The 90,889-nt window shown below is 43.3% G+C and carries 86 protein-coding genes and 7 pseudogenes; 56 read left to right on the forward strand and 37 right to left on the reverse strand.

The annotated features are described in order from the left end of the window. On the forward strand, positions 1-215 hold a 215-nt coding region (locus L1D11_RS15425), incomplete at its 5' end, for a transposase domain-containing protein (protein ID WP_239833600.1). 81 nt (positions 216-296) lie between these two features. Next, positions 297-755 (forward strand): GNAT family N-acetyltransferase, encoded by a 459-nt coding sequence (locus tag L1D11_RS15430; RefSeq protein WP_239834581.1) that lies wholly within the window; start codon positions 297-299, stop codon positions 753-755. Positions 756-761: 6 nt separating this feature from the next. Here L1D11_RS15430 and L1D11_RS15435 read toward each other — a convergent pair whose 3' ends face one another. From L1D11_RS15435 to L1D11_RS15460, 6 genes are all read right to left on the reverse strand, one after another. Further along, positions 762-1,706, reverse strand: coding sequence for an ADP-ribosylglycohydrolase family protein (locus L1D11_RS15435; protein ID WP_239834582.1), 945 nt, complete (start codon positions 1,704-1,706; stop codon positions 762-764). Positions 1,707-1,920: 214 nt separating this feature from the next. Next, positions 1,921-2,844 carry an amino acid ABC transporter permease gene (locus tag L1D11_RS15440; RefSeq protein ID WP_239834583.1) on the reverse strand — a complete coding sequence of 308 codons (924 nt, stop codon included), beginning with the start codon at positions 2,842-2,844 and terminating at the stop codon, positions 1,921-1,923. A gap of 139 nt (positions 2,845-2,983) precedes the next feature. Further along, on the reverse strand, positions 2,984-3,793 hold the full coding sequence (locus L1D11_RS15445) for a transporter substrate-binding domain-containing protein (RefSeq protein WP_102424765.1): 810 nt from the start codon (positions 3,791-3,793) through the stop codon (positions 2,984-2,986). 12 nt (positions 3,794-3,805) lie between these two features. Next, positions 3,806-4,603: an amino acid ABC transporter permease gene (locus tag L1D11_RS15450; protein ID WP_032553985.1), complete on the reverse strand. Its 798-nt coding sequence runs from the start codon at positions 4,601-4,603 to the stop codon at positions 3,806-3,808. Beyond that, complete coding sequence (locus L1D11_RS15455; RefSeq protein WP_275666003.1) at positions 4,603-5,349, reverse strand: amino acid ABC transporter ATP-binding protein; 747 nt, start codon at positions 5,347-5,349, stop codon at positions 4,603-4,605. Before L1D11_RS15455 ends, L1D11_RS15450 begins: the two co-directional genes overlap by 1 nt. A gap of 234 nt (positions 5,350-5,583) precedes the next feature. Continuing rightward, positions 5,584-6,732: an iron-containing alcohol dehydrogenase gene (locus L1D11_RS15460; RefSeq protein ID WP_239834584.1), complete on the reverse strand. Its 1,149-nt coding sequence runs from the start codon at positions 6,730-6,732 to the stop codon at positions 5,584-5,586. Between the two features lie 193 nt (positions 6,733-6,925). Between L1D11_RS15460 and L1D11_RS15465 the strand changes: the two genes are divergently transcribed. From L1D11_RS15465 to L1D11_RS15510, 10 genes and pseudogenes are all read left to right on the forward strand, one after another. After that, positions 6,926-7,810, forward strand: coding sequence for an AraC family transcriptional regulator (locus tag L1D11_RS15465; protein ID WP_008216159.1), 885 nt, complete (start codon positions 6,926-6,928; stop codon positions 7,808-7,810). A 484-nt stretch (positions 7,811-8,294) separates the two neighbouring features. After that, positions 8,295-9,542: a RidA family protein gene (locus tag L1D11_RS15470; protein WP_239834414.1), complete on the forward strand. Its 1,248-nt coding sequence runs from the start codon at positions 8,295-8,297 to the stop codon at positions 9,540-9,542. A gap of 62 nt (positions 9,543-9,604) precedes the next feature. Continuing rightward, positions 9,605-9,727: pseudogene (locus tag L1D11_RS15475) on the forward strand (AraC family transcriptional regulator); the annotation flags it as partial. 140 nt (positions 9,728-9,867) lie between these two features. Continuing rightward, complete coding sequence (locus L1D11_RS15480) at positions 9,868-10,218, forward strand: hypothetical protein (protein ID WP_239834403.1); 351 nt, start codon at positions 9,868-9,870, stop codon at positions 10,216-10,218. Between the two features lie 19 nt (positions 10,219-10,237). Beyond that, complete coding sequence (locus tag L1D11_RS15485; protein ID WP_239834404.1) at positions 10,238-10,693, forward strand: GNAT family N-acetyltransferase; 456 nt, start codon at positions 10,238-10,240, stop codon at positions 10,691-10,693. A gap of 124 nt (positions 10,694-10,817) precedes the next feature. Then, entirely contained in the window at positions 10,818-11,471 is a 654-nt protein-coding gene (locus L1D11_RS15490) for a DJ-1/PfpI family protein (protein ID WP_239834405.1), read from the forward strand. 57 nt (positions 11,472-11,528) lie between these two features. Next, positions 11,529-11,885: a hypothetical protein gene (locus L1D11_RS15495; protein WP_239834407.1), complete on the forward strand. Its 357-nt coding sequence runs from the start codon at positions 11,529-11,531 to the stop codon at positions 11,883-11,885. A 94-nt stretch (positions 11,886-11,979) separates the two neighbouring features. Beyond that, entirely contained in the window at positions 11,980-12,147 is a 168-nt protein-coding gene (locus L1D11_RS15500; RefSeq protein WP_004737325.1) for a hypothetical protein, read from the forward strand. Positions 12,148-12,237: 90 nt separating this feature from the next. After that, positions 12,238-12,756, forward strand: coding sequence for a GNAT family N-acetyltransferase (locus tag L1D11_RS15505; RefSeq protein ID WP_239834409.1), 519 nt, complete (start codon positions 12,238-12,240; stop codon positions 12,754-12,756). A gap of 103 nt (positions 12,757-12,859) precedes the next feature. After that, entirely contained in the window at positions 12,860-13,336 is a 477-nt protein-coding gene (locus L1D11_RS15510) for a hypothetical protein (protein WP_239834410.1), read from the forward strand. A gap of 107 nt (positions 13,337-13,443) precedes the next feature. On the opposite strand, the gene L1D11_RS15515 is transcribed toward L1D11_RS15510, so the two are convergent. Continuing rightward, complete coding sequence (locus L1D11_RS15515; RefSeq protein ID WP_105023574.1) at positions 13,444-13,890, reverse strand: DUF417 family protein; 447 nt, start codon at positions 13,888-13,890, stop codon at positions 13,444-13,446. 192 nt (positions 13,891-14,082) lie between these two features. Between L1D11_RS15515 and L1D11_RS15520 the strand changes: the two genes are divergently transcribed. Next, positions 14,083-14,847, forward strand: coding sequence for a PhzF family phenazine biosynthesis protein (locus tag L1D11_RS15520; RefSeq protein WP_239834416.1), 765 nt, complete (start codon positions 14,083-14,085; stop codon positions 14,845-14,847). A 110-nt stretch (positions 14,848-14,957) separates the two neighbouring features. After that, entirely contained in the window at positions 14,958-15,320 is a 363-nt protein-coding gene (locus tag L1D11_RS15525) for a RidA family protein (RefSeq protein ID WP_004737330.1), read from the forward strand. A 96-nt stretch (positions 15,321-15,416) separates the two neighbouring features. Here L1D11_RS15525 and L1D11_RS15530 read toward each other — a convergent pair whose 3' ends face one another. Continuing rightward, positions 15,417-17,003 carry a BCCT family transporter gene (locus tag L1D11_RS15530; protein WP_239834412.1) on the reverse strand — a complete coding sequence of 529 codons (1,587 nt, stop codon included), beginning with the start codon at positions 17,001-17,003 and terminating at the stop codon, positions 15,417-15,419. Positions 17,004-17,479: 476 nt separating this feature from the next. Here L1D11_RS15530 and L1D11_RS15535 point away from each other — a divergent pair, with 476 nt between their 5' ends. Further along, positions 17,480-20,647: a glycosyl hydrolase family 18 protein gene (locus tag L1D11_RS15535; protein ID WP_239832950.1), complete on the forward strand. Its 3,168-nt coding sequence runs from the start codon at positions 17,480-17,482 to the stop codon at positions 20,645-20,647. A gap of 258 nt (positions 20,648-20,905) precedes the next feature. Here L1D11_RS15535 and L1D11_RS15540 read toward each other — a convergent pair whose 3' ends face one another. Continuing rightward, positions 20,906-21,160 carry a YgjV family protein gene (locus L1D11_RS15540; RefSeq protein WP_239832951.1) on the reverse strand — a complete coding sequence of 85 codons (255 nt, stop codon included), beginning with the start codon at positions 21,158-21,160 and terminating at the stop codon, positions 20,906-20,908. Between the two features lie 268 nt (positions 21,161-21,428). Here L1D11_RS15540 and L1D11_RS15545 point away from each other — a divergent pair, with 268 nt between their 5' ends. From L1D11_RS15545 to L1D11_RS15555, 3 genes are all read left to right on the forward strand, one after another. Further along, complete coding sequence (locus L1D11_RS15545; protein ID WP_239832952.1) at positions 21,429-22,019, forward strand: DUF4136 domain-containing protein; 591 nt, start codon at positions 21,429-21,431, stop codon at positions 22,017-22,019. A 186-nt stretch (positions 22,020-22,205) separates the two neighbouring features. Beyond that, on the forward strand, positions 22,206-23,390 hold the full coding sequence (locus L1D11_RS15550) for a D-alanyl-D-alanine carboxypeptidase family protein (RefSeq protein WP_239832953.1): 1,185 nt from the start codon (positions 22,206-22,208) through the stop codon (positions 23,388-23,390). 164 nt (positions 23,391-23,554) lie between these two features. Then, positions 23,555-23,848 (forward strand): YkgJ family cysteine cluster protein, encoded by a 294-nt coding sequence (locus L1D11_RS15555; RefSeq protein WP_239832954.1) that lies wholly within the window; start codon positions 23,555-23,557, stop codon positions 23,846-23,848. A gap of 133 nt (positions 23,849-23,981) precedes the next feature. Here the strand turns inward: L1D11_RS15555 and L1D11_RS15560 are convergent, their stop codons facing one another. The 6 genes from L1D11_RS15560 to L1D11_RS15585 form a co-directional block, all read right to left on the reverse strand. Continuing rightward, positions 23,982-25,664 carry an RluA family pseudouridine synthase gene (locus L1D11_RS15560; RefSeq protein ID WP_239862611.1) on the reverse strand — a complete coding sequence of 561 codons (1,683 nt, stop codon included), beginning with the start codon at positions 25,662-25,664 and terminating at the stop codon, positions 23,982-23,984. Positions 25,665-25,816: 152 nt separating this feature from the next. Beyond that, entirely contained in the window at positions 25,817-26,437 is a 621-nt protein-coding gene (locus L1D11_RS15565; RefSeq protein WP_239832956.1) for a glutathione S-transferase, read from the reverse strand. Between the two features lie 24 nt (positions 26,438-26,461). Further along, the gene (locus L1D11_RS15570) at positions 26,462-27,493 is read right to left on the reverse strand and encodes an NADP-dependent oxidoreductase (RefSeq protein ID WP_239832957.1); all 1,032 of its coding nucleotides are present in this window, start codon (positions 27,491-27,493) and stop codon (positions 26,462-26,464) included. A 145-nt stretch (positions 27,494-27,638) separates the two neighbouring features. Beyond that, positions 27,639-28,229 carry a TetR/AcrR family transcriptional regulator gene (locus L1D11_RS15575; RefSeq protein WP_239832958.1) on the reverse strand — a complete coding sequence of 197 codons (591 nt, stop codon included), beginning with the start codon at positions 28,227-28,229 and terminating at the stop codon, positions 27,639-27,641. A gap of 170 nt (positions 28,230-28,399) precedes the next feature. Beyond that, positions 28,400-28,873 (reverse strand): FKBP-type peptidyl-prolyl cis-trans isomerase, encoded by a 474-nt coding sequence (locus L1D11_RS15580; RefSeq protein WP_076651142.1) that lies wholly within the window; start codon positions 28,871-28,873, stop codon positions 28,400-28,402. A 56-nt stretch (positions 28,874-28,929) separates the two neighbouring features. Beyond that, on the reverse strand, positions 28,930-29,556 hold the full coding sequence (locus tag L1D11_RS15585; RefSeq protein ID WP_239862613.1) for a thioredoxin domain-containing protein: 627 nt from the start codon (positions 29,554-29,556) through the stop codon (positions 28,930-28,932). A 258-nt stretch (positions 29,557-29,814) separates the two neighbouring features. Between L1D11_RS15585 and L1D11_RS15590 the strand changes: the two genes are divergently transcribed. Further along, entirely contained in the window at positions 29,815-30,453 is a 639-nt protein-coding gene (locus L1D11_RS15590; protein ID WP_239832960.1) for an OmpA family protein, read from the forward strand. Positions 30,454-30,555: 102 nt separating this feature from the next. Here L1D11_RS15590 and L1D11_RS15595 read toward each other — a convergent pair whose 3' ends face one another. After that, a complete protein-coding gene (locus L1D11_RS15595) occupies positions 30,556-30,915 on the reverse strand; it encodes a glutaredoxin (RefSeq protein ID WP_239862615.1) in 360 nt (119 codons plus the stop codon). A gap of 89 nt (positions 30,916-31,004) precedes the next feature. Next, positions 31,005-32,597: a nitric oxide reductase transcriptional regulator NorR gene (gene norR, locus L1D11_RS15600; RefSeq protein ID WP_239832962.1), complete on the reverse strand. Its 1,593-nt coding sequence runs from the start codon at positions 32,595-32,597 to the stop codon at positions 31,005-31,007. Between the two features lie 368 nt (positions 32,598-32,965). Between norR and hmpA the strand changes: the two genes are divergently transcribed. Further along, on the forward strand, positions 32,966-34,162 hold the full coding sequence (gene hmpA / locus L1D11_RS15605) for an NO-inducible flavohemoprotein (RefSeq protein ID WP_239832963.1): 1,197 nt from the start codon (positions 32,966-32,968) through the stop codon (positions 34,160-34,162). A 139-nt stretch (positions 34,163-34,301) separates the two neighbouring features. Here the strand turns inward: hmpA and L1D11_RS15610 are convergent, their stop codons facing one another. Beyond that, on the reverse strand, positions 34,302-35,249 hold the full coding sequence (locus L1D11_RS15610) for a TDT family transporter (RefSeq protein ID WP_239832973.1): 948 nt from the start codon (positions 35,247-35,249) through the stop codon (positions 34,302-34,304). A gap of 248 nt (positions 35,250-35,497) precedes the next feature. Further along, positions 35,498-36,904 (reverse strand): H(+)/Cl(-) exchange transporter ClcA, encoded by a 1,407-nt coding sequence (clcA, locus tag L1D11_RS15615; RefSeq protein ID WP_239832964.1) that lies wholly within the window; start codon positions 36,902-36,904, stop codon positions 35,498-35,500. Positions 36,905-37,491: 587 nt separating this feature from the next. On the opposite strand from clcA, the gene L1D11_RS15620 reads away from it, so the two are divergent. From L1D11_RS15620 to L1D11_RS15630, 3 genes are all read left to right on the forward strand, one after another. Then, complete coding sequence (locus L1D11_RS15620; RefSeq protein WP_239832965.1) at positions 37,492-38,475, forward strand: GTP-binding protein; 984 nt, start codon at positions 37,492-37,494, stop codon at positions 38,473-38,475. Positions 38,476-38,656: 181 nt separating this feature from the next. Beyond that, positions 38,657-39,943: a DEAD/DEAH box helicase gene (locus L1D11_RS15625; RefSeq protein WP_239832966.1), complete on the forward strand. Its 1,287-nt coding sequence runs from the start codon at positions 38,657-38,659 to the stop codon at positions 39,941-39,943. A 208-nt stretch (positions 39,944-40,151) separates the two neighbouring features. After that, a complete protein-coding gene (locus tag L1D11_RS15630) occupies positions 40,152-40,772 on the forward strand; it encodes a LysE family translocator (RefSeq protein WP_239832967.1) in 621 nt (206 codons plus the stop codon). 209 nt (positions 40,773-40,981) lie between these two features. Here L1D11_RS15630 and L1D11_RS15635 read toward each other — a convergent pair whose 3' ends face one another. After that, positions 40,982-43,009, reverse strand: coding sequence for a PhoX family phosphatase (locus L1D11_RS15635; RefSeq protein WP_239832968.1), 2,028 nt, complete (start codon positions 43,007-43,009; stop codon positions 40,982-40,984). Between the two features lie 254 nt (positions 43,010-43,263). Here L1D11_RS15635 and L1D11_RS15640 point away from each other — a divergent pair, with 254 nt between their 5' ends. Both L1D11_RS15640 and L1D11_RS15645 read left to right on the forward strand, forming a co-directional pair. After that, positions 43,264-43,605, forward strand: a complete 342-nt coding sequence (locus L1D11_RS15640; RefSeq protein WP_239832969.1) for a 50S ribosome-binding protein YggL — start codon at positions 43,264-43,266, stop codon at positions 43,603-43,605. A gap of 114 nt (positions 43,606-43,719) precedes the next feature. Further along, positions 43,720-43,905, forward strand: a pseudogene (locus tag L1D11_RS15645) (sensor histidine kinase); the annotation flags it as partial. A 62-nt stretch (positions 43,906-43,967) separates the two neighbouring features. Here the strand turns inward: L1D11_RS15645 and L1D11_RS15650 are convergent. Next, entirely contained in the window at positions 43,968-44,432 is a 465-nt protein-coding gene (locus tag L1D11_RS15650) for an exoribonuclease R (protein ID WP_239832970.1), read from the reverse strand. Between the two features lie 148 nt (positions 44,433-44,580). Beyond that, positions 44,581-45,510: a DMT family transporter gene (locus tag L1D11_RS15655; protein WP_239832971.1), complete on the reverse strand. Its 930-nt coding sequence runs from the start codon at positions 45,508-45,510 to the stop codon at positions 44,581-44,583. Between the two features lie 232 nt (positions 45,511-45,742). On the opposite strand from L1D11_RS15655, the gene L1D11_RS15660 reads away from it, so the two are divergent. Further along, positions 45,743-46,201, forward strand: a complete 459-nt coding sequence (locus L1D11_RS15660) for an Lrp/AsnC family transcriptional regulator (protein WP_063525147.1) — start codon at positions 45,743-45,745, stop codon at positions 46,199-46,201. A 169-nt stretch (positions 46,202-46,370) separates the two neighbouring features. On the opposite strand, the gene L1D11_RS15665 is transcribed toward L1D11_RS15660, so the two are convergent. Further along, the gene (locus L1D11_RS15665; RefSeq protein ID WP_004740110.1) at positions 46,371-46,613 is read right to left on the reverse strand and encodes a hypothetical protein; all 243 of its coding nucleotides are present in this window, start codon (positions 46,611-46,613) and stop codon (positions 46,371-46,373) included. Between the two features lie 129 nt (positions 46,614-46,742). On the opposite strand from L1D11_RS15665, the gene L1D11_RS15670 reads away from it, so the two are divergent. Continuing rightward, on the forward strand, positions 46,743-46,937 hold the full coding sequence (locus tag L1D11_RS15670; protein WP_239832974.1) for a hypothetical protein: 195 nt from the start codon (positions 46,743-46,745) through the stop codon (positions 46,935-46,937). Here L1D11_RS15670 and L1D11_RS15675 read toward each other — a convergent pair. Beyond that, positions 46,849-47,436 (reverse strand): annotated as a pseudogene (locus L1D11_RS15675) (hypothetical protein). The gene L1D11_RS15670 and the pseudogene L1D11_RS15675 overlap by 89 nt on opposite strands. 105 nt (positions 47,437-47,541) lie before the next feature. Here L1D11_RS15675 and L1D11_RS15680 point away from each other — a divergent pair. From L1D11_RS15680 to phaC, 5 genes are all read left to right on the forward strand, one after another. Then, a complete protein-coding gene (locus L1D11_RS15680; RefSeq protein WP_239832972.1) occupies positions 47,542-48,213 on the forward strand; it encodes an SH3 domain-containing protein in 672 nt (223 codons plus the stop codon). A gap of 565 nt (positions 48,214-48,778) precedes the next feature. Further along, positions 48,779-49,519 carry an SDR family oxidoreductase gene (locus L1D11_RS15685; RefSeq protein WP_239832857.1) on the forward strand — a complete coding sequence of 247 codons (741 nt, stop codon included), beginning with the start codon at positions 48,779-48,781 and terminating at the stop codon, positions 49,517-49,519. Between the two features lie 26 nt (positions 49,520-49,545). Continuing rightward, entirely contained in the window at positions 49,546-50,757 is a 1,212-nt protein-coding gene (locus L1D11_RS15690) for an acetyl-CoA C-acetyltransferase (RefSeq protein ID WP_239832856.1), read from the forward strand. A gap of 132 nt (positions 50,758-50,889) precedes the next feature. Next, positions 50,890-51,237 (forward strand): phasin family protein, encoded by a 348-nt coding sequence (locus L1D11_RS15695; RefSeq protein WP_004740115.1) that lies wholly within the window; start codon positions 50,890-50,892, stop codon positions 51,235-51,237. A 75-nt stretch (positions 51,238-51,312) separates the two neighbouring features. Next, the gene (gene phaC / locus L1D11_RS15700; protein ID WP_239832855.1) at positions 51,313-53,139 is read left to right on the forward strand and encodes a class I poly(R)-hydroxyalkanoic acid synthase; all 1,827 of its coding nucleotides are present in this window, start codon (positions 51,313-51,315) and stop codon (positions 53,137-53,139) included. 127 nt (positions 53,140-53,266) lie between these two features. Here the strand turns inward: phaC and L1D11_RS15705 are convergent, their stop codons facing one another. From L1D11_RS15705 to napF, 6 genes are all read right to left on the reverse strand, one after another. Then, positions 53,267-53,404: a TIGR02808 family protein gene (locus L1D11_RS15705; RefSeq protein ID WP_239832854.1), complete on the reverse strand. Its 138-nt coding sequence runs from the start codon at positions 53,402-53,404 to the stop codon at positions 53,267-53,269. Positions 53,405-53,415: 11 nt separating this feature from the next. Beyond that, positions 53,416-53,994, reverse strand: coding sequence for a NapC/NirT family cytochrome c (locus L1D11_RS15710; protein ID WP_239832853.1), 579 nt, complete (start codon positions 53,992-53,994; stop codon positions 53,416-53,418). A 29-nt stretch (positions 53,995-54,023) separates the two neighbouring features. Next, positions 54,024-54,479 carry a nitrate reductase cytochrome c-type subunit gene (locus L1D11_RS15715; RefSeq protein WP_239832852.1) on the reverse strand — a complete coding sequence of 152 codons (456 nt, stop codon included), beginning with the start codon at positions 54,477-54,479 and terminating at the stop codon, positions 54,024-54,026. 109 nt (positions 54,480-54,588) lie between these two features. After that, entirely contained in the window at positions 54,589-57,078 is a 2,490-nt protein-coding gene (napA, locus tag L1D11_RS15720) for a periplasmic nitrate reductase subunit alpha (protein ID WP_239832851.1), read from the reverse strand. Further along, positions 57,075-57,380 (reverse strand): chaperone NapD, encoded by a 306-nt coding sequence (locus L1D11_RS15725; RefSeq protein WP_239832850.1) that lies wholly within the window; start codon positions 57,378-57,380, stop codon positions 57,075-57,077. Before L1D11_RS15725 ends, napA begins: the two co-directional genes overlap by 4 nt. Before the next feature lie 22 nt (positions 57,381-57,402). Continuing rightward, a complete protein-coding gene (gene napF, locus L1D11_RS15730; protein WP_239832849.1) occupies positions 57,403-57,882 on the reverse strand; it encodes a ferredoxin-type protein NapF in 480 nt (159 codons plus the stop codon). Between the two features lie 253 nt (positions 57,883-58,135). Here napF and narQ point away from each other — a divergent pair, with 253 nt between their 5' ends. After that, positions 58,136-59,866, forward strand: coding sequence for a nitrate/nitrite two-component system sensor histidine kinase NarQ (gene narQ, locus L1D11_RS15735; RefSeq protein WP_239832848.1), 1,731 nt, complete (start codon positions 58,136-58,138; stop codon positions 59,864-59,866). Next, complete coding sequence (locus L1D11_RS15740; RefSeq protein ID WP_239832847.1) at positions 59,853-60,485, forward strand: response regulator; 633 nt, start codon at positions 59,853-59,855, stop codon at positions 60,483-60,485. The genes narQ and L1D11_RS15740 overlap by 14 nt, the downstream gene beginning before the upstream one ends. A 161-nt stretch (positions 60,486-60,646) precedes the next feature. Here the strand turns inward: L1D11_RS15740 and dcuC are convergent, their stop codons facing one another. After that, positions 60,647-62,014, reverse strand: coding sequence for an anaerobic C4-dicarboxylate transporter DcuC (gene dcuC, locus L1D11_RS15745; RefSeq protein WP_239832846.1), 1,368 nt, complete (start codon positions 62,012-62,014; stop codon positions 60,647-60,649). A gap of 427 nt (positions 62,015-62,441) precedes the next feature. Here dcuC and L1D11_RS15750 point away from each other — a divergent pair. Continuing rightward, positions 62,442-63,359: pseudogene (locus L1D11_RS15750) on the forward strand (IS5 family transposase). A 264-nt stretch (positions 63,360-63,623) separates the two neighbouring features. Beyond that, positions 63,624-65,513: a methyl-accepting chemotaxis protein gene (locus tag L1D11_RS15755; protein ID WP_239832845.1), complete on the forward strand. Its 1,890-nt coding sequence runs from the start codon at positions 63,624-63,626 to the stop codon at positions 65,511-65,513. Between the two features lie 79 nt (positions 65,514-65,592). On the opposite strand, the pseudogene L1D11_RS15760 reads toward L1D11_RS15755, so the two are convergent. Further along, positions 65,593-66,444, reverse strand: a pseudogene (locus L1D11_RS15760) (IS66 family transposase); the annotation flags it as partial. Positions 66,445-66,695: 251 nt separating this feature from the next. Between L1D11_RS15760 and hpaH the strand changes: the two are divergent. From hpaH to L1D11_RS15805, 9 genes are all read left to right on the forward strand, one after another. After that, positions 66,696-67,499, forward strand: coding sequence for a 2-oxo-hept-4-ene-1,7-dioate hydratase (hpaH, locus tag L1D11_RS15765; RefSeq protein ID WP_239832844.1), 804 nt, complete (start codon positions 66,696-66,698; stop codon positions 67,497-67,499). A gap of 9 nt (positions 67,500-67,508) precedes the next feature. Beyond that, positions 67,509-68,309: a 4-hydroxy-2-oxoheptanedioate aldolase gene (gene hpaI / locus L1D11_RS15770; RefSeq protein ID WP_239832843.1), complete on the forward strand. Its 801-nt coding sequence runs from the start codon at positions 67,509-67,511 to the stop codon at positions 68,307-68,309. A gap of 13 nt (positions 68,310-68,322) precedes the next feature. Further along, complete coding sequence (locus L1D11_RS15775) at positions 68,323-68,970, forward strand: fumarylacetoacetate hydrolase family protein (RefSeq protein ID WP_239832842.1); 648 nt, start codon at positions 68,323-68,325, stop codon at positions 68,968-68,970. Beyond that, on the forward strand, positions 68,970-69,737 hold the full coding sequence (locus L1D11_RS15780; RefSeq protein WP_239832841.1) for a fumarylacetoacetate hydrolase family protein: 768 nt from the start codon (positions 68,970-68,972) through the stop codon (positions 69,735-69,737). The genes L1D11_RS15775 and L1D11_RS15780 overlap by 1 nt, the downstream gene beginning before the upstream one ends. Positions 69,738-69,812: 75 nt before the next feature. Further along, positions 69,813-71,336 (forward strand): 5-carboxymethyl-2-hydroxymuconate semialdehyde dehydrogenase, encoded by a 1,524-nt coding sequence (gene hpaE / locus L1D11_RS15785; RefSeq protein ID WP_239832840.1) that lies wholly within the window; start codon positions 69,813-69,815, stop codon positions 71,334-71,336. Positions 71,337-71,401: 65 nt separating this feature from the next. Continuing rightward, on the forward strand, positions 71,402-71,797 hold the full coding sequence (locus L1D11_RS15790; RefSeq protein WP_239832839.1) for a 5-carboxymethyl-2-hydroxymuconate Delta-isomerase: 396 nt from the start codon (positions 71,402-71,404) through the stop codon (positions 71,795-71,797). A gap of 19 nt (positions 71,798-71,816) precedes the next feature. Further along, positions 71,817-72,785: an AEC family transporter gene (locus tag L1D11_RS15795; protein WP_239832838.1), complete on the forward strand. Its 969-nt coding sequence runs from the start codon at positions 71,817-71,819 to the stop codon at positions 72,783-72,785. Positions 72,786-72,940: 155 nt separating this feature from the next. After that, positions 72,941-73,798, forward strand: a complete 858-nt coding sequence (hpaD, locus tag L1D11_RS15800) for a 3,4-dihydroxyphenylacetate 2,3-dioxygenase (protein ID WP_239832837.1) — start codon at positions 72,941-72,943, stop codon at positions 73,796-73,798. Between the two features lie 9 nt (positions 73,799-73,807). After that, complete coding sequence (locus L1D11_RS15805; protein WP_239832836.1) at positions 73,808-75,265, forward strand: NAD-dependent succinate-semialdehyde dehydrogenase; 1,458 nt, start codon at positions 73,808-73,810, stop codon at positions 75,263-75,265. A 43-nt stretch (positions 75,266-75,308) separates the two neighbouring features. Here L1D11_RS15805 and hpaA read toward each other — a convergent pair whose 3' ends face one another. Further along, positions 75,309-76,181 (reverse strand): 4-hydroxyphenylacetate catabolism regulatory protein HpaA, encoded by an 873-nt coding sequence (hpaA, locus tag L1D11_RS15810; protein ID WP_239832835.1) that lies wholly within the window; start codon positions 76,179-76,181, stop codon positions 75,309-75,311. Positions 76,182-76,346: 165 nt separating this feature from the next. On the opposite strand from hpaA, the gene L1D11_RS15815 reads away from it, so the two are divergent. Next, complete coding sequence (locus tag L1D11_RS15815; RefSeq protein ID WP_345772740.1) at positions 76,347-77,519, forward strand: p-hydroxyphenylacetate 3-hydroxylase oxygenase component; 1,173 nt, start codon at positions 76,347-76,349, stop codon at positions 77,517-77,519. An 84-nt stretch (positions 77,520-77,603) separates the two neighbouring features. Here L1D11_RS15815 and L1D11_RS15820 read toward each other — a convergent pair whose 3' ends face one another. Continuing rightward, on the reverse strand, positions 77,604-78,440 hold the full coding sequence (locus tag L1D11_RS15820; protein WP_239832833.1) for a helix-turn-helix domain-containing protein: 837 nt from the start codon (positions 78,438-78,440) through the stop codon (positions 77,604-77,606). A gap of 233 nt (positions 78,441-78,673) precedes the next feature. Between L1D11_RS15820 and L1D11_RS15825 the strand changes: the two genes are divergently transcribed. The 9 genes from L1D11_RS15825 to L1D11_RS15865 all read left to right on the forward strand — a co-directional run bounded on the left by L1D11_RS15825 (position 78,674) and on the right by L1D11_RS15865 (position 88,572). Beyond that, positions 78,674-79,813 (forward strand): tyramine oxidase subunit B, encoded by a 1,140-nt coding sequence (locus L1D11_RS15825; RefSeq protein WP_239832832.1) that lies wholly within the window; start codon positions 78,674-78,676, stop codon positions 79,811-79,813. A 40-nt stretch (positions 79,814-79,853) separates the two neighbouring features. After that, positions 79,854-80,276 carry a RidA family protein gene (locus L1D11_RS15830; protein ID WP_239832831.1) on the forward strand — a complete coding sequence of 141 codons (423 nt, stop codon included), beginning with the start codon at positions 79,854-79,856 and terminating at the stop codon, positions 80,274-80,276. A gap of 50 nt (positions 80,277-80,326) precedes the next feature. Further along, positions 80,327-81,619, forward strand: a complete 1,293-nt coding sequence (locus tag L1D11_RS15835) for an FAD-binding oxidoreductase (RefSeq protein ID WP_239832830.1) — start codon at positions 80,327-80,329, stop codon at positions 81,617-81,619. A 57-nt stretch (positions 81,620-81,676) separates the two neighbouring features. Then, a complete protein-coding gene (locus L1D11_RS15840) occupies positions 81,677-82,153 on the forward strand; it encodes a universal stress protein (RefSeq protein WP_239862617.1) in 477 nt (158 codons plus the stop codon). A gap of 55 nt (positions 82,154-82,208) precedes the next feature. Next, positions 82,209-83,147, forward strand: coding sequence for a tripartite tricarboxylate transporter substrate binding protein (locus L1D11_RS15845; RefSeq protein ID WP_239834849.1), 939 nt, complete (start codon positions 82,209-82,211; stop codon positions 83,145-83,147). Positions 83,148-83,210: 63 nt separating this feature from the next. Continuing rightward, positions 83,211-83,798 carry a hypothetical protein gene (locus tag L1D11_RS15850; protein WP_239862619.1) on the forward strand — a complete coding sequence of 196 codons (588 nt, stop codon included), beginning with the start codon at positions 83,211-83,213 and terminating at the stop codon, positions 83,796-83,798. Positions 83,799-83,827: 29 nt separating this feature from the next. Beyond that, the gene (locus L1D11_RS15855; RefSeq protein ID WP_239834623.1) at positions 83,828-85,318 is read left to right on the forward strand and encodes a tripartite tricarboxylate transporter permease; all 1,491 of its coding nucleotides are present in this window, start codon (positions 83,828-83,830) and stop codon (positions 85,316-85,318) included. 33 nt (positions 85,319-85,351) lie between these two features. After that, the gene (locus L1D11_RS15860) at positions 85,352-86,758 is read left to right on the forward strand and encodes an aldehyde dehydrogenase family protein (RefSeq protein WP_239834624.1); all 1,407 of its coding nucleotides are present in this window, start codon (positions 85,352-85,354) and stop codon (positions 86,756-86,758) included. Positions 86,759-86,928: 170 nt separating this feature from the next. After that, positions 86,929-88,572 carry a sulfatase-like hydrolase/transferase gene (locus L1D11_RS15865; RefSeq protein WP_239834625.1) on the forward strand — a complete coding sequence of 548 codons (1,644 nt, stop codon included), beginning with the start codon at positions 86,929-86,931 and terminating at the stop codon, positions 88,570-88,572. A 71-nt stretch (positions 88,573-88,643) separates the two neighbouring features. Here the strand turns inward: L1D11_RS15865 and L1D11_RS15870 are convergent. After that, a pseudogene (locus L1D11_RS15870) lies at positions 88,644-88,994 on the reverse strand (transposase); the annotation flags it as partial. Here L1D11_RS15870 and L1D11_RS15875 point away from each other — a divergent pair. Then, a pseudogene (locus L1D11_RS15875) lies at positions 88,988-89,197 on the forward strand (efflux RND transporter permease subunit); the annotation flags it as partial. The pseudogenes L1D11_RS15870 and L1D11_RS15875 sit on opposite strands and share 7 nt — an antisense overlap. 365 nt (positions 89,198-89,562) lie before the next feature. On the opposite strand, the gene L1D11_RS15880 reads toward L1D11_RS15875, so the two are convergent. Further along, the gene (locus tag L1D11_RS15880) at positions 89,563-90,474 is read right to left on the reverse strand and encodes a 2OG-Fe(II) oxygenase (RefSeq protein WP_239834626.1); all 912 of its coding nucleotides are present in this window, start codon (positions 90,472-90,474) and stop codon (positions 89,563-89,565) included. Between the two features lie 178 nt (positions 90,475-90,652). Continuing rightward, positions 90,653-90,889: transposase (locus tag L1D11_RS15885; protein ID WP_239832794.1), on the reverse strand; the 237-nt coding region annotated here is incomplete at its 5' end.

Genomic DNA, 90,889 nt, shown 5'->3' on the forward strand with positions numbered 1-90,889 from the left:
AACGCGCCATTAAACCGCTGGTCATTGGAAGAAAAAATTGGCTCTTCTCAAATACACCAAATGGTGCTGATGCGAGCGCGATGCTTTACAGCATCGTCGAGACAGCGAAAGCCAACGGCCTTATCCTCTACGACTACATAGTCAAGTGCATGAAAGAGCTCGCGAAAGCTGAGCCTGATATCGATGCGCTCCTACCTTGGAACTTCAAACATTAACAACACCGCCCCGTGGGTTCATGGGGCGCATACAAATAAACCTTATTTAAGAAAGACGCCATAGTTACTTTTGGAGATATTTTGAAGTATTCAACAAGGCCTGCTCAGCCATCAGATTATGAATTTCTGTTCGAGCTCAAGAAGGCCGCTGAGTTCGAACCGATCAAAGCTGTATTTGGTTGGGATGAACAAGTCCAGCGAGATATACACGCCGAAGAGTGGGAGGAAGAAAGGCCTGATATTATTGAACTTCAAGGCAAAGCCGTTGGCAGTGTGTTGCTGCAAGACAAAGGTGACCACTTCTACTTTTGCCGATTTTTCTTGCTGCCTGAATATCATGGCAATGGTATTGGAAGCCAAGTTTTGACGGATTGTTTAGCCCACGCTTCAAAGCTTGATAAGCCAGTGGAGCTGTGTTATTTGCAAGGTAATCGAGTTGGGGACTTGTATCTCCGATTTGGTTTTGAAGTCACCTCGCAAAACGATCAGTTTGTTTATATGTGGCGTATAACCCCGACGGCACAATGTGCCATTGTGTAGTAATCGTTACACAATTGGCAGAGACAATACACCGCCATTGAGATCGACTTGTTTTAGCCATTTCGTTGGAATTCCACCATCTTCCTCGTAGAAACAAGCCGCTAATACCGTGCCAATCACAATCGCACGCCCACAACTATCACCGCCACATAAAATGTTATCTCGAATACCTTGTTTAAAGCTTTGAGCGCCTGCAATGATTCGAATCAGCAGTGGGAACGCGGCGCTTAATTCACAATGTAATCCAAATTTTTTTGCGGCCTCAGTGATTGAAAGTTCAGGCTCGGCTAGTGCTTCATCGATTTGATCGCGTATAAACTTGCTGCAGGTCTGTCTTACCATCTCTACCGATTGTGATGGCGAATTACCTTGTATCGCGGCTTGAATCAGCAGGGTAATAGCCTGCGCCCACTCGACAGCTTTGTCGTTGTTATTAGTCACTCGAACCGCGCTTTCGACCATACCTGGTAGGGTGTGAGAAGTATAAGTACAAGCCACTAATGGGATTATTTTTGAAACAGCAGGCAATTGCGTGTCATCAGCGCCACAGGCTGTGATGGGGGCATCGGCCAGTTCCAATTGGTGGATATTCAGCAAGCTCATGCGCGTTGCTTTATCTATGTAACCTTGCCAACTGCCGCCGAAATCAAACCAGAAGCGGAAATGCTTGATGTAGCATGCTTCATCGTAGTGCTGATTGTCGACTAGGCTATCGACCATCGCTAATAGTTGAGCGCCGTATTGTGATTGGTCGCCTGCGGATTTTCCTTGGTGAGCAAAATAGCCTTTATCTTGATAATCGGACTCATTTGGTGAACGAAACTCAGGCTCGAAGCCCGCTACCAGTAAGATCCTCTCTTGATCGTATAACCAATGCAGCCCCATAGAGGCAGCGTCCCCGACTAATGCGCCGACAACGGCATAAAACGCTCGTTCTTTATGATTGTCCATGTTGGTTTGACCTTTGAGAGAATTCGATGGGATTTGGTATTCAAAGTATAGTGTTTAAATGAAGGTTTTGCTGTGTTTTAGACGAGAGTTTTGAAACGATTAATCCTGATTGGTCAATGAGTTAAAACAATCAGGATAAGCTGATGAATATTATAGGCTACGGCAAGCAGAGGTTACTGAAGTGCTACAGAAACAATGGAGTGACTAGTGAAAACTAGCGGTTGAGATAAGCACTTGAGCGTTGTTCTATCTTTCTGAAAATACGCGATAGAGTGAAGCAGAGTGCGAAGTAAACCGCGCCAACAATCAGCCAGATTTCAAAGATCAAACCGGATGAGTTGGCCATCTCTGTGCCAACGAAGGTCATTTCTTGAATCGAAATCAGAGACACAATCGAGGTGTCTTTTACCAACGAAATTGCTTGGCCAGCCAAAGGCGGGGTTATCGCGGTTAATACCTGTGGACCTACCACATATCGATATTTTGAGAAGACGGATAAACCAAGTGAGTCCGCCGCTTCCCATTGGCCTTTAGGAATGCTTTCCAAGCCAGCACGAATCACTTCAGCGATATACGCCGAAGAGAGTAAACCAATACAGATAACGCCAGAAGCTAAGTTTTCCCAAAGGTTGGCAGGACCAAATAGCAAAGCTTGCAGCTGGTTAATGTCGCCATTGTGTTCACGCAGAAGGGTTTCTAAACCAAGCAAAGGAATCAGTTGGTTAGAGACAAAAAAGTAAAAGATAAACACAAAAACCAGTGGTGGAATATTTCGAACCAATTGGATGAAAAGCAGAGCTGGAGTCTTAAACAGAGCGATCTTAGAGTGTCTTGCGACCCCAAGCAGGGTACCGAAAGATAAGGCCAACACCATACTCCACAAACTTAAACGTAGTGTTGCGACTAGGCCTTGGAAGAAGTATGGGATACTACCTTGAGAAGGTGGAATGAAGATTAGCGTGAATGCGTCTTCCCATCGCCACTGATAGTTAATGCCGACAGCAGAGCGATAATAAAGCCAACCTGCAAACGCACAAATGATGGCGAATAACACACCATCTAAGAGATTAAGGCGTTGATACCAAGGCTTCATGTGAAGGTTGGGCTTGGGCGTTGATAATGCGCTAGTACTACTCACGTCATTCCTGTTTAAACAATGATTATTAAGGTGTTGTGAGAATGGGCTATGAATTCATAGCTATCTCGGGTGTATCTTAAAAGGCAGTACCAGCAAGGTACTGCCTTGATTGGTTATTTAGCGTCTAATTAGCTGTCGATTACTGGCCTTGAGCAATCTGATCTTGCCAATCTAGAGTTGAGAACCAGTACTCGTAACGTTCTTTCAACCAACCGTCTTCAGTACGAGCTTTGATCCACTCGTTGAAGAACTCAGCTTTGTCGGTCTCGCCAAGGCGAACAGCGAATGCTTCGTTACCTTTTGATAGACGTTCATCAAATGGAATGAATAGCGTGTCAGCGTTCTTGATTGCTTCGTGTTCTGGCTTAGGGCTAGAAGCGATAACCGCGTGTGCATTGCCGTTTAGTACTTCTTGGAACGCTTGAGCGTCGTCATCGAACTGAAGTACTTTCGCTTTCGGGAAGGTTTCACGAGCAACTTGAACTGTGAAGGCGCCACGACGAGCTGCAATTTTTACTCGGCGAGAGTCGAAATCAGAAATCTTGCTGAAGCCTTCTGCTAGCTCTTTGTTAGCCGCCAGTTGAACACCAGAGTGAGAATATGGTTCAGTAAAAAGGACACTCTTAGCGCGCGCTTCAGTAATCGACATACCGCCAATGATTACGTCAAACTTGTTCGATAGCAGTGAAGGGATAATGCCATCCCATGCCGTCGGTACAAATTCAACTTTCCAGCCTGAATCCTCAGCAAGACGTTTTGCCACATCGATTTCAAAGCCGACAAGATCGCCTTGTTTGTTACGCATTGCCCAAGGAACAAAAGTCGACATACCAACACGTAGAGAGCCACGTTCGTTGATTTTGTCTAGGTTAGGCGTTTCAGACGCAAGTGCAGGCAAACTTACGGCAAGCGCAAGTAAAGCAGTGATAGCGGTTTTAAATAGCTTCATGCTGATAAATCCTTATTGTGTTCGCCAGTTAGCTCCGAGCTTATGCTCAAGCCAAGCTGCAACGGCAGAAAGTGAAAGTGTAAGTGCAAGATAAATGATTGCCACAGAGAACCAGATCTCAAATGGCATCGCGGTTTCAGAAACAATGTTTCTGGCCTCGGTTGTCAGGTCGAAAATAGCCATGACACTCACAATCGAAGAGTTTTTGATGAGAGAGATCACTTCGTTGGTCAGAGGTGGCAAGGTGCGTTGTACCACTTGAGGAAGAATCACATCCCAGTAAGTATAGGTCTTTGATAATCCCAAAGATTGAGCGGCTTCAAACTGTCCCTTAGAAATGCTATTTAACCCGGCACGAAATATCTCAGCGGTGTACGCCCCTTGGAAAAGTGCCAAAGCTAAAACAGCCGTGCTAAAGCGATCCAGCCCGATTACAGGGCCGAATACAAAATAGAGCAGGTAAATTTGTACCAACAATGGTGTATTACGAATCAATTCCACATAGCTGGTGGCTAGCGTGCGACCAACCACTGAATTGGAGTTACGTAATAGGGCTGTGGTTAAGCCAATCACCAGTGTTGCAACTAAAGAAATCAGAGAGATATTGATGGTAACGAGTAATCCTTCCATCAATTCTGCAGGCCACCATTCACCATCTTCATAGAAAGCGATGTAGTCAGGTACTCGATCCCATTGCCAGCTGTATCCCATCGCCTGAGCACCAGAATCGAGGATCCAAACAACGGCTGCCGCAAGCACCACAATTTGTACCAAGGCAGAGAGGGCGGGTTTCACTATCTTCAGCAGCATCAGTAAGTCAGAATCTGATTTAGGAACGCTTGAGTACGTTCGTGTTGAGGATTTTCGAACAGACTCTGTGGTGTATTTGATTCCACGATCTGTCCTTCGTCCATAAAGATGACTCGGTCGGCAACGCGTTTTGCAAAGCCCATTTCGTGGGTCACGCACACCATGGTAATGCCTTCACTTGCCAGTTCGACCATTACATCCAGTACTTCATTGATCATTTCCGGATCAAGAGCAGATGTCGGTTCATCAAATAGTAGTAGTTCTGGCTTCATACAAAGAGAGCGCGCAATTGCTACACGTTGTTGTTGGCCACCTGAAAGCTGAGCCGGGTACTTATTCGCTTGCTCTGCGATGTGTACACACTCGAGATAATGCATGGCGGTTTTCTCTGCTTCTTCTTTGCTTTTTTTGACCGTGCGAATAGGAGACAGAGTCAAGTTTTCGAGCACAGTAAGATGGGGGAATAAATGGAAGTGCTGAAACACCATTCCAACTTGGCCTGGTGTGTTGAACTTGCAGGGAAGCGATTGTTCTAACACGGAAAGTTCGCCACTCTCGAACGGTTCTAGCTGATTGATACAGCGGATAAGAGTGGATTTACCCGAACCAGATGGTCCGCAAATCACCACAATCTCTCCCTGTTCAATATTAAGATCGATATCCTTTAGGGCATGAAAATCACCATACCACTTGTTAAGTGACTTAAACTTAACCATTTCCTTAAGATTGTTCAAATCGTTGTTCATACCTAGTAAAGAGACAAGTTTACCTTAACAATATAGAAATATGATTGCACATAAAATTAGGACCTTATGAGAATTTAATAGCATCTTGTAGGGCAAATAAAAAGCAGCGCCGGATTAGGACGCTGCTTGAGGGTATACGCAAGGTCAAAGAATTTGGTTCAGTTTCGCTACATAAATTTTTAAATTATCGCGATTTTATTTAAAAACCTGATTTCTTTGCTTTAATTTTAACCATTAATGGATTGCAGACTCTAGAATCTCGCGAGTTTTCTCTAGCGTGATCGCTTGGTTCTCACCAAGTTGTAGGTAGCCGTGTGATTCTAGCTGTGCAACCACATTGTCGATAGCCGTTTCTTTATTCGCCTCGTAGCCATCAAACATGGTTGCTACGTCAAGGCTGTGATAGAAGGCTTCGATAGCGTCGATAGTGCGCTCTGCTAAATCTGCGCCCGCTTCTAGGCCAAATACGTTACGCCCCATCTGCTCTAGCTTAGTGCGTTTCGCTTCAATCTGGTTACGAAGCAGTGAAGGTTGAACGATAGTTAGAGAACGCGCGTGGTCGACATGCCACAATGCAGTGAACTCATGTCCAATCATGTGCGTTGCCCAATCTTGAGGAACGCCAGTACCAATAAGACCGTTTAGCGCTTGGTTAGCCGTCCACATTAGGTTTGCACGCCATGTGTCATTGTCACGCTCGTCGTATTGTTTACCCAGTACAAGAAGGTTTTTCAGCAATGTTTCTGCGTAGCCGTCTTGAACCATCGCGTTGGCAGGCATAGTGATGTATTGCTCACACACGTGAACCCAAGCATCAACCAGACCATTCACCAACTGGCGCTCTGGTAGAGACTTCATTACATCTGGGTCCATAACTGCAAACTTAGGCTGTACCGCAGGGTTTAGGAAAGCCAGCTTCTCTTGAGTCGCTTTACGAGTGATTACTGCACCCATGTTTGATTCAGAACCTGTGGCCGGAAGCGTCAGTACCGCACCGATTGGCGTTGCTTCGGTGACTTGGTGCTTGCCTGTTAGGATGTCCCAACCGTCACCGTCGTATTTCGCTGCTGCTGCAACGTATTTCGAACCATCGATTACTGAACCACCGCCAACAGCGATAATGAATTCTACGTTTTCTTCTTTAACGATAGCGACGGCTTTGTCTAATGTTTCTTTGGTTGGGTTTGCTTCAACACCAGAAAACTCAATCCAAGCGTGATCTTTAAGAGCTGCGACTACTTGGTCGTAAACACCATTGCTTTTGATTGAACCGCCACCGTAGATGACAAGTGCTTTCTTTGAAGTATCAACGGCTTGGCTGATAGCGTTGATTTGGCCTTGGCCAAAGTGGATAACAGTAGGGTTAACATAGGTAAATTGCATCGTCAGTTCCTTGTGTAAAGCTAAAATTTTTATTTTGTTGTAGTGCTTAATTTCTATATTTGCATATTAGTACACGGAATTAGGGTGGTGAAGGTCAATTTCTCCAAACTAATTGCCTATTTCTACATAATTGATATTCTCTTTGGGCTTTCGTGCAAACCAACATCACCCTTTGAATGGAACATCACCTGTTATGAACACACTCGCTCAGTTACTGCAATCTTACGTTGAACTCAAAGGTTGGGATGATCTTGAAGGGATCAGACAAACAGAGATAGAGGGCGTGTGGCTGTATCGTAGTAGTGGTGGGAATCAGCGCCAACCATTCACTTACCAGTCAGGTATCATCATGCTTGGCCAGGGTAAAAAGAATATCTACATAGGCGACAGACCAGTAACTTATGCAGCCGGTGATTACTTAGTGGTGGGGGTGCCAATGCCATTGGAGTGTGAAGCTTTACCGGTTGATGGTGAGCCGTTACTGGGTTTGTCGATCAACATTGATTCTCAGCGTTTACACAGCTTAGTGAAAAAGCTCGAAGAGCAAGGTTTTCTGGAGAGTTACTGTAACAAGCACAAACAGAATTCGAGTGGTTTAGAGTCCACTCGAATGGAAACGGCGATGCTAGAGAGTTTCACTAGGTTGGCGAAGACACTGCATTGCGATATCGAAGCCAACATCTTGGGTGACGCAATGGTGACGGAGATTGTTTATCGCGCTTTGACAGGCTCAGAGGGCCGTGTACTGTTTGATTTAGCCCATCATGACGGCCATTACGCACGTGTCGCCAAAGCATTGTCTAAAGTGCATGAAGAGTATGACCAAACCATTACTGTTCAATCGCTAGCTGACGAAGCAAACATGAGTGTTTCTGCTTTTCATAATGCTTTCCGTAACGTCACTTTCGAATCACCACTTCAATATTTGAAGAAGGTAAGGCTTAATAAAGCCAAGGAGCTGATCCAGTTAGAAGGCCTGCGTATCAGTGATGCCGCACGCCGAGTTGGCTACTCTAGTCCATCTCAATTCAGCCGAGAATTTAAACGTCATTTCAATACTACTCCAAGAGCGGTGTAGTCTTTCTTCCACGCAATCTATGTTCTGAAACAGATGATGTTTTTTATTAAACATATTATTAACGTAACTATATAAAACAAGCTATTTAAAATAATTAGTTAGATAGCCTAAAAATTTATGCATGGAAATAAGGCGTTAACTTCTAAAACTCATCGGTTGAGGGTATTTTAGTGTGAACAAGCTAACAAACACGAACTAAATTTAATAACTTACCCATTATATTATGTGGGAAAGTATTCAATATTATTGGATATACTTAAAAACAGTTGGGGATGAGTAGTCTTCAAACCTAATTTTCATGAATAATTAGTCTTTCGGTGACTAATTATCCCATAAGCCACTGAATATTAGTTGAGTGATAGTCTGATGTATGTCACGTTCAACCCAAAGTTATTCACCTACCATGGCGCTACTTTAATTATTCATTCCAATACGATTGTTCAATATAAATACGTATTCTTATTCTATTAAAAGGATCATACCGATGAGTAGCGATATCATTAAAATTTCAAGAAATACTGAAAATGCGCCACTAAATAATGTATTTACACAAACAGTTGCGTTTTCTCATTACAATAATTTTTCTGCTCAATTACCCATTGACCCTAAAACAGGTGAAATAGTCATCGGTGATATTAAAGATCAAGCAACGCAATGTTTGAATAATATTAAAGCGATTGTTGAAAGTATCGACCATGTGATGGATGACGTGGTGAAAATCAATATCTTCGTTAAGAATATTTCCGATATGGAAGCTATCGATGAAGTTTATAAGGGCTTCTTTAGTAATAGCCTTCCGACACGCACAGTGGTTGGTGTTACAGCTTTGCCGATGAGCGATGCGTTAGTTCAAATGGACGCGCTTATCTCAAATGGTGAAGGTACGACACCGCAGGCACCATGTGCGTTAATTAAGGTATCAAGAAACACGGATAACGCCCCGCAGAATGCTTTGTCTACTCAGACTGCTGCTTTTTCTCACTACAATAATCTTTCAGCTCAATTACCGATTGATGTGAACACTGGTGAGTTGGTTTCAGGTGGTATCACAGAGCAAACAACGCAATGTTTAGCAAACATTAAAATGATTCTAGAAAGCATTGGTCATGTTATGAATGATGTGGTGAAAACCACGATTTATCTAAAAGATATCGAAGATACAGAAAAGGTAAACCAAGCTTGTGCCAAGTTCTTCCCAAGTTATGTTCCGGCGCGAACGGTTGTGCAGGCATCTGAATTACCAATGGGCGCTTTAGTCCAAATCGATACCTCAGTTTCACATGGCGATGGCACACCGCCACAATTACCAGAAGATACTTGCTTACTGGTTGTTGAAGCAAATAATACGGTTGAAGCACCTTTCATGCCTTATTCGCACACCGTTGCTTTCTCTCACTACAATCATATTTCAGGTCAACTTCCTGTAGATCCGAAAACTCATGAAGTGGTTGCTGGTGGTATTAAAGAGCAAGCTGAACAGTGTCTTAAGAATATTAAGGCGATCATTGAAAGTGTTGACCATTGCATGGACGATACGGTTAAAATTAATATTCAACTTAAAGATATTTCAGATATTGAAGCGGTGAACGAGGTTTACACTACATTCTTTAATGCTGACTTACCGGCAAGAACGGTGGTTGGGGTTTCGAAGATTCCTATGAATGCTTTAATTCAAATTGATGCCGTCGTATCTAACTGCGAAGGTACACCCCCACAAGATGTTGTTGCTTAAATATAGTTACACACATCGATAACAACGTTGATATTTTAGCTCTAGTTCCTAACTTGGAATTAGAGCTGATTCAGTTTGAAGGTCTGCGAATAAGTGATGTTGCATGCCGAATCAATGACTCCAATTCATCTCAATTTAGGCGCGAATGTAAGCGCCACTTCAATACATCACCACGAGCGGTGTAATGCTTCCTATCTGTAATGAAGGTTGTTAAATATGCGGCACTTCATATAGTGCAATCTTGCACATATTTTTTGATTGACCGAGAAATCTAAATATTATAAATACCTGTTATTGAAGTACTAATATTCTGTAGGAGGTTCATTTGCTCGAATTGTTAAAGAAAGTGGTGCTAATCAATTTGATGGCTGCAATGGTCGTTTTTGTGCTGTCGCAGTTTTCTCCTTTCTTTGCTTCTACTCAACTCGTCGACTTCTTATTTTATATCGTTATCGTCATTTGGGTTTTGGCAAAACTTCTGTGGGAGGGAGGCGTTCATAGCAAAACAACGCGATTAGATGATCCTATTACAGACAAAGTCTACAAAATGGTCGACGGGCACGATTTTGCTAAAGACCAACAAGAACACTATCGAATGAATTATCAAACGGGCTTAGTGTTATTCATTGCTGGCTTACCGGCGTTTATTACGTGCTTTGTTCTGCAATTCTTTTAAGTACGGGTAAGAGGTAGTTATGGAAGAATATTTAGAACTGGACGTGATGACATTGGAGTCAATTTCAAAAGAAGCGGGCTTTCCAATAGATAGAGATGTGTATTTAGCATCTCATACCCAATCGATGGAACAAGGACTGCTTGTCGAATATCGGCGACATAACAAGCTAATTGGCTACACGACGTTAAGTAATTTAGGTGATGGCAAGTGGTTTGTCCCTATGTTTGTGGTACACCCAGACTATAGAAGTAAAGCCGCTTTTCTTGCTCTATTTCGTGGCATTGTAAACATACTGAAAGATCGTGATTCAAGGGTATTAGTAAGCAATGTTTTACGCTTAAATGAACTATCGGTGCAGTTTCATAAGCGATTAGGGTATGAAATAACACGTGAGAATCACTTAGGTTATGAGTTTACTCTAGCGTTGACGCCTGAAGTAAAAAGAAAATGGTCTAATTTCGTCGCTGTTACCTAGGGGTCATAAATAATTGTGGATCGAGTTTGACCTCAAGTATGTGGTGGTTAATATCACCTTTCGATGAATCGCTTCACTATTAACGCTTCTCATCTATCGAGAGTAATCAACAAGGGCATGTATTATGTACAAAGTCGGAATCGTATTATTTGATGACTTCACAGATGTAGACTTCTTCTTGATGTATGACTTATTAGGAAGAACGACGGACTCTTGGGAGGTTAAGGTTCTTGGAACTAAGCCTGAACATCGCTCACATTTGGGGGTGATGGTGAAAACCGATGGCCATTTGAGTGAGGTTGCGCAGCAAGATGTAGTGCTGATAACAAGTGGTTATCGCGGTATTCCGGCTGCATTGAAAGAGCCGGAGTTCATGAACTCATTACAGCTGGATCCGAGCGAGCAGTTAATCGGGTCGATTTGCGCAGGATCTTTTGTGTTGCACGAACTCGGTTTACTTAAAGGTAAGAGGCTTACAACAAACCCGCATGCCAAACCAACATTAGAAGCGATGGGTGGCAACGTTCAAGATCTGCCTTTAGTCATCGAAGGCAACATTGCTACGGCTGGTGGATGCCTATCTCTGGTCTACTTAATCGGCTGGGTGGCTGAGCGATTATTTGATTCTAACAAACGTAGAGCGATTCAAAATCAACTTATCCCCGCAGGACAGTTGGATCTCTTCGAAGATCTTATCTCGGGAACCATCCAGTCTGCAGAGGCTGATAACTTACACAATAAATCACTAAAAGCTGAGCATATAGACGCAGTGGTTTGAAGCACTGCCATACTATTTCTACAAAAAGCGTTTAACGAGAGAACGAAAAACAAGTTTATGCCATTTAGAATTATTTTAATGCTATGCCTAGCTCTGACGGGCTGCGCGTCCAATGAAGCTTTACAACCGGACCCAACAAGTATCACGTTGTTTTATGGCGAGACATCGGTCTCCGCAGGCGTATTAGAAGATAAAACATTTAATTCTGTACTCGCGGACAGGGTCGAAAGTGTGACTTTTTCGGGTTTAGTACGAAAGCAAGACTCTGGTTACTTGGTCGATATGCTTGTGATTCGAGAAACGAAAGAGCCACGCTCGACTCGACAATTAAACACGTCAATTCATATGAAAACTGGAGAGTTAGTGGATGTGGGGGGCGTGAACAACGACATTTTTAGGGTGATTTTGGAATAACTCGTTTAACGATGTTAATTAATATGATTTTTCGCTTTACCTCAACTTAACTTCAAGTCTTAAGCTTCTCTTAGTTATTCAGAAGGAGCTTATTATGCAAAATAATTACGTTAAGGAACTCTCCGTTAAAACTTACCAAGAAGCGATTGAGAGGGAGGCTGTTAAATCAAAAGTTCGACCATTTCATGCTCCGAGTTTTTTCAGTGGTGCCTTGTTATCTATGGCGGTAATGGGATTGTTTTCGGTCATGCCAATACTTTGAGTGATGGTTGACTCCCATCATCCTAGATAGAAACACAGAGAGTCCGAAATCTGAAAATACAGTACTTAAAGGGAGCTTTTAGAGTTACTTATGGAGATATCTATACACCTACTTCAACCAAGTGATGTTGGTCCACTTTTGGAATTTGAAGTCGAAAATAGAGAGTGGTTTAATCAATTTGTTCCTGCTAGGGATGACAGTTTCTATTCTGATTCAGGGGTTGCCGAGCAAATTGCGCTCTTCCTGAAGGAATACCAAAATGGTGAGTTGATCCCAATGCTAATTAAGGACGCTAACGGCGTCATTTGTGGAAGAATCAACGTTCGCGATATAAGCAAAAATGGTGAAAACGGGGAGCTCGGCTATCGGGTTGGTCGAACTTTTGGTTCTAAAGGTGTCGCCTCTAATGCGGTCAGAAAGCTGCTAACCTACTTGTCTAAGCACTCATCCCTAAAATATATTGATGCTTATGCATTAGTAGGTAATGTCGGTTCAAATAAAGTACTAACAAATACGGGCTTCGACCTCGTTGATTGTGTCCCAAATTACGCAGTATTCAAGGGAAAGCAACAGGATGCCAACTATTACCGCAAGGCAATATCCGTATAAGTGGGCATTTGATATCTATTATTTTTCCTATAATCAATGAGATAATAGGCTCGGAAAGATGAGCTCACACCATTGTGGTGCGAAACAATACAGAGATCAGTTTATGAACATTGTGACAGTCTATAGTGGTAATCAGCAGGTATACGCGAATTTATATCAGGGCTATGCGGCTGAGTTTTCAAAGATTATCGGAGACAAACCAGACGAGTATGGCTTGTTTGAGATTTATCCGACGCTTGGTGATGCCGTTACGGGTTACTTACTTTACATTGATGAAGTTCCTGCTGCATTAACCGCCATTGAATCCAAAGCGCCAAACGAGTTTGAGATTTGCGACTTCTATGTGGTGCCTTATTTTCGAAAAAATAAAGTAGGGAAGCAGTTTATTTCTGAACTGTTTGGACATTTAAAAGGCAGTTGGGAGATTAAACAAGTACTGGGCGCAGATCATGCTGTTAAGTTCTGGAGAGAAGTCGTTAATGACTACACCTCAGGTAACTATGTGGAAGACCAATACCAAGACGAAAAGTGGGGCTTGGTAACAAGACAATGCTTCAATCATGATGGTATTGCCAAGTAAAACCTTATATATCAGAAGCTGGCGGGGTCCTTCTAGCCAGCTTCGGGCCTGTCTATTTTAAGGTTTAAGGTGTCCTCTAGATTTAGGGTAACCTTATTGCTTTATCGTTACTTTTGAGGTTTATTGCGTTCGATTACACTGATCGCGATTGCTAAAAATAGAATATCTTTCACTAAGAAGAAGTTAGTGACCAAAATACCATCCGATACTTTCCAAGCGTTTGGCGTGGTAATTAGAAAGCTCAGTGTCACAACAAAGATAGCCGCCGCAGCAATGCCAGAATAAAACGCGACTCGCGGCTTTTTAAATCCAATCATCAGCCCAATCGCGACAATGATTTCAGCACCACCAACCATATTAGACACGGCTTGTACTGAGAACAAATTGTAGAGCCAACTCATTGCTGGGTGGTTGGTAATTAAAGGCTCAATCAACATCGCCTCAGTAGGCGTAAACTTGTAAATTCCAATCCAAGCTAACACCAACGCGACACCTATCACGCCAAGGTTGTATCCGAAGTTGCTTTGTTTTAAATCATAGGTTTGAACATGCATAAAAGTACTCCATTAATAAGTTCTACACATGACCGCACTAGTGCAAAATTAATTTCACTGTGAGAGTATTACTCCTATTTATGAATCATTACACATGGCATTTTAATGTTATATGTATCAATGGTTTATTTGAAGAAAATGAAATGATAGTTTTTATTAAGAGCTTAATACGACGGTACAAGGAGATAATTTATCAAAGCACTTATATATGATGTATTTAGTGGAGAGTCGGCGAAAGGGAACCCTTGTGGGGTTGTTGAATTAGAGCAATGGTTAGCAGATTCAGAGCTACTAGAAATAACACATCAACTAGCACAGCCTATTACTGCTTTTGTGAAGAAATCGGGAAGTCAGTTCGACATCCGTTGGTTTGGATTAGATGGTGAGATAAACCTGTGTGGTCATGGTAGTTTGGGTGCTGGTACTGATTTGATCGAGCGGTATAAGTTTGAAGAGGTTACTTTAAACAGTGATTATGGACAGGTCGTGATTTCTAGAAAAGACGGCCTATCTCGGTTGGAACTGCCAAGCTGGAATGGTAAATCTTATGTTGAGTGGAGCGACGCTCCAATTGATCTGTCAGCTTTGAATCAGCCCGTTGTCGATGCATTCTCTACAAGAGATTTAGTGTTGGTGTTGGATTCTGAGGAAGCAGTCAGGAACTTTACTCCTGATTTTGAACAGTATAAAAAAATCAATGATCTGCATGCTGTTATGGTGACGGCCAAAAGCTCGGATGACGGTTATGTACTTCGTTATTTTGCACCGAAGATCGGCATTTCAGAGGATTTAGCAACCGGATCTGCGCAATGTTCATTGGCTCCATATTGGTTCGATAAGCTAGGAAAAGACAAACTATCGGTTCGTCAGCTTTCTAGTGCTGGTGGTTATTTTGAAGTCGAGAAGGGATCCAACTCTTCGATTGTCGTCTCTGCTAGAGTTGAATGCCGTCAGTGAAAGTGTGTTGATTCTATGACCAATACCGCGAACTAATTTTTGTTTTCAATATTAAGGATTTGGATTAGATTACTCTGATGTAGATTCCAATAATAAAAAGAGAATAGCGAGTGAAGATTCATAGAATTAACCCGACCAAGCGTTGGTCTGATGTAACTGTTTTTAATGGTATTGCAAGCTTTGTTGAAGTTGCTGAGTCAGACACATCTGCGGGCATTAAGAGTCAGGTTCAACAAATCTTTGAGCAAGCTGAAGAGATGATGAGCCTGGTAGACAGCGATAAATCTCGCGTATTGTCGGTTACTATTTACCTAACGGATTTCGCTAACTTTGATGCACTAAACGAAGTGTGGGAAGCATGGTTCCCTGAAGGGTGTGCGCCGAGCCGTGCATGTGTGAAAGCTGAACTGGCAAACCCTGAACTGTTAGTTGAAATGTCATTCATGGTTGCCGCTGGGGAAAAGTTTCAATAAACCGACACACAGATAGATAAAACAAAGCCACTCAGGTGATTCACTTGAGTGGCTTTTTTGTTCGAAATACGAAACCGAGGTTAGTCAGCGTTGGTATTAAGCGATGCCTTGTTCTTTTGTCATCTGTGTCGCGATCTTAGGTGCATGCCATAAACATGGTAGTAAGATGAACGATACAGGAACAGCAGTAATAACAATAAACGACTGTAGCGCAGAAATACCGCCAGAGCCCATTGAGATAAGCGCAATGGCTACGGCACCCATGATGATGCCCCAGAAGGTGCGAACTGCTGCGTTTGGCTCTGTGGTACCTGTCATAACTACACTGATGGTGTAGGTCATTGAGTCACCCGTTGTTACGATGAACGTGGTGGTCAGGATAAGGAACAGAATTGCAATCAGAGTCGGAAACGGCAGCTGCGCAGTGATAGCCAGTAACACTGCAGGAAGGTTGAAGCCTTCGAACGCACTAGAAATTACACCAGGGTTTTCTAACTCAAGCGCCAAACCACTACCACCAACGATGCTGAACCAGAAACAGGTTACCAGTGGAGCAAAGATGCTAATAGACACGATCATTTGGCGAATAGTTCGACCACGCGAGATGCGCGCGATAAAGATAGCCATCATCGGACCATAGCCTAAGAACCAACCCCAGAAGAATACCGTCCAACCACCTAGCCACGCTGTATCTTGTCGGTAAAGTGCCATTGGGATGAAGTTATCGATCATTTCACCCATGCCTTGCAAGTAGCCATCAACGATGAAGCTTGTTGGACCCACAAGAAGGATGTAGCCGATCAGGCATACAGACAAGATGATGTTGTAACGGCTAACCAGTTGAATGCCTTTGTTCACGCCACTCAAAGCAGATAGGGTATACATGGCAATGGCGAACAGAATAACAACGCTCTGAGTCGCAAAGCTGTCTGAGATGCCAAACAGCTCACTTAACGCATAACTGATTTGAAGACCTAGGAAACCAATTGGACCGATAGTACCTGCAGCCACAGCAACAATGCTACACGCGTCGACGACGTTACCGATCCAGCTATTAATTGCTTTGTCGCCCAGTAATGGGTAAAGCAAAGTACGAGGTTTAAGAGGAAGCCCTTTATCGTAGTGTAGGTGCATCAGTACGATAGAGGATAAGCCACCTAAGATTGCCCAAGCAAGAAACCCCCAGTGCATGAAAGACTGAGATAGCGCGTTGAACGCCATTTCTTGAGGATCAGCGTTGCCGTATAGAGGTGGAGCAGAAACAAAGTGAGCAATAGGTTCTGCTGCTGCCCAAAATACACCACCGCCTGCGAGTAGCGTACATAGGACAATCGACATCCATTTGAAGGTAGTCATTTCAGGAAGGGCAAGTTTACCCAAGCGAACGTGACCCGTGCGTCCTAGTGCAAGCACTAAGCCGATAATGAAGTTAAGTAGTAAGAGAACCTGCCAAAAAGCACCGAACCATCTAGTTGAGTAACTAAAACCGATGTTCACAAGTTCTGATAACACTGAGGTGTTGGTAAAGGCAAGAATGACAAAGAGGGTTAAAAAGCTCCCACTTAGCCAAAATACTGGATTTCCAAGCTCCAGTTTTTCACCCAAAGATTGGGCTTTAGTGAAGTTAATAGAAGTAGATTCTGCGTTGATGTTTTCGTTGGCGACTTGCGTCAAGTTGGACATTATTTCTTCGCTATATTTGGCTCTTTCAAGCCTATGTATTTCTCCCACACTTGCATTGGAAGTGTGAGGTTCGTCAAAAAAAGCTGCGATATTATCACAATTGTTAAGAAAAAGTGGGCGAATTTAGAAAAGAAATCGGTTCTACGAGTAAATCACTCCCTTTTGGTTAGTTTTAAAACGAAATTTCAGAACGAATGAACAAAGCAGATATGAATAGAGTTTTGTAATTAAGGATAGGAACTAGGCGATATTTTTTAGCGTGCCGAAATAAATATAATATTAGTTGTTCGTGCAAAATAAGTGTCGACTCATTGCATGCTATAAACAAATTAATGCGAGTCATTTTATAAATATCGAATATTTTAGGTGTTAAATTGGCACTGTTACCTACAGTTGTTTTGCGAAGAGATTTAAGTGGTGAGAAATATGACACTTAAATTAAGCATCTTGAAACAATAACTTAAGGGACAGCTAACATGCACCTAAACCAAGGAAGAGTGGCCAAGAAGGTTTTTACACTCAGTACTCTCACCGCGTCATGCTTAATGGCGTTCAACAGCTACGCGGCTGTTGATTGTTCAATGTTAGAAGCGTGGGATTCCGCCACGGTGTACACCGGTGGTGATCAGGTTTCACATGACGGCAGCGCGTATTCAGCGAATTACTGGAATCAAAATAACAACCCGATCCAATTCGAGGGTGACTATGCACAATGGAAAAAGATTGATGTGTGTAGTGGCGGTGGAGGCGGTGGCACGCCAAATGAAGCGCCAACCGCTTCGTTAACAGCACCTAGTGCATCGGATGTGATTGTTGAGGGCGATAATGTCGTCTTAAGTGCAACAGCACTCGATACTGATGGCAGTGTTGCTTCAGTAGAATTTTTTGTCGATGGTACGTCGGTTGCTGTAGTAACAGCGGTACCATTTGAAGCAGCTTGGGCTGCAACATCGGGTAACCATCAGGTATCTGTTGTCGCGACAGATAATGAAGGCGCGGCAAGTGTAGCAAGCGCGGTATCCATTTCTGTTGATTCACTACAACCAGGTAATGAAGCGCCAACAGTATCAGTTTCACTTTCAGCGGCTTCTGTTGATGTAGATGGCGTGGTAACACTCACAGCAACGGCTGCAGACAGTGATGGTACGGTTGATAAAGTCGATTTTTATGTGGCAGGTTCATTAGTTGGGACGACTGCAACAAGCCCGTATACGCTTGACTACACAACCACTCAAGCAGGTACTTTGTCTGTTTACGCCAAAGCGACCGACGACCAAGGCGCAACAACGGATTCAGCCTTGGCTTCTTTGAAGGTGAATGGCGCTCCAACGGTGAGTACATGTCGTCCTGATGGCTTGTATCAAACGCAAGGCGTCGATGTTCCTTACTGTACAATTTACGATGATGAAGGCCGTGAGAAAATGGGCGCGGATCACCCTCGTCGTGTGATTGGTTACTTCACCAGTTGGCGTGCAGGGGATGACCCGCAAGCAGCTTACCTAGTAAATGATATTCCTTGGGAACAACTCACACACATTAACTACGCGTTCGTGAGCATCGGTTCAGATGGCAAAGTGAACGTTGGTGACGTAAACGATCCAAATAATGCTGCTGTAGGTAAAGAGTGGCCGGGTGTAGAAGTTGATCCTGCATTAGGCTTCAAAGGTCACTTTGGTGCGCTGGCAACCGCGAAGAAAAAACATGGTGTTAAAACGCTAATCTCAATTGGTGGTTGGGCTGAAACGGGCGGTCACTTCGCGACTGACGGGAGCCGAGTTGCTGATGGTGGTTTCTATACTATGACGACCAATGCTGATGGCTCAATCAACCATCAAGGCATTGAAACATTCGCGACTTCAGCGGTTGAAATGCTACGTAAATATCAATTCGATGGCCTAGATATTGATTATGAGTACCCAACGTCAATGGCTGGTGCGGGTAACCCGTACGACAAAGACTTCATGGAACCGCGTCGTCAGTACCTATGGGCTTCCTACCAAGTGCTGATGAAAGTATTGCGTGAGAAGCTTGATGTGGCGTCTTCTGAAGATGGTAATCACTACATGTTAACTATCGCGGCACCTTCTTCTGGCTACCTATTGCGCGGTATGGAAACATTCGATGTCACTCAATATCTTGATTACGTGAACATCATGTCTTACGACCTTCACGGCGCTTGGAACGACCACGTTGGCCATAACGCTGCCTTGTTTGATACAGGTAAAGATTCAGAACTAGCGCAGTGGAATGTATACGACACAGCGGCTTATGGTGGTATCGGCTACCTGAACACGGATTGGGCTTACCATTATTTCCGCGGTTCAATGCCAGCAGGTCGTATTAACATCGGTGTTCCATACTACACACGTGGTTGGCAGGGCGTAACAGGTGGTGAAAATGGTCTTTGGGGCCGCGCTGCATTGCCTAATCAATCTGAATGTGCGGCGGGTACCGGTGAAGGTGAGAAGAACAACTGTGGTCATGGCGCTATTGGTATCGATAACATGTGGCACGATACCGATCCGAAAGGCAACGAAATGGGCGCGGGTTCAAACCCAATGTGGCACGCGAAGAACCTAGAGAAAGGAATTTGGGGTTCTTACGCGGATGCTTACAAGCTTGATCCTGTAAACGATCCTTCTGATGTATTGACGGGTACTTATACGCGTAACTACGACAGCGTTGCTGTTGCTCCTTGGTTATGGAATGCAGAGAAGGGCGTATTCCTTTCAACGGAAGATAAACAGTCTATCGATGTGAAAGCGGACTACGTTATCGATAAAGAGATCGGCGGCATTATGTTCTGGGAACTAGCAGGGGACTATAACTGTTATGTACTCGATGCGAATGGCAACCGAACGTCTATCGATGCCACTGAGCAAGCATGTAATAGCGGTAACGGTGAGTTCCACATGGGCAATACAATGACCAAAGCTATCTACGATAAGTTTAAGTCAGCAACCCCATATGGAAACAAAGTCGCGACGGGTGCTATCCCAACAGAAGCGCTAGATATCGCGGTATCGGTTGGTGGTTTCAAAGTCGGTGACCAAAACTACCCAATCAACCCTAAGATCACGTTTACCAACAACACAGGTCAAGCACTTCCGGGTGGAACTGAGTTCCAATTCGATATCCCAGTATCTGCACCTGATAATGCGAAAGATCAATCGGGCGGTGGTTTGACGGTGATTGCTTCGGGCCATACTCGTGCGGATAACATCGGTGGATTAGACGGTACTATGCACCGAGTAGCCTTCACATTACCTGCATGGAAAGAACTGCCTGCTGGTGGTGTGTATGAGCTAGATATGGTGTATTACTTACCAATTTCTGGCCCTGCAAACTATGCCGTTAACGTAGGTGGTGTCGATTATGCCTTCAGCTTTGAACAGCCAGATTTACCTTTAGGTGATATCAGTTCTGGTGGTGGTAACCCAGGCGATGGTGGCACAAACCCTGGTACTTGTGATACTGCAGGCTTAACTGTGTACCCAGATCTGCCACAGAAAGATTGGGCAGGTAATCCAAGCCATGCAAACACGGGTGACCAAGTGGTTCATAACGGCAGTATTTACCAAGCTAACTGGTGGACAAGCTCTGAACCAGGTAGTGATGGTAGCTGGACCAAAGTGTGTTCATAGTATTGATTTGTTGATGGAGTTGAGAGCTTACTAGCCTTATCTCCTTAAACAAACCACTTAACGTAGAGTCAAACGCCGAACTCAATCCTGTTCGGCGTTTTTTTATTCATGGCCTTACTATGCTTTACGCCTGTTATGTCCGAACGGTGAAAAAGTAGAAGGTAGTGATCGTGTAGAGGAATAACAGATATAAAAAAGCCCAAATAGATCGCTCTATTTGGGCTTTTTCAGAATAGTGTGAAATCGCTAGTCGCTAAATTAAGCTTTTGCTTCTTTCATCGCTTCCGCTCTTTTTTCCTTTTGCATTTTTGCAAGGAAATAGATGTTTACACATGCGATGAAGCCGTTGGTTGCAACCACTGGCCAAGCGTCAATCATAACGCCGTATGCTGTGAAGAGTGCACAGCCAATAAAGTTAAGGACACGCAGGCGAACAATATCTTTCATTGTTAATGAAATTGCGACCATAATAGACGCAGCGTAACCTAAAATCTCAACCATATTGAATTCCATTGTTTGACCCTCTTAAATTTGCCGATACTTTGTCGGTACCAATTCTTCTCTTCATGAGATGATTGAGGAAGCTCCGTGCCTCGAATGGTCTGGTTATGTTTAACGGGGTAGACTATACCAACTCCGTTTTTGTGATTAAACCCCAAAAATAGGTAGAAGTGAAGGTTAGCGATTACGCAAACGTTTAATGCATTTTTGCTTAACATAATTACCGTTTATGTTGGTGGTTAAATTGATAGTTATTGATGTATAGGTAAAGGCTCTAACCATGATAAAACGATCCATTTGTGCAACAAAAAGCATAAAGGCCGCTGTGCTTGTGACCTTGATGAGCATTGGGCTGACAGCATGTACGACCCAAGAGCAACTGCCAGTGCACGATTATGGTGTAGTAACCAGCGGTGACTTCGAGTTTATGAAAAATGGCGTCACGACTTATTCATGGCACCCACAATCAGAACAGGTATATCTCTCTAAGAAATACAATGAAACCGTCGTGACTGACATGGTACGTGATGCGATTGAAGAGCAGCTAACTGAAAAAGGGTACCGCTTAGAGCAAGGTGGGGGTGTTGGTGACGTGGTGGTTGGCTTTGGCCTAGCCGAAGAGTCAGAGCTGAATGACAACTCCATTTTCGATGCGGTTCAGCTCTCTACAGGTGTTCCATTCTATGATGGAAAGGGCAAACTCGCCGAAAAAGGCTCTCTATACATCATGTTTTCAGTGCCAAACTCTCAGGTGATCCAGTGGCGAGCGCTAGCGCAAACGGGCATTCAGGCCGATCTTGAAGCAAGTGAGAGCAAAGAACGAATTTCTAGTTTTGTGGAGATGCTATTTAGACAAATGCCAGAGAGATAAATAGCAAATACTAAGAGTGGAGAGTATTTGCTTGGTCAATATTAATGGTCGGGAAAATGAACAGATCGCAGAATATACTTTTTTATTTGTAACTAAAGGTACATTTGCGTAAAGCAACGTAAAGTTCGCGCTTCTTTTGCTAGCATTTGTCTATACTAGTCAAAACGTTAACTTAGGTTTAATTCAATGAAACTGTTCTCCAAATACTCTCTCCCTCTATTAAGTATATTCATTGTAAGTAACGCAGCGATGGTTAGCACAGCAGCTATCGCCGCCCCTTCTATAGTACCGGCTCCGCCTAGTTTGGGCGCGAAAGGGTATGTGTTAATCGACTTTAATTCTGGTGATGTGCTTGTCGAAAAAAACGCACATACCAAGTTGAACCCAGCAAGCTTGACCAAACTGATGACCAGCTACGTGGCAGGTCAGGAGATGAAGCGAGGCAATATCTCCGCAGATGATAAAGTCAGAATCAGTGAAAACGCTTGGGCAAAGAATTTTCCTGACTCTTCAAAAATGTTTATTGAAGTTAATACCGACGTCGCGATGATGGATCTATATCGAGGCTTGATTATTCAATCGGGTAACGATGCCAGTGTTGCGATAGCAGAGCATGTAGCAGGTTCTCAAGATGCCTTTGTTGATTTGATGAACTCTTGGGCTGCTTCACTTAAATTGGAAAATACTCACTTTGCAAATGCGCATGGTTTAGACGCTGATGACTTATATTCAACGCCTTACGATATCGCAATGCTTGGTCGAGCAATCATTAAAGATCTTCCAGATGTCTATGGCTTATACAGTGAGCGTTCTTTCAGTTACAACGGTATCACGCAACATAACCGTAATGGCTTGCTCCGTGACAGAAGTTTAACGGTTGATGGCATGAAAACGGGTTACACCTCGGGTGCGGGCTACAGCTTAGCGAGCTCTGCAACACAAGGTAAAATGAGGCTTATTGCAGTGGTGATGGGCGCATCAAGTGTTAAAAGCCGTGAGTCAGACAGTAAGCAGCTTTTAAGTTACGGTTTCCGATTCTTCGATACGCTTAATGTACACCAAGGTGGCGACCAAGTGGCTGAAGAGAAAGTGTGGTTTGGTGACCAAGACACTTTGAAGCTTGGGGTTGCAGAAGACACGTTTATCACGCTACCTAAGTCAGATAGCAAAAAGCTTACCGCATCTATTGAATTAAACTCGGAACTCAAAGCGCCGATTACAGAAGGTCAAATTTTAGGTGTCGTTCATTACACGGTTGATGGTGAAGATGTTCAAACTCATCCTTTGATCGCACTTGAATCGGTTGAACAGGGTGGCTTGTTCAAACGTTTGATGGACTACATTAAATTGTTCTTCTCAAGTCTGTTCTAAGCAAACTGGCACCAGAACGAAAAGTAAAACGACTGGGCGCTGTGAGTTAATCACAGCGCCCTTTGTTGTTCCAGAACCGGAGAAAGCGAGGCGAATAACGTTCTTGATTAGCAGTCGCTGATGGTTTCGATTACTATACGCAAAATTTAGCAGTGTAGTTACTTATGACCATAGAGATAAAGAACATCACCGAACCTGAAGTAACTTGCGCCAATTGCCAGGCATGCTGTTGTCGTTTAGAGGTTATGATCATCACAGATACGGGTGTCCCAGAAGAGCATATTGCTTACGATGAGTGGGGCGGTGAAACCATGAAACGTTTGGATGATGGTTGGTGCTCAGCGGTAGATAGAGAAACGCTAAGGTGCACTATCTACGAAAATCGACCATGGATCTGCCGTGAGTTCGAAATGGGCTCGTTTGAGTGTGTCGACCAGCGTAAAGAGGTGATGGGTTAGACAGCGGCTCTACCTCCTTTACCGATATTTTAAATCAACGTACGATTTCTTTTAAGTCAGGGCTTTATATCTCGATTTGATATAGAGCCCTGATTCGTTTTACTGATTTAGTGTTGTGTGAGAACGAGTCGATTTAGAACTCAGAAGGCACTTCAAACTCCATCCATTCCCCGGTTGTTGGGTGAATGAGTTTTAGGTAGCCCGCATGAAGGTGCAGCCGTTCGCGCTTATAGCCGTATAGGTCATCACCACGAATCGGTACGCCAAGTCCTTGTGGGTGGGCGCAGTGTACGCGTAGCTGGTGGGTACGGCCTGTTTTAGGATACAAGTGCACCTTTGTTTTTCCGTTATTGGTGCTGACCGCTTGCCAGTGCGTTTCTGCGTTACGCCCATGTTCATGACAAACGAGCTGCCTTGGTCTGTCGGTGATATCGCCACGCAAAGGAAGGCTGATGTCACCAGATTCGCCATTTATTTCACCATCAAGGAGTGCGGTGTAACGCTTTTCGACCGTTCTATCAATGAACTGCTTTTGGATATGCTTGTTGGACTCGGCAGTTAGCGCCAAGATCAACAAGCCAGATGTCGACATATCCAATCTATGGATAATCAAAGGGCCGGTTGCATCTGGGTAGCGCGTTTTGATACGTGTATACACTGAGTCTTCGATGAACTTGCCAGGAACAGACAAGAACTCTTCAGGTTTGCTTACGACCACGATCTCTTCGTCTTCATAAACAATATCAAACGACTTGCCGACCGCAGGGTTTACGATAAGCGGATTATCTTCTAGCTCAATGCCACTTAGCTGGTGTTCGAGGATCTCAAAGCTCTTACTTTGGCAAACCGGGTAGAGGTTTCCGTGTTGTCGTATAATATCTGTTGGCGGTAGTCCCCACCAAAACTCGGCTAAAGCCAACGGTTTGAAGCCGTGTTCAAAGGCAAAGTTAAGCAGCTTTGTTAGGCAGCAATCTCCGGAGCCTTCAAGCGCGTCTTTACCATCTAACAATTCAAGCAGACTCTTTGACTCTGCCGCTTGGTTGATAAAACGATAGTGAGACAAGCGCTGTGTTTCTAACTCTGCAGAAATGGCCTGGCAGTCGTTCTTACGGCTTTTAAGCTCGCTTTCGATAGCGTCTACTTGTGATTGTTTTTCAGCGATTTTCTGTTTCCACTGGATACGAAGTGTTTTGAGGTTGCGCTTCTCTTGGCTGCTTTGATTACCTAACTGCTTAAGTAGGTTGGCCGCAGACTCTAGGTTTCCTAGTGCTTTCTCGTGGTTAGCTTGCTCTCTGAGCTCATCACGCTGTGCTTTGTTGGTGGCCATAGCGAGCTGAAAGGCTTCTATTACTTTGCCCGCGTCGTTTTTAAGTTCGATCAGCGTTGATGTCAGTTCATCTAAGTTGTAAGTGTGCTCTAGGTTAGCAATGTCGTCAGCTAGAGTCGCTTGTTGAGTTAAGCTGTCTGTGTTTTGGTTTACAAACTGCTGTTTATCAAATGCAGATGGAACAAAGCTCAAGCTCGATAGTTGAGACTCTAAAGACGAATCGAGTTGTAAACCTGAATATGCAGAAAGGTAGCCCAATTCTTGCGTTCGAGGATATTGAACCAGAAGAACGGCATAAAGATTACCTTGTGATGTTTCATTCACACTACAGTCAAGCAGTGACTGTTGAAGCTGCTGCATTGCGATCTCACACAATGGGTGCGGAGTATAGTAATACGGAAATGTAAAACGCTCTGGCAGCGATATGTTTTGATTCGCCGTTTGGTTTAACGTATGCAGTGGTGTGTATTGAGCAAGGTTTGCTGACATGAAGATCAAACTCTATGGGTATTCAGTTTAGAGCTCGATATTGTTGTCGAAATGAAGGTAAATGAGAAGCCAAAGCGAAAGATAAATCGGCTTTGGCTTCATTTAGACAGTCATGTTCACGCTATGGAAGCATTGAATAGACTAAATCTCGATTAATTGGAGTGTTCTAACTCGAGTTGTTCTGCCTTTTTGTAAGCAGGGTGGCTCGCCAAAAGCTCACCGTATTTAGCAATGTTAGGGTAGAGCGCAGTAGCACCAAAGTTACCGACGATTTCAACGATGAACGACATCATAAAATCTGCACCCGTGAGTGTGTCGCCTACAAGATAGGTTTTGCCTTCGAGTGCTTCGTTAACGAAGGTTAGTATTTTTTGATTTTCATCATCAGCATAACCACCAAGGAAGTTTGTTTCGGCGCCGTCTTTCATCACGAAGATCTTAAGCAGCATTGGTAAGATGCCCGAACTTTCAGCAAAGTGTAGCCACTGAGAATACTCAACGTATTCAGCTGTGCCGCGTGCTGGTGCAAATTTACCTTGGCCAAACTTGTCGATGAGGTACTCAGTAATCGCGCCAGATTCGCTGATCACCACGCCATCATCTTCAATGACTGGAGATTTGCCAAGAGGGTGAACAGACTTCAGTTCAGGTGGTGCTAAAAACGTGACACTGTCTCGTTGGTAAGGTTTAATTTTATAGTCGACACCAAGCTCTTCGAGTAGCCAGACGATGCGCTTTGAACGCGATTTGTTCAGGTGATGTAATGTAATCATAATTCTGCCTATTCTATCCTTGAGCTATTTTGGTTCGTTAGTTTTGATAACAAGTTTGCCGAAGTTCTGACCTTCTAACAGACCCATGAAAGCTTGTGGCGCTTCGTCTAGACCTTCAATCAAGTGCTCACGGTAATGCATTTTTCCTTGAGACAGCCATTCAGTCATTTGAGTTGCGAACTCGTTGTAACGGTGCGCGTAGTCGTCAAAAATGATGAAGCCTTGCATCTTAATACGCTTAACTAGAAGTGTACCCATAAGGCTAGACATGCGGTCTGGACCTTCAGGAAGTGATGTCGCATTGTATTGTGAGATAAGGCCACAAACAGGAATTCGAGCGCCTGTATTAAGCAGAGGCATTACTGCATCGAATACCTTGCCGCCAACGTTTTCAAAGTAAACGTCGATGCCTTTATCACACGCTTTCGCCAATTGCTCTGCGAAGTCATCTGCCTTGTGGTCGATACATTCATCAAAACCAAGAACCTCTTTCGCGTACTGACACTTCTCTTGACCGCCGGCCACACCAATGACACGACAACCTTTTAGTTTACCAATTTGTCCAACAGTAGCGCCTACTGGGCCCGTTGCAGCCGCTACCACTAACGTGTCGCCTTCTTTCGGTTGGCCGATATCCAGTAAACCCATGTAAGCGGTAAAGCCTGGCATACCCATGATGCCCAGTGCGTAAGAAGGGTGAATAGGCTCTTTTCCTAGCTTGATAAGACCTTCACCGTTCGACACGCCATAATCCTGCCAGCCTGTGTAAGCTAAGACCCATTCGCCAACTTCATAATCGCTGTTGTTTGATGTTTCAACCTGACACACAGTTGCACCAACCATCACTTCATCAATTGCAACCGGATCAGCGTAAGATTTTGCATCATTCATACGACCACGCATGTAAGGGTCGAGAGATAGGTAAACTGAGCGAAGTAACATTTCACCATCGTTGATTGTTGGTGTAGCAACGGTTTCTAAGCGGAAGTTATCTTGAGTTGGTGCACCTACAGGGCGAGAAGCCAATACGGTGCGACGATTGTCTTGTTGAGTCATTGGATGTCCTTAATTTTATATTGTGTTTATCTAGAATTAGACCAGTCGTCTAGTCCTATTGTCTAAAAATCCCGCCGTCATCAAATTGATAAGAGGGCGGGTGATTTCTTTTAAGTTAAAGCAAGTAAAAGCGCATTCCGCGTTATTAGCTTTCACTTTTTAAAATGCGTTCGGTAAGGCTCAAAGCTGATTGTAAGCTATGTGAACTCTGGCTCAGTTTGCTTAATAAGCTTGCGCCTAACCACATAGAATATAGGTTCTGAGCTGCTTCATGGCTGTCTTCAACCCTTATCGAGCCATCTTCAATACCGCCGACAATGCACCGTTCGATGGTATTCGTTACTTTTTCTGCACCCTTTAATAGCGCTTGGCGCATAGGATCAGAAAGATCAGAAACTTCCGCGCTGAGTTTAACGACCAAGCATTTATGAGCATTACAGATACCGTTTTCGGTCTTCGCCCATAGCGAGAAATAGCTCAAGATTCGCTGGTAATGATTACCGTCACCATGTACTAAAATTGCTTCAATCTTAGTGATGTAGTTTTCAAAATAGTGTTGAATCAACGCCTCGCCAAATTGCTCTTTAGATTTAAAGTAGTGGTAAAACGATCCTTTCGGCACGTCCGCTTCTTTAAGCAAATGCGATAGGCCAACGCCGTTAAAGCCGTTGTTTACTATTAGTTGATAGCCAACATCTAAAACATGTAGGCGTGTGTCATTCGTTTTTTCGTTCATGGGCGGTACTATAAGTTAAATTAGACCAGTCGTCTAGTGGTCGATTTTTGAGGGTATATTCGGTCGTTGTTAAAGTAACTAAAGTGCCTTCAAATGTTCACATATAAAAAAGCCCCAACATAGCGCGTATGTTGGGGCTTAAATCAGAAGCTTGTTTTATAGCGATTATATTATTGGATAGAGATTAACTCAACATCAAAAATCAATGTAGCTGATGGTGGAATAGGGCCTGAACCGCCTTTACCGTAAGCTAGAGTGCTTGGAATAAATAGGCGGACTTTTTGGCCTTCAACCATGTAAGTCAAACCTTCTTGCCAGCCTTTGATTACTTGCTTTAGGGCAAATGAGATTGGCTCGCCACGTTCAACAGAGCTGTCGAAAACAGTGCCGTCGATCAACGTACCGTGGTAGTGAACCGTTACTTTGCTGTTCTTAGTTGGGTGCTCTGTGCCTGTACCTTCTTCAAGAACAAGGTATTGAAGACCGCTTTCAGTCGTAATCACGCCTTCTTTAGTGCCGTTTTCAATCAGAAATTGTTGGCCTTGTTCGAAGTTCTCTCCGCCAGACTTATGATTCGTCCAAGTACGGTAAATCATGAAACCCGCCAGAAGAAAGACAATGACCGGGATGACAAATTTAGACATAGTAAAACCTATTTATAATTAATGCTGAGTATGTAAATCAAGGGCCTAAGCCGCGATTATGGTTGAGTCAAAAGGTAGTTGATCGTTTTTGCAATGCCAGCAACGTCTTGGTGACCTGCTGTTAGTACTTGGTATTTACCGTTGATGATAAAGGTTGGTACTGAGTTGATCTGACCTTTTACTGAAACTTCCTCTGCCTTCTTAACGTAGTCAAAAAGCGTTACTTGTTGTTCTTTGTTCAATTGATATGGGCTAACCAAACCGCGAGAAGTAAACGCTGTTTCTAGCGCTTGTTGGCGTTGCTGAGGTGTTGCGTCTGCGCCCATTTGAACGGCACCAAATAGGTCGTCCATGAACGCGTGGTGAGGCGTCGCATTAAGCTGCATCACTGCTGTGTAGTAGATCATTGCGCTGATTTGAGCGCTTTCGTTGAACGTCACGTGCATCTTGCCAATAGTTTGGTCTGTCCGAGATTCAATCTCTGGGATTGCACTTTCCATTTGACGGCAGTGACCACAGTTAAGAGAGAAGATTTCAGTGATCGGAGACAGGTTAAATTCAGTTAGAGCAGTAGGAAGCGCTTCGTATTGGACACCTTTTTGTGGCTCGTCTGTTTYGCTACAACCCGCGATAATAAGTACGGCAGCGAGTGCTGTGATGAATTTAGTAAATGGTTTAAACATAATGTTTGCTCTAGCGTTGAGAAGTCGTGAGATTCTAACTATTTAGTACGATTTGGAAAACAATTATAAGGTAAATAAATGCAAACAGTTCGAACTAGCGGTTGATGACAGGCTAGTTGACGGTTAACTGTGATCAACCGCACTTTTTTCTGATGTGCTTTCTTTTTGTCTAAAGTTTTTCTCTCGGTGCCGATATAGACATTAGTAAATGGTTTATCTGCATGAGTGGTTGGTGAAGTAATGAGATATTTAGCGATAATGTTAAGCATAGCTTTGGCTGGGTGTGAAACGACGTTACCAACGGGCATGTTAGGTGACGATATGCTAGAAACTGCGCCACAAACCGATTATGACTTGATGCACCCTGAGTGGGGTGTGGTTCAAACGACTCATGTAGCAAGTAATCGTGGTTACTCTATCCAGAACAGTACTACTCATTATCAAAGAACCATTACTACCAACTACGGACGTGGTGTATCGACTAACGATCCACTGGAAGTCTTTCTAAGACAAAACCGTATCGACTTTGAAGTGTTGCCGGGCAATCATGTGATGGTAAAGCTTGAACAGCACGTGAGCTTTAAAACGGGTTCAGCACTCCCTGAACCAGCCTACAACCAATGGTTGGATACTTTAGGCAGTTACCTTTCTCAGCGGCAAGACATCGATATCGTGATTGAAGGTCATACCGATAATACAGGTACAGATCGTATCAATGATCCTTTATCAGAGCAGCGCGCAAAAGAGGTGAAAGCTCGCCTAGAGAACAATTACGTGTCGAGTCGTTCTATTTATACTCGCGGCTTTGGTGAGTATGTTCCAGCGTGTACCAACGCTTCACCGCAAGGTAAGGCGTGTAATCGCCGAGTTGAGCTGATGCTGATTGTCGCGAAATAGGTTTTAGCGTTTTGTTCTCAAATTAGAGCACGAATAGCAGACATAGAAAATCCCTCACGTTCGAGGGATTTTTTGTATCTGACTTTCTCTTAGCTTGTTAGCTTATGCGAACTGCTTTTCTAAGTAAGCGACGATGTCTGAAGACTCGTACATCCACTCAGTTTTGCCATCTTTCTCAATACGTAGACAAGGCACTTTTACACGACCGCCGCCTGCTTCAAGCTCTGCACGGTGTTGTTCATTGTTTTTTGCATCACGAAGTTCAAATTGAACCGATTGACGTTTCATCGCGCGGCGCACTTTCACGCAAAATGGGCACGCTTCGAACTGGTATAACGTGTGCGTTTTTGCTTGCTCATTCACTTTGTTTTGCTCTTCTTGAGAACGTTTCACACCACGCGGGCTAAAAACAAAATTCAATAACAAGATGACACGACCTAAGAACCAACGGATAAACTTCATAACTCTCTCTACATATTTAAAATTAGCGTTACAATTTGCAGCATTATATACACAAGTTTTGTCAGATGCTCGCAACAAACTGCTAATATCTATTTTGTCCGTTCGATCGTGTGAGACTTAGCCACATTTAACCCTAAACGCTTAGATAGTCTAGTCAGGTTCGCTCGGTCTGTTTTCAGAACTCGCCCTGCTTGTGCCCAGTTAAAGTTGGCATCTTCCAATACCTCGGTAATGATGCTGCGTTGAAAATCATCCGTTGCACCACGTAGCCCTGCAGAAAGATCGATAGTTGGCGTTGATAACGGTGTGTTCTTCGTTTGTGTAGTCGCAATAGGTTGATCTTGGTCTAGAGGACCACAATCTTCTTTGGTGATTGTCACCAAGTTTTTATTGGTACTACGTGCTAACGCTTTCAATGCTGAACGGCTGATCACGTGCTCAAGTTCACGGACGTTACCCGGCCAACCATAACGGTTTAGGAAAGAAAGAACGTCAGAGCGGAACTTAACTTGGTTGATACCAAGCTTACGACGCGCTTGTTCTAGGAAGAAACCAGCTAGTAGGCTGATGTCGTCACCACGATCTTTCAGTGCTGGCACCGCGATAGGGTACACACTCAATCGGTGGTATAAATCGGCTCTGAATCGGCCGTCTTCAACTTCTTGCTTTAGATCTCGGTTAGTTGCTGCCAATACTCGCACATCAATGGTTTGAATGTTGTCTTGGCCAACCGGTTGGATTTCGTTGTTTTGTAGAGCACGCAGTAGTTTACTTTGTGCGGCTAAAGGCAACTCGCCAATCTCATCAAGGAACAGTGTTCCACCATCGGCTAAAGCAAATTTACCTAATCGGTTTTTGTCTGCACCCGTAAATGCACCACGTACGTGACCAAACAATTCACTCTCAACTAAGTTTTCAGGAATAGCAGCACAGTTTACGTAGACCAGCGGGTTACGTTGACGTTTTGATTGGTGGTGCAGGGTACGAGCTACTAGCTCCTTACCAACCCCCGTGTCACCGTGAATCAAGATATTAAACTCAGACGGTGCAACAACTGCGATGTCGTTCTTAAGCGCGACCATGGTGTCACTGTTACCAATCAACTCGCCGCCGTCACGCTCCCATGACTCTACATTCAACTCTTCCAGTAATTGTTTTGACTGTTTTGCTTGATGTTCAAGTTGCGAGAAGGTCAGTGCCATTTGCATGGATGACGCCGCAATAGCAGCCAGTACTTCAAGGTTGCGAGCCGGGATATTAGCGAAGACATCAGGTTTTAGGCTATCTAGAGTTAGAACCCCTAATAACTTGTCGCCAAAGAGCAAAGGTAGGCCCATGCAAGCGTGCATTGGCAGATCGCCATCATGGTCAATAAGCAAACCATCGAAAGGATCGGGTAGGGAGCTGTCGGCATCGAAACGAACAGGAGAGCGAGACGCGCAGATTTCTTCAAAACGAGGGTGTTCTGAAATAATAAAGCGACGACCGAATGTATCTCGGCTAAGCCCTTGCATTGCAATAGGGACTAAAGTGTCACCTTGAAGGCTTAAAAGCGCGACACAATCACAGGTTATGGTTTTACGAATGGCATCGATAAGGCGATTAAAACGATCTTGATCGTTCACACCACTCGCGAGGCCAATGGTCATTTCCATGAGGGTAGATGCGGAGATATCTTGCATAAAAAAGTCTAACGGTGTGTTTATCTACATCATAGAGTCTTTTAGACTTAAAAAAAAGGTCTTTTTGACATTTTTATAAGATGGGTCTTGAGAATAAAACCAGTAATGACGGGGATTGATAAACTTGGCACTGAATGTGCAATGAGAGTCGTGGAATACGTATTATAACGCTGATTGGAAAGGTTATTCTTGATCTCAATCAATCGAGCTGCATTAATTAGGTTCCACGATTTTTTGAAACAAAAGTGAGTCAAAATAACTCGGCTTCTAAAAATAACTAACGTTTCAGAAAATCGATAAGTCATTCTTAAATTTTCAGTAGTCAAAATGACATATAGGTCATAAGGCTCAGTGTTCGGAGTAAATTCATGCTTAACAATGCACATATCGAAATCATCAAATCTACTATTCCTCTACTTGAGATCGCAGGCCCAGCTTTAACTCAGCATTTTTATCAACGTATGTTCACGCATAACCCTGAGTTAAAAGATATCTTCAATATGACTCACCAAAGAACAGGTCGCCAAGGCGTAGCGCTGTTTGAAGCTATCGCGGCATATGCAAAGAACATTGAAAACCTAGCAGCGTTAACAACAGCGGTTGAACGCATTGCTCACAAACATACAAGTTTTAACATTCAACCAGAACACTACCAAATTGTTGGTTTACACTTGATTGAAACACTACGCGAATTGGCAACGGACGCGTTTACACCTGAAGTCGAAGAGGCATGGACAGCGGCTTACCTTTTCTTGGCTCAAGTATTCATCGATCGTGAAGCTGAACTTTACCTACAACGTAAACAGGCTGTTGGCGGTTGGGAAGCGGCACGTACATTCGTGATTGCAGACAAGATTGAAGAATCAGCACTAGTAACAAGCTTTATTCTACAACCAAAAGATGGTGGTGACGTTCTAGATTACACGCCTGGTCAATACATCGGTATCGAAGTTAAGCCAGAAGGCTCGCAATACAGTGAAATTCGTCAATACTCACTATCAGACAAGCCGAACGGTAAGCAATATCGCATCTCTGTGAAGCGTGAAGGCCATGGCCAAGAAACACAGGGCGTGGTTTCTAACCACCTACACGACATGGTTGCTATCGGTGATGAAGTGAGCCTTTACGCTCCGGCGGGTGACTTTATGTATCAAGAGCGCAGTAAGTCAGTAACGCTTATCTCTGCAGGTGTTGGTGTAACGCCAATGCAGTCAATGCTTGAGTTCCTGAATACTGAAGAGAAAAACGAGCCAGTGCTTTACCTGCATGCTTGTGAAAATGAAGGCCAACACTCATTCACTAAACGTGTGAAAGACATCGTTGCCGATAAAGGCTGGTCTGCGAAGACATGGTACATGAACAAAGAAGCATCTGCGTGTGAGAATACGCACGAAGGTCAAATGGATCTTGCTTCGATCTCTGATACTGAAGGATTCAAAGACAGCGATTTTTACATCTGTGGCCCTGTAGGCTTCATGAAGAATATTGTTGAGCAGCTAGACGCACTTAAAGTTGACCGCTCTCGTGTTCACTACGAAGTATTTGGCCCTCACGCTAACTTCTAAGAGCTCAAGGTAGTTGTGTTAACACTCGCCTGATCTATTAAAAACCTTGCCCAATCAAAAGGCCTTACAGTGTGAGGCCTTTTTTTTGTTTTGTGCAGAACCGCAGATTCAGCGAGCTAGAAAGTGTTATTTGAATTGGTTAAGAACGCTTAATTTTCTTTGACATGTAGTTGGTATCAAAAAGCTCCGGCCAATACATTTTCACGTAACCGCCTGCAACCCAAATCACTAGGATGGTTGCGATGGTAAGTTCGAAGAAACCAAATTTATGTAACCAGTACCACTGTGGATATTCGGCCCCGAAAAAGGTGGTTAACCGATGCATAGCGATAGCACTGATCACTGATGGAAAGGTTACCGCTGCGATGGAAGGTTGGAACTTCAGTCGCATGAGCCTTACGTAGCACAAGTAGATCAGCAACGTCATGGTAATCGCGATACCCGCTAAAGCGCCTGTTAGAATTGGGTCGGGGTGGTCGAAATTAACCAAGTAAGCGGCAAGCGACAAGTTCACCGGAGCCGCCATGATTGCTAGTGTAGGTCTTGCTCTACGAGTTAGGTTCCCTTCAAACACCAAGCGGTAAAGCACTACAGGCAGTAAGAAGAAGTAGATACCGATACAGCTTGCTGCAAGTGTTTCTGAAAACACTGTGTGTCCAAATTGGGTGCCCGCCAGCGAACTACTAATCAACCCCACAGGGTATAGGAACCAGCTTGGAACGATATTAGACATCTTGAAATTGATGATCTGGAAACCGAAGAACAACACCATCATCGAAAAATGAAGTAACAGCGCGCAGAACCAGATCGGATAGGCGATTATCGGTGATATTTCGGCCAAATAGTCACATAGGATCAATAGTGCCATGCTCATTGGTGCCATCAAGCTTCCACTAAGCGGGTGACGAATATCATTGATGAAGGTATTAAAACTTGTGAGATAACGAAGTAAAACAGGTAACAGAAGCAGCGCACCAAGTGAAGCGAGGTAGGGGCGAATAATCTCACCTATGCCTGGGATATATAAAGCCCAAGCTTGTCCTAGACCTATAACACCAAGTGCTAAAGATGCCTGAGATGGCGGCACGTTTTTTACTTGGGTCAACCTTCTCCAGTTCAACGACTTGCTCCAAATTAGTGACTTATAAAACAATGGTTAGCAATAGAACTTTTGCTCTATTTGATACGTGTAGTTGTGCATCAATAGCTGTTGAGGGCGCTCAACTAATTTTGAGTGGATGATAGCAACTTTAACGTTTGCTTTTTTGACTTTGATGCGGAATCGGGACATTAAGCACGTTGAATGTGTGCTTTTGTTCTATGAGTCATTTGTCATTAGCGAACTTCCTCTTGTTGAGGGAGGTCTTGTTGTCTTAACTTCTCGTTCTTAAGCGTGCGGTTCAGTAGTTGGCTGTAGATTGGTTGGCCACCAAGCATTTGCGCAAAGATAACGGCACCAAGGCAGGTAATGATCAAAGGTAAGATCAGGTAATAGTTATGGGTCATTTCGATAACCAGTAGTATACCTGTAATCGGTGCGCGTACAGTTGCTGCGAACAGTGCCCCCATACCTGCAATAGCAAACATACCTGGTTCTATATTTAGTTCAGGGAAGAATGCAGCCGCGATAAGCCCAAATGCATAACCGAAGAGTGTACCCAGTGCTAGCATAGGAGCGAAAATACCACCCGGCGCACCAGAGCCGAAACAGAGCAGAGTGGTAAGTACACGTCCTAGGAAAATAAGCAGCAATATGTTGGTGCTGTAATTACCGTTGGTGACATTTGGGATAATACCGATACCACCGCCAGTCAATTCTGGGATGTAGAGAAGCAATAAGCCAAAGCAACCACCGAGTAATGTACCTGTCATCAAGTAACGTTTGCGGTCGTTCTTATGTATTGCGACAAACATGTCTTGTGAAAGGGTGATCAGTTTATTGAAGATTACACCAAACATTCCGAACAGTACGCCCAATAACAAGAATAACCAAAGGGCGCTCAGCTCTGGTTGTTGATATTGAGGCATAGTAATGACAGCTGACTGCCCATTGATAGAGCGAAATACAATGTTGGCTGAAACGGCAGAAATGATAACGGCTTTGATAGAAATGAGAGAGTAGCGGAACTGGGGGCGCATCTCTTCAACAACGAACATGATTCCAGCCAATGGTGCATTGAATGCGGCTGCCAATCCGCCTGCGGCACCAGAGGCAAGCAGTGAGTGTCGACTGTCATCGTCTTTAACACGGAAGATGTCAGTGACCATACGACCAATGCTGCCACCCATTTGCACGGTTGGCCCTTCACGACCTAAAACCATGCCTGAACCTAATGCGCCCATACCGCCAAAGAACTTCACAGGTAGAACTCGCCACCAACGAACCGGACGCATCCCATCCATCGCGCCTTCAATCTCAGGGATACCGGATCCTGCGGCTTCCGGGGCAAAGCGGTGCACGAGAAAATAGCCGATGAAAGCAAAGGCTGCACTGATAAGAAACGCAGATAACCAAAGTGGTAGATGGTTGCCCAGCTCATCTTTCAGCCAGTCGGTACGTGTTTCTGTTATGAAATGTACCGCGACTTCGAAGTAGGTACCAACAACACCCGCAAGGATACCAACAAGGCAAGAAAGGATGAGAACTGAAACGGGAGCTTTGTCTCTAGAAAGAAATTGGTTGATAGCACCCTTTGGCATTTTTGTTAAAAGGGACTGCTTAAATTTCTCTCTATTGGTCATTGAAGTTTGGTTCCTGAGTTGATGTGGCGGGGCTTAAGTAAATTATACGCCTACTCTGCTTATCCCTTAGCAACAAAGATGCAAAGTTTAATTCCATTTATGAAAGGAGTGTATTACACAAATAGATTGTATAAAGAATGAATATAGTGGAATTGCCGTCACAATTTTGATCGAATCTACAGCGGTAACTTGAATTAACATCAAAATGAACCATAGTTAAACCGTAAAGCAACATAACGAGCCGCAAGGAGACATGAGGTTTTACACACAATTTGGATGGATTCAAAAATACAAAGTTTTAGTTCCTCGTTAAATGTTCAGGTAGATATTTAAGACTTCCTGATTCGCGAACTCACGATTGAGTAACGAGGGTGAGGCGTACTCTTGAAGTACGCCTTTAGTTTGTTTGGAGCATCCAAAAGCACTTCCTTTCCCTGGCGCCAAACCTTCGAATACGTACACCAGCTTCTTGTCTCACTTTCCTTGGTCTAGAGCTTACTTTCAATTTATCAATCTAAGTATAAACAAGCGATCGGGGTCAACTTTTCGGTGATTGAGTATATACTCCCTTGAAAAGGAGAACTGATATGACCAAAAAAGTTCCTACGAACATAATTACGGGTTTCTTAGGTGTTGGTAAGACGACTGCTATCTTGAACCTATTGAAAAATAAACCTGAGAATGAAAACTGGGCTGTTCTGGTTAATGAGTTCGGTGAGATTGGTATTGATGGTGCATTGATGACAGATCAAGGCGCTTTGATTAAAGAAGTACCGGGCGGCTGCATGTGTTGTACTGCTGGCGTGCCGATGTCGGTGGGTATTAATGCGTTGCTTCGTCAAAAGCCAGACCGTTTACTGATTGAGCCAACAGGCCTAGGACATCCAAAGCAGGTTATTGCGACCCTGACTTCAGAACAATACACGCCATACGTGGATCTTAAAGCGACGCTAGGTCTAGTAGATCCGCGTAACTTATCCAATGAAAAATACACATCTAACCAGAACTTTAATGATCAGTTAGACAGTGCCGATGTGATTCTTGGTACTAAAGTTGACCTTGTTCACTCTGAAGACATCGATGTATTTAACGATTGGGTAACGGATCAAACGCCAGCGAAAGTATTCCATAAGTTGATTCATGATGGTGAAGTGCCTCTAGAAGTGTTGGACATCGAACGTGTGCACGGCACTGCTTCAACTCGTATTGAATCGCATCATCATGATCACGCTGAACAAGAACCTCAATTCGAGCTTCCTCCGGGCGAAGCATTCATCCGTAAGGAAAACAAAGGACAGGGTTACTTTAGCTGTGGTTGGTTGTTTGGTGCAGAGTATAAATTCGACTTCGATGCGCTATTCTCAATGCTGTCTGATTTAACGGCTGAGCGCGTTAAAGCGGTGGTTAACACCGATCAAGGTTGCTTTGCTTTCAACGTCGCAAACCAAGTAGTGTCAGTCAATGAAATCACACTCGATGGCTTTGAATCACGATTAGAAGTTATCGACTCACAGCTTATGCCTTGGGGCGATCTAGAGCAGATCTTGCTCAAGTTGTGTGGCATCAAATAGGGTTTATTCTCTGTTTGAGCCTAATAATTGGGTGTTTGCTTCGCGGCTCGCGTGGTAAACACCAGATTAAGTGAGAAAATTTGCGTTATATCACGATAAATGTGAGATAAATCACTCTAATTACTTTATAGTGCTCGGCTGAAATAAGAATGTAGGCTGTCTGCTTAAGGAACTCGTAACAATGTCATTTTCCTCTCAAGGTTTTGCTCCTGAATTAGTCAAAGCGCTGACTGAGTGTGGTTATGAAAAACTCACTCCAATTCAACAAAAAGCAATTCCAATGGCTCGTAAAGGCCATGATATTTTTGCTACTGCTCAAACCGGCACAGGTAAAACAGCGGCATTCTCATTGCCTGTTATCCAGCATTTACTGAACAGCGGTAAAAAAGCATCTCGAGGAACGGCTCGCGGCCTTATTTTAGCTCCAACTCGTGAGCTAGCAGCGCAGATTGCTCAAAACATTAAAGACTACGTTAAATACACAGAACTAAGCGTTTCTGCGGTTTACGGCGGTAACAAGATGTCTTCACAGGTTCGCCAATTAGAACTGGGTGTGGATATTCTGGTTGCGACGCCAGGCCGTTTAGAAGAGCACTTAGAAGCGGGTAACGTGTCTATTGCTAACTTAGAATTCCTAGTATTTGATGAGGCTGACCGTATCTTAGATATGGGCTTTATCAATGCGGTTCGCAAGATCATGTTGGATGTAGAAACTTCTCCACAAATTATGATGTTCTCTGCGACTACATCAACGCAGTTAAACCAATTGTCGGTTGATATCTTACGTAAGCCAAAACGTATCAGTGTAGAGCGTGAAAACTCAACGGCTGCAACGGTAGGCCACGTAGTTTACCCTGTGGATCAAGAGCGTAAAACAGAGCTACTTTCTGAGCTGATTGGCCGTAAAAACTGGCGCCAAGTACTAGTGTTTGTGAACTACAAAGAAACCGCAAATGAAGTGGTTAAAGAGCTTAAACTAGACGGTATTAAAGCTGTACTGTGTCACGGTGATAAAGCACAAAGTGCTCGTCGTCGTGCTTTAGATGACTTTAAGGAAGGTAAAGCACGTGTAATGGTAGCAACCGATGTTGCAGCTCGTGGTCTCGATATTGAAGACTTACCACACGTGATTAACTACGACATGCCTTTCTTAGCGGAAGATTACGTTCACCGTATCGGCCGTACTGGTCGTGCAGGTAAGCAAGGTCATGCTGTCTCTTTCGTTAACCGCGAAGAAGAGTTAACTGTGGTTCAGGTTGAGAAACTGATTCAACAACGTATTCGTCGTGTTGAGCAACCAGGTTACGAACCTAAGAAGCGTGATGCTTATATCGAGAAGCTAAACACGAAAGCGGCATATAAAAACCGCCAAGGTCGTAAGAACAACGCGAACGATACACCACAAGATCAAGCAAGTGCAGAACGTCGTCTAGCGATGATGAAGCGAATTAAAAACCGTCGTAAGTAAAATTACAGTTGGTTATGGAAAAGAGCCTCTGTATTGTGGCTCTTTTGCGTTTTGGGGCGAGGTGTTATTTATAAACTCGGTTGCTATACATAAATGCTTATTCTGGCGTTTGTGATCATCGATTTTTCAATCTTCCAATTTTCAGTGAACTGCTTCTCAATCGGGAAACAGTGAGTTTCAAGCAGTAACAAGGCAGTAAGGTAATAATATGGATAGCGCACTATTTTTGGCTTTCATCCCCACGTTTTTCTTTGTTTCAATCACCCCAGGCATGTGCATGACTTTGGCCTTAACGCTTGGTATGAGTATTGGCTATAAGCGCACATTATGGATGATGATTGGTGAGCTAGCTGGCGTCGCTGTGGTTTCGGTTGCTGCAGTTCTAGGCATTGCCTCTATCATGCTGAATTACCCATGGTTATTTACTGGATTTAAGTTTGTTGGCGCAGCTTACTTGTTCTACCTGGGTGTTCAGATGTGGCGCTCGAGAGGCAAGCTGGCCATCAGTACTGACATTCAAAATACCAAAGTAAATAATGACTGGGATCTGATTGTTCAAGGCTTTGTGACTGCGATTGCGAACCCGAAGGGTTGGGCATTTATGATTTCTCTGCTTCCTCCTTTTATCAACAGCAGTAAAGATTTAGCGCCTCAGTTGATGGTTCTGGTGTCTATTATCTTGGCTTCTGAATTTGTTTGCATGACTTTGTACGCGACAGGCGGTAAGAGCCTCAAGCATATGCTAGGTAAGGCGGATAACGTGAAGTTGATGAACCGGATTGCTGGCACGCTGATGATGGGCGTTGGTGTGTGGTTGTTTGTGAGTTAATTCTGTTTTAACGACAACGAGTAGATAGCTCCCCGGCTCAGTCGTTCCACCATTTCGAGGATGACGAGAGCTTGTGCCGATGATGAGTTTTGAGACTCGGATTCTTACGTAAATCGAAGATTGAACAGAATAGAAAAGAGCGATAGGGCATTTGGCCTTATCGCTCTTTTTGTAGTAAATAGATAACTAATGCTGCATTGCGTTGTTTGTTAAACCGCGATCTCACCACCGTCTTCACGGCGAATCACAACGGTAGATGCTCGTGGACGAACGTTACCTTGAGTCTGAGCCGTTGCATCGTCTGAAGATGGCCAGTTCGCAGGGTGTTGAATGTTTACAAATAGTGATTTGAAGTCTGGGCTGATGGTAAAGCCAGTCACTTCACAACCGTTTGGACCCACGAAGAAACGCTTTAGCTGTGCTTGATTGTTTGCATCGATCACCGCGCTGTTGCCTTGGTCATCCGTTAATTGAGACGGAACGACAGCAAGCATTTGGTCATTGGTATAGCCCGTTACTTCGTCTGCACCGTTATCCGTTTGAATCCATAGGATGCCACGTGCATCAAACGCTAAGCCATCAGGGCTCGCGAATTGGTTCATGTCTGTTAGACCTGAGCGGTTGATAGACTTATCATCCACAGCAGGAGAACCGAATACAAAGATATCCCAATCGAATTCGCCCGCCGTTTTGCCTTCATTCCAACGGATAACATGACCAAACTTGTTGTTTACACGAGGGTTCGCTGAATTCGCTTCTTTACGCTTGTTGTTGTTGGTTAGTGTTAGGTAAGCCGTACCTGTCATTGGGTCAACAGAGCACCATTCTGGGCGATCCATCGGTGTTGCACCTACAAGGTCAGCAGCACCTGCTGTATTGACGATAAGTGCGGCTTGTGAATCAAACCTATCACCTAGCTTGCCACCGTTTGTGGTTTTGCTGCTTAGTGTTAATGGCAGCCATGTGCCTGAACCATCGTCGTTGAACTTCGCCACATATAGCGTGCCTTTGTCCATGTACTTGTCGCCCGCGCTTAGGCGGTTGCTTGGCTCAGCGTCACGTGGGTCCCATTTCGCTTCAGAAACAAATTTGTACAGGTATTCGAAACGAGAGTCGTGACCCGAGTAGAATACGATTGGTTCGCCTTCGGTTAACTTACCAAACGTACAACCTTCATGACGGAAGCAACCTAGAGCGGTACGCTTTTTCGCTCGTGAGTTTGCTGTGTATGGGTCGATCTCAACAATGTAACCGTGACCGTGTGCTTCGTTGCGGTAATCGTCCACAGGAGAATCAGCTGTTGGAGTTACATCAAAGCGTGCAAACTCATCTAAGCGCTCTTGTTTGTCACCAGAAAGCGTGTCCCAACCGTAGCGAGTTTTATCTGTCGCGATACCTATGCGCTCTTGAGCTGGTGTAGTTGCCCCTTTATTGACGAAGTAACCCGGCCAGTTCTCTTCACAAGTGAGGTAAGTGCCCCAAGGTGTGTAGCCGTTGCCACAGTTATTTAATGTGCCACGAGCTTGGCTGCCGTCTTGTGAGAATTTGGTTTTGGTAAACTCACTGTGAGCGACAGGACCAGAAAGATCCATTACGGTCGCGCCTGTGTAGCGGCGGTTAAGTGGATCGTTATCGACCATTACCCATTGATTACCTTCAAGCTTTACGCGAACCACACTAACGCCATGGGCGTTGATTTCTTTGCGTACTTCATCAATGTTAGGACGAGCGCCTTCATTGTATGTCGGGCCGTTAGCGTGCAATGCTTTTTGGTCAATGTATTCGTGGTTGATGACCAACAAACCATCATTGCTGTTGCCATCAAGCGGGAAGAAGTGCATGCCATCGTGGTGCATACCTAGAGCATTAGCTTGGTCCTGTGCATTGTTGGTGCCGTCTTTTAGCCAAGCATTGCCTTGCTTATTGAGAGGCGTTCCCCAAGGAACTAGCACTTGTGCTGTATAGCCTTTAGGCACAACCACGCTGTCTGTTAATGAGCCTTTAACCGATTCAAATGCTAGTGTCGCAGTACTTTTTTGCGCGCCCGTAGCTTGCATTGTTGACGCGTTAGCTGTGCTGTGACCACTTAAACCGAATGCACCAAAGGCGGTCATTGCGCTAATGCCTAAGCCGCCTTTCAAAACGTTTCTTCTTGAAAGGTTTGCTTCTAGAACCTCTTCAAAGGGTTTGTTGTTACTCTTGTTAAAACGAGTACTATCAAATGTTTCCTTGCTCATCGCAACTGCTTCCTATTGGTTGACTTTATTATTTGTTATTTATGACTTACAAAGTTAATAACTAATTGGTTAATAACTTGGGTAAATTTGTGACCAATCGTGAAGTAGTAAAGTGACAGATTTTTATAGTTTTTATTAAGCTTTTGTTTCTGTAGCACGATTTTTGTCTCAAGGGTTTTTATGTAAGATAAAACTCTTGGGCATTGCGTTAGAACTGTGTATAAATGCTTGATCAAACGAAGAGAGAGACAGTTATGAAATTAGATAAGATCGAAAACAAAAATCGTCGTCTACGTAAAAAGCTATACCTGGGTGAATTCGCGATTCTTGGCTTTGAAGTAAGCTGCAAAACATCGATTACTGATTTTGACCAATACGATGTGTTCATTGATGAATTCATCGACTTCATCGATAGCATTGATTTGTGCTTTGGTGGTGGCGGCCTTGAGTTGTTTGAAGGTTTCTTATGTTCGATCGAGCGATACCGTTCAGTAACTGAAGCTGAACAACTTCAGGTTGCACAATGGCTTGAAGCGCGTGCTGAAGTGACGAAAGTTGAAGTAAGCGAGCTGATTGACGCAAACTACGCGTTCTAAGTTGATCCTATAGCGTTAGCTTTGCTTAGAGAGCAACACGACCTTTTGGACGAGTAACAATATACAAAACAGAGGCCGAATCGGCAATTCGATTCGGCCTTTTTGCGTTTTGACTTAGAGAAGGATTCGAAGCGGGTTAGGGTGGTTATTCACAATGGAGTGGAGCGTGACGCGCCGAATGGTTCATTGGGTATCGGGACTAAAAATGCGCAGTCGATATTGATGCTGCATCACAGCGTACTAAAAACAACAAAGGCAGAGAGCTCATTTCAGCAAAGCTTTTACTTGCCTTCTGTGTAGTTCATTCTGCCTTTGTAATGAGCAGGGCTGTTTTGCGGCAGCCTGTTGAAGATTAAGGGACGTTACGCGTCATTTTTCTCTTCGTTGCCTTCATTCACTTTTGCATAGAAGTGAAGCAGCTCTGTGAGTTCTTTAACCCAACCAAACGCATCTTTTGGTGCGTTCTTTAAGATCTTCTCAACTTTCTCACAGTGCACTTCAATTGCGATCGCTTCTTCAAGGTTGAAAGAGATCGAGTAGAAATGCCATAACAGCAGGCGAGTCATGCGTTCAATGTTTTGTTGTGAGTTTTCTGATTCAGAGAATGCTAGGTTTACTTCGCCTAATGCAATCGCTGTCATTCGTAGCATTGAATCGAACTTCGCTGATTGCATGCGCTCTTCGCTGGTCACTTCTTCTTGTTCGAATGTGAATAGCTCTGTCATTGCGTCTTCAGGAACAAGGCGATGGATCATTCTTAAACTAAATTCTTCTAGTTCATGACGAGGCATGGTGATTAAGCAATTTAAGGTGTAGTCGCGTTGCATGGTGTTCTCTTGAATCGGCAAAAAGGTCGCACAGTTTAATAGAGAAGCAGGCTGAGAAAAAGAAGATTTTAGATAAGCCTGCAAAGGTAGGCTTATCTAGACATCGTTGTTGTGAAAGTGAGTAGTAGGAATGCTTGAGCAAGCGCAGTTAAGCCTTGCTGTGAGCGGGAGGCTGATACTGCATTGATTGATCATTTCTCATAAAGATATTGCTAGCCACTAAGCTGCCAATACAAATAGAACCAAGAGCCAGCCAGGTTAGCGTGTCAGGGATCTCGCCAAACATTGGGATAGCCAGCAGAGTCGCAATTGCGGGTGTTGCACTGCCGAATGCAGCCGATCGTTCTGCTCCTAAGGTCTTTACTGAATAAAGGTATGTGAACGCCGCTATTAAACCTGCGCCAACGCCTTGTACTGAAGAATGCACAGCAAGCTCGGTAAGTGGCCATTGAGTGATGGGTGTGTCTGCTAGATGGCTAGGGAGCGTCCCAGTAACGATGAAAAGTAATAATAGTAACGTCGAGCAGAGAGAGATGAGGCCAGCACTTAACAATGCGTCAAGATTGGCCACACGAGCAGAAATTGTAAATATCGCCCACATCGAGCTTCCGCATAAGAATAGCATGTGTCCCTTGATGTATCCGAAGTTGAAACTGCTTAAGCTCGCGCCTAAAAACAGCATGATTCCGAGTAACACCATTGCTAATCCCGCGACTCGATGTCTGCTCAGTGGTTGCTTAAAAAAGAGGACCGCAATGCCTGTAACAAATAGAGGCAGTGTCCCGGGTACTAAAGCACTTCCGTGAGAAACCGGAACGAATTGCATCGCTGTACCAGCAACAAGCAAGTAAGGCAGGCCACTACCGATGAACATACCGAGTAAGTATTTTGTAGGGACCGTAGTGACGATGTTACGGGCTTTCCACACTAATGGTAGTAGCACGAGGGCTGGTATGAAAAAGCGTGTGAGAGCGATGTCTGCGGGCGTTAAATTTGAATTGGCTCCGCCTTTCAGTGAGAGAAAAAAACTTGCCCAGATCAGCAAAGTGACAGTAATGGAAAGATAGCCAAGCTTCATAATATAAACAAACAAGTGAATGGTGATTCATTATGAGGGGATTTACGTGCCTCAAGTTGGCAAAATTGAATGAGACTTTACTTACTGTTGGTGATTTTTGCTAACATGATGCTAATTGTTGGTGATTACAACCCTTGATGCTGCCTTTTATGTTTACCACGTTGATTGGTGATACATCTAAAAAGGGGGCTGCTCTCATTGCTCTTTTTAATACCCAAGGATAAGTCGCGTTATGGACAGAATAGATAGACACCTTCTTGAACTGCTGCAAAAAGATGGTCGATTGACAACGGCTGAACTCGCCGAGGAGGTCGGGTTATCTGCGTCTCCATGTGCTAGGCGTATAAAAAGGCTTGAAGAAAAAGGGATTATCGACGGCTATCGCGTGAGCTTGTCGCGAGAAAAAGTGGGTGTGGCAATGAGTGTGTTTGTCGAAGTGAGTCTAAATAATCACCAAGAAGTGTCGATCGATAAGTTCGAAGGTGCGATTGTCGAGATGGAGGAGGTGATCAGTTGCCATGTTGTCTCTGGCGCTTATGACTATCTTTTGGAGGTGGTTAGCCCAAACCTAATGGCCTATGAAGCATTTACTAGAAAACTTCAGCGGCTATCTAACGTCAAAGACATCCATACTCACTTAGCGATAAGGCAAGTAAAAGGTAATGCGCCGCTTCCAGTGTATACCGACTAACCCGATGGAAAGTTTAGTTGTTATTGGGGAGAGTGAGCTGAAAACGAAATGATTTGCTCGTCTTGGAAGAGTGTTAGACCACCAAAAAACTCACACAAAATGGCAGACTCTCGGCAATAAAAAACGGAGCACCTCGTGAAAGGTACTCCGTATATGATAGGTGCAAAACTTAGTGATACTTAAAGTTAGAGATTGAACAATCTCCAGTTTGTGCATTAATTCTGAATGAAAAAGCATGTGAATGATAATCCACACCGTCATTCCAGATTGTTTCTCCAAATATCTTACATAGCTCTAATTCACTTACTGAACCGAACTCTTCCATGTGTTTAGCTACAGATAAAAGCTTAGCTCTTATCTCTGCAGTCCATTCCGTGTTACTCAAGCAGTTGAAAGCCATAGTTTTTTGCATATTACCTAGCCAAAATGTTTCTTGTTATTAAGTTATATGAAGATTCATGATAACAATTTTCTGGCGTTTGTAAATCTATTTTGTGATGAATCTCTCATATAATCACTTGCATTGGTTGGAAATTGAACTTTGTTGTTGATAGTTAGCACATTAGTTTTACAGGTTATTGATAAAGCTTTGATTAAGGCTGGGTTGAATACATTTTCATCAGACCTAGCTGATTTTGCAGATAAATCTAGCGAAGCGGTTCGTTTGATTGAACGCTTTCCCGTTCATTTGATTGGCGCGCAGCATCGATCATTGTTGCTTCCTGACGATACCTAAACGATAGTTGCCTGAACTTTTCACTCAGCACATTAAGGTCTTGTGAGAGAGACTACGAGCTCTTCACATGTGACAGTGCACTTTCTGACTGGCGCATTAGCTTGGCTTTATCACAATCTTGAGCCATTGCTTCCCATAGTTGAGCAAGAGAGCGAGCGTCTTCTAGTTCGGTAGATACTAAATAGGACTGTTTAAGCAGAACTTCGGAGATATCGTAAGCGGTATTCATGTGGCTGTTGAGCTGTGTATTAAATTTTTGTTCGTATTTTGCCCAAAGTTCAACGACTTGCTCTCCAGTGAAATGTTTAGACAGTAGGGTCTGTGACTCATAGGTTGAGAGAACTTGATTGAACTCTTTTGTGTATTGGTTATAGCGAGTTTCAAAGGTGAGCTGACGAGCTAGCAGCGTTTGCCAACTCTCACTGTTACATTCACCAGCTATTACCACACTAGCACTCAAAGATACGTTTATGATCAGAACCTTAACCCAAAAACTCATGACCTTCCTCTACTTACGATGTTCTCAATATAGAGTATAGATGAGCTGATGCGTGAGTTGATGTACACTGGAAATTCACTTCAAACGGATAAGCTGGTGGATTGAATGAAAAAAGCGCTGATCGCTTTACTTGTATTGTTAATCTTGGGTGGAGGAGGCGCTGCGTACTACTTCTTCATTATGAAGAAAGATCCTACGCCACCAGAAAAAGTTGAAGAGCCCGTTGCTGAAACTATGGAGCAACCTATATCTGAATTAAAGCCAGTTATGGAACTACAACCTGAGCCAGAGCAGACAGAGTTTTATGTGTTAGATAGAAAGCTCGAGGTGGTAGAACAGCCTGAGATTGATGGCTTGATAACGGACTACCTCTACAAAGGCGAAAAGGTCGAAGTACTTGAGAAGCAGGGGGATTGGGCTCGTATTTCCGATTATATTGTTCTGAAAGAAGGGGGACCAAAGATTGCCGAATGGGTGGCGATGTCAGGTCTCTCGAATGATGAAGTGGTTATTTCTGATAAGGAAAACAAAGAGATATTAGACTCTTACTTAGTTAAGTCCGACGATCTTAAGTTGTACCAAGAGAAATTTCGTAACTCAGTTGCTAAGTTGATTTCTGAAGGTGAGTGCGAACCAAGTGACTTTGAAGAGTTAGGTGGTTGGGTAAAATCAGTTCGGTATAGCGAGCGCGATGTTTACTTTATCTACTGCGGTGGTTTATCTCTTGAAAACAAAATTTATCTTGATGTAAATACCAATGAAATATTTATAGATTAAGAGACAATCAAGTATTACTATTGAGAATGTAACCGTCGCTAGACTATAAGTTATTAATTAATTATTAAAGCCCACTCTGCAATAGAGTGGGCTTTTTTATTATTTAGACAATGGAGTTTCAATCATTTTACCTTTAAATTCATATTGAGCACTTTATAGGATAAATAAGATAGATTTATTAATAAGAGATAATTCTATTGCTAATATTCTTCCGGTCAATTAATTATATTTATAATATTGCATTCTTATTGAAACAAGATTTGGATTATAGTTTTCTCTTTGCTTTACAGTGACTTACCCTTTGTGTTGACATAAGTGCCATTAAAAAATTAATTCAAAATCATAAGCTTGCGTGCATTTCACATATTCTTAACATTTCACGATTTTTGAGACGCAAGTCAGATTTTCATAGATTAATGGAAATTATTTTCTGTTTGTAATAATAATTTTTGATTTTTATATGTAGTGTTTAATTAAAGCGAAACGAAAAGATTAATTGTCGAGTAAGACATTATCTTATTAACATCATTGTTACTTTAATTGTTTGTAAGGGATGGAACCATTAATGAAAAAACTTGCTTTAATTACAGGGTCAAAGGGCGGTATCGGATCGGCAATATCTTCTAAGCTAGTCGCTGATGGGTATCGTGTGATTGCGACTTATTTTACTGGAAATTATCAGTGTGCGCTGGAGTGGTTCAACGAGAAACAATTTACTGAAGATCAAGTGAGATTGTTTGAATTGGATGTCACCAACACACAAGAGTGCGCATTGAGCTTGAGCAAGTTGTTAGAGGAAGAGGGAACCGTTGATGTTCTCGTTAATAACGCTGGCATTACACGTGATAGCGTATTTAAAAAGATGAACGCCGAAGCGTGGAAAGAGGTTATCGAAACGAACTTGAACAGCTTGTTTAATGTGACTCAACCTCTATTCGCTCCTATGTGTGAGAAAGGTAACTGCAGAGTTATCAATATCTCCTCAGTGAATGGCCTTAAAGGTCAATTTGGGCAAACCAACTACTCTGCAGCAAAAGCGGGAATGATTGGTTTTTCGAAAGCATTAGCAGCAGAAGGTGCGCGCAGCGGCGTGACCGTTAATGTTATTGCTCCGGGTTACACCGCAACGCCAATGGTTGAACAAATGAAGCCTGAAGTATTGGATTCAATCAAAAACCAAATCCCAATGAAACGTTTAGCAACGCCTGTGGAAATTGCCGAAGCGGTTGGGTTCCTAGCAAGTGATTCTGGTGCGTATATTACGGGCGAGACTTTGTCTGTAAATGGCGGCTTATACATGCACTAATTGCAGAAACTGACAAGGATTGAATGATGGAAAAAGTATTTATAGTTGCGGCAAAACGCACGCCTATTGGTGCATTTACGGGTTCATTGAAAGGTATTACAGCAGGTGAATTGGCTGGTGTTGCGATCAAAGGTGCATTGGACTCAGTAGAGCTTCCTTTAGATGTCATTGATGAAGTGATTGTAGGCAATGTGATTTCCGCTGGTCAAGGTATGGGCGTTGCACGTCAGGCTTCAATCTACGCAGGGCTACCTGAAGAGACTCCAGCTTACGGCGTTAACATGATCTGCGGTAGTGGTATGAAATCAGTCATGGACGCTGCAGCTCATATTAAAGCCCAAGATGCAGAAATCGTAGTTGCTGCGGGCGTGGAGGTGATGTCTCAAATCCCTTTCGTGGTTCCGCCAAGTATTCGTAACGGACACAAAATGGGCGACATTTCGATGAAAGATCTGCTTGTTGGCGATGGCCTGACGGATGCGTTCAATCATTATCACATGGGTGTGACAGCAGAGAACATTGCGAATGCATTGAATATCTCGCGTCTTGCTCAAGACAACTACGCGCTAGAAAGCCAACAAAAAGCGGTAGCTGCGATTGAAGCGGGTAAGTTTGCTGACCAAATTGTGCCTGTTGAAGTGAAACAGCGCAGACAGACCGTCACCTTTGATACCGATGAATATCCGAAAGCGGATGCAACGTTCGAAGGTTTGCAAAAGCTTCGTCCTGCATTCGACCGTGAAGGTACGGTCACTGCGGGCAACGCTTCGGGCATTAATGATGGCGCGAGTGCAATCATCTTGGCTTCAGAGAGTGCTGTAACGAAATACGGCCTGACACCACTGGTAGAGCTAACAAGCTACGCACAATCTGGATTAGACCCAAAGATCATGGGCTTGGGTCCAGTAGAGGCTCTATCTAAAGCGCTGGATAAGGCTGACTTAACACTCGAACAAGTTGATCTGTTTGAGTTAAACGAAGCGTTTGCGGCTCAAGCTTTAGGTGTGATGTATCAGCTTTCAGAGCAACACGATCTACCTCTTGAAGCCTTTAAACCAAAAGTGAATGTCAATGGTGGCGCGATTGCTCTTGGGCATCCACTAGGCGCATCGGGGAATCGAATCATTGTCTCACTTATTCACGAAATGCTTGAGCAAGAGAGCACTTATGGTGTTGCTTCACTCTGTGTAGGTGGGGGAATGGGAACCGCTGTTTTGCTAAAGAGTATTGAAGGCTAACCCCCGACGTATCATTGGCAAACTAAACAATTTATCGCGGCAGTCTACAAGGTGCGTTAGTGAGCAATAATGCCTTGGCTGAAACGATACAAGTACGAATTTACTAAACTATGTATTCATCAGGAGTTACTTATGTACACGGATATTTTCAAAACAATCACTGACCAAACTGAAAAGCAATTTGAACCGTACTTTAAGTTCAACAAGTTAGTTGCAAAGAACGTTCAAACCATGACGGAATTGCAAATGAATGCGATGAAGACTTATACGGACATGGGTCTTGCTCAAATGAAAGCGGTAAGTGAAATTAAAGATGTGAACAGCCTTACTGCATTCAACAGCCAGCAACTAGCAGCGTTAACTCAACTGTCTCAACAGATGATGAGCGACAGCGCAAAGCTGCAAGCGGTGGCGAAAGAATTCAAAGAAGACGTTGAAACACTAACAACTGAAAACTTGAAAACAGTTACACCTGCATAAATTCAATCGCCATCGAGTTAGCGCAGTGTTTACTGTGAGGCTCGGTGGCGATTTTCCGATTATTGGAGTCATGTTATGTTTCAACACTTCTTTTCGGACTACCTTGTTAAACTTCAACAAACAAACCAGCAATGGTGGGACAACTTTGAACAAAACAAGGAAGCCGCGCAATCTCCCCTAAACCAAGCGATGCAAGAATTGAATTTTGACGATGCATCGAAAATCTTCGAGCAAGCCGCTAAACAACCCGCTGTACTCCTTCAGTTACAATCCCAATGGTGGGAGCAACAACTTAAGATCTGGCAAAACGCCGCATTGATGGGTAACACAGAGAGTGTCATTACTGAAGATCGCAGTGATAAACGCTTTATTGATGAAGCGTGGAAAAACGACCCATTTTATAGTTTTATAAAGCAATCCTATCTGTTGTTTAGCAAAAGCTATATGGACACCATATACTCAATTGACGGCATTGATGAGAAAACTAAAGAGCGTGTTGCGTTCTTCTCACGTCAAGCGATTAACGCACTTTCGCCGAGCAACTTTATTGCGACAAACCCAGAGCTGATGAAATTGACGCTCGAGCGAAATGGTGAAAACCTGATCGATGGGCTTGAGCAATTGCAGGCTGATGTTGAAGCAAGCGCTGATATCCTCAAGATCCGTATGACTAACAATAATGCATTCCGGTTGGGAGTAGATGTTGCCAATACAGAAGGGGACGTTGTTTTTCAAAATGAATTGTTCGAACTGATTCAATACTACCCGAAAACGCCTCAGGTTAATGCTACGCCCTTGCTGATCGTGCCGCCGTTTATCAATAAGTATTACATTCTCGATCTTCGTGAGAAGAACTCGATGGTTCGCTGGTTGCTTGAACAAGGGCATAGTGTGTTCATGATGTCTTGGCGCAATCCTAGTGAAGCACAGAAAGAGTTAGAGTTTGGTGACTATGTTACTGAAGGTGTAGCGAAAGCTGTGACCGCAATTGAAGACATTACCGGCAAAGAGCAGATCAACGCTGCGGGTTACTGTATTGGCGGAACCGTATTGGCTTCAACAGTCGCTTATTATGCAGCTAAGCGTATGAAGAAACGCATTAAAACCGCGACCTTCTTTACGACTCTATTAGACTTCTCTCAGCCGGGAGAGGTTGGCGCATATATCAATGAAACGATCATTAACGCCATTGAGAAACAGAACGACGCTAAAGGCTTCATGGATGGTCGTTCATTAAGCGTAACGTTCAGTTTGCTTCGTGAAAACAGCTTGTACTGGAACTACTACATCGATAACTACCTCAAGGGCAGCAGCCCAATGGAGTTTGATCTGTTGTATTGGAACAGTGATAGCACTAACGTTGCGGCTAAATGCCATAACTTCTTGCTGCGAGAGCTTTATCTTGAAAACAAACTGGTTCAAGACAAAGGCGTGAAAGTAGGCGGTGTTTGGGTTGATCTGAATAAGATCAAAATACCAAGCTACTTCATCTCGGCTAAAGAAGATCATATTGCCTTATGGCAGGGGACTTACCGTGGTGCACTGAATACCGGTGGCAATAAAACGTTTGTGCTTGGAGAGTCTGGTCATATTGCAGGCATTGTTAATCACCCAGACAAGAAAAAGTACGGATTCTGGCTAAACGACAACTTAGATGATTCTGCGGACGAGTGGCTATCGAATGCTACTCACAATGAAGGTTCTTGGTGGACACACTGGAATCAATGGCTACAAGGCTTTGAAGCGGGTGAAAAGATTGAACCGTTCAATCAAGGTTCTGAGTTATATCCTGTGATTGGTAAGGCACCAGGTAACTACGTAAAACAGGTGCTTCCAATTGTCGATAAAGCTGAGAGCGATACAGAAGTCACTGAGAAAGGCGGTCAACCAAGCGACGCGTAGTTTTCGTATGGATACTTTGCAGCAATAAGACAGAACCGCAGGTAACAAAAAGCCACTGAACTCAGTGGCTTTTCAACTTTAACTTATCCCTAACGTATCAAAAGTAGGAAAAAAGTTGATTCGATTCTTAATCCATTTCTTTGTCTTTACCCATAGATAAAATCCAAAGAGATACGGCTGCAACACCTACGAAGCCGGCAAGAATGATAAATGGCATAGCACTGTAACCTAGTATATGCCAAATCACGCTTTCTAAAGTACTCATTCAATTGCTCCTTATTGCCAGCCTTCAACACCGTGCATGTCTGGTAACTTATGTGCGATACCCTTGTGGCAGTCTACACATGTCTTCTCACCAGAAGCCAGCGCTGTTGAGTGTTGTTTTGCACTACGAGGACTCTGCTCAGAGAAATCCATGTAATCGAACTGGTGACAGTTACGACACTCAAGTGAATCGTTCTTCTTCAATCGAGCCCATTCGCGCTCCGCTAAGTGATGACGACGCTCTTTGAATTTCTCAGGCGTGTCAATTGTCTTAGCAATAAAGTGAGCGTACAGCTCTTTTGATGCTTGAACCTTACGAACAATTTTATCCGTCCATTCATGTGGTACGTGACAGTCTGAACAGATTGCACGAACGCCTGAACGGTTAGAATAGTGAATTGTATCTTGGATCTCTTCAACGATAGGTGCGTGACAGCCAGAACAGAATTCTTCTGTATTGGTTGCTTCCATACCCGTGTTAAATGCACCCCAGAACAAAAGACCGCCAGAGAACCCCAAGAAAAGCACAAGGCCTACGGCTGCTTTACTTGGAGTTGTTAGTCTTTTCCAAAACGCTTTTAGTAATTTCATATAATCGCCTCTCTACAATACGACTAAGATTAGCGTAGTGAGTCAACAGGTTTGAATTCGTTCTCTACTAACGGTTTTGCATTAGCTTGAGGAACGTGACACTGCAGACAGAAGTAACGACGAGGTGAAACGTCAGCAAGTACTGCATCTTCACGGTTCATGTAGTGAGTAACACTAATTTTTGTTGCACCCATCTCTTTCGCATTTTTCCAGCTGTGGCAAGACAGACATTTATTTGCGTTTAGAGACACTTCGTAGCTACGGATATTGTGTGGTACCAATGGTGGTTGGTATACGTAATCACTTTCAAGTACTTGCTCGCGAGGGTACTTTTTGAAGTCGTCTGCTGCACGCGTTGCCTCAAGCTCACTTGCACCACGTAAAGACTCTACGCCACCAATGCCGCCAGGGTTATCCAGTTCAGCTTGAGCCACTCCAGCTAACAAAAGACCGGCTGATAGTAGGGCAGTAATCAGTTTTTTCATGTTAATTTCTCCGCCTAAAGGCTAATTCTTTGAGAGGACTACTTTTTCTAAATGGTGAAAAAGTAGCCGCAATATTAAATACTTAAGATCGTTTCTCTAAGCCTAAGGCTTAAGCAACTTTAGTGATCTTAACTGGACACTTCTTGTAGTCCGTCTGTTTAGACAGAGGATCCGTTGCATCCAAGATCAACTTGTTGATCAGAATTCTTGCATCAAAGAATGGTACGAATACCAAGCCTTGTGGTGGACGGTTACGGCCGCGAGTTTCAACACGCACACGAACTTCACCACGTTTGTTTTCAATAAGAACTTCATCACCACGGCGTAGGCCACGAGCTTTAGCGTCAGCAGGATGCATGTAACAAAGTGCATCCGGTACTGCTTTGTAAAGTTCTGGTACACGACGAGTCATAGTACCTGTATGCCAGTGCTCAAGAACACGACCAGTACATAACCACATGTCGTACTCATCATTTGGTACTTCTGGTGGCGCCTCGTATGGAGCATTGATGATCAGTGCTTTACCGTCTGGCTTACCATAGAAATCCCAACCAGAGCCTGCTTTCGCATATGGATCTGAACCTTCTTTAAAGCGCCATTGAGTTTCTTTACCATCAACAACTGGCCAACGTAGACCACGAACTTGGTGGTAGCGATCATATGGTGCTAAATCGTGACCGTGGCCGCGACCAAAGGCTGCATATTCTTCGAATAGGCCTTTCTGTACGTAGAAACCTTGTGCTTGTGCGTCGTCGTTAAGCTCTTGAGCTTCAGACAGAGGGAAAGCATCAACATTGCCGTTTTTGTAAAGCACGTCGTACATGGTCTTGCCACGTAGTTCAGGTGCTTTAGCTAGAAGCTCTTCGCCCCAAACTTCTTCGATAGTGAAGCGTTTAGAGAACTCCATGATTTGCCATAGGTCAGACTTAGCTTCACCTACAGTCTTTACTTGCTGGTACCAAGCTTGTGTACGACGCTCTGCGTTACCGTAAGCACCTTCTTTTTCAATCCACATTGCTGTTGGAAGGATAAGGTCAGCGGCTTGCGCAGTTGCTGTTGGGTAAGGGTCAGAACATACGATGAAGTTTTCTGGATTACGGTAACCAGGTAGACGTTCAGTGTTGATGTTTGGACCAGCTTGCATGTTGTTGTTACACATTACCCAGTAAGCATTGATAGTACCGTCTTTTAGTGCGCGGTCTTGAGCAACAGCGTGTTTGCCTGGCTTAGGTGGGATAGTGCCTTCTGGAAGTTTCCAGATTTCTTCTGCAATCTTACGGTGTTTAGGATTTGCAACTACCATATCTGCTGGTAGACGGTGAGAGAACGTACCTACTTCACGAGCTGTACCACAAGCAGATGGTTGGCCAGTTAGTGAGAATGGGCTGTTACCTGGAGTAGAAATCTTACCTGTTAGAAGGTGGATGTTGTACACAAGGCTGTTCATCCATACACCACGAGTATGCTGGTTCATCCCCATTGTCCATAGAGACATTACTTTGATGTTTGGATCCGCGTACTGTTTCGCAAGCTTAATCAGGTTCTCTTGAGATACGCCTGACATTTCAGATGCTTTCTCTACTGTGTACTCTGCAACTGCTGCTTTATACTCTTCGAAAGTGATTGCAGTCATTGCACCTGAGTTAGGGTTTGCTGCTGCTTTCTGTAGTGGATCGTCATCACGAAGGCCGTAACCGATGTCAGTCGTTGCCTGTTTGAAGTGCGTGTGCTTGTTTACGAAGTCCCAGTTAACCGCATCGTTTTGAATGATGTAGTTTGCAATGAAGTTTGCAATTGCAAGGTCAGACTGAGGGTTGAAGATGTAACCAGTATCTGCAAGCTCAAAAGAACGGTGGTAGTAAGTAGACAGTACGTTTACTTGAACGTGTGGGTGGCTTAGACGACGGTCTGTGATACGAGTCCATAGTACTGGGTGCATTTCTGCCATGTTTGAACCCCACAGTACAAATGCGTCTGCGTGTTCGAAGTCATCGTAACAACCCATTGGCTCATCGATACCGAAGGTACGCATAAATGCACCTACCGCTGAAGCCATACAGTGACGAGCGTTTGGATCGATGTTGTTTGAACGGAAACCCGCTTTCATCATCTTAACAGCAGCGTAGCCTTCCATTACTGTCCATTGGCCAGAACCGAACATACCAACACCAGTTGGGCCGTTCTTCTTAAGAGAGGCTTTCCACTTCTCAGCCATTACGTCGAATGCTTTGTCCCATGATACAGGTGTGAAATCACCATCTTTATGGAACTCACCATCTTTCATACGAAGAAGAGGTTGCTCAAGACGGTCTTTACCGTACATGATTTTTGAAAGGAAGTAGCCTTTAATACAGTTAAGGCCTTTGTTTACAGGTGCTTCAGGGTCGCCTTGAGTTGCAACCACTTTGCCATTTTGAGTACCCACTAGTACCGAACAGCCTGTACCACAAAAACGACAAGGCGCTTTATCCCAAGTGATTTTTGTTTGATCTGAGCTAGCAATCAGGTTGGTTGCTGTTGCTGGTAGTGTTACACCTGCAACGGCTGCCGCAGATGCAGCTGCGTTTGCTTTCACAAACGCACGTCTTGTCATTTTCATACTTCACCCTCGATTTGAGAATTGTTGCTTCCAGTTTCTAAATCCGTTTCGTCTAGTCCAGTTTCGATTTGGTGGTAAACCAAAGCTGTCCCTAAAACGTTCTTTATGTTGTTTATTGCTTCGATGGTGTCCGTTACAAAACCTTGGTTCTCGGTTTCTAGAACCACGATGATTTTGCCTTCAGGGCTATCTCCGTAGATTTCAGCGTTATCGAATTGATCGATCTCCGCTTTGATCTCGTTTAAATGCTCTGGGCTCACATGCACGACTAAACTTGATATATGCACTTCATTTAGTGCCATAAATTGCTCTCATTATTTTTATTTATGCATTAATCACAAGAATAGCTGAAGTAGGGCAAACAGATACGCAGGCTCCACAACCGCTGCACTCATCTAACTCGATTTTTGGTAGAGCAACACTCCCTGCTCTAAGTTGAAACTGAATGGCCATAGGTTCACACATGTCACCACAGCTTCGGCATTCAACATTTTGTTGCGCTAAACACTTATCAGAAACATGTGCTTTTGCTTGCCAAGGCTCTCCTTGCTTTGGCTTAAAAATGGGTTCAGGACAAACTTCTGCACATTGATAACAAAAAGTGCATTCGTCTTTTGAAAAGTCGACAGTAGGAAACCCACCATCACCTACAATGATTATCTTAGTCTCACAATTTTCGATACATTTACCGCAACGAGTGCAGTCATCTGCAAAACTTTCTAGATTGTTTATCCAAGGCAATCGAATCTGGCTTGAATCTACTTTTCGCCTGGAAAATAGGCGTCGTCTTGATAGGTCTACCACTAAATGCCTACTAATGTTGCCAAGATGTTGTAATTGTAGATCATTGTTTCGTTAATATGTTGTCATTTATCCTCACAAGTAGTGTAGTTTTAGAAATATTTGTATAAATACCCCTTAAGGGCTAAATGGGATTCTATATTGTCTTAGATCAATAAATTACGAAGCGTTTGGTCACATATTGAATGGAGCTCTGTTTTTTGATGTGTGACAATAGGTTTCGGACAGCCACTTATTTACATTCAGGATATTGATTTTGCTTATTAAATCTGTTTCATCTGTAACGAGTACAATAGCTAAATCACTGCTTTCCATACTGCTGTTGTCGGTTGCTACGACGGGCTTCGCCATCTTTACCTTAGCTTCCAGTTTGAATGATGCAGAAGCGGTTAACGTGGCTGGTTCAATGCGCATGCAAAGCTATCGTTTAGCGCATGATATTCAAATAGAATCAGCTGATTATGACTCCCACGTTAGCGAATTCGAAAGTTCTCTTTATTCTCCATCCATGACCAATTTGGTCAGTTGGGAAGTGCCGAGAGACATCACAGAAGATTACTATTTAATTATTGGTCGCTGGCATGAACTGAAACAAGTATTAAACAGTGAAGATCGCAAGCACTATCTCGTGTTGGTTGAAAACTTTGTTAATGAAATAGATGGCTTCGTTTTCAAGCTGCAAGAGTTTTCTGAAGATAAGTTAATAAAGTTGGCGTGGGCCGGTGGTGTTGGCTTAGGTGGAATTCTAGTCATATCTCTTTTTGTTGTTCATTTTGTACGTAAACAGGTTGTTAAACCGCTACATGCTCTTGTCGGTGCGAGCCAAAGAATCAAAAACAGCGACTTCGAGGTAGAACTCAAGGTGACCAGTAACAACGAAATGGGCATTTTGACCAAAACCTTCAACTCGATGGCCAAAGATTTAGGCGTGCTTTATCGAAACCTTGAAGATGTGGTGGACGCGAAGACAATTGAGCTGCAAAACGCTAACCAGTCGCTGCAGGCACTTTATTACTCGTCACAAGAGCTCACGGTTACGCGTATTGCCCCTGAAAACTTCCGAGCTATCTTGCAGCATCTCGTGAGCTTGGAAGGAATTGAATCACTGAGGCTCGAGATTTTAGATAACTCAGGCCGTTCATTGATTATGGATGAAGGTTACGATTCGAATTTAGGCTACGAAAAGTTTGAGATGAAACTCGACGATAACGAACTTATTCTCGGCTATTTATACTGTTCATATCACCACGGGCACTCAACTAAAGCTCTGATCGAAAGCTTCATTCAACTGCTATCCAGAGCGATCTACTACAACCGTGCTCAAAAGAAAGCTGAACAGCTTATTATTATGGAAGAGCGTGCAACGATTGCACGTGAACTCCATGATTCATTGGCTCAATCACTGTCGTACTTGAAAATTCAAGTTACACTATTAAAGCGTGTGATTGGCAAATTCCCAGAACAACAACACCGAGAGCAATCTGAACAAATAGCGTCTGAGATCGGAAACGGCTTAGCCGACGCTTATACCCAGTTAAGAGAGCTACTCACCACATTTAGGTTGACCATTAAAGAGGGCAACTTTGGAGATGCCTTAAGCACCATGCTTGAGGAACTCAGCGAAAGAACCGATGCCAAGATTAACCTCACTAATAATCTCTCATCGATTGAGCTTGATGCACACAGTCAGGTTCACTTGCTTCAACTGATTCGTGAAGCAACAATAAATGCAATAAAACACGCCAATGCCGACTTGATAGATGTATGCTGTATCGATGAGGACGGTGAAGTGTTGGTCGTGATAAAAGATAATGGAGATGGCTTTGACTCAAGTAGTTCCAAGGTGAACCACTACGGGATGAGCATTATGCAGGAGCGTGCGGCAAGACTGAATGGCGACTTGACGATTGAAGCGGCGCAAGGTGAAGGCTGTACAGTCATATTAAAATATAAAAGTTTGAAGGAAGTTAAAGTTGACGATTTGTAAAGTAATGCTGGTTGATGATCATCCATTGATGCGCAGAGGTATAAGCCAATTACTGAGCTTTGAAGACGAATTCGAAGTGATTGCAGAAGCGAGTAACGGCACTGAAGCGGTTGCTCTTGCTCATGAAGAAGAACCTGATTTGATCCTTTTGGATCTCAATATGAAGGGCATGTCTGGTTTAGATACCTTGAAAGCACTTCGTACTGACGGTTCTAGCGCAAACATTGTAATCCTGACTGTCTCTGACAGCCCTGCAGATATTGAAGCGATTGTAAAAGCGGGTGCTGATGGTTACTTGCTGAAAGACACAGAACCTGATGAACTGATTGAACTACTGAAGCAAGTACACGGCGGTGACAAAGCTTACAGCAGTGTGGTTGCTCGTTACCTAAATGACGCTGGTAGCCGCAACGACATCTTTGATCAACTGACTGAGCGTGAAATGCAGATTCTTCAAGAAGTAGCGAAAGGTTACCGTAACAAGCAGATTGCTGACCACCTGTTCATTTCTGAATCGACAGTTAAGGTACACATGAAAAGCTTGTTGAAAAAGCTACAAGTGCCTTCTCGTACTGCTGCAACCGTTCTTTACCTAGAACGCTACGGAGAAATGAAGTAGGGCTTGTTCCTTTGAAATAACACGATTTCAAGCCGTACTGTGTATCTACCCTTTGATAGCTTTTAACAACGTTGAGCATGTTGTATTAAAAAAGGCGCTGAGCTTATTAAGTTCAGCGCCTTTTTGTTTAGGTATTATATATCGGTATAATTATTAACGGCTTATGCTGCCATTGGTACTAGAACAAGAGTGCCAAAGATAACCGTGATAAGACCACAGATTACTGGTACCGACGTACGTTTTACGACTTCAAATGGGCTGATTTTACCCATACCTGAAGTTGCTACTACTACGCCAGAAACTGGAGAGATGGTACGTCCCAGGTTTGATGCTTGAAGCATTGGAATAATTAGGAAAGCAGGGTTTAAACCCATTTTCGCAGCCAATGAAGGCGCTAGCTCTACGAACGCATAGAAAGGTGCGTTACCAGAGCCTGTTGCGATAGCTGCAGCAACCGTTAGACCTGTTAGAATAAGCATCAATGCGATACCGCCAGCGCCAGCTGATTCAGCAAGACCAATTAGGTTATCAATCGCACCGATAGACATTAGACCCTGAGCAAATACGCCCGCCGCAACCAACAGCATTACCACGCCTTTGAACGCGTCAGCCATGCCTTGGTAGCAAGAGTCTAAATCTTCTAGTGTTTTCTCGCCGTCAAACTTCTTAACAACGTAGTCGATAACTGCGCCGACGAAGATAGAACCTACTACAATGGTGTAGATATCAAGTGACAGCCCTGGAATCGTACGACCGTTGAATAGGAAAACGCCGATGATAGGTAGGAATGGAAGTGCAGCGTAGAAAGCCGGTGCTGTTGTTTCGATTTCAGAAACGTCTACTTTTTCCATTGGCGTGTTTTCTTTCTTATCTAGGTATTTGTTCCAGAAGAAAGCCGCACCTGCCATCACGATGATTGCACAGATAGAAACAGGCAGTACCGTTTGAACAGCAAACACATCAAGAGACATGCCTGATTTTTCTGCTGCGATAACCACATCACCAGAGGTTGGTGAAAGAATGATGGCTGCAGGTGACGCACAAACCGCAACTGCTGCTGGGCGAGAAATACCCATTGCGGTCATCATTGGGAATAGGGTTGCCATTAATAGCACACCAAGACCCGTTGCAGAGCTTACTGCTAGAGACATTAGACACGCAACGATGTAAGCAGCAACAAGAAGTACATATGGAGATTTGATAGCAGCGAGTGGTTTAGAGAATTGTTTCACTACCACGTTGTTAGCACCAATGTGCGTCATGTAAGAAGCAAAGCCACAAAGCAGCATGATCTGCATACCTAGGCCGCCCCCGCGATACTGAAGCATGTACTTAACGAATTCTAGTGAATCGGTAACCATGTTACCTGTTGAAGCGACCTTAGCTGGTAAGACTGTGTGACCAATAAGGCCAGTAATAAGAAGTAGGGTAAGGCCAGCAGTTAGTAATACACCTGCCGCTTTATAGCCTTTCACAATAAAGTAACCAACAGCGATAGTAATCACTAGCCCGATCAAGAGCTCTAACATAGAAATCTCCACAAAGTTTAAAAAATATAAGAAAGTGTTTCAAAGTATGATAATGAATGTACAGAAAACTACACTGTGGCACGAGGCATAGTTGAGATTGATATGATCTAAGACAAATATTTTTTTCGATGTTAATTGTGGTTATAAATCGTGATTAACTACTGTTGTTTGGATGTTAATAAAAAATTTTATAGTTCGTTAGAATATAACTTGGTTCACCTTTGATGATTGCTATTGCATTTGGAGGTGATATTTTATAAAGCGCGAGCGCTTTTTGTACGTTGGAAGCAAACTTGTAACGAAGTGGACATTTATCGGAGTAAAGCAGTGAGAATGTCAGCTTTAACGGGCTTTGTTGCGTAATTCAATGGAACTAAATCAAGAACCTACGATCTGATCAGCTACGTTCACTCTTTATCGTAGTTCTATGCATAAACCTCGTGACAAAACAACCAACTGGAATCAATACAACCAATCACTTATTAACCGTGGCTCTTTGACCTTTTGGATTGATGAAGGCAATAAGCGGGTGGGCGCAAAACAAACAAAATAAGCGCAGGATGCCACGTCGGTTCAGTGATTTAGCCATCACGACAGCACTTATGGTGAAACGAGTTTTTTCTATGCCGCTGAGAGCGCTGCAAGGATTTATCGACTCGATATTTAGGTTAGCCCATGTATCTTAAGTTGTCCGCATTACACTTGTATCAGCCGTAGAGCCAAGCAAGTTGAGGTCTCATTGAAGACTAAAACGAGAGGAGTGATACAGCACCTAGCCATTGATGCGACAGGCCTTAAAGTTTATGGCGAAGGAGAATGGAAAGTCAAAAAATACGGGACAGACGGCAGGCGCAGAGTCTGGCGAAAGCTGCATATTGCCGTCGATACAAGCACTCATGAAATTATTGCAGCCGAGCTAAGTTTATCGTCGGTTACGGATGGGGAAGTTCTCCCTAACTTACTGAAACAAACACGTCGAAGTATCCTCGAGGTATCTGGTGATGGAGCTTATGACACGAGAGCGTGTCATGTTGCTATTAAGGTTAAGGTAGCCATGGCGCTTATTCCCCTAAGAGAAGGGGCAGCCTTTTGTTAGCGGGGTCACCCTAGAAACCTCGCCGTGGGTTGTCAGAAGTTATACGGCTCAAATAAGTATTGGAAAGAGCGGTATGGATACCACAAACGTTAACTCTCAGAAACCGCGATGTATCGAGTTAAGCAGGTGCTAGGAGGGCAACTGAGCTTAAGAAATTACAATGCCCAGGTGGGTGAAACTTGAGCGATGATAAAAGCATTGAACAAGCTTACTGGGTTAGGTATGCCTGAAACTTGCCGTATTGACTAAGAAACACACGAAACGGGGTAGCTCTATCTATAAATTTAATTACGCAACAAAGCCCAGTATGATCTTAAATTCGTTATATTGGCCGCTTTAAACTGGAAATAAACAAACTATTCGGATAATAATTAATTTTTATGGTTACGACAATTAAATAATGACTAATGATAAACATCACAAATTCTTTCCATAATTCAGATTAATCACTTAATAAAACTGCGTGCTGTACGATATAGTTAGCAAATAAACAATTATAATGAGCTATGACCCATGAGTGCAAAAAATAAGCTTTTAAGTTCTATCGCTATTCTTATCGTATTCATCATAACTATTTCATCAATAGTTAACTATAATCAGATCAACACTGCTGCTACAGAAGCTTACCAAAATCAACTGACTACCAGCACAAATCTTACATCCGCTGCTGTTGAAGAGAAAATTCAAACCTATTTTAATAGTCTTAACGCAATTGGTTCATCACTAGATATTCAAAATGGCATTGTGTTGATCAATAACCAAACAGTAAATGCACTTATTGATCAACAGAAAAAACTTAAAGTATCAAATTACTTTATTGGGTTGCCCGACGGCTCACTTTATGACTCGGATAGCCGAGGGCTTCACCCTACATTCAATGCCATTAAGTTACAACGGGAATGGTATGTTAAAGGAATGAAAGGGACAGGGAATGTAGTAACGACACCTTTCAAAGCAAGTACCGGAGAAATGTCAATTTCACTTGTTGTTCCAATAAAGCAAAATGAACAAGTTGTTGCACTTGTTGGCCTGAGTTTATTGATGAATGATCTTACGGACTATATTAGTCAACTAGCTGAAGGACGTAACCTATTTGTAGCAAGAGAAGACGGCTTTCTTATGGCAGCATACGATCCTTCACTGATAGGTAAGAACTTATTTGAAATCCGTCCTTCTTACGCTCAATATGCCTCCATGCCGTACAGTTCACATTCATTTTCAGTTCCTGAACGTGGTGATTTCTTTGTCGTCTCTAAGAAATCTGGAAAATTAGGTTGGACAGTGTGGAGTTTTGAAAGTTGGGAAAATATTAAAACGACTTCGAAGCAAGCTGTTATTACGAACCTTTTGTCAGGTTTAGCATTTATTATTCTTGGCTCTATAGGGGTATCAGTATTGATCCAAAAGCTCATGTATAATCCTATTGGAGGAGAGCCTAAAGAGATTGAGCATCTAGTTAACAAAATTGCCAATGGTGATCTGACGAATATCCCTCCAACAAACGACAATAGCATTGGTATTTATCGCGCAACGTTAGAAATGGCAAACAAGTTAAGTACGATAATCTCAGATATTAACATGTCATCTCAGACTCTTATTGATGTCTCTAGTCAACTGGAAACATCATCAACAGCCGTTGATACCGCATCTAATGCTCAAATGATGCAGTTAGAACAAGTTGCAACTGCAATGAATGAAATGGCAGCAACGGTAACAGAAGTGGCCCAAAATGCGGTAGAAGCATCTGTGTCTTCAAGTGAAGCGAATACGAGTTCCCGAGATGGCCTCAATATCGTTGCTGAAATGAATACTGAAATTACTAACCTTGTGAGCGATATCCGTGACGTACAGAGTGCTATCCGAAATGTTCATGTTGAAACTGAAAATGTAGGTGGAATCCTAGATGTTATTCGAGGAATAGCCGATCAAACAAATCTACTCGCGCTCAATGCAGCAATAGAAGCAGCTCGTGCTGGTGAACATGGTCGCGGTTTCGCTGTTGTTGCTGATGAGGTTCGTACACTTGCAACAAAGACTCAACAAAGCACTAATGAAATTCAGGCATTGATACAAGGACTTCAAGAACAGGCGACCAGATCCGTTGTTCTGATGCAAACAAATGCCGATAGCGTCAAATCGACGCTTGAGAAAGCAGGTGAGGCGACGGCTTCTTTGGATAGAATCCAGAGTGAAATTAGAAAGATTCAAGATATGAATGACCAAATTGCTACTGCATCAGAAGAGCAGTCTCAAGTGGCTCAAGAGATTAATGAAAACATTATCATAGTAAACGACTTGGCTTGTAAGACTTCATTAGATGTCCAAGAAAACGCTCGTACCTCAGAATCTTTAAATACTATGGCAATAGCACTTAAAGGTAGTGTTAGCATGTTCAAGCTTTAAATGTAAACTATGCTGTCAACAGGCAGTTATATTACGATAACTAAATTTAAACGCCCCATGAACCCACGGGGCGACATTGCTAATATTTTAAGTTCCAAGGTTGGAGCGCATCGATATCTGGCTCTGCTTTTGCCAGCTCTTTCATGCACTTGACCATGTAGTTGTAGAGGATAAGCCCGCTGGCTTTCGCGGTTTCGACGATGCTGTAAAGCATCGCGCTCGCGTCAGCACCATTTTGAGTAGCCGAGAATAACCAGTTCTTTCTGCCAATGACCAGTGGTTTAATTGCGCGATCAGCACGATTATTGTCGATAGATAAGTGGCCATCGTCGATATAGCGAATGAGCTTCGGCCATTGCCCAAGCGTGTACTTTATCGCTTTACCCAGTGAGCTAGAGCCTGTCAGTTTCTGAGTTGTCCTCCATTCTAAAACTCCATCCAGTATTGGTTTAGCGTGTATCTGCCGCTCTGCTTTTCGTTTTTCGGTAGAGATGCCTTTCAAGCGTGATTCTATTCCATAGAGCTTCTGGATTTTAGCCAGTGCTTTATCCGCTTTGCCTGATTTGCCTTTTCCTTGAAGCTTCTTAGCATCCATGAACTTACGTCATATATATGCCAAGCAGCCAACATTGGTCGCTTGGTGAAGACCAATGTTGGCACCATAACCATCGGTTTTCAGATAACCACTATAGTCCCCTAAAAAGGCAACAGGGTACGCCCTCGCGCGACTGTTTTGATAGTCATACAAGGCGATATTTTCCATATTGGGGAGTGCGGCATCTGGCGAGTCTGCGCCCGAGCAGTAGAGCCACATGTAACACTGTTTATCTTCCTTGATCACATTGAGCGGCGTTTCATCCGTCTGAACCACCATTTGTTCTAGTAAGTGCGTTTTCAAGGCAGCATATAGCGGTACGAACTTCTCACTGAGTGTGGGATAGGTACTTTTGCGTGTTAATTACGAAAATAAATGGGGTTTTAGTCACAAAATAAATAAAATTTTGTTACAAAAATTTCACCTTGAGTTTTTTTATAAAAAAAACAATAACTTGTGTTTTTTGTTGCGAAGTGGACATTGCTTAATATATTAACTATTATACTTAACATGTTAATTAAATGTTTAAGTGCTTGGCGCTTAAGTAAAAGTGATAAATGTCACCATCGCAAACGAAAGGAACTCGAATGTTAACAGAAGAGCAAGTTCAGGTCGCCGCAGAGCGACTTTATAAAGCAGAAAAAAATCGAGAGCAAATTCCTGCTCTAACATTAGATTATCCAAAAATGTCGATGGATGACGCATACAAAATTCAGAGCCGTTGGGTTGAGCGCAAGAAGAACGAAGGCGCAGAGGTTAAAGGTTACAAGATCGGTTTAACTTCACGAGCAATGCAGATGGCGGTCAACATTGATCAGCCTGACTATGGTGTATTACTTGATGACATGTTTTTTTCGGATGGCGCGCAGATCCCGGTTGCCGATTTTTTAGACCCTCGTATCGAAGTGGAATTGGCCTTTGTTCTGAAAGAAAAACTAGAAGGCGAAAATATCACCATTTTTGATGTATTGAATGCAACGGATTATGTGATCCCCGCATTGGAACTCATTGCCGCACGTTGTTACCGAACAGACCCAGAAACAGGTTACACCCGTAAAGTGTATGACACGATTGCGGACAATGCTGCAAATGCAGGAATCATCCTAGGTGGTCGCCCAATCAAGCCAAACGAAATTGACCTGCGTTGGGTAGGGGCAATGCTGTACTTAAATGGGCAGATTGAAGAAACTGGTCTCGCCGGAGGTGTGCTGGGGCATCCTGCAAATGGGATTTGTTGGGTGTGTAAGCGATTTGCACCACACGGAGTCTCTCTTGAGGCGGGGCAGGTTATTTTAGCTGGCTCATTTACACGACCTGTTTGCGTAAAAGAAGGGGACACTATTCATGCCGACTTTGGTTCACTTGGCGGTATTTCAGTCAAGTTTGTATAGGGGGGAGTTATGTTAGAAAACAAATTCAAGCTATCTCTTACTGAGCAAAACCCATTGTGGGGGTTATGGCTAGGTCTACCTGATACTAGCTGTGCAGAAATATGCGGTGGTTCAGGGTTTGATTGGGTTCTTATTGATGGTGAACACGCGTCATTTGATCTCACAAGCATTAAATATCATCTACAAGCCTTAGCCCCTTACGATGTATCACCTATCGTACGCTCAGAAGATAGCAACCCAACCTTGATCAAAAGGTTACTCGACATTGGCGCACAAACCTTATTGGTTCCGATGGTGAACGACGCGAAGCAAGCGCAAAACGTTGTGCAATCTGCTTTTTATCCACCACTCGGTACTCGAGGAATTGGCAGTGCTTTGGCGCGCGCATCCCAGTGGAATCGAATCCCACAATATGTACATCGAGCAAATGAACAAGTTTGTATCTTAGTACAAGTGGAAACCAAAGAAGCAGTTGAAAACATTGAAGAGATTGTTGCGATCGAGGGGATTGATGGAGTGTTCATTGGCCCGTCAGATTTGTGTGGTTCCATGGGGCACATTGGCAACCCTTCGCACCCAGACGTTGTTTCGGCTATTGATCATGCGATTGAAGTTATTCAACGCTCAGGAAAAGCTGCGGGTATTTTATCTCTCGACTCTGAACAGGCGCTAGGCTATGCCTCACGTGGAGTCAAATTCATCGGCGCTGGAGTTGACACACTATTACTTCGTCAAGGCGTTGAGCAATTGGCGAACAAACTAAAATACACCAGTGATATTAATGCTCCGTTGGTTGATAACCTCTATTAAGGTAGGACTTAAAATGAAAATCAAATTACAAGGAAAGGTAGTGTGTGTTGCACTGAATGACAGCAAGCAACTGAATGACCTGACTGAAACATTTGAACAAGCACCCTATAAAGTGTTGCCAACGGAGCCTGTTCTTTATTTTAAGCCTCATAATACATGGAACAATGACAATCTAAATATTGAGTGGCCGCAATTAAACAACGAACTTGTGGTGGGTGCGAGCTTAGCGGTAGTGATCGGTAAGCAATGTTGTCGAGTTACGAAAAATGACGCGCTTGAGTATATCGAAGGCTATGCACTATTACATGACTTTTCACTACCAGAGAAAAGTTATTATCGCCCAGATATCAAAGGTAAATGCATTGATAACTCTGCAACGTTATCGCCGCCGGCGCATGTGTCTGACCTTGTTAATGTGAGAACGTTAGAGCTCGTAACTTCCGTTAATGGCCAAGTTCAGCGTACATTTCCTATCAGTCAACAGCAACGCTCTGTTGAACAGTTGATCGAAAAAATCTCGCATATTTTGACGCTTGAAAAAGGCGACGTGATCGCTGTAGGTTTTGCAGGTGAACGCATTGCCCTTAAACCTAATGATCAGGTGATGTCGACACTTGGTGAAGCTCTATGTCTTGAAAATACCGTTGCGGGAGAAAAATAATGAAACGTGCACGCATCCAATACCAACAAAAAACACTCAATGTAACGGTAAACGAAGACCTGTCAGTGGTAACAGAGGCTGGTGAGCAGATCGAAGCTGGTGCATTTGAGTGGTTAATCCCAGTAGAAAACCCTGGCACTATTTTTGCTCTTGGGCTGAACTATGCCGACCACGCTTCTGAATTAGCATTTGAGCCACCTAAGGAGCCGTTGGTTTTTCTTAAGGGAAAAAATACGCTGACGGCTCATGGTCAGCCTTCATACCGTCCAGATGATATTGAATTCATGCACTATGAGTGTGAGCTCGTTGCGGTGATTGGCAAAGAAGCAAAAAGCATTAAACGCGAAGATGCGATGGGTTATATCAGTGGCTTCACGGTGTGTAATGATTACGCTATTCGTGATTACTTAGAAAACTACTACCGTCCAAATCTACGAGTGAAAAGCCGAGACTCTCTGTGTCCAATCGGACCATGGGTCGTTGACACGCAAGATATTGACAATGTGAACAACCTAAAGATAGAAACACGAGTTAATGGTGAAACGACTCAGGTTGGTACAACGGCTGATATGATCTTTGATGTCTCATTCCTTGTTGAATATCTCAGTGAGTTTATGACGCTTAAACCTGGCGACTTGATTGCAACCGGGACTCCGAAAGGGCTTAAAAATATTCTCCCTGGTGATGTCGTGACCTGTGAAATAGAAAAAGTAGGTACACTTGAGAATCCCGTTTTGGCAGAAAAAGCCTTCTACGCACAACGATAGTGATCGCTTATCTGGATTTCATAAATAAAGATAATGCATAGCGATAACAGAAAAAAATAAAAGGAATTAAATATTATGGCTCATCAATTTGACACCAATCTGAATTTAGCTGAGCAATACTTAAAAAAATATCGTAATCAAACTCTAGGGCATTACATTGGCGGGGAGTGGACATTAGGTTCCAAGGGCGAAACTTTCGAAAATTTATCACCAACCAATAACGAGTCGCTTGGTAAGGTGGTAAAAGGTTCAGCAGAAGACGTAAATCAAGCCTGTATAGCAGCTCAATCGGCATTCGAAGAGTGGGCGGGTATTTCAGGTGCTCAAAGAAAGAAAATTCTGCATCACTTAGCCGACAAAATTGAACAGCGCGCTGAAGAAATTGCCTTAGTTGAGTCCATGGATTGTGGCCAGCCATTACGTTTCATGAAGCAAGCTGCCATTCGTGGTGCTGCAAACTTCCGCTTCTTCGCTGATAAATCACCAGAAGCAAAAAATGGCCTGTCTTTACACCAAGACGAACATACCAACTACACAGTTCGTACTCCGATTGGCCCTGTTGGGGTTATTACGCCTTGGAATACACCTTTTATGCTATCAACATGGAAGATTGCACCAGCGCTTGCTGCGGGTTGTACGGTTGTGCATAAACCTGCCGAGTTTAGTCCACTAACTGCTGCAATTCTTGCGGAGTGTGCTGAAGAAGCTGGCTTGCCAGTTGGTGTTTGGAACATGGTCAATGGTTTTGGCGAGGTGGCAGGTAAAACACTGACCGAGCATAAGGCTATCAAAGCGGTTGCATTTGTGGGTGAAACGGTAACTGGTTCTATGATTCAAGCGCAGGGTGCACCAACCTTAAAACGCGTACACTTTGAACTGGGGGGTAAGAATCCCGTTATCGTATTTGATGATGCCGATTTTGATCGTGCACTTGATGCCGTAGTTTTTATGATTTACAGCCTCAACGGTCAGCGTTGTACAAGCTCTAGTCGTTTGCTTATTCAAAAAGGGATTAAATCTAAATTTATTGAGGCACTGAAGGCTCGCGTTGAAAACATCAAGGTTGGACACCCATTAGATCCTGACACAGAGGTTGGGCCGCTTGTGCATCAATCTCATTGCAACAAAGTACTTAGCTATATGGATGCAGCAGCCGAAGATGGCGCCACAATCTCTGTTGGGGGGAAGCGAATCGATGCGTTAGGTGATGGCAACTACGTGGAACCAACGCTGTTCACCGAAGCTGACAATACTATGCGCATAGCAAGAGAAGAGATCTTTGGCCCAGTGCTAACGTGTATTGAGTTTGATAGCGAAGAGCAAGCTGTCGAGATAGCGAACGACACGGATTATGGCTTGTCTGCTTATATTTGGACATCGAATACAGGGCGTGCAATGCGCATTGCGAGCAAGGTTGAAGCGGGCATGATTTGGGTGAACTCAGAAAACAACCGTAACTTACCTTCGCCATTCGGTGGTGTGAAAATGTCTGGTGTTGGCCGTGATGGTGGTGATTGGAGTTTCGATTTTTATATGGAAACCAAGAACATTTGTATAGCACACGACACGCACCACGTTCCTTCATTAGGTAAGCAATAACTTTCCCTTGGCTCGCATTGGCAATCTACCAGTTACTGCGAGCCTTTTTTATAAGGAGCCAGACTATGCCGCACTTTATTATGGAATTTTCACCCAATGTTGAATTGGATGTAGATATTCCAGAATTGCTGAAAGTTATTCACCGAGAGGCGATTGATACCTGTGTATTTCCAAAAGGCGGAATTCGGACTAGGGCGGTCAAAAGTGATTACTATCTGATAGCGGATGAGGACCCCAACAATCGCTTTATTCACTTAACCGCAAAAGTTGGGGGGGGGCGAGATTTAGCGGTTCGTCAGAAGGCTGCGGAGCGTGTGTTTGAAGTGTTTTGTCAGTTTTTAGAGCCTGTGTTTGAAAAGCAGTACATAAGCATTGGTTTTGAAATGATAGAGCTGCACCCAGAACTCAATTATAAAAAAAATAACATTCACCAAAAACTAGCGATCTCGAATAACGCTTAAAAGGAACGAGAAGATTCACATGCTGCCATTGACTCATTTTCACCATGTGATATCGACTATTTTACCAGTTTTTTTCGTTATTGGCCTAGGCTACATTGCTACTAAGTGGCGAGTGATACCAGAAAACAGTCATAAATCATTTGCAGCATTTGTCTTCAATTTTGGGTTACCTGCTGCAATATTTAGTGCATTGAGTACTAAATCTCTTAGTGAAATATGGAACGTTAATTACATTGTTGTGTATACCGTTGGGTCCTTATCAACATTTTTCCTTATTGCTATTGCAAGCTTAGCTGTGCTTAGAAAATCAGCAACAGAAAGCGTAATACTAGGCCTGGGAAGTAGCTTCTCAAATAGTTTGTTGATTGGATTTCCAATCATCTATTTTCTATTTGGTTCACAAGCCTTAGTGCCGTTTTCTCTGACTCTAGTTGTTGAGAACCTCATTATGCTGCCGTTGTTGTTGACGTTGGCAGATATGACTCATGCCAATGCTAATAAGAGTTTAAAGCAAAAAGCCACCGAGACATTAGTCGGTCTTAGTCGGAACCCCATCGTGTTATCGATTGTTCTTGGTATGTTGGCTTCGGCAATGGAAGTCTCCGTGCCAGAAACAATAGCTCGAATGATAGTGTTGTTAGCCAATACCGTCACAGGGGTCGCTCTGTTTACCATCGGAGCTGGCCTAGTAGGCGTTCGTTCTAAAGGCATGAAAAAAGAAATTGGTATCGTCATGTTAGGCAAACTGTTGCTTCACCCACTGTTACTTTTGGTCATGATTATGTTGTGGTTCGATCTAGAGCCGATTATGGCAGCAGTTGCGATTATATTGGCCAGTATGCCGATGTTTGGTGTCTACACAGTAATAGGGCAAAAATACAATATGGGTGGGCTATGTTCTGCCGTTTTACTCCCAACAACTCTAGTGGCGATGGTGACAATAAGCTTGGTGACCACCGGTACAATCATGATTTTTGGCTTAAATTAACAGGTACTTATAAATTCTTGATTCAATAAATATTTAACCCAGTAAATGTTTCATTCGAATTAGGTATCAAAACTACGTTGCCAATCAAAGAGAAATTACAAGATATAGAGCTTCTTCACTAAAGACAGAAAGCCATACTTAAAAGGAACAGAAAGATGGGAAAACTCTGCGTTGCTGCCAAAATTACTCATGTACCTACCATGTTAATGTCTGAGCAGCCTGGTCGTTTGCATGGTTGTCGTGAAGCGGCTATCAATGGTCATAAACACATCGCTCAGATGGCGAAAAATCTCAATGTGGACACCATTGTTGTGTTAGATACACACTGGTTGGTGAATGCGGGTTACCACATAAACTCCAGGCATCAGTTCTCGGGGAACTATACCAGTAATGAATTTCCGCATTTTATTCAGAACTTGAAGTACCAATACTGTGGCAACCCTGAACTGGGTGATAAGATTGCTGATCGTGCCACTAAAAAGGGCGTTTTTACTCTCTCACACCAGGTTGAATCGCTCGATCTTGAATATGGCACCTTGGTTCCTATGCGTTATATGAATAACGACGGCCAATTTAAAGTGGTGTCCATTGCCGCTTGGTGTTCGGTACACAACATCGATTCTTCAAGAAAATTAGGTGAAGCGATTCGAGAGGCGATTGAAGAGGGCGATAGCCGTGTAATGCTATTGGCTTCGGGGTCGCTATCACATCGAATCTGGGACAATGATGACTATGAAGCAAACAACGGCACATTTACTATTTCTAAGGAATTTAACCGACAAGTTGACTTGCGTGTGTTGGATTTGTGGGCGGAACGCGATTACGCCACTTTCCTAAAGATGCTGCCGGAGTATGCAAGCCTATGTTCTGGTGAAGGTGGGATGCATGACACGGCAATACTGTTCGGTGCTTTGGGTTGGGAGAAATATCAAGGCAAAAGCGAAGTGGTGACGGAGTACTTCCCGAGTTCAGGCACTGGGCAAGTTAACGTTGTATTTGAAATCACAGAATAGAGAGTGGGTATGCAATTAAATAATCCCGACTTATTAAAAGTTCAGCGTTGTTTCATTAATGGAGAATGGTTTGCTTCACCTACACAAACAAATGATATGGTGATAAATCCATCGACGCAACAGCCCATTGGTGAAGTGCCCAACTTGAGCGGGGCAGAAACAGAGCTTTGTATTGAATCTGCACAACGTGCATTTGAATCATGGAGAAAAACGACGGCAGATCATAAATCAACGGTTCTCAGAAGATGGTATGATCTTATTATTGAGAATTCAGATGACCTAGCGACTATCTTGACGACTGAACAAGGTAAGCCATTTACGGAGGCCAAAGGTGAAATCGCCTACGCTGCGAGTTTTGTTTTGTGGTACAGCGAAGAAGCTAAGCGAGCTTACGGCGAAATCATCCCAAGTCATCGTACTGACGGTAAGATAATCGTTACTAAAGAACCGGTCGGTGTCGTCGGTGCAATTACTCCTTGGAACTTTCCTGCAGCAATGATAACTCGAAAATGTGCTCCAGCTTTTGCAGCTGGATGCTCAATAGTTCTTAAGCCAGCACCAGATACGCCGTTTACAGCATTTGCATTAGCTGAGTTAGCACAGCAAGCGGGAATACCTGACGGCTTGTTTAATATTATTACGGGTGATGCTGTCGAAATTGGCGGTGTACTGACTTTGAATAGAAAAGTCCGTAAGGTTTCGTTTACAGGATCGACTAATGTCGGTCGAATTCTAATGAATCAATCAGCATCGTCTATCAAGAAAATGGCTTTGGAGCTAGGAGGAAATGCCCCGTTTATTGTATTCGAAGATGCAAATGTTGATGATGCTGTAGAGGGCGCTATAATCGCTAAATTCCGCAATGCAGGGCAAACTTGTGTCTGTCCCAACAGGCTGTTTGTTCATGAAGCGGTGTACGACGAGTTTGCTTCTAAGCTTTCAGCGCAGGTTGAAGCACTGAAAGTAGGGGATGGCTTTGAAGAGAATGTTACGATTGGCCCTCTTATTAATACTCAAGCGGTGGAAAAAGTGCGAGCGCACGTAGATGATGCACTCCAAAAGGGGGCGGTTATTCAATGTGGTTCGTTTAATACACAAGGAGCTGAGCAATTCATTAAGCCGTTTGTGCTTACAGGTGTGACTGACGATATGCTGGTGGCGAACGAAGAAACATTTGGACCACTTGCTCCTTTATTTAAATTTTCAAGCGAAGAAGAAGTCGTTAAACGTGCCAATGACACAGACTCAGGCTTAGCAGGATATTTTTACACTCAAAGTTTAAGCCGAGCATGGCGAATTGGCGAGGCGCTTGAAGTAGGGATGGTTGGAATTAATGAAGGCCTCATTTCAACTGCAGCAGCACCGTTTGGGGGTGTCAAAGAGTCTGGCTTGGGGCGTGAAGGAGCAAGACAAGGCATGGACGAATTTATGGAAATGAAGTACATGTTCATGGGCGGTATCAAATAATAGAGCTATGAGTTATCTAAACCTTCCTTCAAAAGAGCAGTGGTTACTGCTCTTTTTTTCTGAATTTGCTGGCTGTTTCCCCAGAGTTTTTCTTAAAAAATCGGGCAAAATAAGCAGGGTCTTGAAAGCCTAACTCGTAAGCGACTTCTTGAACTGACATCGCCGTCAAAATTAATAACCTTCTAGCTTCTTGCATCACTCGCTCCGCCACCAAACGTTTAGACGCCAGCCCGCTGATCCTTCGACATATATCGTTAAGCCTTGCCGTGGTTAGTCCCATGTTGTCCGCGTAATGGGGCAATGTCCAGTGATCTTTGTAATGCAACTCAATGAGTTGATTGAATTGATTAAAGGTATGCACGTTACTGCTTTGGTAAGTCGTATTGGTAGGCTGCGTGTCCGCTAAACGCAGCACATCGATTAGAATCAGCTGCAAGATAGACTGACAGGCGCTGTTGCCCATGAACGCTGTAGATTCTTGCTCTTGGAGTAAATAGCTAAACCATGAAATGAGCCGATGAGTGTCTGGAAGCTCGATACAAAAGGGTTGCATTGCCGTCGACGCAATATCGTTTCGACCTATCTCTATATCTAATAAACGCCATACTAATGTTTGACTTGCAGTAATCACAAAGCCTGTGGCCTCGTCATCAGTAACAAAAGAGTGAGGCACCGTTGGTGGGGTGAAAAATAGTGTTACACCGTTCTTTGAATAGTGGGATTCATCCAATAGAACGTGCGTATTCCCCTCTAAAATACAATGAACCTGATAAAAACGATCGTGGTAGTGGGTAGGCATGTTACGGCCAAAAAACAGGGCGAGGCTATCTAGTTTTTCAATATGAAAGTCGTTTTCTTCATAACGAGAGTCGTAAACTTTGCCAATATTGATGTTAGGTATAGTGAGAGGCGCCATTCTAAATTTACCTTGTTCTGTTAATAGTTAATACATTACAGAACCCTTCGAAAAGTACAAGTGATTAGTTCTAACATCCATTTAACATTATTGATTGCTTACGCATACTACTCAGTAATCGCCCAATAGAGATAACGATTCAAGGGCCTCGTTCAAAAGGAATCGATGATGAAAAAACCTAATCCACTATTAGAAAAGCTTCAAACGGTACTCCCAAAAATCGCTGAAAATGCGGAACAGGCAGAGCAAGATCGTACTCCGCCAGAAGAGAATATTCGACTATTGCGTGAAATTGGTTTCTTTCGTGCATTTCAACCGAAAGCATACAGTGGTCTTGAGGTTTCATTGCCAGAATTTGCAGACTGTGTAGCAGCATTGGCGGGGGCATGTGGTGGTACAGCGTGGAGCGCAAGCTTGTTGGCTACTCATAGCCACCAAATGGCAATGTTTTCAAAGCAAGCACAAGATGAGTTTTGGGCTGAAGACCCCGGAGCTATAGCAAGCAGCAGTATAGCCCCATTTGGTAAGATATCAGAAACAGAAGGCGGTGTGATCATTAATGGCGATATGCGTTGGAGTAGTGGTTGTGATCATGCTAATTGGGCGATTCTTGGCTTTAACCGTTTTGATGCTGATGGAAATAAAAGTTATTGTTTTGGTATTATTCCTCGCAATGAATATAAAATTGTTGATGATTGGTACTCTGCAGGTATGAAATCCAGTGGCACGAAAACGTTAGAGATTCGTGATGTGTTTATTCCTGAACATCGAATCGAAACTGCGAAAAGCATGATGGAAGGATATTCGTCTGGCTTTGATCTTTACCCAGACAGCGAGATTTTCTATACCCCATATCGCCCATATTTCGCCTGTGGTTTCTCTGCTATTGGCCTCGGTATCGCTGAACGTATGTTGGAAGTGTATAAAGAGCGCCAGAAAACCCGTGTTCGTGCCTATACCGGAGCCAATGTTGGTGTGGCAACACCTGCGTTAATGCGACTGGCAGAATCTACCCATCAAGTATTGGCTGCCAGAGCATTATTGGAAAAAACATGGGCCGACCATAAAGATCATGGTGCACGCAAACTGTATCCTTCAGCAGATACACTTGCGTTCTGGCGAACTAACCAAGCGTATGCAGTAAAGATTTGTATTGAGAGTGTTGATCGCCTGTTTGAAGCATCCGGTGGCATGGTTTGGTTCAATGACAACGAAGCCCAGCGTTTATTCCGTGATTCACATATGACCGCTGCTCATGCCTATACCGATTATGACGTGTGTGCACAAATCTTAGGTCGTTCATTAATGGCGTTAGAACCGGACCCGACGATGGTTTAATTCATTAACATTATTTATAAAACTAAAAGAGACCATCAGCATGGTCTCTTTTTTGTTGGTTTTACTAAGATCGAACCGAAAAGATTAAAGGTGCTCAGGAAGAATGAGGCCTTGTGGGTTGGCGGTGGTTTGGGTTTGATACTCCATAGGAGTAACACTCACTAATTTTTTGAACTCGCGTTGAAAATGCGCTTGATCACTGAAACCAAGATCACTTGCTAATTGAGAAAGGTGAAGATCAGTGTGGTGGTTGATTTGATAGATAGCGGTTTGGCAACGTATAGCGCGACTGAATGCTTTTTGTGTTAGGCCTATATCGTCTCTAAAAATACGTTGTAGTGTTCGTGCTGAATAACCACTGTCATCGGCTAAATCTTGTATCTGAATGTTTCCTCTTGCATCAATGATCTTACTAATGATGTCCATAGTTAGGTATGAGGTAGGTCGGCATTTTATCTGCTCTATTAGATCTGAAACAATTTGTGCTCTGTCCATAAAGGTGTGCGCCTGACAAATCTTTTCCAATACACTGTCAGCGTTATAGATTAGATCATGAAGATCCAGCCTGTTTGACACTAAATCCTGAGGACAAAGCTTAAGCAGGCCAGGCATCACACCAGGTCTGAAACGAACACCAAAATAGTTATGCCCATTCTTGAATTTAGTTTTGCTAGCTTCTATTGGGGTCCCACAAACATAAGCCTTTGGATCATTATTGTTACAATCAAACAACAAATCCACGCAACCATCGGGTATCGCGGTATCGGTTTTATCACTTGCTTGATAGTTGAATGAGTAGAAGTGAGAAGTAAGTGGGGTGTTTTGAGTAATCATAGTACTAAAATGGTTTGCACCTAACATAAACCAAGGTTGGATAGAACGTAATGAAGAAATATTAAACTCTTGGTTGGTGCTTGACATACTTTTAACTTCCTTTCTATCAATAAGCCACATTGTCATGTTAGTGGTTTGTATCCTTACTTGTTAAATTGTTGGTCGTTTTTGTGGGCTTGCTCATAATCTATGTCGCAAAAGTTCAATACCGATAATGCTTCAGCCCTTAATATCAATTTTAACCAAGGCGTTTGCTTGTTAGGCGAACCCAAAGTCACTGAAAAGTGCTTAATTATTGATATGAGGAAGTAGGGACTTATATGTCAACCAACACGAAAATCGATTTTCTATACCTGTCTGAGCAAGACATGATTAAAGCCGGCGTTACCGATATGCTAGCTTGTGTTGATACCATGGAAGAGATGTTTGAGCTTTTGTATAAAGGTGATTATCGCATGGCGGGGCCAAACAATGACTCTCATGGTGCCATGGTAACTTTTCCAGATGAGTCGCCATTCCCAAGTATGCCCAAGCCAACTGCAGATCGACGTTTAATGGCGATGCCTGCGTATTTAGGCGGAGATTTCGGAACCTGTGGGGTGAAATGGTACGGCTCTAACATCGCGAATCGTGAAAAAGACCTTCCTCGTTCTATTCTGATGTTTATCTTGAATGATATCGAAACCAGCGCACCGTTGGCGTTCATGTCTGCAAACTTATTATCGGCGTATCGCACTGGTGCTATACCTGGAGTCGGGGCTCGTCACCTTGCACGAAAAGACTCTAAGGTCATTGGTTTATTAGGTCCAGGTGTCATGGGGAAAACAACCGTATCAGCCTGCATCGCCGCTTGTCCAAAAATCGACACGATCAAAATTAAGGGTCGCGGTCAAAAGAGCCTTAATAGTTTCTTACATTGGCTGACTGGCACATACCCTCAGATTTCAAATGTAGAGGTTGTAGACAGTATTGAGGCTGTGGTTCGAGGCTCAGATATTGTCACCTTTTGTAATTCTGGTGAAACAGGTGACCCAAGTTTATACCCTGAAGTGAAGCGTGAGTGGGTTAAACCGGGGGCGTTTCTTGCTATGCCGGCTAGCTGCAGCCTGGATGAGGGGATGGAACAAAGCGATGTACGTAAAGTACTTGATAATACGGGGCTTTATCAAGCTTGGTACGAAGAAGTACCAAAACCTGCTCACAATATAATCCCTCTTGTTGGGGTCCGATTTATGGATATGGTTGAAGAAGGAAAGCTAACGCTAAACGATCTTCAAGACCTGGGTGCTATTGTCGCGGGTGATACCTTTGCTCGTCAAAATGACGATGAAATCATCATTCTTTCCGTTGGTGGGATGCCGGTGGAGGACGTGGCCTGGGCAACCAAAATCTATCGTAATGCCGTAGATAAAGGCATTGGTGTCAGCCTCAATCTTTGGGACCAACCTGTACTCAAGTAAGCCACTCGTTAATTTAGTACTTATCAGCAAGGAAGTAAATATGACACATATTGTAAAGGTTAAAACAGGTTCCAAGTTTGAAGAGGTAGCAAGCTACTCTCGCATTGTAGCAGTTGATAACTGGATCTTCGTTTCAAATACAGCGGGTCGCAACCCAGAAACTAACCAGATGCCAAGCGATGTTTTTGAACAGACTGAGCAAGTATTTAAAAACATCGAAAACGCGTTAGGTGCCGTTAACTCATGTCTTCAAGATGTCGTGATATCGAAAGTGTTCATTCAAAATCCAGATAACGTATCGGCCGTTATGGAGTTGATAGGAAAAAAATTCAGAGGTGTTGATCCAACGACAACTGTAACCTGCCCACCACTAGGCTCAACGCTATATGAGGTAGAAATTGAAGTGACGGCTTATCGTGGCGCATCGCACGCTCATGTAGATCAAATCTTACTGTCGCAGTAAGCCAATAGAACACCTTGATTGACGGTAAGAGGGTAAATAGAGGACTTACGATGACAAAAAATATCAAAAAAATTCTCACTCATAACGAGCTACCTAAAGAGACCAGCGTTGTCATTATTGGTGGTGGCATAGTTGGCGTAAGTGCCGCGCTGACTTTAGCTGAAAATAATATTCCTGTTGTCTTGATTGAAAAAGGTCACGTTGCGGGTGAGCAATCTTCTAGAAACTTAGGTTGGATACGAAAAACAAGTCGTCATTCTGATGATGTGCCCTTAGCGCTCGCCGCAGATAAACTCTGGGCTGGAATGAGTGAAAGAGTTGGACATGATCTTGGATATAAACAGTCTGGCATTATGTTTTTGGCTGACACCGAAGAACAAATGGGTGTTTACGAGGGGTGGCTTGATTCCGTGAATGGTCTGGGTCTCGATTCTCACTTATTAGGCGAAGATAAGGTTAATAAGTTATTGGGAAACAGCCGACGTTCATGGAGTGGCGCTATTTATACGCCATCCGATGGCCGAGCAGAACCTTGCATTGCTGCCATTAAGATCCTTGAAAAAGCGATAGAAAGAGGTGTAAAGGTTGTTCAGCATTGCGCGGTTCGTGATCTTATTCGATCAGGTGGCAAAGTGAGTGGTGTTATCACTGAAAAGGGCGAGATTCGCTGTGAGCATGCCATTCTTGCGGGGGGAGCATGGTCGAGACGTTTCTTGGGCAACCTAGGGGTCTCCTTGCCAACACTCCCTTTAATTTGCTCGGTAATGAGAACGAAACCTATGCAGGGCCCTACGGATATTGCAGTCGGAGCATCGAATTTTTCATTTCGTAAACATCAGGACGGTGGCTTTATTATCACACAGAGAGGCGCATTAGATGCTCCTATTTGTTTAGACCACCTGCTAATTGGTCACCATTATTTAGGTCAATTAAAACATCAACGAGACGTTTTACGTATCAAGGTGGGTAAGCATCTCATTAATGACTTAAAAATGCCACGACGTTGGAAGGAAGGAAAAAAATCTCCTTTCGAGAGTGTTCGTACGCTAAATCCAGCACATAACGCTAGCTTGATTAATGAAGCGTTAACAAATTTAAAAAACGCGTATCCAATGTTTGAAAATGCAGAAATTGAAGAATCGTGGGCTGGGCTTATTGATGTTACGCCGGACTCAAACCCAGTGATTGATAAGATTGAACATATACCGGGTTTGGTGGTGGCGACAGGCTTTTCAGGGCATGGCTTTGGTACCGGCCCAGCGGCAGGTCATTTGGCTGCAGATTTGGTGTCGGGCAATCAACCGATTATCGATCCGACACCTTATCGCTTTAGTCGATTATAAGCTTGAGTGCAAATTTTCAGCGGATCGATTCAACTAAATGTAGGGAGATGTCTGTCAATGAAGAGTAATGCAATTATTTATGCGTCTGATGCAAGTAATGGTAGTCGACAGGTATTTGAGTTTGCTATTAGCCAAGCAATAAAACATCAATCTCAGATAATTTACGTACATGCGGTGAACAAAGCCAATAGCGTGATGACAGAAATTGCTTTCTCTTATTTACCGGGTGACGTTGATCAGTGTCATTCTCGTAAAAAAAAACAGGAACTAATCGAAAATATCAAACAGAGAATAAATAGGTTTTTAACAGAACGTTTATCTGAATTAGATGAAAATGTTAAATTTTCTGTTTGTGTTCAGTTTGGAGAACCCGAAGAGGTGATTATTAATACGGCTAGGCATTTTAATGCAGAGCTAATTGTGATGGGAATCCGGAAGTCAGGCGAACTCTCGAGAGTTTTTCTTGGATCAACGCCAGCCAAGGTATTAAGGCAAAGTACTATTCCAGTGCTGATCGTACCTATCACAAATTAATTATAGTTTTTTAGTCAATGTCAGTATTTAAAGAAACAAAGAATAAGGAATGAATATGAAAAGGATTAACCTAATATTAATAGCTATATTTGTATTATTGCTTTCGCCATTAACAACGTTCGCTGCTGATTATCCGCACCGCCCAGTCAAATATATTGTGCCATGGCCTCCAGGTGATTTGGAAGATGTGTTAACTCGAATTATCGCGGAAGAGATGTCTAAAGAGACAGGTAAGCCGGCTACTGTAGTCAATAAGCCTGGTGGTGCAGGCATTGTTGGCGCTGCAGAGGTATCGCGTGCTCGAGCTGACGGTTTAACTATTGGTTCTTTTGTAGCTGATATACTAACGACTCATATCTTATCGGGTAACGCGCCGTTTGATCAGTCGACCTTTGAACCTGTCGGTATTTTCTTAGACTATCCATTTGTTATTGCTGTTAAAGCAGATGCACCATACAACAACATGCAAGAGCTCGCTGAATACTCAAAGAATAACAACCTCTCATTAGCACACTTTGGTTATCAAGCGCTACCAACGGCAATTACTTTTAAAGCGGCAGATGAAATTGGTCTTAAGTTCTCTTCTAATGCACCTTTTGATTCGATTGATTGCTCAACACTTGCCAATGGTGATGCTGATGTGGTGAATACTGTGACTCAAACTATTCTTTCGTGTCTAAAGTCAGGTGACGTAAAAATTATCGCATCGATTACGCACGAGCGTTTAAGTATTAGCCCGGATGTTGCAACACTTGAGGAACAAACAGGCGTACCACAAACGACATGGAATGGTTTGTTCGTGAAGAAAGGAACACCTGAAAAGGTGAAAAACGTGATTGCTGAAATCGCTCAAAAAGCCCTAGCAACAGAAAGAGTTGAGAACCTAAGTCAAAATACGGGTGCAAGTGTATTTTGGATTGGTGGTCAAGAAGCTCAGGATGTAATTGCCAATGACTTTGCAAGTGCTAAAGAACTTCTTGATTATATGAAGTGATTGAAAGAATGGGCTAGGTGGTTAGTAACCACTGGCCTATAGAGCATGTTAAGGGAGGTTTTTATGGCTATTGAAATAAAAGAGCTGAACCTAGAGCAATCGGAAGAGAATATTTCGGCTACTTCCGCTCTTCCATCGCATTATTATTTCTATCTATTATCATTTATAGGTTCGGTGATCTTGATTTTATTGCAGCCAAGCCAAGCTAAAGAAGTTGCTCATGCCTATGGCTGGTTTTCTCAGCCTTACATTGCGCCATTTGTCGGGCTGGGTATCATCGCATTATTCAGTGGAACTTATACGCTGATTTATACGATTAAATTTTTTAAATATTTACGAATGATTAACCCGATTGAGCTAGGTTTTAAGGTGGTGAGTAAATATAGGACTGCGGTTATTATTAGTGGTTTCTTTATTTTATATATTTCCAGTTTATCCATCATTGGTTTTGCGTTATCAAGTTTTTTTCTAATTTTATCTATGTTGTGGATTAGCAACTTATTTACACGGTTTTGGGTTGTGACTTCATTATTTTCTGTGATCGCAATTATTTTAATATTTAGAGTTGCTGTGAACCTATGGCTTCCCGATGTGTGGTTATATTCTTTGTTTCCAGAAGAAATGTCTGATTTTGCAAATATGTACTTGTAGTGAGTGTAAATAATAAGTGAACTGTATTTATGGAAACTATTCTTTTAGGCCTTAATGAAATATTAAGCATCGAGGTGATGTTAGCCATTTTTTTTGGCGCTATCCTTGGTGTTTCTATCGGTGCTATTCCTGGTTTAGAGCCAGCAGGTGTTATGGCTATCTTATTGCCAATGACATTTAGTTTAGATCCCTTACCAGCCGTAACCCTGTTACTTGGAGTATATGGTGGTGCATGGTATGGCGGTGCAATCCCCGCAATTTTAATGAATACCCCCGGCACACCAGTTGCCGTTCTCACCACGTACGATGGTTACCCAATGACCCAAAAAGGGGAAGGGAAACGGGCACTATCCATTGCTTATTCATCATCATTTGTTGGCGGTATGATCAGCGTACTTTCTCTGGTATTGCTTGCTCCGTTGCTATCACAAGTGGCAATGCATTTTGGTTCTGCAGAATTTGCAATGTTGGCTGCACTTGGCATGATCTTCGTGGTTATGGCGCATTACAAGCAGGCGTTTTCAGCGGCGATGATGCTAGGTTTGGGCATTTTTTTAGGCACTATAGGCATTGATCGTTCATACAGCACCATGACTTACACCTTTGAACAAGAATGGTTATACGGAGGAATCCCACTGGTGCCAACCGTGATTGGTTTATTTGCCATGTCTCAAGCTTTTATTTTACTTTCACAAAAAGGCAACGATGCGCAGGTTACTACCTATGAAGGGAAAGGACGTTTTGCTGGCATGCTGGTAGTTATTAGGCATAAATGGACAGTATTGCGTTCAGCTACATTGGGTGTTCTGATGGGGCTACTCCCGGGTGTGGGTGAGTTTGGGTCGCAATTTTTCTCTTATACCTTGGCACAAAAGCTTTCCGATAATCCCGAAAAGTTCGGCCAAGGCGCCGAGGAGGGACTCATCGCGTCTGAAACTTCCAATAACGCGGTAACTTCGTCAGTTATGGTTCCTCTATTGGCATTTGGTATTCCGGCAGATGCATTGATGGCGATGTTGTTGTCGGTGTTCATGGTCCACAACTATATTCCTGGCCCAACGTTATTTGCTGAAAAGCCAGAATTCATATCGGGCTTATATATATCACTATTTCTAATCAATATTGTGGCGTTCATATACTTAACGTTTAGTAGTAAATGGATTGCGAACTTAACTCGAATTCGTGGCCGATTTATTGGTGCTGTTATTTTGGTGCTAAGCTTTATCGGCAGTTATAGCCAAAATTACCAATTTTCAGATGCACTCATAGCACTTGGTTTTGCGGTATTCGGTTACATCCTCAAACGAGAGCAAATCCCCGCAGTACCAATCATCTTGGGTTTGGTACTCGGTCCGGTATTTATCGCAAGAACAAAGCAGGCATTGGGCGTATCCAATGGTGACTTTTCAGTCTTTTGGGACCGCCCGATCAGCCTTGCACTACTCATTATAATTCTAGTGTCGGTAAGCATCTTTATTTTTACTATGCTTAAAGACAGTAAACGCGCAGTAACTACATAATAAATAGAAATACTGAAACGAAAGGAACTCAACATGAATCAAATTAGTATGACGATTAACGGTCAATCGGTGCAAGGTGAAATGCTTTCAAGTGAGGTTGTTAACCCAGCGACAGAGTTGACAGTATTCACCGCTCCGACAGCATCAATGGCACAACTTGATGAAGCCATAGACAGTGCACAAACCGCCTTTAAAACATGGAGTCTTTTGGCTCAAGAAGTACGTGATGTTTATATCAATAAAATTGCCGATGTAATTGAAAACAATACTGAAGAGCTCGCCAATATTATTGTTAAAGAGCAGGGCAAACCATTACAAGTCGCACAGATGGAGGTTGGCGGCGCGATAGCTTGGACTCGACATACTGCAAGTATTGATATTCCTGTTACCGTTTATGAAGACTCACCCAATAAGCGTATTGAAGGTCACAGGCGAGCGATTGGTGTCGTCGGCTCGATTACCCCTTGGAACTGGCCATTAATGATCGCCATTTGGCATATTATTCCAGCATTGCGTATGGGGAATACTGTAGTCATCAAACCATCGGGTATGACGCCCATTAACACGCTTAAATTGGGTGAATTATTGCAAGATGTTCTTCCTGCTGGTGTATTAAATGTAGTTTCTGGTCGTGGCGACATTGGTAAAGCTATGAGTGAGCATGACGGTATTGACAAGTTGGTTTTCACTGGTTCAACGCCAACGGGTCAGCGCATTATGCAAGCGGCAACTAGCAATCTTAAGCGTCTTACGTTGGAGCTTGGAGGTAATGATGCCGCGATTGTGCTGCCAGACTCAGACCTTGACGCCTTAGCACAAGGGATTTACGGCACCTCATTTATCAACATGGGGCAAACATGTGCAGCCTTAAAACGTTTGTATGTTCATGAATCTCAGCATGATGCGCTTTGCCAAAAACTGGCTGATATTGCAAAGCAGCAAGTTGTTGGAGATGGCTTAGTTGAGGGCACCACTTTTGGCCCGGTACAAAATAGTGGTCAACTTGAAACAGTGGTGACTTTTACTCAAGACGCTAAAGAAAAGGGAGCAACGGTATATTCGGGTGGGGAGCGCCTTGATATGGCCGGATACTTTTTCCCTCCAACTATTGTGGGCAATGCCCAAAAAGGTATGCGCTTAGTAGATGAAGAGCAATTTGGACCAGCGTTACCCGTGATTAAGTATAACACTATTGATGAAGCGATTGAACTTGCCAATGATGCAGAGTTTGGTCTTGGTGGGTCAATCTGGGGAGATACAGAACAAGCGAAACGACTGGCCGGTAGTCTCGAATGTGGAACGGTATGGATTAATGGACACGCAGAAGTTCTGCCACATGTTCCATTTGGTGGCTGCAAAATGTCGGGTTTTGGTGTTCAGTTTGGATTGGAAGGATTATTAGAAAACAGCTTATTAAAAGTCATTAATATCAACTTGTAAATGTGTGTAAATTAAAGGATGGAAATTCTTTAGATACAGTGTCTTACTTAAATTAAATATGTCAGAGGCTATCGTCAGACGTCAATTTTATTAGTTAAGAATATTAACAAAGTTAACCAATAATTTTGGCACTTCGCTCTATTTAATAGAAACTTATTTGAGGTGTTAACGTGAAAGAAAAACTGATCCCATTAATTGCCGCTATCAGCAGCTTTAATGTTTGTGCAAATAATGTAGAACGACCTAATATTCTTTTTGTTGTTGCAGATGATATGGGGTATGCCGACCTCAGTAAATTTGGCAGTGAAGTACAAACCAGCAATCTAGATGAATTAGCAAATCAAAGTGTGATTATGTCTAATATGCAAGCAGCACCAGCCTGTTCGCCTACTCGTTCCATGTTATGGACTGGGGTCGATAGCCACAAAGCGGGCTTAGGTAATATGCTTGAAGAAATGGCCCCCAACCAACAAGGTCAGCCTGGATATGAAGGGATGATTAACGATAAAGTGGTTCTGATATCTGAAACATTGCAGCAGCATGGCTATAGTACATTCTACACGGGTAAATGGCACTTAAGTAAAGGCGATCAAAACCGTCCATTCGACCGAGGTTTTTCTCAAACCTTTGCTCTGAATAGTGGTGGTGCGAGCCATTATAATGATATGAAGCCAGCGTATTCACCGACTCCCGATGCCAAAGCGCCGTATTCCGTCAACGGACAGTTGATTGATAAATTGCCAGATGATTTTGATTACTCGACGCAGTTCTATGCAGACAAAGCAATAGAGTTTATCGAGCAAGCGAAAGACAGACCTTTCTTTGGTGTAATAAGTTATACGGCTCCACACTGGCCTTTGCAGGCTCCGGACAAGGTGGTGGCTAAATACAAAGGCAATTATGACCAAGGCTATGAAGCACTATATAAAGCTAGGTTTGACAAACAGAAAGAGCTGGGGTTGATTCCGAGTGAATCTAATTACACAGACCGATACCCCGAAGGGCAAGCGTGGAGTGAGTTATCGGCTGAACAAAAGAAAGCTGAGATCAGATCAATGGAAATCTATGCCGCAATGATAGATCAAATTGATCACTACACTGGCAAGGTTATAGACAAGCTAAAACAGCTCGGCAAGTACGATAACACGATGATTGTATTTTTATCTGATAACGGAACTGAAGGGCATACGCTTGATGAGATCTGGCCGATGGACCAATTTCCAAAGATCCGAACTACCATTAATAATACGCATGACTTCTCATACGCAAATATGGGCAAGGTCAACTCATATACACTGCTCGGTCCTAATTGGGGCAGGGTGACATCCCCTGGCTTTGACATGTTTAAAGGCTATCCACAGTTAGGCGGTACACAAGTTATCTCATTTATTAAGTACCCTAATCAAGATAACAAAGGAAGGATGGTGAACGCACTAACCACTGTTAAAGACTTTGTGCCAACAGTTCTCGAATTAACAAACCTCACTGCAGCACATGAGAATAATATTGGCTCAGATAAGCATCAATACACAGGTCGTTCTTTGGTTGAATCTGATAACTTAGGTGTAAATAATGAATTGGTTATTACCGAGCTTTTTGGAAAAGTATCGGTGAATGATGGTCAATGGATAGCGGTTAGTAATTTAGTTGATGATACGTCAAATTGGGCATTGTTTAACATCGAAAATGATGTTTCAATGACAGTTGACCTTAGTAAGCAACGACCTGAAGTTCTTAAAAAACTAAAGCTGGCGTGGGAAGGTTATCAAAAAGCAAATAATGTTATTATTCCTAACTGGGTAAGTGGTTATTGATATTATTTAACACGGTATGTTTGTTGACAGCTTACTAAGTATGTCTTTGTTCCGAAATTCAATTGCCCCGTTCAAATTGAAGTTGCAGGTTTAAGTCTTTGAAAATTAAACTTAATTCTGGATGCAAGTGAGCCGGCAACTTCTAGTAACGTCACATCAAAAAACTTTGGTTCGCAGAGGTGAATGTTGCTTTAGAGGTGAAATTAATATTGTTCCTTATACGTTCATTCATGACTTTCCAAAGTCGCTCGATTGGATTTAAGTTTGGGCTGTATGGGGGGAGCAATGAAGCTCTGTCTAGATCACTTTTATCGCATTTTCACGATTTCTCATCGATGATAGGCATCACCATCAAGCACAGTATTAATGGTTTTCTTAAGTGGATAATATCCTTTCTTGAGTTTCCAAAAGAAGCAAAGAAGCAGCGATCAGCAGTGCGCGTTCAAGATTATGTCCGATCTTGATGAAGTCATTGAAGATGATCTTCGGTTCATTGCCGTGGGCATTAGCGGGTGGATCCGTTTCATTAGGTGGAATCAATATTGGTTTGGTGTTAATCGGAGGTGTGACAGCCGGATCCTTCTTCTCATTGTTCTTAGCAACAACTGCTTACGTTGGTATGTAAAATCTAAAACAGGTGGGCATACTGACTCGGTTGAGAACGAAACTCACATAACTAGGGCGTGTTGATCTTTCGAGCTGGGCGCCCTCGCAAAAAGCGTTTTACTCTTTGTTGAGGGAGATTTGCTTAGAGTGCTAGGCTACTTCCCCCTCGCCGCGATTAAAACGCCTTTGACTAGGCGTCCCCATCCAAACAAAATTTAACCACGAAAGGTCAACACGCCCTAGCTATATAGATTGACGATTCAATTGAAGTGAAAACTAAAACGCGCCTACCATGAACAATGGTGGACGCGCTTTGTATTTTATTCTCTCAATTGTCGTAAAAGGCTAAAAGAGTTTGTATCATTTAACATCGTGCGAAGCTGTCTAGAATGGTGCAAAATTGTCATATACAACGGTTGGTACCGTCCAACGTTGATGCGCATCTATCGGTTCTAATACCGAACTGTGGTGTGGTATTTGTCCACGATCGCCATACAACCACAATACCAAGTTTGAACGTTCACCACTTGTTATCGGCAGTGCCGCATGTGCAACGTTTCCTCGATGAATCATAGCGACACCAGGCGTGAATGTTGTTTCGTTCATTTTACCTGTAGATGGATCATAAAAGTTAAGCTCTGAACCTGAAAATTCTTCATCTGGCATATTTACATTAATGTTGAGCGTGACAGAAGACGCGTCAGTATGAAGGCGCAAAGACGTGTCTTTGTTCGCTTGATATTGAATCGAAAATCCAAAAGTTTGCGTATCGTAGCCCATGATTTCTGGGAACAGCAATCGAGCGATAGGGCGCATGTAACTGTCGAGTAAATCACGGTAAAACGCTTGGAAACTTGGCGCAGCTAAATAACCTTCAGATCGACTATCTAACATTGCTCCACCTCGGTTGAGCACTATGCCATATGGAGGGCGCAGCGGGATTTGAGCATTTGAGACCGCTTCCAAGTAATCACGTAATTCAGTGAGACGTTCAGCATCAAAGAATTGGAACTTAAATACCCCAGGAGAGATCTCTTCGAGTAAGTCTTTTACCGCTACTTCTTTCGTTGGGTCTTGCCAAGCTTCTCTGACAGCCTCACTTAGGCGGGCATCTAACATCGAATCGTCGAAATCCAATTGGCTGCCTTCCACGCTTGTTTCCCATTCTTTCCAAGCCTCGCTGAACAAGCCCTTATTGTTGTCCCAAAACTGCTGTACAGAAGGAGCTCGTTGAAGCATCGCTTCTCGTGTTGGTAAGTCGATGGCGCGTGCGCGCTCTAATTGGTTAGATAACATAGTGTGTTCGCTCCTTTTGTTTGCTTGCGACCACTCTATTACAACCAAGGTTGGCAGATAAACGAGGCGCTTGGCAAAACAGAATTAACGTTTTCTATATAATCGAACAGCGGCTTAGCAGTTCTGCATGAGTAAATGAGTGGCAGGAATATAGAGTGATGACCAAATTAAAAAAGGTTCATCGCGGCTTTCCGGGGAAAGCCGCTTTTATCTTCAAGAAGAAGTAGTCTGTATCTCGATACCCATATCCCATTCGCTTGATTAGTTTTATCTTGTTGTTTATCCCTTCCAATGTGCAGGTGTTAAGCGGATAACTTGCCGATGCGATAATGCCGTGAAGATAAGGACTCAGTTTTCGTGCGAACTCTTGCAATGGCTTAATTCCACTCTCCTGTACTTGTGCCCACCACACCTC

Source organism: Vibrio sp. Isolate32 (assembly GCF_022397955.1).
Taxonomy (GTDB): domain Bacteria; phylum Pseudomonadota; class Gammaproteobacteria; order Enterobacterales; family Vibrionaceae; genus Vibrio.

What these genes read in the sequence shown, in the direction of transcription:
- hpaD (WP_239832837.1), top strand. Translation starts at nt 72,941, where the DNA reads ATGGGAAAACTCTGCGTTGCTGCCAAAATTACTCATGTACCTACCATG.
- L1D11_RS15695 (WP_004740115.1), top strand. Translation starts at nt 50,890, where the DNA reads ATGTACACGGATATTTTCAAAACAATCACTGACCAAACTGAAAAGCAA.
- L1D11_RS15540 (WP_239832951.1), bottom strand. Translation starts at nt 21,160, where the DNA reads ATGGAATTCAATATGGTTGAGATTTTAGGTTACGCTGCGTCTATTATG.
- L1D11_RS15455 (WP_275666003.1), bottom strand. Translation starts at nt 5,349, where the DNA reads ATGAACAACGATTTGAACAATCTTAAGGAAATGGTTAAGTTTAAGTCA.
- L1D11_RS15850 (WP_239862619.1), top strand. Translation starts at nt 83,211, where the DNA reads ATGGCTATTGAAATAAAAGAGCTGAACCTAGAGCAATCGGAAGAGAAT.
- L1D11_RS15590 (WP_239832960.1), top strand. Translation starts at nt 29,815, where the DNA reads ATGTTAAGCATAGCTTTGGCTGGGTGTGAAACGACGTTACCAACGGGC.
- L1D11_RS15595 (WP_239862615.1), bottom strand. Translation starts at nt 30,915, where the DNA reads ATGAAGTTTATCCGTTGGTTCTTAGGTCGTGTCATCTTGTTATTGAAT.
- L1D11_RS15855 (WP_239834623.1), top strand. Translation starts at nt 83,828, where the DNA reads ATGGAAACTATTCTTTTAGGCCTTAATGAAATATTAAGCATCGAGGTG.
- L1D11_RS15845 (WP_239834849.1), top strand. Translation starts at nt 82,209, where the DNA reads ATGAAAAGGATTAACCTAATATTAATAGCTATATTTGTATTATTGCTT.
- L1D11_RS15470 (WP_239834414.1), top strand. Translation starts at nt 8,295, where the DNA reads ATGAGTAGCGATATCATTAAAATTTCAAGAAATACTGAAAATGCGCCA.
- phaC (WP_239832855.1), top strand. Translation starts at nt 51,313, where the DNA reads ATGTTTCAACACTTCTTTTCGGACTACCTTGTTAAACTTCAACAAACA.
- L1D11_RS15620 (WP_239832965.1), top strand. Translation starts at nt 37,492, where the DNA reads ATGACCAAAAAAGTTCCTACGAACATAATTACGGGTTTCTTAGGTGTT.
- L1D11_RS15690 (WP_239832856.1), top strand. Translation starts at nt 49,546, where the DNA reads ATGGAAAAAGTATTTATAGTTGCGGCAAAACGCACGCCTATTGGTGCA.
- L1D11_RS15460 (WP_239834584.1), bottom strand. Translation starts at nt 6,732, where the DNA reads ATGCAATTTACCTATGTTAACCCTACTGTTATCCACTTTGGCCAAGGC.
- L1D11_RS15550 (WP_239832953.1), top strand. Translation starts at nt 22,206, where the DNA reads ATGAAACTGTTCTCCAAATACTCTCTCCCTCTATTAAGTATATTCATT.
- L1D11_RS15680 (WP_239832972.1), top strand. Translation starts at nt 47,542, where the DNA reads ATGAAAAAAGCGCTGATCGCTTTACTTGTATTGTTAATCTTGGGTGGA.
- L1D11_RS15575 (WP_239832958.1), bottom strand. Translation starts at nt 28,229, where the DNA reads ATGAACGAAAAAACGAATGACACACGCCTACATGTTTTAGATGTTGGC.
- L1D11_RS15755 (WP_239832845.1), top strand. Translation starts at nt 63,624, where the DNA reads ATGAGTGCAAAAAATAAGCTTTTAAGTTCTATCGCTATTCTTATCGTA.
- L1D11_RS15490 (WP_239834405.1), top strand. Translation starts at nt 10,818, where the DNA reads ATGTACAAAGTCGGAATCGTATTATTTGATGACTTCACAGATGTAGAC.
- L1D11_RS15515 (WP_105023574.1), bottom strand. Translation starts at nt 13,890, where the DNA reads ATGCATGTTCAAACCTATGATTTAAAACAAAGCAACTTCGGATACAAC.
- L1D11_RS15685 (WP_239832857.1), top strand. Translation starts at nt 48,779, where the DNA reads ATGAAAAAACTTGCTTTAATTACAGGGTCAAAGGGCGGTATCGGATCG.
- L1D11_RS15535 (WP_239832950.1), top strand. Translation starts at nt 17,480, where the DNA reads ATGCACCTAAACCAAGGAAGAGTGGCCAAGAAGGTTTTTACACTCAGT.
- L1D11_RS15820 (WP_239832833.1), bottom strand. Translation starts at nt 78,440, where the DNA reads ATGTCAAGCACCAACCAAGAGTTTAATATTTCTTCATTACGTTCTATC.
- L1D11_RS15815 (WP_345772740.1), top strand. Translation starts at nt 76,347, where the DNA reads ATGATGAAAAAACCTAATCCACTATTAGAAAAGCTTCAAACGGTACTC.
- L1D11_RS15640 (WP_239832969.1), top strand. Translation starts at nt 43,264, where the DNA reads ATGAAATTAGATAAGATCGAAAACAAAAATCGTCGTCTACGTAAAAAG.
- L1D11_RS15570 (WP_239832957.1), bottom strand. Translation starts at nt 27,493, where the DNA reads ATGACTCAACAAGACAATCGTCGCACCGTATTGGCTTCTCGCCCTGTA.
- L1D11_RS15435 (WP_239834582.1), bottom strand. Translation starts at nt 1,706, where the DNA reads ATGGACAATCATAAAGAACGAGCGTTTTATGCCGTTGTCGGCGCATTA.
- dcuC (WP_239832846.1), bottom strand. Translation starts at nt 62,014, where the DNA reads ATGTTAGAGCTCTTGATCGGGCTAGTGATTACTATCGCTGTTGGTTAC.
- L1D11_RS15635 (WP_239832968.1), bottom strand. Translation starts at nt 43,009, where the DNA reads ATGAGCAAGGAAACATTTGATAGTACTCGTTTTAACAAGAGTAACAAC.
- L1D11_RS15625 (WP_239832966.1), top strand. Translation starts at nt 38,657, where the DNA reads ATGTCATTTTCCTCTCAAGGTTTTGCTCCTGAATTAGTCAAAGCGCTG.
- L1D11_RS15805 (WP_239832836.1), top strand. Translation starts at nt 73,808, where the DNA reads ATGCAATTAAATAATCCCGACTTATTAAAAGTTCAGCGTTGTTTCATT.
- L1D11_RS15835 (WP_239832830.1), top strand. Translation starts at nt 80,327, where the DNA reads ATGACAAAAAATATCAAAAAAATTCTCACTCATAACGAGCTACCTAAA.
- L1D11_RS15780 (WP_239832841.1), top strand. Translation starts at nt 68,970, where the DNA reads ATGAAACGTGCACGCATCCAATACCAACAAAAAACACTCAATGTAACG.
- L1D11_RS15655 (WP_239832971.1), bottom strand. Translation starts at nt 45,510, where the DNA reads ATGAAGCTTGGCTATCTTTCCATTACTGTCACTTTGCTGATCTGGGCA.
- L1D11_RS15445 (WP_102424765.1), bottom strand. Translation starts at nt 3,793, where the DNA reads ATGAAGCTATTTAAAACCGCTATCACTGCTTTACTTGCGCTTGCCGTA.
- L1D11_RS15715 (WP_239832852.1), bottom strand. Translation starts at nt 54,479, where the DNA reads ATGAAAAAACTGATTACTGCCCTACTATCAGCCGGTCTTTTGTTAGCT.
- L1D11_RS15705 (WP_239832854.1), bottom strand. Translation starts at nt 53,404, where the DNA reads ATGAGTACTTTAGAAAGCGTGATTTGGCATATACTAGGTTACAGTGCT.
- hpaH (WP_239832844.1), top strand. Translation starts at nt 66,696, where the DNA reads ATGTTAACAGAAGAGCAAGTTCAGGTCGCCGCAGAGCGACTTTATAAA.
- L1D11_RS15830 (WP_239832831.1), top strand. Translation starts at nt 79,854, where the DNA reads ATGACACATATTGTAAAGGTTAAAACAGGTTCCAAGTTTGAAGAGGTA.
- L1D11_RS15555 (WP_239832954.1), top strand. Translation starts at nt 23,555, where the DNA reads ATGACCATAGAGATAAAGAACATCACCGAACCTGAAGTAACTTGCGCC.
- L1D11_RS15450 (WP_032553985.1), bottom strand. Translation starts at nt 4,603, where the DNA reads ATGCTGCTGAAGATAGTGAAACCCGCCCTCTCTGCCTTGGTACAAATT.
- clcA (WP_239832964.1), bottom strand. Translation starts at nt 36,904, where the DNA reads ATGACCAATAGAGAGAAATTTAAGCAGTCCCTTTTAACAAAAATGCCA.
- L1D11_RS15485 (WP_239834404.1), top strand. Translation starts at nt 10,238, where the DNA reads ATGGAAGAATATTTAGAACTGGACGTGATGACATTGGAGTCAATTTCA.
- L1D11_RS15500 (WP_004737325.1), top strand. Translation starts at nt 11,980, where the DNA reads ATGCAAAATAATTACGTTAAGGAACTCTCCGTTAAAACTTACCAAGAA.
- L1D11_RS15530 (WP_239834412.1), bottom strand. Translation starts at nt 17,003, where the DNA reads ATGTCCAACTTGACGCAAGTCGCCAACGAAAACATCAACGCAGAATCT.
- L1D11_RS15565 (WP_239832956.1), bottom strand. Translation starts at nt 26,437, where the DNA reads ATGATTACATTACATCACCTGAACAAATCGCGTTCAAAGCGCATCGTC.
- L1D11_RS15510 (WP_239834410.1), top strand. Translation starts at nt 12,860, where the DNA reads ATGAACATTGTGACAGTCTATAGTGGTAATCAGCAGGTATACGCGAAT.
- L1D11_RS15775 (WP_239832842.1), top strand. Translation starts at nt 68,323, where the DNA reads ATGAAAATCAAATTACAAGGAAAGGTAGTGTGTGTTGCACTGAATGAC.
- hpaI (WP_239832843.1), top strand. Translation starts at nt 67,509, where the DNA reads ATGTTAGAAAACAAATTCAAGCTATCTCTTACTGAGCAAAACCCATTG.
- L1D11_RS15725 (WP_239832850.1), bottom strand. Translation starts at nt 57,380, where the DNA reads ATGGCACTAAATGAAGTGCATATATCAAGTTTAGTCGTGCATGTGAGC.
- hpaE (WP_239832840.1), top strand. Translation starts at nt 69,813, where the DNA reads ATGGCTCATCAATTTGACACCAATCTGAATTTAGCTGAGCAATACTTA.
- L1D11_RS15580 (WP_076651142.1), bottom strand. Translation starts at nt 28,873, where the DNA reads ATGTCTAAATTTGTCATCCCGGTCATTGTCTTTCTTCTGGCGGGTTTC.
- napA (WP_239832851.1), bottom strand. Translation starts at nt 57,078, where the DNA reads ATGAAAATGACAAGACGTGCGTTTGTGAAAGCAAACGCAGCTGCATCT.
- L1D11_RS15710 (WP_239832853.1), bottom strand. Translation starts at nt 53,994, where the DNA reads ATGAAATTACTAAAAGCGTTTTGGAAAAGACTAACAACTCCAAGTAAA.
- L1D11_RS15795 (WP_239832838.1), top strand. Translation starts at nt 71,817, where the DNA reads ATGCTGCCATTGACTCATTTTCACCATGTGATATCGACTATTTTACCA.
- L1D11_RS15630 (WP_239832967.1), top strand. Translation starts at nt 40,152, where the DNA reads ATGGATAGCGCACTATTTTTGGCTTTCATCCCCACGTTTTTCTTTGTT.
- L1D11_RS15495 (WP_239834407.1), top strand. Translation starts at nt 11,529, where the DNA reads ATGCCATTTAGAATTATTTTAATGCTATGCCTAGCTCTGACGGGCTGC.
- L1D11_RS15465 (WP_008216159.1), top strand. Translation starts at nt 6,926, where the DNA reads ATGAACACACTCGCTCAGTTACTGCAATCTTACGTTGAACTCAAAGGT.
- norR (WP_239832962.1), bottom strand. Translation starts at nt 32,597, where the DNA reads ATGCAAGATATCTCCGCATCTACCCTCATGGAAATGACCATTGGCCTC.
- L1D11_RS15545 (WP_239832952.1), top strand. Translation starts at nt 21,429, where the DNA reads ATGATAAAACGATCCATTTGTGCAACAAAAAGCATAAAGGCCGCTGTG.
- L1D11_RS15665 (WP_004740110.1), bottom strand. Translation starts at nt 46,613, where the DNA reads ATGCAAAAAACTATGGCTTTCAACTGCTTGAGTAACACGGAATGGACT.
- L1D11_RS15825 (WP_239832832.1), top strand. Translation starts at nt 78,674, where the DNA reads ATGTCAACCAACACGAAAATCGATTTTCTATACCTGTCTGAGCAAGAC.
- L1D11_RS15790 (WP_239832839.1), top strand. Translation starts at nt 71,402, where the DNA reads ATGCCGCACTTTATTATGGAATTTTCACCCAATGTTGAATTGGATGTA.
- L1D11_RS15840 (WP_239862617.1), top strand. Translation starts at nt 81,677, where the DNA reads ATGAAGAGTAATGCAATTATTTATGCGTCTGATGCAAGTAATGGTAGT.
- L1D11_RS15860 (WP_239834624.1), top strand. Translation starts at nt 85,352, where the DNA reads ATGAATCAAATTAGTATGACGATTAACGGTCAATCGGTGCAAGGTGAA.
- L1D11_RS15650 (WP_239832970.1), bottom strand. Translation starts at nt 44,432, where the DNA reads ATGCAACGCGACTACACCTTAAATTGCTTAATCACCATGCCTCGTCAT.
- L1D11_RS15880 (WP_239834626.1), bottom strand. Translation starts at nt 90,474, where the DNA reads ATGTTATCTAACCAATTAGAGCGCGCACGCGCCATCGACTTACCAACA.
- L1D11_RS15560 (WP_239862611.1), bottom strand. Translation starts at nt 25,664, where the DNA reads ATGTCAGCAAACCTTGCTCAATACACACCACTGCATACGTTAAACCAA.
- hmpA (WP_239832963.1), top strand. Translation starts at nt 32,966, where the DNA reads ATGCTTAACAATGCACATATCGAAATCATCAAATCTACTATTCCTCTA.
- L1D11_RS15660 (WP_063525147.1), top strand. Translation starts at nt 45,743, where the DNA reads ATGGACAGAATAGATAGACACCTTCTTGAACTGCTGCAAAAAGATGGT.
- L1D11_RS15505 (WP_239834409.1), top strand. Translation starts at nt 12,238, where the DNA reads ATGGAGATATCTATACACCTACTTCAACCAAGTGATGTTGGTCCACTT.
- hpaA (WP_239832835.1), bottom strand. Translation starts at nt 76,181, where the DNA reads ATGGCGCCTCTCACTATACCTAACATCAATATTGGCAAAGTTTACGAC.